We start from the raw sequence: 115,343 nt of genomic DNA, 5'->3' as shown, positions 1-115,343 counted from the left end.
ATCCAACTAGTTTCAGCACATGTAAGTTCATTAAAATGTTCATTTAATTCATTTAAAGTATATGATTCTTCATTTTTACGAAGAGTTGCAAGTAGCCTTACAGCGATATTTTCCCATAGGATCTTTAAGGAAATTTTACATTCTTCGCTGATGATGGTAATCATTGGTGTTAAATGTTGAGCGAAAATGCGATTTTTCCAACAGTCATCAAAAAGTGCTGTTGGATTTTCTTCAATTAGCAATTTATATGATGTTACATCAAGTCGAGCTGTAGACCACCAATCCATTTTTTTCTTTTGTAGTCCATAATAATCCAGACTCGAAGCTGCTACTAAAACAGCATAACGTTTTAAAAATAGAGAACCTGCTACAGCTAAGGAAGAAGTATTCAAATGATTTCCATACTGTTTAATGATTGGTAGTAAAGTATCCTTATTTAATAATTGATGTAAAGGAATACCTTGAGGTGAGGGGTGCTTTTCCACGCCATAAGGCTCTAAATTCATTTTATATACCTTCCTTTTCCTTTCGGGATACATAATGGAGTTCCAAAGAAAGGATCCTCCGATACTGCTACTTCCATACCAAATACTTCTTGAACCATTTCTACTGTGACAATATTCTCTGGAGGGCCTTGTACAGCCACTGTTTGGTGATGAATGGCAACTAAATGGTCTGCATAGCGACAAGCGAGATTCAAATCATGCAAAACCATAACAATTGTTCGTTGTTCAGAGCGATTTAATTCAAACAAAAAATCTAATACTTCAATTTGATGAGTCATATCCAAATAAGTAGTTGGTTCATCTAATAACAAAATGGGTGTTTCTTGTGCGAGTGTCATGGCAATCCATGCGCGCTGGCGTTGCCCCCCAGATAACGAATCTACTGCACGGTCCTTATGTAGTTGGAGCTGTGTGGCGGCTATTGCTCTTTCCACCAGATCTTCATCCTTTTCTGACCACTGTTGAAACCATCGTTGGTGAGGATAACGCCCTTGTTTGACTAATTGTTGTACTGTGATACCTTCAGGTGCTAGGGGACCTTGAGGTAATATCGCTAATTGTTGTGCTATTTCTTTAGAAGATAAAGATTGCAACTTTTGTTCATCTATTAATACATCGCCTGTCTGTGGCTTCAATAAACGAGCAAGTGATCGTAAAAGTGTTGATTTACCGCTTCCATTCGCACCGACAAGAACAGTAATTTTCCCTGCCGGAATCTGAAAGCTCAAATCTTGAATCACTGAATAGTCACCGTATTGTAATGATAAATTTTTCGTCTGTAATCCAAGCATGTTTCATCCTCCTATCGATGCCGATTTTGAAATAATAGATAAATAAAGAAGGGAGCTCCTATTGCAGCAGTGAATACGCCTGCTGGAATATCAAGTGGTAAAAACAATGATCGTGCTATTAAATCTGCTAACATAACAATAAATGCCCCAACAAGTGCTGTTACAGGAACAAGCCCAATAAAGGATTTACCAACTAACCGTCTTGCAATATGAGGTGCCATGAGTCCAACAAATTCAATACCACCTGCAAATGCTGCTGCTGTCCCCGCAAATACTACACTACACATTAAAAATAAAAAGCGTTGCCTTTGTACATTGATCCCCATACTAGTAGAAATATCATCGCCTAACTCTGCTACATTTAAACTTCTTCCCCAGATTAATAGGACGGGTAAAGGGATCAGAAGCCATAGACTCATCGCCAACACATCGCTCATATTTGCTCCATATAAACTACCTGTTAACCATATGTAAGCCTTTGTTGTAGTAGCTGTTTCACTTAAGACAAGAAAGAATGTAATGCTCGCTTTTAAAATAGCAGATATACCAATACCAATTAATACAAGTCGAATTGGGGTAACTCCGTTATTCCAAGAGATGATGTAAATTAGCATTGCTGCACAAATACCTCCGACAATCGCAGCAAGCGGTAAGAACTTCATACTGACTATGCCAGTCCCAAAAATAATAAATAATACAGCACCTAATGAAGCACCACTAGTGATACCAATAATATCTGGTGAAGCTAATGGATTACGTACTAGATTTTGCAAAATAAGACCTGCTATACCTAATGAAGCACCTACTAACATTGCTAATAATACTCGTGGTAATCGCAGCGTCTCTACTACGTAACTATGTTGGTCAATGTATCCTGTCAATTCTAAAAATACGTCCACAATGGGAATCCAGTTACTTCCTATTGAAAGGCTTAAAACAAATAAAGTTCCGACAACCAAAAAGCACACTAACATGATGAGTAACCATCTTAGCGACAGTTGAAAAGATACTTTTCCATTCGATAGTCGAAATGTCCAATGTTTCATTGTTTAGACACTCCTTTTCTAGCTAAGTAAATAAAGAACGGTCCACCGATTAAGGCTGTCATTACACCAATAGGTACTTCTTGAGGAGCAATGATAAAGCGTGCCACTACATCGGCTGCTAAAAGTAGTGCTGCTCCTAGAAGTGCCCCATATGGTATCATCCAACGATAATCCATACCAACAAGACTTTTTGCCATATGAGGTACAATGAGTCCTATAAATCCTACAGATCCGACAATTGCAACAGAGCCACCTGCTAGAATAATTATGAGAACGCCCATCACCACTTTAAGTAAACCTACATTTTGCCCTAGACTTTTCGCAACATCATCACCGGAACTAAAAATGTTCATTGCTTTTCCTATAAATAAGCTAATTATTAAGGCTAAAAGGATGTAAGGTAATACTGGCAATAACATATCCAAATCTCTTCCAGCAACAGAACCTGACATCCAAAAAAGGACTGTTTGAATGGATTGCTCATCTATGACTAGTAGACCTTGTGTTAAGGATATAAATAATGCGGATAAAGCAGTACCAGCTAAGATTACTTTTATAGGTGTCATACCGTCTCTTCCTATACTACTTAAGAAAAATACAAGTACACCGGCAACAGTAGCCCCCAAAAATGCAAACCACATATAGTGCATTAACGACTGGACATCAAACCAAGTAATAGCAAGTACGATAAAAAAAATAGCGCCTGAATTGACTCCAACTAAGTCCGGTGCTGCTAACGGATTACGTGTTAACGTTTGGACAAATATACCGGCAATCGCTAAATTCATACCGATTACTAAAGCGATAATAGCCCTTGTTAAACGTGACGTACCAATAATCATATGATCTGTATTATCCGGGTTATAATTCGTAATCGCTTCCCATGTTGTGGAGAATGGGATGGTTGTTTGTCCAAATGCAAGGCTAGAGAAAAACAAAACGATTACGATCCCTAGAAGTACAATCAATCCAAGTGTTCTTGAGAGAGTTGCTTGTAACATTATGTATCCTCTTCTTTCACAGAAAAAAGGGAAGCGAATTGCGTTCCCTTTGTTTCATCCTATTTTTCAAGTTCAAAATGCTCATAAAGATTATCTAACATTAGGTTAGCCGCTTGTAAGCCACCACCAAAATTCCAAATAATCTCATCAACTGTATACACTTGATTATTTTTCACAGCATCTAAGTTTTTGTATAAAGGATGTGCTGTCCATTCTTCATGTGTCTTTTTCACAGCTGCATTATCCTCCATGAATTGGAAGATAACATCGGCGTTCATTTGTGGAATACCTTCTTTATCTGTTAATTTTACAATTTCTAAATTCTCACCTTTTAAATCTTTCGGACCTTTAAAGCCTAATTCATTTAAAATAGAACCAGCAAAGCCTGTCACATAAATACGAGCGTGGTCTTCACGGTAGTTTAATACTGCTGCACTTAATGGCCAGTTCTCAGTAGAGGCTACTTTAGTTTTAAAGTCTGCCACGCGTGCCTCCCAATCTCCAATCAATGATTTTGCTTGTTCTTCTTGACCTAAAGCTTGACCAATTATTGTAGCTGTCTCTTTGAAATCATAAATAGTAGTATTTACAACAGTTGGCGCAATTTGTGATAACTGATCATAAATTTCTTCATGACGAATTTGAGTTGCAATAATTAAATCTGGCTTTAGCGCTGCAATTTCCTCTAAATTTGGTTGTGTTTCTTGACCAACAAACTTTGTATCCTTTAAGTCATCTTTTATGTAATCATACATTGGTGCTTGAGCCCAAGATTCTACTACTCCAACAGGTGTAACACCGAATTCTAAAATTGTATCTGTTGCACCTTGATAAAGTGTGACAACACGTTTTGGTGTACCTTCAATTGTCGTTGTACCAAGAGCATGTTTAATTTCTCGTGTTGTTGACTGTTCTTCGGTTTTTTTCTCCGAAGTCTCTTTTTCTTTGTTGTCTGTTGCTTTATCTCCACATGCAGCTAATACAAATAGCGCTGCAAATATTGTGAAGAATAAAAGAAAATGCTTTTTATTCATCTTTTCTACTCCTTGTAATTAATAATGATTTTCAATCTCAATGAGAATTGTATTACATAAAATATACAAAAACAAGAAAAATTTTTAATTTTGATTATTTTAATTTGTTTTATTTTGGTACACTCTTTATCTAACTTCGTGTTGTTGTTGCTGTCGCTACGTTTTCGCACAGAAAACATCTGTTGGTCTAAAGCTTCGGCGGACGCTCAGAAGTAATTGGCTCTGCACATCTTATAGCAATTAGTACACCACAAGATATTGTGAATCAGATTGTAACTTTTTATGATAAGGAAGCATGGGATGGCTTTATCGCTGTGCCAGGTGGTCCTGCAAAATCTTTAGATTTATGCTTTAGCGATGTTATTCCGAGCTGATTATGAGGGGTGCACATTTCGTTCACACTTAGGATTAGATGCATAATTACCAATTGAAACAACTAATAGGAGCAAAGGGTATGAAAAGATCCAGGTGTTACGGATAAACACGCTTTGTCCTTTTGTTATTTTTAACTTCATTCAGCAACTGAAGGACTGCACTTAAACTAAACGAACGGAGCGGGTTAGTGTGAATAAAAAGTGAATTAGTCCATTATTATGTGTATTATATTAACTGCATAAATCAGTTGTACAGAGGTAATAAAGTTGTTTGATTTGCAATTATTTTGCGGTAATGAAATTAAATATCAAATAAAGGAAATATCTTCTTGACTGTTGAATATTAGTCTAGAATCATAATTAACTATTCCCGATGAGGAGGATTCTTGTGCGTCCACGACCATTATTTATTGAAAATCCAGAGTATGCTAGGTATGTTAGTCTTGTGCCAGATGGAGATATTGAAGAAATACTTAGTAAGCAACGAACTAAGACCATTACCTTCTTGAGCAGCATATCAGAGGAGTCAGCAAGGAAGGCGTACGCACCAGGGAAATGGACTTTAAAAGAAGTAATTGGGCATATGACCGACGTGGAACGTGTGATGTCGTATCGAATGCTTGCCATTGCACGAAATGAAAGTGCGCCACTCCCAGCAATGGATCAGAATCAATACGTTTCTGCGGCAAACTTCAACAAATTATCCTGGGAGCAGCTACTAGCTGGTTTAGAGACGGTACGCTCCAACACGTTAAGTCTTATTTCAACCATTGATGATGCAGTATGGGATCGTAATGGAACTGTAATGAACAGCCCAGTTTCGATAGGTACCTTTGCATATGGCATTGTCGGGCACGAGTTACACCATTTGAACGTGATTAGTGATAAATACTTATAAGTCTTTCTCTATAAATTAAAAAACCTAATTTCTCATTTAATGCTGAGAAATTAGGTTTTTTAATATTGAAACTTCCTTTACGTTGTAAATCCGCATTTTCCTGACGCTACTGTACAGAGATAATAATGTTTAATTTACAATAAAGTCATTAAAAATAATAATGTTGTTTAAAAATCCTTATGTCACTCCCATGAAAGAACTTAATCATCTTTCATTTTCTGTGGTGAAGTGCTGTTTATTGCGCTACATGGATGGCGAACGGGGCAGAATAATGAAATTAAGCTAAAAATTGCCAAATTCAATTTTAATATCGAGGAATTACGCTATTTAGAATTAGAATTTCCCTAACATTGTAATTCCGCATTTTCTTAAACTACATCAAGTAGTATGTGTAAAATATCGCTTAAAAAAGTGCAAAATACCTCCTGAAGCAACCCGTCCTAGATTAGAACGGGTTAACTTTACTGAGATTATAAAATTAAATAGCTATATTGTCACTTTATATTACTTCATCTGGTGGTTGTGTCTTTCTCCACCCATAAAACTGCATAACGTCTTTTGATCATATAAATCATCTCAATTCCCACCTTTCATGTTTTTTAGTTAACAAAATTAATATTGACGAATACGAATATAATTTTCTACTTTTCTTCGGTTCTCTTCAAAGATTTTCTTCACATTTTCATTATGAAGTGCTTCCTCAAGAGAGATCTCACGTTTTGTAATAGTTATCGTGAGAGCAAAAATGTTTAATATCATTTATTATCACCTCCTTAAATTACCATGAAAAATGAAAAAAACCGTAGAGAGACTCCCCTACGGTGAAAAAAGGCACAAAAATACCGCAGGGGCACACTTCTCCCTGCGGTATGGGTATGCTTAATTACAAAAAAAACCTTAAGCGATCCATTCCGATCTGGTCGAATGTGTGATTTTCATTTTTACTGAAGTTGTAACTACCAATGACATCAATTTAACGATAACGAGCATTTCATTCGACCTCCTTAAGAATTTTTTGTTTACTTTGTAAGTATACCTATCTTTAAGTTGTTTGTAAACATCTTTTACTAAGTTTTCCTTATTGTGTTAATGACTAGAGAAACTCATTGCTGCTTTACATTGTTAGTTACCTGATTTTTTCGGAGTAGCAAATAGAAGATATAGAAGACTTAAAGCCAAAAAACATAATTATTATTAAGGTAGGGATTTTAATATACTTTTAAGGTTGTTGAAATCCAAATATACCTATTAATAGTGCATATAGAAAAACTATAGAAAGGAACGAATTAAACAGTATAAGAATCATTCGGATATTACCTTTAATTCCAAGGAAAGCACTTATTATACCCAATACTCCAATAATTAATGGTGTAAAAATGCCTTTATCGTAGAGAAAATCAAAAAAGTCAAATCCAATTATAAGAAAGTTCAACATAAAACAGAAGAAAGATAAACCTGTGAAAAATTTTCCTTTCAAAATTATCACCACCATCTAAGTTATTTTCAGTTCTTGTTAAGTGAATTATTTGATATTTTTAAACATCCAATATTTGGAGCGTTATTTAATGAAAGGATAACATAGCTAAATGTGATTTAAAACTATGAACATATTTTAATGCTGAACACTTTTGAGGAAATTAATAAAGTTTGTGAAAAATTGCACTTAAACTCCCATGAAAGAACTTAATCATCTTTCATTTTCTGTGATGTGGCGCTAGTTTTTGTCGCTACATGGATGGCTAACGGGGTGCAAGAGTTAAACAAGGTGTTGCACATGACAGCATCTTTTTTCTGGTTGAGCTAACGTTGCAGATTAGTTGTGCGAAACGTTCCTAGCTCAAATGGAGAATGGTCACATTACTCTGGTAAAGCTAGGCAGTTCCTTTCAGAATTGAAGGGTTATATCGAAGAATCAAATGAAGAGGTAACGCTTAGAAGGGTTCTCTCTTAGTCGAATAGCACTGAATTTAGTAAGAATGAAAGTGTTATAAGCTCGACGAAAAGGCGTGAGAATTTACCGTAACAGTTCGGCTGACGAAAGCCTACTCGCGGGGGGGGTGTAAATCATGATGCTTGAGTTGAATGAATATGGTGAGAATGCGAATAAACCTAAAAGAAAGGGTTAAGCTGACGAACTTCTGAATGTCTTTATCATTACTGCCTAATTCGTGTAGCGTTTTATTCAAGCAACTTAAGATATATTTCTTCTGTCTAGAAAGGTTGGGATGTTTTATGAAAAAACGGATTCTGATTGCTGAAGATGAACGATTATCACAATGGACTTGAAAATGATGCTTCGGAATCATGGTTATGAGATTGTCGGAGAAGGAGGAGATGGAGATCGAGATCGAGCGATTGAACTCGCTTTTAATCTAAAACCAGATCTTGTATTAATGGATATTGAAATGCCAAAAATCAATGGTTTAAAAGCAAGTGAGGTGATTGGTCGTCAGCTGGATATCCCAGTGTTGTTGATTACTGCATATAGCCAAAAAGAATTTGTAGAAAAGTCTAAGTAAGATAATATAAGGGGTTATCTAGTTAAACCGGTTTCTGAAGCTAGCTTAATCCCAGCAGTCATCATTGCACTTCAACAAGCTAAGAGGACACAGACGCTAAAACAAACTTTACAACTTACACAAGAACAAATTCAAAAGATGATTGAGCAAGCAAAAGGGCAAGGTAATAGAAAGTATAAATAATCGAGCGATAGTATACTGATAACCAATTTCACAAAAGAAAAATCCCGAATAGACCACTTTTTAAGTGTCCGCTATTCGGGATTTTTCAAAGAAACTAATGATGATTATTTTACTTTATAATGTGAATTTTTTAAGCTCTACAGACAATGTATTTGTCATTTCTTGAAGGTCAGAAACCTTTTCACTAATTTTCTCGAATGACAGTAGCTGTTCGTGAGTAGAGGCGGATATTTCTTCTGTTCCAGCTGCTGTTTCTTCGGTGATCGCTGAAATGTTTTCAATTGTACTGTTTATTTGCTGACTCATTGCAGTTGTTTGCACCATATCTTTAGTAAGGTGCTGTAACTGATCATTAATGTCTAAAACATGGGCTACAATCGCCTCAAATGACTTTTCTGTATCGGTCATCGATTGTAATTGTTCGTTAGAAAGCTGATGTCCATGCTCAGCAGTAGAAAGAATAAGCATAATGCCATCTTCTATATGGGTAACCATAGAAGAGATGAGAGTAGTTGCTTTTTCTGTTTCAAATGACAGTTTTTTGACTTCTTGTGCTACAATGGCAAATCCTTTTCCGGCTTCTCCAGCACGTGCAGCCTCGATTGCAGCATTTAATGCCAAAAGATTTGTTTGTTCAGCAATCGTGTGAACTACATTAGCTGCGCCTTCAATTTCTGTTGTAAATTGAGAAAATTGAGTAACAGCCTCTTTAATGTTATTCGATGTGGATGAAATATCCTTCGCGATGGAGGATTGCTTTTCTAAGGAACTACGGCCATTTTGAACAGCAGCAAGTGCCAGTTTACCGTTTGCCGCCGATTGTTCGCTAGTCTGTTGAACAGTAGTAAATTGATCTGTCATCGTATTCATAAGGATAGCCGTTGATTGGATATCTTCTGAAATTGTTAGGCTTCCTTTCGCCAATTCGTCCGTTGATGAAGCAATCTGTTTACTTCCTGCATTAACGGTTTCAATATAGCTTGTCACATCTTTTGTAAATAGGCTAACATTTTTACCTACATCGTCAATGGAATGTACGGTGCTTTTTAGATTGTCAATCATTATGGAAAAGTTCTCAGTCAGTTGATCAACTTCATTTCGACTGCCCTGCTTAAAGGATAGGGAAGATGTATCTATAGTTAAATTCCCTGCAGCCACTAATTGTGCACAATCCACAATTTGATTAATCGGATTTGTAATTCTTTTCGCTACAACATACGAAAAAATGGACGTAACAATAATCAATAGAATACTTCCTATGATTGTAGTCGTGATAATAAAAGTAATTTTTTGCTTAGTCTTCTGATTTATTTCTTTATACCATTCATTTGTTTCTTTTTTCAGTAAATGCATATCATTTAGAATGCCAGAAATTCTTATTGCTTGTTTTTTTATTTCAGGACGGTTGTTCGCAAGAAAACCTGTCTCTGTAGCTTTTGCTAGTTCTATGTATTTACCTTCGATTTTTTTGATAATGGCCTTATGTTCAGGTACCTTCGCAACAGAAGAAAGTGCGTTTAAATTCGCATCTGTTACTTTCAAATTTGCAAGAGCTTCATTTTTATTGGCCTCGCTGTCTAAATAAGTGTAATTGTTTAATGATAGACTTGTTACAACTAAACTTTGTTCAAGTTCTTTTACTGCAAGCAAAAGTGCTGTATCATCTTGTGCAGTTGTTTGAATATCAGATGTTTGAACGATAATAAAGCCAATCATAGCCATTGCAAGCACAATTGGAATAAGGATGTTCATAAATAATCTTTTTCGTAACGTCACTGGCTATTCTCCTTTTCTGCGGTAACTTTTATTTTACCTGAGACAATATCTTCTTCGGCTTGTTCAATGGCCGCCTGTTGTTCAGATGTTAATCTGATAATACGGATATCTGCAAGTCCGACTCCATTATCAGCTAGACCGAATGAAAATGATTTTTCGGAAATTTGCCCTTCCTCAACTAATGTTTTACACATGTTAAAAACAGCTTGGTCGACATTTTTTAACATAGATGTTACGACCGTTTTTTCTGCAATGTAAAATTGATCTATATCTACACCCGCTGCATAAACACCCATTTCTTCAGCTTTTTTAATGGCGCCAAAGCCTGTGAATCCCGCTGCATGATAAATAAAATCTACTTTGTTCTTTATGTAACGTTCTGCGATTGCGGCACCAGCCTCGGTATCATCAAATGAGCCGGCATATTCACTAATGATTTCGATATTTGGATTATAATATTTAGCTCCCTCAATAAAGCCGTTTTCAAAGTGATGGATAACCGGAACATCTGCACCACCAATAAATCCTATTTTTCCAGTTTTACTCGTCATTGCAGCAACCATTCCAAGTAAAAAGCTTCCTTCCTGCTCTTTAAATGTTATGGAAATGATATTTTCAACTTCTGATTGCGCATCGATAAGGATGAATTGTTGATCTGGATGTTGTTTTGCTGTCTTTTCCAATGCTTCCTGTACAGAGAAGCCAAGACCAATAATGACGTTATAATTTTCTGAGACAAGTTCCTCAAGCTTCTCTTCGTAATTGCCATCAGGTGCCTCTTTATAATCAAACAAAATACCTAGCTCATCACGTGCTTTCTCAAGCCCTTTAAAAGCGGAGTCATTAAACGACTCATCACCAAGACCAGCATCTGAAAGCAGGATCCCTATTTTATATTCTTCTTTCGATTTTTCTGTCTGAGCCGTTGAGCAGCCTGTTAATAACAAAGCTATCAAACAAAAGCCAATCATTAATTTTTTCAATAGTAGTACCCCCAGTTGTTGTATCATGCATATCGGTAATAAGTGTTATTTTGTCTGATGTCAGACGATATTTTTTGAATTCAACTAGTAAACTTGTACAATCTACAGATTTACAATAAAAATCTATAATACCAATAAAGTCACTAATGTCGCATTGATTTTAATTGAATTTTCTGTTTTCTGTTTCTTCCGTTTTTAAAGAAAATGAAAGATACTTAAATAGAGATAGTAAACATCCATTTTTTTACTATAACCTTTGACTGGGGCAACTGACAGTTCTAAATCCTTATGGTACCGTAGTTCCTTCGATTTCCCGAAGCCAAATACGTGCGGGCTTCCATAGTGTTGCTTTTAAGTACCTACTAATTTGTAAGTACGTCAGTGAACTGTTTGTGTAAAGCTGTGCTAGCACGTTTAAGCAGTAAACGATCATCGCAATGTACACCTGATTATGCACAGCTAGCTCGCTTTGCCCGTAGAACTTTTTAATGTTCAGATGCTGTTTCATCCACTTGAAAAACAGTTCGATTGCCCAGCGTGACTTATACAGTTCAGCGACTTCATCTGCGCTTAAATCAAAACGATTCGTAATCAGATGTAGCTCTTTACCGTTTGGATCTAGTACTTCGATACGGCGAAATACATTTTCAGCACGATTTTGCGTGTTGCCAATCAGAATCATTTCATCCGATAACACCGATGACTGTTCAGGTACTTTAAATGATTCAATCACACGTGTTACGGCGTTTTTTCGTAAGCGTGAGACAAAGAAAAGTCCGTCATCTGTCATGCGGTCAAAGCGCTCATAATCTAAGTAGCCTCGGTCAAACACGTACATGCACTCCTTGTCATCAACGAGAATTTCAAGCTGACCACGATCATGTTCTTTCGCATTCGTCAGCACCGCTTTATCAGGGTACGAACAACCTTTTTCTAGGTAAACAAGGCGCAAATGTAACTTCACACCTGATTTTGTTTTACGGAATTCAGCCCATCTATGGTTGTTTAAGTTCAATGGCAATGTACTAGAATCAATGATTTTTAGTGGTGTTGTGGTTTTTCGGCGCTGCTCAAAATGCGTTTTCTCATGAATTTGCCCGACTAAGTCTAGAAAAATTTGTTGGAAAAACTCAGTTGGCACTTGGTTTAATCGCCGACCTAACTGCGAAAAGCTGATGGACTCTAAATACGTTGCTTTTTGTAAGTCGTCTGATAACAGCGTGTCACTAATGGCACGTAGACTTTCGGTTTCATTCAGTTGCGCAAACAGTAATAATTTCAAGAATGAAGCGATGTGAAGCTTCTTTGTATAGTAATTTAATTGATGAATTTCAACTAATTTCTCCATTTGTGTAGAAGAAATAGGTGAAAACCATTGTTCAAATGAAGTTTTTCGTGTAAACTTATCCATGCTTATGTCCTTTATTTTGGATTTGGATGGTTTACTACCACCCAACCATTATAAAGGCTTTTTTTATGCACGGATAATATTGCGGAAAATTCAGTTTTTTAAAATCCGTTGAATTATTTTAATGCGACGCTAGTGCAATAAAGTAAGTAAATTATTCATTTTACCATTAAATACTATCAGATTTTTTACATTTTACTACAGGAAAATGGGTTCAAATTGTCCTGAATATTTTTAAATTACTAAGTATTTAGTCTGTTATGCAATGAATTTTCTCTATATTTATAGTGAAAAAGGAACTAATATTTACCTTTTTTAAAGGAGAAGCTGGACTGTGTTCAAAAGAGGGTAGGAAGCTAAAAGAAAGGCTATACGTCCTATCTAAAACATGAACTAAACAAAAGCACCGTATCAGCGTTTATAAGCTATACGGAGCTCTTTTCGTGTCAATTTAAACATGATAAACAAAAAGTATACGAATAGCTTTCTGTTTGTGTATTTACAAAATTTATGAATTGTGTAGGATATCTTTTGTCAGCAATTCAGATAGCTATAACAACTCTCATTCCATGTTTATTAAGGGTATGACATAAGTGGATATATTTTTATTGTTTAGCTAAATCATAAATTGCAGCTTTTACAAATGAATCCATTTTAGTTTCTAGACGAGATTTAGAGTAAATAAGTTGAATCTTTCTATTAAGCGTCACATCGTGTAAGTCCTTTTTGATCAAAAGTCCTGATTTTAATTCATCCTTAATGAAGGCAACTGATAAAAAGGCAATTGTTTTTCCGAAAGTAAGCATCTTCTTAATCGTACTAACAGAATCTAGCTCGATTGTATAAATGGATGGGTGAAATGGATCCATCCATTTTTCTATAAAATGATTCGTTGAACTAGAGGAAGTGTGCAATAATACTTTGTTTTTTAGGACATCTGCTTTTGAGATGTCCTTTTTTGCTGCCAGCTCATGGGTAGGGCTTAATGCCAATACAAGTTCGTCTTCACCAATTGTTTCGTAGACAAGGGACGAATTTTCTTGTTTTGTTTCCATAATTAGCCCGAAATCTAATTCTTGAAGAGCTACCATTTGTTCAATTTCAGGAGCTGTTTTTACTTCCAGTGATATTCGGATATCTGGATAGGTTGTTGAAATTTGATGGATGATATCTGGCATAAAAATATGTGCAGGTAGCCCGCTTGCTCCAAGCCGAATGGCGCCGATATTGCCTGCTAAAAGATTTTCGACAAAGCGGTTCATGTCTTTTTGTAGCTGTACAATTTGGCGAGCGTAATGATAGAGTCCTTCTCCCGCTTCTGTTAAACGGTATCCACCTGCATTTGTCCGAAATAAACGGATGCCATATTCCTCTTCAATTGAGCGAATATGAAAGGATACTGTTGGTGCTGTAAGACCAAGCTCTTTGGCAACAGGAGCTAATTTTTTTAATTCTACAAGTAGGCAAAATGCCTGTAATTTCACATTATTCATTTTATCCTCCTAAAGTAAATTAGAAAAAATCTTGTATTTGCTTTAGTTTATTAGATTTTTTTTAACGAGTTATTAATAGTAGATTAATATTTTCTAAATATCTGGAATTTATAGTTGTAATTAACAAGGAGGATATTATGAAAATCTCATTAACGAATATCGAGAAAAAATATGGACAGTCTCAAGCGCTATGGCCTATCAATATTGAGTTGGATAGCAAATTCATAACAATCTTAGGACAATCAGGCTGTGGTAAGACGACGTTATTAAAGATATTAGCAGGTCTTGAACAACCGACAAATGGAGAAATTCGTTTTGATGAAACAATTATTTATTCATCCAAACTCCGTAAAAATGTAAAACCAAATAAGAGAAATATGACAATGGTTTTTCAAGATTTTGCATTATGGCCTCATATGACGATTTTCCAAAACATTGCTTTTGGCTTGAAGGGAATTGTTCCAAAGTCAGAAATTCCGGCACGAGTAGAGCACGTTATGCGATTGGTGAAAATGGACGGATTTGAAAAACGTAAACCTGGTGAGTTATCTGGAGGACAGCAGCAACGGGTAGCGCTTGCGAGGGCACTTGCGACAAATCCAAAGCTTATTTTGTTTGATGAACCTTTATCGGCGCTCGACGCAGTACTAAGAGAAAAAATGCAAGATGAAATCATGCATATTATTCATGAGCTAGATTGTCAGGCAATTTTTGTCACACATGATCAAACAGAGGCTATGGCAATGTCCGATCAAATTATCGTGATGGAGGCGGGGAGAATTGCACAAGTAGGAACGCCAGAAGAAATATATCACGCCCCAGCAACACCGTATGTAGCAGATTTTATAGGCAAGGTGAACTGGTTTGATAAAGGTAATTATATTGTGCGCCCTGAAGGAGTTTCCAGAGTAGCACGCCCAGGAACAATTGCGAAACAAGCGATGATTGTAAAAAGTACCTTTGTTGGAGATCGATATTTAGTGCAGGCACAGGTAGATGGTAAGCATTGGAGCTTTTACGAGGCAGAACCTATAGAACATGGAAAGCAGCTTGAGGTTTTTATTGATGAAAAACAAATCTATCAATTGGAGGGTTTACATTGAAAAAACGAAGTGTAAAACTATTTGCTACAGCTGGCATTCTTTTAACATTAGCATTAGCGGGCTGTGGAAATAAAACAGTAGAGAGCGATAAAGAATCAAATGCAAAGCCAAAAGAAGAACAAACTTTAACGGTATATTCTGCTGGTCCAGATGGTTTAGCAGCGAATATACAACAAGCTTTTGAAGAGGAAACAGGAATAAAAGTAGAGATGTTCCAGGGGACAACAGGCAAAATATTATCACGTTTAGAAGCAGAGAAAAATAACCCTGTAGCAGACGTTGTTGTACTAGCCTCTGTCGCTTCAATGGATGGCTTAAAGGAAACGGATCAGCTTCAAAGCTATAAAGACGCTGCAAATGCAAAGAACATCAATAGCGATTGGTCAGATGCAGAAGGTTATTATTATGGTTACAGTGCCTCCGCTTTAGGAATTGCTTATAATACAAAAAATACGCAACAGGCTCCGGAAGAATGGACAGATTTAGCAAAAGCTGAATGGCAAAATAAAATTAATATACCAGATCCAAGCTTGTCAGGCTCTGCTGTAGATTTCCTATACGGATATACAGAAGCGGAAAAAACGGCTTGGACTACGATGGAGAAGTGGAAGGAAAATGGTTTACAGGTGAATGGTGCTAATAAGGAAGCGTTAGATGCTGTTATTACTGGTGACAAAAATGCCACAATTTCAGGTGTAGATTACATGGCCTATAAAGCAAAAGCTGATGGTGAGCCAGTAGAAATTGTTTATCCAAAAAGCGGGACAGTTGTCAGTCCACGAGCTGTTGGTATTTTAAAGGATGCAAAAAATGTAGAGAGTGCAAAAGCATACGTTGATTTTTTACTGTCAGATGAAGGGCAAAAGCTTGTCGCTGATGCCTACTTGCTACCAGGCAACAAAGATATAGCTGTAAAGGATCGTGCATCTTTAGATGAAATTCCTCAGCTAAACGTGAACTGGAAGGGTGCAGAAGCGAAGCAACTTGAAATATTAACTAAATTCAATGATATTTTTCGTTAAGTAGTTTTGGGAGGTTTTTTAGCCTCCTTTAAGTTTTTCTAGGGAAGGATTGAAATATCAATGATTATGGAAGGCAGACGAACTTTTGGATTATTACTGACACTTGTCATCACGTTTGCTATCGCACCGTTAATTGCCATTGTGTTTTATACATTTATGAAAGATGGGCAATTAGACGTTTCACAGATTAATAGAATGTTTACCAACGAGAGAGTGTGGCATACGCTTGGAAACTCTATACTATTAGGAGTTTTAGTTATTATAGGGACAACAATTATAGCATTCCCCATGGCGTTAATAAGAACGAAAACAAGCTTGTATAAATATAATTGGCTAGATATTGTTCTAACGATTCCGTTTATGACACCACCGTATATTGGCTCGATGGGCTGGATATTGTTTATGCAGAATAATGGTTTTCTCCAACAGCTATTTCCAAGTGCTGCTTGGATGACGGAAGCGTTCTTCTCCTTGCCTGGGATGGTCATGATTATGAGCCTGCATCTTTTTCCTTTTTTATATTTAATGCTAAAAAATACGCTATTAAGAATCAATGGATCCTTTCTTGATGCTGGATTAATTTTCGGACGAAGCTCTTGGAGAAATTGGACGAAAATAGTTTTGCCTTTATTGGTTTCTAGCTACGTACTAGGAAGTTTGCTAATTTTCATCAAAACGTTAGCTGAATTTGGAACACCTGCAACATTTGGTAGTCGAATTGGTTTTCAAGTTTTTACGACTGAAATTCACTCTTACCTATCTAGATGGCCAGTAGACATAAGTATGGCGACTTCGCTGTCATTATTTTTACTATCAGTTTGTCTCATTATCTGGTACTTTCAAAATCTTATTGGCCGCAAATATACATATAGCGTGCTTTCTGGAAAAACACCAGCTATTCGTGAAATCAAAGATAAGTGGTATGTCAAGCTTGGTTCATGGCTTTTTGTGGGGATCATCATTTTGCTATCGATCGGTATTCCTTACTTTTCGATTATCGTGACATCTTTGCAGAAAGTTAGGGGAGATGGTTTGCAAGCAGGGAATTTTAGTTTTGCCTCCTACCAGGAAGTGTTTACAAGTGGAAGTGCTGGATTAGAGGCATTTTTAAATAGTGTTGTGTTCTCTATCATAACAGCTATCGTTACAGCGATTATTGGTTTGGTCATTGCCTTATACATTAAAAAAGGAGAAACGAAAAAGCAGCAAGTATTAGATTTCTTTAGTTTAATGCCTAACATTATTCCTGGAATTGTTTTTGTAGTTGGGTTAATTATGTTTTGGAATGCGCCATGGCTACCTGCAACCATTTATAATACGAAAACAATGGTTGTGGTCACGTATTGTGTACTTTTTTTACCGTATTCTGTGCAATATATAAAGTCCTCTTTATCACAATTAGATTCTTCGATATTTCAATCAGCAGCTATTTTTGGGAGAAGTAATTGGGCTGTTTATCGACAAATCATTATTCCATTATTAATGAAGGGAATTCTTGCTGGGATGACGATGACGTTTATTATCTCAATGCGTGAGCTTGTCGCTGGATTACTTATTTTGCCCCCTTCTGTAGAGACTGGCGCAACATTTATTTACAGTCAATTTGAGCAAGGAAATGTCGGGGAAGGAATGGCTGTTGCAGTCATAACAGTCATCATGACCGTTATTTTCATGTTGCTGTTTGCCTGGCTTCAAAAAAGGGGAGGACATGCGGATGCTTAATGTAGAGATTTTAGGTGGGGTTGGTGAGTATGGCCGTAACTGCTTTTTCATTGAAAATAATGGACATGCTATTTTACTCGATTGCGGAGTGATGAACACTCGACAGAAGACTCCTCCGAATTTAACGCAAGCTCATGTAGCGAAGCTTGATGCAGTATTTATTTCCCATTCACATTCAGATCATGTAGGTGCTCTTCCTTTACTTGAGACATGGGGATACACAGGACCGATCATTATGAGTAAAATGACTGCGCAGCAATTAAAACAACCATGCCAACATACAAGAACCTTTCAACCAGAATCTATCGGAAAGTGGTTAGTTGTTAGTAACTGTCTTGCCTTTCAATGGGGCTACAGTGGACATCTAATAGGAAGCGTTTGGTATAAAATTCGGTTTTTTGAGGAGGTGATATTTTACTCTGGCGATTATGTGGTGGATTCCTTTTTGTTAAAAGCAGAGCTGCCGATAGAGGACGAGACCGTATATGATGTAGCCATTATTGATAGCGGTCATGTTGAGAAGCGCATCAATAATTTAGAAGTATTGCAGCAAATGACAGAATATATTCATGCAAATCCGGGCTGCCCAATTATTTTCCCATCTTCTTTTTCAGGAAAAACAGTCGATATTGCTACTTATCTTTTTCAGCATACGACAAGATCGATATGTATACATGATAATTTGTTGTCGTTATTTGAAAACTATTATGAGGAACCTGAAAACTTATTGCCTACAAAAACAATATTACCATCGTTTAAACGACAATGTTTGATAAAGACGACAGATAGTGAAAATGCCATCTATTTTGTGCCTGAGCGTGATGAAACGAAATTAGAGGAACTACTTCATAAAAAGTCTAATGCAATAGTGATCTTTACGGGATATTGGAATAAAGGGAAATATAGCATGCAGTTCAGCCGAAATCAACATAAGGAATTTTTTTATAAAACGCATCCAGATTATCATGACATCATCACACTTTCTAAGAAAATACATGCACAAAAGACCATCTATTTTCACAGTTCATTAACGACTAAAGAAACGACTTTCTTGCAATTAATAAAAAATGAGGAGGAAGTATTATGATGAATCAAATGAAGAAATGGGCACTAAATTTGTGTTTAATTGGAACTATCCTTGTTAGCATTATGTTTGTTGGATCCCTACAAGCAAAAGCAGCAATCGTACCAGAGCATGAAATTAAATTTAATATTAAATCAGAACTTTTCACAGAAACGGATATTTTGAATATTTTCCAGGCTACAAAAAAAGATGAAGTAAAGGTTTATTTCTTTGATACACCACAGAGAGCCTTTCTAAATGAAGACTATATCCAACGTTTGCGTGTCTATAAAGGGAGCAATAAGATGGATATTACCTATAAAAAGAGATTCTTAAATACACCTCTAGATGAAGCAATCGCTATTACAGAAAGTCATGGTTTCACTGGAGCAGAGTCTAATTATAAATTTGAAATGGATATTAAGGGTGGTAATCGGACATTCACGATTAGTCGTAAGGAATCATTAAAGACTACATCTAAAGTGTCCTATGATGCAGTCGATACAAACGCTGCTAAAAAAATTATTTTTGAAAATGCACCAAAAAAAATTTTAAATTGGGATTCTGAAGAATGGTATCAAAACACATTATCCCAAGCCGTAATTTACGGTCCTGCAAAGGCTACAACATATAAAGGAAGCTTTGCTGGCTATGCGGCGGATATTGAAGTTTGGCAATATCAAGGAGAAATTATGGTGGAACTATCGACGAAGGAGGAGGACGCATTAAAAGCCGCAGTTATAGAGAAAGATTGGCATGATCAATTAATGTCAGCCGGTTATTTAAGTGATGATCAACGTGGCAAAACGGCATTTGTCATGGATATGTAATTTTTAAGTTCATTAGCGAAAAATACGCTGAAAAATTCGCAACTTTTCTAGGAACCGTGACAAGCTGTAGTGTATGGCATCTACAAGACTTGGCATTCGTTTGGAGAAGGGGAGTGAATTTTTTCTTTTTGGAAACAGGTTTAAATGATGTGTGAAGTGGGATAGAAGGTAAATAAAACACAAAAAATTTGTTCTAACTTTTTCAATTTAGCTTACACTTACTATAGGACGAACTTAGCTTTGAACAAGGGAGGAAATGACATAGCGAAAAAAATGGGAATTGTCGCGCTACTATTGTTCGGCGTTTATGTGCTGTGTATGTATTGGTATATATTCCATAGCGGCGGTGGTACAATACCACGAGCGATGCAGGGAACAGCTGCGGATCCAGTGATGTTTATGTCTGAAAGAGAACTATATTTAAGTGGTGAATATTCAAAAATACGCAACTTCCTGTTTTTTGTTGCTACACCCTTGGAATGGTTAGTCTATTTCATGATTTTATTAATGGGCGTATCTCGTTATTTTGAAAAGGTGGCGACGTCTCAAACAAAGAGGAAGCTGTTACAAAATGCAAGCTATTTATTCTTATTATCACTTTTATTATATGTGGTACTATTCCCACTCGATTATTATCGTTATAATTTAAGTAAAAATTACGGTATTAGTACACAAGGATTTTCGTCGTGGATGCGAGATGGTCTTATCGATTTTTGGGTTAACTTTGGCATGAGCTTTATTATTGTGTCTGTTATTTACTGGCTTATCAAAAAAAGTGCTAAAAGATGGTGGCTATATGCTTGGTTTTTAACAATTCCATTTACAATATTTGTGATGTTTATCCAGCCTGTTGTAATTGATCCTTTATATAATGATTTTTATCCGTTGAAAAATAAGGAGCTAGAGGAGAAAATCTTATCGGTAGCAGCACAAGCCAATATACCGGCAGAACATGTTTATGAAGTTAATATGGCAGAAAAAACGAATGCCCTAAATGCCTATGTAACGGGAATTGGCAGTAATTCGAGGATTGTGTTATGGGATACTACATTAAATCGTCTAACAGATAATGAAATTTTATTTATCATGGCACATGAAATGGGACATTACGTTGAGAAGCATATTTATTTTGGTATTGCAGGCTATCTTTTGTTGACCTTGCTAGGATTATGGCTAACAGCAAAGTGTATGAGACGGATTGTTGGCCGTTATAGACAGGTATTAAAAATTAAAAAAATAAGTGATATAGGTTCGTATCCATTGTTTTTACTTATAACATCTGTTTTATTATTTGCTTCAAACCCTTTGTCCAATTATATCTCAAGGTATCAGGAAATGAGAGCAGATCAATATGCGATTTCACTTACGGGTGATCGTGAGGCAGCTGTTACGGCGTTCCAAAAGTTAACGATATCTGGTTTAAGTGAGGTAAATCCACAACTACTTGTTAAGTGGTTCCGATATACACATCCGCCAATGCTAGAACGGATTTCTAAAGTAGCGGAGAAAGAAGGGCAGAAAGAGGGAGTGCCTTTAAAAGAGGAGCAGAAAAAAGAACAACAGAAGAAGTAAATCGCTTTGGTTAACGGCAGTGCAAAATCTAGGTTTTTAGAAAGAATAAGTTGGGTATTCTAAGGAAAAGATGTATCAAAATTCGTTTGTTTTACTGATAGGGGAATCGTTATGCGTAATGTGATCATTATTACACTTTCATCGATATTAATTGCCTTTGCCTACAATTTTTTATTAATTCCGCATGAAATTTTAAGTGGTGGATTAAGTGGGATTGCTATCATGCTTGGTATTATCACGCCCTTGAATACAGGGGTTTTAAATTTACTTTTGAATTTGCCATTGCTTATTTTAGGGGTTATGAAGTTAGGGAAGCGGTTTATTGGATATACGATACTTTCAGTCGCCGTTTTGTCAGTGAGTTTGTATATTATTCCTATTTATAAAGCTACGCAAGAGCCGATTCTTGCCTCTTTATTTGGCGGAGTTATTGTGGGCTTGGGAACGGGGTTGATTTTCCGTGCATCTGGTTCCTCTGGAGGTTTTGATATTATTGCGATGCTACTAAGTCGTAAACGTGATTTTCCGCTTGGTACATTAATCTCTACGATGAATGGTATTGTTGTAGCGATCAGCGGATTTGTTTTTAGCTGGGATGCGGCATTACTGACGCTCGTATCGATTTATGCTACAGGGAAGGTTGTCGACACTATTCATACGAGTCATATTAAATTGACGTTGATGATTATTACAAGTAAGGGCGAAGAGGTAAAGCAGCAACTGCTATCAAAGTTTTATCGAGGTGTTACGATTATGGACGCAAGGGGTGCCTATTCAGGGGAAAGTCGTAAAGTATTAATTACGGTTATAACACGCTATCAGCTTGCTGAAGTAAAAGGTACGATCAAAGAAACGGATGAAAAAGCTTTTGTCAATATATTGCAAACTACAGAGGTCATCGGCATGTTCGATCGAGGGGTTAAGTAAAAATTATTGAATTGGAAAAAATTTATAATGGTTATTTTCTCTACACACGTTATGGGTTATACTATGTATAATCGAACGTGTGTTTTGTTTTTGCCCAAGAAATGTTATGTAGCGAAAGTGAAAACGTCAGCTACAATTGCACCAAGGCCATTATGGGGAGGAAGTATTGAAATGGAAAAAGAAAAAATTCACGCCTATTGTTCAAAGCTTCATGGCACAACGCATGATTATAAAATAGAGTGGGAAGCTGATCGCTACCATATTGGGGGAAAAATGTATGCGATGATGGGCGGAGATGCTACTGGAAAGCCAGTACTTACATTGAAATGTGAGCCTAATCGAGCTGAAGAAGTAAGAGAAGCTTATGAAGGAATTATTCCTGGCTACTATATGAATAAAACACATTGGAATTCAATCTATATGGATGCGGATGACGTACCTTTGGATTTAGTTGAAAATTTAATCGAGCATTCCTATAAGCTAGTTTTCGGAAAGCTAACGAAAAAAGCTCAGCAAGAAATTGAATTATTGAAAGAAATTTAGTGATGCCTATATTCGCGGGAGAGAAGTGAATCCCCGCGCGGTGAAGTGAAACCTTTGGGGAATCAGAGTGACCACCCACGCGCAACAGCATGAAAAAAGAATCTGCCATTTCACCAGCTTAACTGTGGAGATAACAGATTCCTTTTTCATTGTGTAGCTTGTTGCTTAAGAATTATATCCACGTTCGCCAAAAGGCTGTAGCGTGTCGAGCCATTTTTGCTCTAGTTTTTCTAATTCTTTTTTAGCATCGAAGTAGCCCTCTTCTTTTTTCTTCAAATATTCTACTACTTCAATTTCAAAAGCATCTTTGCCGAATGAGTTGTAATCGGTTTGGAGCTCTTTATTCGTGTGTGTATTTGTTTTTAACATAAACTGAAAGCCGTTTAGGCGTTTTAAATTATTGAAGCTGCCAACAAATACTTTACTATTTTGTTTATTGGTCATTGTAAAAACGCCCGCTTCAATTTTCATTTCTTTATACATTTCCTTTAATTCTTTTTTATGGTCCATTGAAAACCCTGCCTTCTTATTTTTTTACCCAATAGGCACTACCATCATCTGTACGGTCTATAAAACCGTATTCGATTAAATAGCGACGTATTAGTACATAATCCTCGTAGATCGGTTGGATGATGGCATTTAATTCTTTTTCTGAATACTGTTTCGCTTCATCGAAAAGTTTTGTGATTGCGCGGAGTATCACGATTTTTTGCTTTTCGCGTTTTGGGAAGCGGGCTAGCTCTTTACCGATACCATGTGGAAAGTGTTTTTCTAGTAACTGCTGTTCTTCAGAAATCGTAACATCATAGCGTTCGTCGACCATTGTAGCCGTTTTGTGTATGGGGACAAAGCTCTCTTCCTTTTGATTCTGCTCCTTTAATAACTCCATCATGGCAAGAAAAGTTTTTGCCTGACGTTCCTTCTCTTTAAGGGCAAAACGATGATGACGGATCGTTGCTGCACTACCTATTTCCAGCTCTTCTTTAATTTCTTGATCGGTTTTTCCTTCATAAAATAAGCGCAAAATATGACTTTGATGATCAGTTAATCCTGTCATTTTTTTATTTAGGCCATTTAAATAATGGAATACAGATTGGTGTGCTGAAGTAATATGATGCTGTATAAATTTTTCTGCCTCGTAGAGTACACCTTCATGTGGATAAATAATTCCTTTTTCAATCTTTTCTCCACAAAGTAGACAAGTGAAGTGTGTGGTTTTATCAATATAGCCCTTTTTTATGTTATCAATTGAAGCTTGCCAAAATAATTCATTTACATCCATTGAACACCCTCCTAAAAAACAAACGAAAAATAATTTTGTTTGCTTATTTATATTTAAAATAACAAATTGTTTAATTAAAATCAATAAAAAACACATCGTTTTATAAACGATGTGTAAATATGTTTACTGGCATTTATTTATTCTTCTTTTTAAAAAGGATGATGGATAAGGTCGCTAGCACAATAATTGTGACGAAAATAATGATTACACTAGTTGACGTACTTAGTATATTCCCATGAAGCTCATAGACAATACCATAATTGATTTTATAATCTTCCACGTAAGAAGCAGGTACGCCGTCAAAAACTTTAGAAATGGAGCTTTCCATAAAGGAATTGCGTAATAGTAATGTTGTATGGCTGATAGGGAAATACATAATAAGGTTTTGAGCAAAGGTTGGCAGTGCTCCTACAGGTACATAAACACCGCATAAAAAACCAATTGCTGTTCCGACGATTGTTCCTAGCGTCGAAAAGGAATTTTGTGTATTAACAAATAACACAAGAAACAGATTAAAAACACTGGCAAGTAAAACAGATAAAAATAATATGCCTACGACGTAAACGAAATTTCTAAAGCTTAAAAGCTCACCGCCTGTAGCAACGATAAAAATTTCACAGCCAATAAGGGCGATAAAGGAAAAGATACAGCCTACGATCAATGCGTTGATTACATAACTGAATTGAATTGTTGCTCGGGAAATGGGCGCAGTTAAAAAATCAGCCTGTGCTTTTGATTCTAAATCTTTTACAGCGATGCCATATGCAGCAAGTGTTGTTGAAACGGCGATCATAGATAGTAAGCCAGCCACTAGCCATTCATTGACCATCGTTACTAATTCTGGCGTAGCTTCCGTCATTTGCTCAATGGCATCTACTTGCATTTTTTGAAGGAATACAGCGTATAACACAATGACGATAAGGACAGAGAGCAGGGAGAAGAAGACTTGCGTTTTATCACGTCTGAAAACCTTGCTATTTCGCTGTACTAAGCTAGATAATGCTTCCATTAAGCTACACCTCCCTCGGCCATGATATGAAGAAAGACATCATCCATAGTACCTTTGATTACTTCAAATGAGGCAATAAGCGGCTCGGCTTTTTTTAATAGTGTTAAAGCATGAAGTGTTGATTCAACCCGGATGGAGAAAATACCTAGCTTTTCTGTAAAGGAGATGGCATGTTCCTCAAGCCACTTTACCCCCTCATCGCTATTATGAAAAACAAGTGCCATTGCATCGTAGGCGTATTTGGTTTTAAGAGCATCCGGTGTACCTTCTGCGACAATTTCACCTTGCTTTAAGACGATCACTTGATGAGCGACTGCCGCTTCCTCCATATAATGGGTTGTCAAAAAAACAGTCATATTTGTTTCCAGCTGTAGCTGCTTAATGGCTTGCCATACGAATTGACGAGTTTGTGGATCAAGTCCAGTTGTTGGTTCATCTAAAAACAATATTTTCGGTCGATGGATAAGGGCTCGAGCGATATCAGCACGTCTTTTTTGACCACCCGATAAAGTTCCATATTTGCGCTTTTCTATATCAGCTAAATGCAAATACGTTGAAACGAATTGATAGTTTTCAATCAACTGTTTTTTAGATAATCCATATGTTTTACCACGATGAAGTATATTTTCCTGCACCGTTAATCGTTCATCCAGTAAACTTTGCTGGAATACGACACCAATGGATTTTCGGATTTCCGCATTGTCGTTGCTTGCATCAAGTGTATAGCCATTAATTTTAACTGTACCGCTTGATTTTTTTAATAATGTACAAAGTATTTCAATGGTCGTTGATTTTCCTGCACCATTTGCACCTAAAAAGGCGAAGAGGGAGCCTTGCTCAACGGTAAATGAAATACCTTTTACGGCCTGATGATCCCCATATTGCTTACATAGGTTTTCAACTTGTATAGCAAAGGTCATATTGTTTATTCCTTTCTTTTTTGAATTACTTGATTGATTTTTGCAATATCATTTTTTTGAAGTACATAAATAATGCACCAAGCGAAAAAGAAAATAATAGCTTCACTTATAAAAATAGACGGAATGCTTGAATGTTCAAACCAGCGTCCGAAATAACCTGCAATCAACACACACAGAGTAACTGCAATTACATGCAAAATAAACTGAGCAATAAAAGGTAAACGCTCGATATCAAAAATGATGGACAGCAAACCAATTACAGCTCCAAGTATGGCTGCGATGATAATTTGTTCAAGTAATTCCGATCCTGACATTACAGCGTTATTAGATATGACGCTTAATGTTACTAAGACGTAGGAAGAGCTAAGTGATATGAGTAGTCCGATAATCATCATGCGAATAAATTTCATATTATGAGTCCCTCCCAATACCTAAGTGGTGTTTTAATTCTTTTAAATATTTGCGACTAACATGGACGGACACATCGTTTTCTAAAATCAGTTCTGTTGTACCGATTCTCCCCATTTGAATAGAGGCAATTTTATTAATGTTAACGAGTGTCGATTTACTGATTCTGGCAAAGTCCTTCGATAATTGTGCTTCCAGCTCATACAATTTCCGCTTCGTTTCGAATTCCTGCTCTTCCGTCTGCAAAAAAACCTTTGCACCCTCTGCGTAAATGGAGTAAATATCAGAAATTTTTAGCATATGAATTTCCTGCTGGAAGTAGCCATCTAGCATCGTAGTTTGGGACGCTTGTAGCTGTTTCATCAGTCGTTCGATTTGCTCGGTGTATTCCTTCGCATGTATATGAACCTCAGTTTCTTCTAGCTCACTATTGATTGTTAAATGAATTTTCATTGGAGGCCTCCTTTACATATCTCCGCTATGGAGAAACACTGATTCAGGTAATAATAATGTAGCATAGAAAAATTTGGCTTGGAGAATTTCTTGGATAAGAGGTTAAATTTCATGAATAACAGGTTCATTTTTGACAATATAGAACCTCGCAAAAAGTGATGAAGTAGAAAAAATGGCAGGTTAACGGCATAATAAAATTATTCAGTCATGAGGGGTTGCTGCTATGTTTATTTTTGATAAGCACATGTTTATTACATTATGTATTGGTTTAGCAGGTGCTGTTTTATTTCAACTTTTACATATTCCGATGCCGTGGTTGCTTGGTGCTATAACAGCGGTACTAATTGTTCAGTTATCGACCAAAGTACAACTGAAATGGCATATATATTTTCGTAATTTTGGTTTAATCGTCGCTGGGTATTCTATTGGTTTTGCTTTTACACCCGAAGCCGTGCAGGATATTCAACTATTTTTAGGGAGTATGGTCGTTTTAAATGTACTTTTCATTTTACTGTTTTTTTGCATCAGCTATTTAGTAGCAAAACGTACGGATTTAGATTTTGCGACCGCGTTGACATGCTGTGTACCTGGGGGAATGTCACAGGTTGTAGCCTTTGCTGAAGAGCAAGGGGATATGGATATGGTCGTGATTACGTTTTTTCAAATATTACGGGTTCTTTTAATTGTCGGCTTTGTACCATTAATGGTGTCAGGCTCTGGTGGAAATGTGTTAGTGGTAGACGGAGCGTATTCATGGAGCCTAATAGGTTTACTTGCTGTGTGTGGAGTGGCGGGGTGGCTGGCGCAAAAGGTGAAAATACCAACAGGCTATATGCTTGGTCCAGTGTTTTTATTGATGGGCTTGAATATAGCAGGAATGGATGTACCAAAATTACCGTTGTCACTACTTCATATTGCGCAACTAATGCTTGGCATTTACATTGGGCTTTTATTGAAAAAAGAGGATTTACATTTATCGAAGAAGCATGTGTTTTACGCATTTGTATCAGCGGGCATCTTTATTGGCGCTGCATATGGCTTAACATTTATCATGAAGGGTTTGTACGGTCTTGATTTTCAGACAGGCTTTTTAAGTATCGTACCAGGAGGGCTTGATCAAATGGGGATTATCGCCGCTTCTGTTCATGCGAATGTGACAATCGTTACTGCATTTCAGCTATTCAGAGTGCTAGTCGTATCCATTTTCCTCGTACCGTTTGTCAAAATGTTTGTGAGAAAAGTGAAAGTTTAAAAAAACTAGCACAAGTATTTGTATATTTATAAAAATTCGAAATGTGCAAAATTTTTCTTTACCAAATTTCCTGAATTATGGTATTATAAGTTTAACTATGATGAACGGAGGTGAAAAGGAATGAATAAAAACGCTACGAAAACAGGTGTAAAAGATGATAAAGCTATGTATTTTGCACGTGTTATTACTTTCGATTTTGCGAACAACGGGAGAGGTCTGTCCATTTTTAAGCAAAATCAAATAACAAACGTAGCGAATTAACCATTCTTTTTCACAAACTAATGAGGAAAAGACTGCTTGTTAATCGAGCAGTCTTTTTTGTGTCTATAGATGTTTTTCGCACGTTTCATTGGAGGAAAAAACGATGCAAATTAAGGCTGAACAAATACAAAAAATTATGGGTGGAAGCGTATTATTTGAAGGGCTTCAATTAGAAGTAAATACAGGCGAGCATGTTGCCATTGTTGGCGTGAATGGTAGTGGGAAAACGACTTTATTACAGTTACTAGCTGGGTTGGATACGCCAGATAAGGGACGAATCATAAAAAGTAAGGAAGCGACGATTGGTTATTTACATCAAATTCCGGATTATCCTATGCTCTCAGTTAAGGAAGTGCTGGAGGAAGCATTTGCGGAAATCTATGCATTAAAGGCAACAATGACAAAGTTTGAGCGGGAAATGCAGTTAGCGGTAACAGATAGGGTGCTTCAGCAATATGGTCATGCGCAGGAACAGTTTATGCTACAGGGTGGCTATGAAATTGATGCGCAATTAGCGATGATTGCCAATGGTTTAGGCATTACGCCATTGCTTGAGCAACCATTTACTAGCTTAAGTGGTGGGGAGAAAACAAAGGTGATGCTTGGGCAAATCCTTTTAAGTAATCCTTCTATTTTGCTATTAGATGAACCAACGAATCATTTAGATATGCAGGCAATTGAATGGCTAGAAAACTATGTCCGAAACTTTGCAGGAATTGTTATTGTCGTATCACATGACCGTCATTTTATGAATCAAATGGCTCAAAAAATAATTGAAATTGAAGATGGAGAAGCATTTGCGTATAGTGGCAATTACGATGCATTTGTTGAACAAAAAGAAGCTAAGGTTGAACAGCAATTTGCTCAATACGAAGAACAGCAAAAGAAAATTAAAAAAATGCAAGAAACGATCAAACGTTTAAAGCAATGGGCAAATGAAGCGAATCCGCCGAATGCTGCCTTACATCGACGTGCTAAAAGTATGGAAAAAGCATTAGCCCGTATAGAGCGTGTGAAGAAGCCTACAACGAAAAAGAAAATGAATCTAGCCTTAACGATGGCTGAGCGTAGTGGTAAAGAGGTTGTACAATTGAAGGGCATTAGCCATGCATTTGAGAAACCATTATTTAAGGAAAGTAATTTAGCGGTTTATTTCGGAGAACGACTGGCGATTGTAGGTGGTAATGGTAGTGGGAAATCAACGTTGTTAAAAATGATGCTAGGCGAAGTTGAGCCTAATAAGGGGATCTGTCATGTCGGTAGCAGTGTGAAAATTGGCTACCTTTCACAGCAATTTGAGCATAAAAATCCTGCGATTCGTTTAATAGATGCCTTCCGTGAGCGTGTCGCTGTGTCAGAGGCAGAGGCACGTCATATTCTTGCTCAGTTTTTATTTTATGGCTATGACGTTTTTAAAAAAGTGAAGGATTTAAGTGGGGGCGAAAAAATGCGCTTACGTTTAGCGCAGTTAATGCATGAGGATATTAATTTATTAATGTTAGATGAGCCGACCAATCATTTGGACATTGAAGCGAGAGAGGTATTGGAGGATACATTAGAGTCCTTTGAAGGGACCATTATTGGTGTCTCGCATGACCGTTATTTCTTACAAAAGATTTTTACAAAAGTTGCATGGATTGAGCATGAAACGATTCAAGTATTTGAAGGCGATTATGAATGGGCAAGGCAAAAACGTTTAGAAATAGTTAAAGAACCGGTTATAAAGGAAGCACCTGAAAAGACCTACGCTGCTAAAAAAGAGTTACCCTTTGAAGATCAGATTGAAAAGCTTGAAATAAAATTAAAGGAGCCGACACTTGCCAAGGAGCAACGTCAAAAGCTTGAACAGCAGTTAGAGGATTTATATGGAAAATGGATTGAGGGAGGAACAGAGCATGCATAAAATTGAGCACATCATGCAGCTAGATATTGATTATATTAAAAGTTTTAGTGAGATGGAAACATGTCATGAAGGAGTATTATTTTATAATAAGGAAATGCCGACATATTATGACGCCAATCATGCACACATTTGGAAGAAGATTAGCAATCCGGATTTATTTTTGAAACACATCAAGAAGTACTATCAAGCAAAATCTCTCATCCCAAGATTGTATTTATACAATGTGGAGGAAAACCAGTCATGTATAGATGCATTAGAAATAAACGGCTTTCAATATGAAAGTTTTACAGATGATGTACAGTGTTGGAATGGTGAATTCTCGCCACTATCACATAATCCAGCAATACAAATTGAACGTGTAACAGCTGCCAATATGGAAGAAGCATTAGCCGTAGAAATGAGTATCTCTACATTTGGGGAGCCTGCATTAATTAAAAAAGCTTTTGAGCAAACATATCGTTCCCCGCATTTTACGTATTATTTATTAAAATTGGACGGCAAAGCTTGCTGTACTGCCAATATTTTTATCTCAGGAAATCAAGGGAGAGTCGAGAGTGTAGCAACATTAGAAAGCTATCGAGGACGAGGATTGATTGGCTATATTCTGCAACATATTCAGCAAGAGTCGGTAAAGCAAGGGTTAGAATATCTTTGGATTTTGCCTATCAATGAACAGGTTGGAAAAGTCTATGACAAGGCAAATTTTAAATCAGTAGGCAAAGTAGAATCCATTCATGCCTTTACTGAAGGAAAAAGCATTAAGCAAATAAGACAAGATTCTTAATGAAGATAAACAATTTCGCCATACTCCTATGGGACTGTGATCCAAGCTCGGATTCTCCCATAGGAAGAGCGAAATTTTTTATATTAAAAGCTAGAGTGTTACTTGCCAATTGTCATTACATGTTGCATGAATGGATGGGTGTTTTAAAATATAGTTTGCAATCAGCTCCGTCATATCAAATTGTATTTCTTTTACGACCGGACGATTTCTTAAAAAATCAAAGTTTCCTGCCCCAGTTGCACGATAGCTACTCATCACAACTTCGAATTCTTCATCCATCCTAATAGGAACATCATTAATAGTAAGCTTAGTTACACGCTCACCAATAGGCTTTGAAATATCGAGCATGTATTCGATCCCCTCCCACATGTCATAATTATAAGGTTGCGCCTTTGGATACAGAAAAGACTCGGCTACTGTCAGCTTGCCCGCCTCTACAGTAAAATAGGTGGCTGATTGTTCAAGGGCGAGTAAGATATCATGCCCTGATAGACGAAGCACCTTTAAGGTATTTGCATAAATATAGTTTGTGACGATATCACGCATCGTAACCTCTTGATTTAAACCACCACGCTCATTATGAAAGAGTGCTGTGCAAGAAATAGCAGCTCCAGATGCCTCCATTTGGATACGATTTATAAATTCGATATATGGATGCTCTTGAATGCGTGCAAGAAATGAATCCTCGATTTGCATATTTCCATGAATAATCCCAATTGTTTTATCTAACCATGTCTCTGTTTTATCTAACCATGTCTCTGTTTTTTCAAAAGTAGGGGAGATCATGTTGCACACAGATGTCTTAGGTTTAGTATCCGCTGTAACATAAATCAGTGAAGGTGTATGGGTAATAGAGTGAATTTTTTTCTGGCTGTCCATCATCATTTTTAGTTCAATACTAGCTAAGCAAGTCCCTTTCGTGCCGGGCTGAACTACTGATTTTCCCATAATTGTTGTGCTAATTTCACGATGCTGATGACCAGAAATGACTATATCCACTTCTTCTATTTCCGTACACATACGATACCCTTGATTTTCCCCATTTTCTGTTTCGAGTAATTCTTTTGTTTCAAGGTTTCGCTCAAAACCTCCGTGGTAGCACAGAATGAGCACATCAATCTGTTCATTTGCACGTATCCATTGTGCCCAGTACTTAGCGCTCGAAAAGGCATCTTCAAAACAAAGCCCCTGAATATGCTGTGGCTCTTCCCATTTGGTCACAAAATGTGTGGTCACACCTAAAATGCCTATGCGAACATCTTCTATTTCTTTGATCATATAGGGCTTGGTAAAATGCTTACCATCATTAGTTAAAATGTTAGCACCAAGCCATGGAAATTGGGACTGGCTTATAACAGATTGTAACGCAGGTAGCCCGTAATTAAATTCGTGATTGCCAAATACCATCGCATCATATTGAAGATCATTGGCAACTTGTATTAATGGATTAGGCTCTTGCACTTGAAATTTTTGATGATAATAGGTCAACGGACTTCCTTGAATAAAATCACCGTTATCAATTAAAATTGTTGGTCCTTCAATCCGTTTTTCCTGAATGATTGTTGCTAGCTTGGCTAAACCAAGTGCTGCATTGTGATCGTTGCGGAAAGTGGTCGGCATTATATATCCATGAATATCACTAGTAGCAAGTATTTGTATTGTTTTTTCAGTCATTAGAGGTCCTCCGTTAGTTAGTATATCCATAGAACATATTATAATTTTCTATCTCGCTATTTATTAATTGGAACAACGGCAATTGCCTTTCTTGGTACGATTGTAGGAACATTATTAGCGATACCTTTTATTGGGAATAGATTTAGTCATGGAATATGTTTCGAAACAGGGTACAAACATAGCTTGTCATAGTGTAAAATGGTAAAATTTCTATGATGATAAATGGAGTAATTCTGATTAGTATCGACTATTCGGAATTTTTGAATTATTGTTCAAAAGAAGGATTTTCAATCTTTAAAAGTTTTTTACTTGAAAAAATAGCGTATTCGATTTATTGTCTTTAGAGATACTTGTTTAATGGACTTGGAGGATATGGAATGCACGGAATTTATATACGCTATAATGTCTCAGAAGAAACCTCAGCAGCACAATGGCCCAAAAAAATGGATGCATTTGCGTATGTTCAACGAGGAAAGCCACAACAAGACAATGACAACTTGCTGTCAACAGAAGAGCTAAAAAACCACGCAATTCGCTATATTAAAAGCTTAAAAGACAATGCAAGTGAACATTTAGTAGAGCAACGCAATGGTGAAATTGAGCACTTTGATCGACGTTTTTTGGAGTCCTTGAAGCTAAAGGAAAACATTGATTCGCAGCTTATTAATCTAGAAGAAATTCGTTTACTATTACAGTTAATGAATGTACTGAATTTATCGCATGGTTTCGGTGAAAATGCTGGGAAGCTACTACGCCAAATTACCCCATATGCAAAAGAGGTAGAGCATCCAACATTCCAAACAACTCGTGTAGAGCGACATTTTTACTCAGAATTAATTGAACAAATTGAAGCGGTATATGCACGAATTATACGTCAACACAACCCATCAACAACAGAAATGCAGCACTCAGAAAAGCTATGGACAGCAGTTTGTGAGCAAGCGATTGAAAAGGTAGAATCACGAATTGAGCGTTTGTCTTCTATCAAATTAAAGCATGAGAAAAATTTGTTAGAGTTTAGTCAATTAAAACAGCAAAATATCGAGGAAAAGGAACGTCTGGATCTTGCTGTTAATGAACTCGATGCTATTTTAAATGTATTAGAATCTTAAAGGCTTTGTTACTGCCTATATAATGCGGTTTGAGTGGGGTTAGCTATGAGCTAGCCCCACTTTCAATAAAACGGCCATCTCTCCACCTTTATAGAAAAAGGGCTTAGGGGTACTATTTTCATCATTATTATGAATACCTCACTAACGTATTCTTAGCCTTACATTAAATATGGAATTAAAGCCTTTCTCCAGATGAACTGTTCTAAATTCAAATTTATCCGTCTATGCAAAATTTAGACCCTTAGCGAGCCACGGAAGCCCCTAGCAGCATAGTAGGAATCTGCTCCATTGTGGTACACAAAGACAGTGTCGTAGCGATAATCACAAAAGATAGCCCCACCAAGTTTTCTAATATTAGCAGGTGTTTGCACCCAGCTCGACGTTTTCATATCGAAATTTTCAAGTTTCTGCAGCTCACGGTATTGTTCCTCCGTTAAAAGTTCAATGCCCATGGCAGTTGCCATATCAATAGCGTTATTTTCTGGTTTGTGTTTTTTTCTTGATTCTAGTGCTTCACGGTCGTAACAAACACTTCTGCGACCTTTAGGACTTTCCGCTGAACAATCATAAAAAATGTATTCGCCCGTCTTTTGATCATGGCCAACAACATCCGGTTCTCCGCCAGTTCCTTCCATTTCATTGAGCGACCATAGTTTTTCAGTATTAGCTTCGAGTTTAGCTTGTACTTCAGCCCATTCAAGATCTTTATGGCGATTCATATTTTTTTCAAAACGTGCTTTCAAAGTTTTGAGTAGTTCCTCACGTTGTTCTGGTGATAACTCGTTATTTTTCTTTGTCATAGTAGTTTCCCCTTTATTGTTTTTACTCATAATGGTTTAAGAATTAAACTGCTCAGTTCAATTAGAAATTCAATTTTTACTAAAGAATTTAACGTGCTTATGATAGGGTTCTCCGTTTAACGGGGAGTATCCTGCTTATTATAAATCACGAATCATTCCCTTTATTTCATCACGAGTTTGAATAATTGTATCGTTTTCGTTTGGAAAAATCGATATGGCACCACCGTCATTTTCAATATCAACAACTAAATCGTCTAAAAAAATTCGCAAGTGGCATGTTGAACGCTTCGAATGACTCATCCAAATTGGCAGCCACCATTTCAGCAAAGCTTCGAGTTGGCCAAACAGGTAGTAAAAATGGATAGCCGTCTTCGTCTTCGAATAGCAACAAATCGTCATTTTTGTCGCGTAGCAACCAAACCTGTTCATCCGTAGCAACCATTCCATAAAAATATGCAAGGCGCTTTTCTGCAGAACGGTTTAAAATAAATCGTTTCATTAGTTTCATATTGGTCATTCCTTTAAGGTATCATTCTAAAAAAGATATCAAATGAAATATAAAATTACTATATACAACTTTTTCTAAGTACTGTTAATTACATAATCCTTAATCCTTCTTCTACTAACATGCAACTTCGTTAAATAACAACAATCCTAAAGAAAACACCCATTAATAAAATACACTCCCTTTTATTAAACTAATCTACTGCTATAGTAAAGAAAAAAATCCTACCTTGCCTAGTTTTTTAGTCTAATCTAGCCCCAAAACAATTCAATTTTATGTTTGATTTTGCGTAGTTTAAAATGAAACAAAAATCACAGATTGCTTTTAGATCGTGCATGCATTCAAGCCACAATAAATTTATTAGAAACAATAGAAAGCATGTCTACTGATTAGAACTTTGAATTAATTCCAATCGTTGACATGCTTTTAATTTCGGTTCTATTTAGGGTATCGATACAATTTATAGGGGGTGTAGGAAAGCGTCACTTTGTGCCTGTAGAAACAAAGTGACGGATAGAATGACATAAAGTGACAAGGAATTCTATGTATTTATTCCTGCTTTGCTTTTTCCTCAGACTGTTCACGCTTTGATTGACGATAAACACGTAGTAAATCAAGCGCAAGTAACAACACGATCAAATAAAAAAAAGGACTGTTATAGGATAAACCTAATTGAGATTCGCCGCCAAGTAATGTTAAAACAATCCAAAGCCCGACTGTATATACTGTTAAGCCAACATATGCTTTTTTAGAAAGCTTTTTATATTTTCCCTTATCTGACGCGATTTGTATGATGACAAGAGCGATTAATATAACAAGGATGATTTGTTTAGACAATATCTCAGCTAGTGTAGTGTGCGGGAAAAAATCATTGACGAAAAGTAAGGTGAAAAATACAAGAATAAAAAAGTTTAAAATAGTTGAAAGCTTCATGCAATATCTCCTTAGTTGCCAGTATTCATTTTATTGTAACATGGTTCTGTTTGAAGAGAATGAAAATTACTAATTTAACTTATTTTAGCGGGTGTCCAAACATCTGTACCTGTCGCTACGCTTTCGGTACAAAAAACATCCGCTGAAATAGAGGAACTCAGGCTAAGAGCTTCACATCCTGTGAAAACGCCTGAGTGACCAACGTCGTGTTGTTGCCGCTTCGCTTCGCTTCGCTTCGCTTCGCTTCGCTTTCGCACAGACAAAACCATGTTGCTGACGCTTCGCTTTCGCACAGGCAAAAACCATGTTGCTGACGCTGCGCTTTCGCACAGGCAAAAACCATGTTGCTGCCGCTTCGCTTTCGCACAGACAAAACCATGTTGCTGCTGCTGCGCTTTCGCACAAAAAACATCTGCCGCTGCCGCTGCGCTTTCGCACAAAAAACATCTGCCGCTGACGCTGCGCTTTCGCACAAAAACATCTGCAGGCCTAAGCACAAAGCCGATTCCGGACGCAATGATGCCGAGGCATCATTGATAACTACCCATTCAAAAATTTAAAAATATGAAAAATTATGAAACTTTCTATTGAGTACAATCGTATAGTAGGTAATACAATGAAAAGGGGTGAACAACTTGACGCTATTTGGCTATTCACTTGAGCAGATCTTTTTAGTGGTATTAATTTTCGCTGGCCTTGCAACGCTCTTATTTATGTTTTTTGGCGATGCTGTCGAGGGCATTGGAGAAGGACTGCCGATTTTTAATCCAAGTGTCATTCTATCTTTCATTACGTTGATGTCAGCAGCAGGATTTATTTTAGAAAAGTTAGCCTTATTCTCTAGCGTTTGGAATATCGTTGCTGCTAGTATCATCGGAGCTATTTTAAGTGCACTATTTTATTTGTTTGTTCTTGTCCCACTAAGATCGGCCGATGTTTCTTTAGCTTATACGGAAGAATCACTTGGGGGTCAGCTTGGAAAGGTAATTGTCCCAATCCCAAGTGACGGTTTTGGAGAAGTTGTGATTGAAACGACAAGTGGTATGATTTCGAAGCGAGCAACAGGCTTTGACAATGAGGCTATCGATTATGATACGACAGTACTTATTGTGGAAGTAAAGGAAGGAACACTTTTTGTAAGATCCTATGAGAAGAAATTTTTATAAAGGAGAGATACTTTTATGCCAATGGAGATTTTAATTGTTATAGGGATCGTAGCTTTTATATTAATCGCACTAGTTGCACTGTATGTGACCAAGTATAAAACAGCGGGTCCTGATGAGGCACTTATTGTGACAGGTAGCTATCTTGGCTCAAAAAATGTACATAAAGATGAGTCAGGAAATCGCATAAAAATTATTCGTGGTGGCGGGACATTTGTATTCCCAATTTTTCAGCAAGCACAGCCATTAAGCTTATTGTCTAGTAAGCTTGATGTGACAACACCTGAAGTGTATACAGAACAAGGTGTACCAGTGATGGCAGATGGAACCGCTATCATAAAAGTTGGTGGTTCTATTTCAGAAATTGCAACGGCAGCAGAGCAGTTTTTAGGAAAGCCAAAGGAAGACCGTGAAAATGAAGCGCGTGAAGTGTTAGAAGGTCATTTGCGTTCGATCTTAGGTTCAATGACGGTTGAAGAAATTTATAAAAATCGGGATAAATTCTCTCAAGAAGTACAACGTGTTGCATCTCAAGATTTGGCGAAGATGGGTCTGACAATCGTTTCCTTTACGATTAAAGATGTACGCGATAAAAATGGCTACTTAGAATCGCTTGGTAAGCCACGAATTGCACAAGTTAAACGTGACGCAGATATCGCAACTGCCGACGCTGAAAAAGAAACACGTATTAAGCGTGCTGAAGCATCGAAGGAAGCACAAAAGGCTGAGCTTGAACGTGCAACAGAAATTGCAGAAGCGGAAAAAGAAAATCAGTTAAAAGTGGCAGAATTCCGTCGTGAACAAGACATCGCAAAAGCGCGTGCAGACCAAGCGTATGAGTTAGAAACGGCGCGTGCAAAGCAGGAAGTAACCGAACAGGAAATGCAAATTCGTATTATTGAACGTCAAAAGCAAATAGAGTTAGAAGAAAAAGAGATTTTACGTCGTGAGAAGCAATACGATTCAGAAGTTAAGAAAAAGGCTGACGCGGATCGTTACGCTGTCGAGCAAAATGCAGCAGCGGCCAAAATGCGTGAACTTGCGCAGGCAGATGCGGAGAAATACCGTATTGAATCATTGGCACAAGCTGAAGCGGAAAAAATTCGTTTGGATGGTCTTGCTAAAGCAGATGCTGATCGTGCCAAAGGGGAAACAGATGCAGATATTATTCGCCTTCGTGGTCTTGCGGAAGCAGAGGCGAAACGAAAAATTGCAGAAGCCTTCGAATACTATGGTCAAGCAGCTGTCCTTGATATGATTGTACGTATGATGCCAGAATATGCGAAAGAGCTAGCGAGTCCACTTGGCAATATCGATAAGATTACGGTTGTCGATACTGGTGGAGGAGAAGGAAGCGGCGGTGCCAATAAAGTAACCGCTTACGCAACTAATTTAATGTCAACATTACAAGAATCATTGAAGGAAACTTCGGGCATTGACGTTAAAGAACTAATTGAAAGCTATGCAGGTAAGCATACATTGCGCCCTGAGCTAGAGCAAATAGCGGCTGGCTTAGAAAAAAAGCAAGAACCCGTTACAGCTGATAAAACACAAAAAGAGATGAAAGAAACAGTTGAACAATAATAACAATAGCCACCTGATGAGTGTCATCAGGTGGCTATTTATCGGTTAAGAGCAAGAAAAGTCCTCATTAATTTGTTTCCACTCACTAGCGAGTATGCCGTATGCAGCATGGTCAACATAATGATCGTAAAGCCATTCTGCTTCACGAATCGTCCCTTCTTTTGTAAAGCCTAGTCGTTCAGGGATGGCCTGGCTTTTTGTGTTGCCCAAGGCAGCACGAATTTCGACTTTATTGAGCTGTAACTCTTCAAAAGCATATTGCAATAAAGCCTGTACGGTCCTCGTCATAATACCATGTCCTTGAGCTCCTTCACTGAGCCAATAGCCAATAGCAGCAATTTTATTGCTATAGTTTATAACATTGAAGCCCGCAATCCCAACGATTTCATTTTGAAAAATGATGACAAGAGAAAGGCTGCTTTTAGCTTCATGTCCTTTTATACAACCTTCAATATAAGCCGTTGTGTCAGCTACATCTCTTGTAATATCTAACCACGGCAACCATTCGCGTAAATAGGCTCGTGATGCATCTGTTAATGCAAAAACTGTTTTGGCATCTTCTAATGTTAGAGTACGTAAAGATAATTGCTGATCAATTGTAATTTGCAATGTTTTTCACCTCGTTATTATTTTAAGGAATCATGCATAAAGCCTTTCATTTCACGACTCAGAACGGTTAACTCTTTCACTGAAATCTTGAACGAGCTGTACCTGTTCATTCGTTGGCAGTCCAAATGCTAGGGTACCTACGACTTTACCATTTTCACGGATTGGAAATGAGAAAGCATTGATGGCAACTCCGTAGACATTCAGTTAATGCCTCGATAATCTTCATGGAAATTCCTCCAAGTCTGTGCAACGAAAATAGTATGGTCAACGGAGTTCGTATTACCAATGATTTCTAGATGATTACTTTCACTGTATCACAATAACTGTCAATTCAAAATAGATTTAATTTTAAATTTTCTTAAAATTAATGTGACAATATTTAAGTAAACTGTTGTTGAATAAGGTGAGGTGTTGATTCTTTGAAGAATCTTTGAAAGGAAAACGAAGTATTGGCTCTTAACCTATCGTTTGTTTAAAAAAATTGTATTAGAATAATAGTAGAACTGCCTGTACGTAAGGAGAGAGAAATGGATACTATTCAAAGAGGGACTAAGGCCTTTAATAAAGCTAATTGGGCTTTATTTTTAGCAGGCTTTATAACTTTCGCTAACTTATATGTGACACAACCGCTGCTACCAACATTTGCAAAGGAGTTTCATGTTTCACCAGCCGTTGCGAGTTTATCGCTTTCTGTGACAACCTTTGCGCTATCGATCAGTATGATTATTGTTGGCTCCTTATCAGAGGCATGGGGTAGGAAATCTTTGATGACGATTTCTATTTTTGCGGCATCTATTCTTACACTTGCACTTGCCTTTTCTCCTAATTTTGAAACGATTTTAGTGTTGCGTGTGATACAGGGAGTTGTCTTTGCCGGCTTGCCAGCAATTGCGATGGCTTATTTAGGGGAGGAAATGGATCCTTCTAGTTTAGGTATTGCGATGGGCTTGTACATAAGTGGTAATTCGGTAGGGGGGCTTAGTGGACGAGTTATCATAGGGACACTAACAGACCTTTACACGTGGCAAGTGGGGATGATTGTCCTCGGTGTCATCAGTCTTATGATTAGTGTGTTATTTATCTGGATGCTACCTAACTCTAAGCATTTTACAGCACGTCCATTGCAAATAAAAGCATTGACGACATCACTTATCCAACATGTAAAGGACCCATCCATGCTATGTCTTTTTGGTATTGGCTTTGTATTAATGGGAAGCTTTGTGACTCTTTATAACTACATTGGCTTTAAATTAATGGCACCGCCTTATAATTTAAGTGCCACAATTGTTGGGTGGATTTTTGTTATTTACTTAGTGGGTACTTTTAGCTCCGCTTGGTTTGGTAGTCTAGCGGATCAATATGGCCGCCAAAAAATGTTGTTATTGTCCATTGCTATCATGTTAACAGGGGCAATACTTACATTAATCGGGCTACTTAGTTTGAAAATTATAGGGATTACAATCTTTACGTTTGGTTTCTTTGCGGCGCACTCGATTGCTAGTGGCTGGGTGAGTAAACGAGCCACTCATGATAAGGCACAAGCATCTTCTCTCTATTTATTTTTCTATTATTTTGGTTCAAGTGTTGGGGGAACAGTAGGGGGAATATTTTGGATGCATTACGGCTGGGGAGGCGTTATTGCGATGATTACTTTATTTTTAGTCGTTGCATGCTTACTGTCATTTTTATTAAAGGGTATTATTGCCAAACAATGTATTGCAGCGGGGCTTTAAGAAGAATGATTTGTCGTAAACTATTTGATAGTCTTATAATGAGTAGAATGGTTATAAAGAGGAGTTGAAAGAATATGTTCACGCGTTATAAAGGATTTTCATTTGTCTTTGCTTTGCTAGCTGTAGCCTTTGTTTTGACAGGCTGTGGAGCAGCTAAAGAAAGTGGGCAATCAGAGGGAAGTAAGGAAAAGGAATCAGAAGAAAAGGTGGATTATTCATCAAATGTGAAGGAAAATCCAATTGTGACGATCACAATGAACAATGGAGAAAAAATCGTTATAGAATTAGAGCCTTCAGCAGCGCCGAATACGGTAGCTAATTTTATTTCCTTAGTGGAAGAAGGTTTTTATGATGGTCTTATTTTCCATCGGGTTATCCCGGATTTTATGATTCAAGGTGGAGATCCTTCAGGTAATGGTACAGGTGGTCCAGACTATTCCATTGAGGGTGAGTTTTCTTCAAATGGTTTTAAAAATGATTTGAAGCATGAACGCGGTGTCATCTCAATGGCTCGTTCGGGTGATCCGAATTCTGCGGGATCTCAATTTTTCATTATGGTAGAGGAAGCCTCACATCTTGATGGCAAATATGCTGCCTTTGGGAAAGTAATCGAGGGGATGGAAACAGTAGATGCTATTGTTTCTGTTGAACGAGATGGTGAAAAACCATTAGAAGATCAGCAAATGAAAAAGGTGGAAGTGGATACAAAGGGCTTTGATTACCCAGCTCCAAAGAAACTAAAATAACTGATGTGACAATCAGTATGAAGACGAAGAAGCATGAGAGATCAAGGATGATCTTCCATGCTTCTTTGTAGTTAACCCATAATATTGTAGCCAGCGTCGATGTAAATAGTTTCACCTGTCACACCACGAGATAGGTGAGATAGCATCACAATTGTCATATCTGCTACTTCGTCTTGTTGAACATTACGTTTTAATGGAGCTGTTTCCTCGATTTTGTGTAAAATTGTGTTAAATGAAGGAACTCCTTTTGCAGCAAGTGTGCGAATCGCTCCTGCTGAGATCGCATTGACACGAATATTATCTTTACCAATATCTGCAGCAAGGTAGCGCATAGAAGCCTCTAATGCAGCTTTCGCTACGCCCATGACGTTGTAGCCATCAAGCACGCGTTCTGCTCCTAAGTAACTCATTGTCACGATAGAACCGCCTTCAGTCATATAAGGATGTGCGGCTTTCGCTGCTGAAATAAGAGAATATGCACTAGTATCTTGTGCAAATGCATAGCCGTCACGAGTTGTATCTAAGAAGCGATTGTGTAAATCCTCAGCATTGGCAAATGCTACAGAGTGCACAATACCATGGATCACGCCTACTTTTGTACCGATTTCATTGAAGGCTGCTTTTGTGCTTTCGTCGCTATTGACGTCACATTGTACGATTAGTGAATCAGATTGTCCGATATTTTCTAATTGTTTTTGTAATTTTTTTAATGAACGTTCTTGACGATATGTGAAAATGACATTTGCACCTACGTCAAATAAACGTTTTGCGATACCCCAAGCAATACTTCGGTCGTTTGCCACACCCATTACAACAATATTCTTATCTTTTAATTGTAATAAATTATCCATCATTTATAAGAACCCCTTTATGAAATAATATCTGTTATTAGTACCACCTACTAAAATCTTATCATACATAAATAATGGATGCAATAATAAGATAAAAAAGAGTGTCCGACGTTACTAGGATAGGCACAAAAAAAATTCATCTCCACTTACTTAGAGACGAATCCAATAGATGTATTTAAATTTGTGCTACCTCATACATATCTAAGGCATTGTAGACCGCGCTGTGTACTGCAATCATAAAGCAGTTTTGCGTACGAATAGCCTGTGCCATAATTTTGATGGCTCTTGTTTGAACTTTATGAAATGTTTTGTCACTAGATAGAAGATCATCATTCAAATGCGCTAGAAAATAGGGTTGCTGGATTATTTGTTCAATAAGATCTGCAGCATCATTTTGACCGAATATGTTATAGGCCCAGAGGTCAATATCATTGCCTAGTTGGAAAGCGACGAAGTAGAATAAATCGTCATCATTTCTCTCGATAATTTTATGAATAATTTGAATCTTTTTGAGCTCTTCTATTAAAAAAATGTTAATTGAATAGTGCATTGCCTTTGAAGAATTTAAAAAAAGACTATCTTTTTGATGTGATTTTAAAAAGAACCAGCAATTTAAAATAACAGCCCAAGAATCTAATGCATTCATACACTTAAATTGATAATTAGGGAAAATAGATTGCCATTTTGCTGCAAGATTTTTAAATTGATTCATCTGGACTTCGTCAATATCATATAAACTATGATTTGTTTCTAATTGATTAAACATTATCATTCATTCCTCCAATAGAGTTTATATATATTCTGAGTAGGGAAATCAACCATATAATCAACTAAATTTAAGTGTTGCGTTTCTTTTGTGTTTCAACGTGAAGATTCTAATTAAGTAAGAAGGCACCCAGTTAAGGATGCCTTCAGGGTACGAATAGAGTTATAAACTATTCGAATTTTAATGAGTCGCCATCAAAAGTTTCGTCTGCTACTTTGATTGAGTCAGTTGGGCAGCCTTCGAAAGCATCTTGCATGTCTTCTAATAGATCATCTGGAACTTCAGCAGTTCCCATGTTATCATCTAAAATAACGAAGGCAATACCTTCATCATCATAATCATAAATATCTGGGGCTGCGGCTCCGCAAGCGCCACAAGCGATGCATGTATCTTTATCAACAATTGTGAACTTAGCCATTTTTCATTCTCTCCTTTTACATGTTCCTACAAAGCTTCATACTCATTTTAAAGATGTTTATCTTACTTTTCAACATAAATACTATTAAATTGGAGGAATTTGCGTCTATGTTTCATCAAATTTTATTGCAAATCTTTCAAAAACTCAATAACGAACGGTCTATTTCTGCAGCTTATCATGTATTGAGAGGAAAGCGCTCAGGACAGACGATTCAAGACATTGGGTTATTTCAGCTACATAATTATTTCGGGCTATTACCTAAGTTACCGCGAGCGACATTTGATGAAGCCGTATCCTTATTTTCGCAGGATAGTTGGTTAATAATACAAGAATCTGGTCACTATTCCATGAAAAAGCTAGGTTTACAGCGAGCGGAGCAAACACCTGATTTTTTATTTGATGGGTGGCACTATAGGGGAAATGAGCATATATTTTTTGCGAGATTGTCATTAATTGTACAAAGTTTATCCTATCAGAGTGCGGGAATACGTTCCTTTTCTCCAATAAGTAGGGATATGAATATTCAGTCTTGGGTTCGTACATTTTTACTTGAACATAACTATCAAGATGGGCATTTACAGCAGCAATTACTGGAGGAATGCGAAAGCGTGCTTTCTGAGTTATCTTTATCTGAAGCCAACAAACAGCTTGTCCTCTATCGATTGAGTGGCTATGGTTTACCAGGATGGACATGGCAGCAACTTGCTAGTGAACGAAAGGAAGCAGTTTTAGATTGTCAATTAGCGTTTATAGAATTGCTGCATGTATTTTTAAATGAAGTCCATCAAACAACTGATTATCCGTTACTTGGAAACATAGCAGAGGAACTAAGAGTAAAGGCGTTATTAACCGATTCAGCTCAGCAAACAGCGTATTTATATGAGCAGGGCTATTCGCTTGAACAGATTATGCAAATAAGAAAGCTAAAACAAAGTACCATTGAGGATCATTTAGTAGAATTAGCCATGTATGAACCAAACTTTTCGATTGGTCCATTCGTCTCTTATAAGGAAGCGGAAAAAGTTTGGCAGGCATCGAAACAATATCAAACAAAAAAATTAAAAACATTGCATGAAGTGGTTGAAGGTATGAGTTATTTCCAGTTAAAGCTTGTCCTCGCGAAAGGAGAGGTATAAATGGAACTTGAACAAATATTGGCAAAGCAATTTGGTTATACAGCTTTTCGTCCAGGGCAAAAAGAGGTTATTGAAGCAATCCTAGAAGGAAAAGATGTTATTGCTCTATTACCGACAGGAATGGGTAAATCACTTTGTTATCAATTGCCAGGGTATATCTTGCATAAGCCGGTATTAATTGTTTCTCCACTGCTTTCGCTAATGCAGGATCAGGTAGAGGAGTTAAAACGCTTTGGTGAAAAGAGGGTAGTTGCTTTAAATTCATTTTTAACCGTAAGTGAGAAACGATATGTATTACATTTTTTAGAGCAGTTTCGTTTTATTTTTACGTCACCAGAAATGCTATTGCAGCAACAAGTTCAGGACAAGCTTTCACAAATGCAGTTAGGTCTTATTGTTGTGGATGAGGCACACTGTATTTCTCAGTGGGGCTTTGATTTTCGACCAGATTATTTACGAATTGGGCAGTGGTTTTCACAAGCAAATCGTCCACCTGTTTTAGCTTTATCAGCGACTGCGACGAATAAAGTAGTCAATGATATACGGGATACATTGTCGCTAGATTCACCTTTTGAGTTTTTATATAATGTGGATCGATCTAATATTCATCTCGGCCGTGTTGTATTTGAGGATCGGGAAGATAAAGTACACTGGATTAAACAGCATATAAAAGAGACAGCAGGACCAGGTATTTTATATATGTCCTCGCGAAAGCGTGCTGAACAATATAGTGAGGTACTAATCCAGGCAGGTATACGAGCGGCTGCTTATCATGCAGGCTTTGGTGCTGAGGATCGCCAGTTTATTCAGCAACAATTTATTGACGGGGAACTCGACTGGATTGTGGCAACAAATGCGTTTGGGATGGGGATCAATAAGTCGGATATTCGTCAGGTCATTCATGAAACGATGCCTGCCAATGTAGAAAATTATATGCAGGAGATTGGTCGAGCGGGGCGTGATGGTCACCCGGCGCTTGCAATTTTACTTTATTGTGATGATGACGTAGAACTTGCAAAATTTGTTGTAACAGGCGATTTGCCAACATCTGGTCATGTCGATCGATATCAGGAACTACTAAATCAGCAAATACAACCCTCTCAAATGCTGAAAAACGGAGAGTTGAGTGAGACCGCTTTTCGTGTGCTTGATTATTGGTTACAACAAGAAACGATGGAACAAGTTAAAGTACGACTAAATCATTTGGCACTGGAAAAATACCGTGCTGTCAATGAAATGCAAAAAATTACTCAGACAAAAGACTGTATTCGCAAGCAGCTAGTCAGGTATTTTGGGCAAGAATTGTTGAAAAAACCGGAAAACTGTTGTGAAAATTGTGGAATCAATTATGATGAAATCAATAAAGCACGCTTGAAGGAAGAGAAGAAAATAGAAATGATTCCTTGGAAAAGTCGATTAAAGCAACTTTTAATGGGCTTTTAGACTATAACTGACGGTCATTTACTTTTTGCGCAAAATTCGTCATAATAGAATGATAGAAAGCGTAGTAAGGTTGGAGGAAAGGCGAATGAGTAAAGAAGATTATCGCGATAAAATCGAAGAGCATCGTCAATCTTTTGTAGAAGAGCAAACAGAGCAGCAAGATTTATCTAGAGTTTCAAGAATGAATAAAAATGGGGGCAATAATAAAAAGCCGAAAAAAACAAAAAGAAAAACGCCATTAATGACGATTCTTTTTGTCATCTTTATCTTAATTCCATTATCAATATTAATCTATTTTTTAAAATTCTATGAACCGGGTGAAACAATTGAAGAGGCTGAAAAAAATTCTACGGATACAATTGTAGAAATTGATAAGTCTGGAAATAAAGCTGAAGTAGCTGACAAAAACAAAGAAGACGATAAAGCAAACAAAGACAAAGCTGAAAAAGAAGACAAAGCTAAAGATCAGTCTAAGAAAGATGCTGAGAAATTAGCAGCTGAAAAAAAGGCAGCTGAAGATGCTAAAAATGCTAAAAATGCTGAAGAAGCTAAGAAGGCCGAAGAAGCTAGAAAAGCCGAGGAAGCTAAAAAAGCTGAGCAAGCTAAAAAAGCTGAGCAAGCTAGAATAGCACAAGCTGAAGCGGCAAGAAAAGCAGAAGAAGCTAAAAAAGCTGAGCAAGCACGCAAAGCCGAGGAAGCACGTAAAGCAGAACAAGAGAAACAAACTGCAAAAGCAAGTACCCATACTGTAAAGGCAAATGAAAATCTATATCGTATTGCATTGAATCACTACGGTGATGGAAGTGAAGCAACCCTAGCGAAAATCCGTGCAGCAAACGGTATGTCTTCAAATGATGTAATGGTTGGGCAAGTTATTAAACTACCATAAGAAAAGCAGGTGTCATTCTTTGGCAATGATGTTTTTCTAGTATAAAATAAAGGACAAACGTCAACAACAAATAAAGTTGAGGCGTACGTCTGATTTAGTAAAAAGGCGATTCTTCATTATAACGAATCGTCTTTTTGCTTTCATAAGGAGATGTTAGGGAATGATTTATATTGGACTATTCGTTTTAGTAGTCATCGCGTTCCTGCTTTATATGTTAAAGGTGGCACATGAGAACAATGTTTTACATCATCAATTGCTATTAAAGGGTGAGCAGGAAAAGATTAGACTGTTTTTTATTTCGGATACACACTTACGAAAAATTAACCACCAGATGATTGAGCAGTTAGATGGCCAATTTGACGCGGTTATTATTGGTGGAGATTTTGCGGATGGACGCACCCCTATTGAGCGTATTCATGACAATTTAAAATTATTGACTCCTTTAGGACCGACTTATTTTGTATGGGGAAATAATGACAGAGAAGTAGGCGAGGAGCGGCTACAAGGTATTTTACAGGAGCATGGTGTTCAGATCGTAGCCAATGATGCAGTATTACTGCCTAAAAAAAACCGCTTTTGGCTAAGTGCAATTGAAGATACCTCTACAATGAAATATAGCTTTGATGAAGCATTTGCAAAGGTAGGAGAGAAAGACTTGGTTGTCTTTATTTCACATAACCCAGGTGTTTTCGCAAGAGTCCGTGCAAAATTTAGAGCAGATTTAATGATTGGTGGGCATTTACACGGAGGTCAAATAAGAATTGGCCCATATGGTGTGCATCCAAATGGCTCCTATCGAGAGCGTGAGGGTGTGATGACTTTAGTAAGTAACGGTTATGGTACGACATTGTTACCTTTCCGACTTGGTGCGAGGCCACAATGTCATATTATTGACATTGAAATTTCGGGTAAATAAACAACCAAAACTCGATAGAAGGCGTATAATGGAGCGATAAGGATTTATTCGAGTATTAGCAAATCGCTGATACAAAGTTGATAGGAGTGTCAAGAAATGCAGCAAGCAGATGCAATTATTGTTGGAGGAGGTCCATGTGGTTTAGCGGCGGCAATAGCCTTGCAAAATATTGGATTAAAGCCAATTGTAATTGAAAAAGGAAATATCGTAAATGCGATTTACAATTATCCTACGCATCAAACTTTTTTTAGCACGAGTGAACGTTTAGCTATTGGTGATGTGCCTTTTATCATAGAAGGACGTAAACCTAAGCGAAATCAAGCACTAGTTTATTATCGAGAAGTTGTGCGTTTGAAGGATATTCAAGTAAACCGCTTCGAGAAAGTAAATAGCGTTGTAAAAAATGGAGCGGAGTTTACAGTAACGACAAATAAAGAGGTTTATACAACACCTTATGTTGTGATCGCCACAGGCTATTATGACCATCCAAATTATTTACACATTCCAGGTGAGAAATTGCCGAAAGTCTTCCATTACTTTAAAGAGGGACATGAATTTTTTGATACTGATGTTCTTGTAATAGGTGGGAAAAATTCGGCAGTGGATGCGGCGCTTGAGTTGAATAAGGCTGGGGCTCGCGTCACGGTTGCCTATCGTGGTAGTGAGTATTCACCTAGCATCAAGCCATGGGTTTTACCAGAATTTGAAGGAGTAGTACGAAATGGAGAAGTCCAAATGTATTTCAATACAAATATACTGGAAATCCGTGAGCATGAGGTCGTAGTAGAAATTGATGGTAGCAAAAAAACTGTAAAAAATGATTTTGTTTTTGCGATGACAGGCTATCATCCAGATCATTCATTTATTCGAGCAATGGGTGTCTCAATTGATTATGAAACGGGTCGTCCTTTCTTTCATGCAGAAACTCTGGAAACAAATGTGGAAGGGTTATTCATTGCTGGAGTTATTGCAGCTGGAAATAATGCCAATGAAATTTTTATTGAAAATGGCCGTTTCCATGGTGATTGTATTGCAAAGACAATTGCCAATAGAGAGAAATAGTAATAGGAGCTGTATAAGCGTGTATGCTTATATAGCTTTTTTTAAGACGGTGGATAGAAGAGAGAAAGCGACGAAAAGAAGGGTCATGACGACGGAAAAAAGAGCCCAAGCGACGGAAAGAGGTCGAAGCGACGGAAAGAAGAGCCAGAGCGACGGAAAGAAGGGTCATGGCGACGGATAGAAGAGCCAGAGCGACGGAAAGAAGGGTCATGGCGACGGAAAGAAGTCGAAGCGACGGAAAGAAGAGCCAGAGCGACGGAAAGAAGGGTCATGACGACGGAAAGAGGTCGAAGCGACGGAAAGAAGAGCCAGAGCGACGGAAAGAAGGGTCATGGCGACGGAAAGAGATCGAAGCGACGGAAAGAAGAGCCAGAGCGACGGAAAGAGGTCGAAGCGACGGAAAGAAGAGCCAGAGCGACGGAAAGAGGTCGAAGCGACGGAAAGAAGAGCCAGAGCGACGGAAAGAAGGGTCATGACGACGGATAAAAGAGCCCAAGCGACGGAAAGAGGTCGAAGTGACGGAAAGAAGGTCCAGGGTGACGGATGAAAGAGTCGAGGCGACGGAAAGAAGAGCCAGAGCGACGGATAAAAGAGCCCAAGCGACGGAAAGAAGGTCCAGGGTGACGGATGAAAGAGTCGAAGCGACGGGAAAAAGGTCCAGAGCAACAGAAAGAGATCGAAGCAACGGATTGAAGAGCATACGCAACTCATCGGACGCCACAGAAAAGTGCCCAGTAGGATCGGAAATCTAACCCATGTAATGGTAATGAGACAAAAATTCATCGAAGTTAATTAAAAAGGTGTGAATGAATGCTTGGTTTATACTGGATATTTAGTTATATCGTAGGGAACTTTATGACGGCATATTTCGTTGGAAAAGCGTATGGTGTTAATTTACAGGAACAAAAGAGTAGAAACTTAGGTGCTCGAAATGCTGGCAATGTTATTGGGAAAGCTGCATTTATATGGACCTTTTTAGGGGATTCTTTAAAGGGTGTGCTTGTTGTTGGTGTAGGACATTTATGGCATTTTGAAGAATGGGAAATCGTTCTAGGTGCTTGTTTAGTTATGTTTGGTCATTTGTTTCCATTTTGGCTGAAATTTAAAGGGGGAAAAGGGGTAGCAACTTTTATAGGTGTAGGTTTGGCATTGTCACCAAACTTATTTTTAATGATGGTTGTAGGGACAGCTATTACGCTTAGTGTAACGAGAAGTTTAACGCTTAGTATGTTAGGTGGCTTTGTTTTATATAGTGGAGCAATTGTTTATACCGATCAATTACTGTTATACATACCAATACTAGTAGCAATAATCTTTATAATTATGAAGCATATGTCGAATATTAACGAAGTTTTAGGGAGAAGGAAGTGATGATATGTATTGGTGTAAAATTGCGCATACGGAAGCGGAGTTTGAGGAAATTGCACGATTAAATTATGAAACCTTTGTCGAAGAAATTCCACAGCATCAACCTAATTCCGCTAGAAAAAAAATGGACCGATTTCATCATGAAAATACGTATATCGTTGTTTATAAAGAATTAGAACTTATAGGGATGCTTGCCTTTAGAGATCAGAGACCGTTTTCAATTGATGAAAAGATAGGAAAGGTTGAGCAGTATTTATGCTAAGCTATGTGAAATTCGATTGCTTGCTGTGAAGAAGGCATATCGAACAGGAAGAGTACTGCTGAAATTGACACAGGCATTAACTGCTTTTGCATACGAAAAAGGTTATTCGGCAGCCGTAATCTCAGGGACTACTCGTGAAGAGAAACTGTATAAGCAAATGGGTTTTACCCAATTTGCATCTGCAACAGGGACAGAGGATGCTTTATTTTTACCCATGGTATTAACAAGACAGCAATTTGAAAAGTCTTTGCAGCAAAGACTCGCGAAGGAGTGCCATACATTTTATCCAGGACCAGTGAAACAAAACGAACCATTTAATTATTCTGAGCTTTCTCATCGTTCGTTGGGCTTTCAATCGCTATTTGAGCAAATGAGAAATAAGTTGCTTCAATTATCAGGAGCAGAACATGTAGCTACGATAGTAGGAACTGGGACATTGGCTAATGAGGTGATGCTAGGGCAATTGAAGGCTCAACAATTAGGACGTGGACTTATTTTAATAAATGGTGAATTTGGAGAACGTCTTCGGAAGCAAGCTGAGAGATGGTCATTGGATTTTGATGTGGTTGAACAAGATTGGGGCAGTACGTTTGCTATAAATATTTTGGAGTCTTATTTACAAAAGGGATCTTATCAATGGCTTCTTGTAGTACATGGAGAAACGTCGACTGGTACTTGCAATGACTTAAAGGGGATTTTACAGCTGACTAAACGTTATGATACAAAGCTTTGCGTTGATTGCATTAGTTCGTTCGGAGCAATGCCATTTACTTTAGAAGATTGTTACTTAGCAACTGCGGTAAGTGGAAAAGCTATTGGTGCGCTTAGTGGCTTGGCTTTCGTGTTTTCGCAAAACATTGTTAAATCTTCAACAACATTACCAGCTTATCTCGATTTAGCTAATTACCAGCAAGGTGCGATTCCGTTTACGTTACCAGCAGTACTTGTAGCAAATGTTGAAACAGCATTACAAGCATATCCAGAAAGATATGGACAGCTACAGCAACGCTTTAATACATTACTGCAGCTACCATTTATGCACTATCAAGTTTCAACTAGACAATATCCGATGTTAATTACTTTACAACTTCCTAAAGCTTTGGCAAATCTACAGAGCGATTTAAAGTTAAATGGGTTATATGTTCATGCAGATATCCAATACTTACGACGAAGAAATTTTATACAGCTTTCTGTTATACAGCCAGATTTTGAGTTAGCAATCGAACGTTTACATAATATCTTAAGTTATTATAAGCAAGTTGCAGATGCATAAGTTAAAGTGAAGATTGAATACATTAGCTTTACATGAAAAATTCCTTTAAATCAAGAGGAGTTCCTGTTTTGTTGAGCCCAATTAATAATTTTAATCGTGCCTTTTGACCATTAATACCAGTTGCAAATATGGCTCCTAAGTCTTCGAGCATTTTACCACCACCTACGTAGCCATATACGCCCTCGGCAATACCATTAAAGCAACGAGAGACTAGTACAACAGGAATTCCTCGTTCTATTAAGCTTTCGATGCCTTTAACAACTGATGGAGGAACATTGCCCTGTCCGAGTCCTTCTAAAACGACACCATCATATTTGCATGCGAGTACTACTTCAAGTAAATCAACCTCCATGCCAGCATAAACTTTTAACATGGCTACACGTTTTGATAATGCATGAATATCTACATATTGACGGCGAATGGGTGCATGATGGAATAAAATACGTGTTTTTGTAATAAGTCCAATAGGTCCATATTGCGGTGATTGGAATGTATTTACAGAGCTGGTGCTTGTTTTGGTTGTATTTACGGCAAGATGAACTTCGTCATTCATCACAACAAGCACTCCTTTTTCACGTGCTTCTTGATCAACGGCCACTCGAACAGCTTCCACTAAATTGTAAATTCCATCTGCACCTAGTTCATTGGAGGAGCGCATTGCACCAGTTAGCACAATAGGAATTGATAAATCAGTTGTTAACTCTAAAAAATAGGCTGTTTCTTCTAATGTATCGGTACCATGGGTGATGACAATGCCATCAATTTGCTCCTCTGAAACTTTTTCGATAATGAGGTTACGTAACTTAAGCATTTCTTTTGGCGTAATATGTGGCGATGGGAGGTTAAAAGCCTCCATTTCAATAATTGTGGCAAGCGTGTCGAGTTTGTTGCTTTCTTTCATTAAAGGATTTTCCTTGTTAGGTATAACGGCACCTTCATCCGTCATCGCCATAGATATTGTTCCACCGGTATGAATTAATAAAATTGTTTTTTTCATAAAAAATAATGTCTCCTTTTAAAAAGTTTTATGTCATTATACATGGTATAATAATAGCAGTTTATGTTTATTCAATAGCTATTTTTTGTTGAAAACGAAAGCTTAATACTACAGAAGTTTTCCACCTAAAATATGTGAATGTATTTTTTTCAGTGGTCTCCACTAATTGACTGAGAACTTGGGCTAAGAAATTTCATCCTACGAAAACGCCAAATTAACCAACCTTATGTTGGCCTAAAGCCTCAAGACGATGTCACAGATTTTGAATTGTGCTAACATAATTTAAAATTTGATCATAATTATGTCAAGGCGAAATTGATTTTTGAAAGGAGCCGGCAACATGATCATTTTATTATCAGCTGCCATTGCTCCCGGTCTAGCGCTTTTTAGTTACTTCTATTTGCGCAATCAGATGGCAACGGAGCCAAGAAGAACCTTACTTCAAACGTTTTTGTATGGCGCATTTTTAACGTTCCCAATCTTGTTTTTACAATATGTTTTAACAGAGGAAGGGATTTTTCGATCTCTTTATCTACAAGATGTAGTTTTTTCTAGTGTCGTTGAAGAATTTTTTAAATGGTTTGTTCTTTTAATCGCAATCTACAATCATGTAGAATTTGATGATCCGTATGATGGCATACTCTATGGTGCAAGTGTATCTCTTGGTTTTGCCACGATTGAAAATGTTCTCTACTTATTTTCGTTCGGTTTAGATACGGCATTTATGCGAGCGTTATTACCTGTATCAAGTCATGCATTGTTTGGCGTTGTAATGGGTTATTATTATGGACGTGCCAAGTTTTCGAAACACGCAAAGACGACAGAAATGATTGCTATGGCGCTTTGTGCACCGGTAGTATTACACATTCTTTATAATACAATTTTATCATTCAAAGGGTATTGGGTATATTTAATGATACCGTTTATGCTATTTTTGTGGTGGTTTGGGCTTAGAAAAGTCAAACTTGCTCATTATCACCTTGTGCAACATTTGCATATGCATAAAAAAATATAAAGCGTAGAAATCTAAAAAAAGATTTCTGCGCTTTTCTTTTTTCACTTCTTTCAGCAAATGTTTTCGTAGCGAAAGTGAAACGGCAGTTACAAATGTCTTTTGGAGCGAAAGCAAAGTGTCAGCTACAGGAATCTTCCTTCTCTATAGGTGGTGAGATGAATATAGATTTAAGTTACTTTTCAGCGGGTGTCCAAACACCTGTACCTGTCGTTACGCTTTCGGTACAGAAAATATTGTTGAAAGAAGCTAAAGCCTCCGCCCAATTCCAGACGCAATTTTGCCGAGGCAAAATTGATATGTATAAAATGAGTTGTTTGTTTCAAGCTATGAAAAAAGGAGTGATAATCATGCGCTTAGGAAGCTTAATTTTTGCTTTGATGTTGGGGATTAGTATATTTGCTATTCCGCAAAATGACGCCATTGCATTTACCGAGCAACAGATTTCTCGTGGTGCTTATGGAGATGATGTAATTGAACTGCAAGCAAGGCTACAATACTTAGGATTTTATAAAAGTAAAATTGATGGCAAGTTTGGCTATAACACATATTGGGCTTTACGGAACTTCCAAGAGAAATATGGTTTACCAGTGGATGGGATAGCTGGCACTAAAACAAAAAAAACGTTATCTGGCAATTCAGATTACGATGAAGCCTGGGTTAAAGCTCAACTAAATGCGGGTAATCAATTTACCTATTATGGGGGCAAGCCACTTGAACAGCAAGTGAAAACAAACACTGGCGGTGGCGGTGGAGGTAAAAGTAGTGGTAGTAGTAATAATAATGGCACTAAAACTCAAGTACCTCCAAAGTATACTGAAAAAGATGTACAGTTAATAGCGAATGCGGTTTATGGTGAATCAAGAGGAGAGCCTTATGAAGGTCAGGTAGCAGTAGCGGCTGTTATTTTAAATCGTCTGGAAAGTCCTGAATTCCCAAATACAATTTCAGGTATTATCTTCCAACCTTTGGCGTTTACAGCGGTGGCAGATGGGCAAATTTGGCTTGAACCAAACGAACGTGCAAAAGAAGCCGTAATTGACGCTATGAATGGATGGGATCCTTCAGAAAATGCACTTTATTATTTTAATCCGAAAACAGCTACAAGTAAGTGGATTTGGTCAAGACCTCAAATTAAACAAATTGGAGAACATATTTTCTGTTCATAGAAAGGAGGAACATAAATGAGAACTATGCTTGTTATACTTACTGTAGCAGTTATTGGTTTAGGGGCATATAGCGTTCATATGCACAAAGAAAACACTAGTTTACAACGTACTGTGCTAGCTCAGTACACAAATAATTTAACGGATGCTTCTGAGAAATTAACTGGACTACAACAAGCTGTTTCACAATCTCTACTGTTTCAAGATGACCAAGCGATGAACAATGAGTTAGATGCTGTGTGGCGACTAAGCTCTGAAGTTCGATCTTCTTTATCTAATATTCCTGTCGGGCAAGAAGTCTCGAACGAGTGGCTAAGTTACTTAGGGCGCCTGGGAGATGAAGCCAAGAGAACAGAAAAAACAGGAGATTATCAAGCTTGGCAAGAAAAAATGCCACAGGTCTCTACAAATTTACAATCACTTTCAGATGAATGGACAGCCGCGACAGTAGATCTTTATAAAAATAACGGTAATATGGACGTCTGGGTGCAACAAGTAGATAATAAGAAGCCAAATACAACATTTGATAATGTGCAAAAAACATTAAAGGATTACAGCGAAAAAGATTTCCCACTTACATTAAGTGAATCTGATTGGCAGAAAAAAATAGAACTTAAAGCATTACAAGATTCGGTCATTACTGAAAAAGAGGCATTGGAAAAAGTAAAAAATTTATTCCCTATTATTAAAGATGCAACATTTACTGTTACGAAAAGTAGTGATACTGCACCATATCCGTTTTATCATATCCAATTCCACCAAGGTATTCGCTTAGGATATGTCGATTTAACAGAAAAGGGTGGACATTTACTATCCTACTTAGTGGAACGTCCAGTAGATGAAGCAAGATTATCACAAGATGAAATTAAGAAAAAGGCTGAGGAATATTTAAAACAACTTGGCATGAATGATGTTGCATTTGTGGAATCTCGTGAAAACCATCAAGCATGGCATTTGACATTTGCACGTGTTCACCCTGGTGATAATGCGTTGATTTATGCAGATGGCGTTCAATTAAAACTGGCTAAGGATACAGGCGAGTTACTTGGTGCCAATGCAATGGAATATATTCAGGAAGAGAAGATTAAACCACAAACTGCAAAAGCAATTGATTGGAAAACTTTCTTCGATGATGATGTGAAAATAGAAGAAGTGAAAAATATTTATACAGATAACGGTCAATTTGAACAACGCCTTTGTTATGAAGTGATTGCGGTCCGTGATAAAAATACACAAGAAACATTCAGGGTTGTTATTGATGCAGAAAATCACAATGTTATAAAAGTGGAATATTTAACGTAATTTAATAAAAAACACCAGTTCATATAGCCAAAATGGGCATCTCATGCGATAATGAAGGTATATTTGTGTTCGAGGAGATGCTCATGGAAATAAAAATTGGTACACAATTAGAACTTGAACCAACTTATACAGAGCGTGTTGAAGTATTCCGCTGTAAAGTTGTAGAACAAAAAGACAATATTATTTACATCGATTATCCAACAAATGTTGCTACAAAGAAAACAGCATTTCTAATAGATGGTTCTGAATTTAGAGCATCTTTTCGTACGGATGACAAACAATCATTTGCTTTCATTACAGAAGTAATTGGACGTAAAGCTGGCAATATACCAATGATTATGTTGCACTGTCCAAAGGCAGAGGACTTTATCAAAGTTCAACGTCGTGAATATGTACGTGTAGAAACACCTGTGGATGTAGCGATACAATTTAAGGATTACAAATATCAGCTAGTAACAGTAGATATTAGTGCAGGTGGTTTGGCAGTTGGCTTAAAAGGGGCAATTGCTTTCCAAGATGGTGATGAGGTTAAGTTAACGATCGTCTTACCGTTTGCTAATGGAGATGTTAAATACGTAATCACGGATGCGACGGTTGTTCGCATATCCGAAAACGATAACAAAAAAATAGCAACTATACAGTTAACAGATACAGATGATGTAGACAAACAGCATATAGTTCGTTTCTGCTTTGAACGTCAGTTAGTCAATCGTCGTAAAGAAACGAATCCTTTTGATGCTTAATTTTTTTCGCTTAAAATGTAGCGAAAGCAAAGAACTAAAGTGGGAGCTGAACTGCCCGTAAAACCCCCATTGAGTAAGTTTCACTTCATGCAGTAAGGTTACATCCTTCATATCGATTAGTATTTTATTTGAGAAAGCCCTCTGCTAGAAGAGGGCTTTTTTATGGTACAATGTGGTGTGATAGAAAGTAGGGAAGAATATGAAGAAAAACATTCAAATTGCGATTGATGGACCTGCTGGCGCTGGTAAAAGTACAATCGCAAAAATTGTTGCAGAGGCACTTGGGTTTACTTATATCGACACTGGAGCAATGTATCGTGCTGTGACGTATAAAGCACTGCAACTAAACATATATTTAGATGATGAAGAAAAATTAGCAGAAATGTTAGCATCTAGCACAATTGAATTAAAACCTTCTCCTCAAGGGCAGCTTGTCTTTTTGGACGGGAAGAATGTGTCGGCAGAAATTCGATCAAATGAGGTAACTTCATCTGTTTCACAAGTATCGGCTCATGCTAAAGTGCGTGAACTATTAGTAGCACAGCAACAAAAGCTTGCGGCTAATGGTTGTGTTGTTATGGATGGGCGCGATATTGCTACGCATGTGTTAAAGAATGCAGAACTAAAAATCTTTATGTCTGCAACGGTAGAAGAGAGAGCAAGACGTCGTTTTATTGACAATCAAAAGCGCGGAATTGAATCTTCCATTGAAAAACTTCAAGAAGATATTGCTCTACGCGATAAAATGGATAGTGAGCGTGAAGCATCACCACTAATTCAAGCAGCAGATGCCATATTTTTAGATACGACAGCATTGTCAATTGATGATGCAGCACAGGCCATTTTAAAATTAGCGCAAGAAAAAATGAAGTAAATCCAAAAATTTCAGACATTTTTTGAATTTAAAGGATTTATTTTTGTCTTTGTCTTCAAAATCGAATAAAATAGTAAGGGAAGATGCGAAGGAGGGTTACATATGTCTGAAGAAATGAACTATGCAGAACAAACATTTAACGAAGGTGATATCGTCAAAGGGATTGCAGAGCAGGTTGATGAAAAAGCAGTAACTGTTTCAATTCCAGGTGCACCATTTGACGGTATTATACCAATAAGTGAATTATCAAGCTTACACATTGAAAAAGCGTCTGACATAATCTCTGTTGGAGATGAGTTAGAGTTGGTGATTACAAAGGTTGAAGAAGGAAACTATGTATTATCAAAACGTAAAGTAGACGCATTAAAAGCATGGGATACACTTGAGCAACAATTCAACGCTGAGGAAGTTTTCGAGGCGGAAGTAAAAGATATTGTTAAAGGTGGACTTGTCGTCGATTTAGGAGTACGTGGCTTCGTTCCAGCATCCCTTGTAGAAGATTACTTTGTTGATGATTTTGAAGGCTATAAAGGCAGATCTCTTAGCTTTAAAATTGTTGAGCTTGATAAAGAAAAAAATCGCTTAATTTTATCACATCGTGCTGTAGTAGAAGCGGAAAAAGCTTCTCAAAAGAAAAATGTCATTACCCAAATTAAAACTGGCGATGTGTTAAACGGTAAAGTGCAACGTATCGCATCATTTGGTGCATTCATCGACCTTGGTGGTATTGATGGCCTTGTGCATATTTCACAAGTGTCTCATGAGCATGTGAGTCAAGTGAGCGAGGTTTTATCAGAAGGGCAAGAAGTGACGGTTAAAGTCCTTTCTGTAGATCCTGAAAATGAGCGTATTTCGTTATCTATTAAGGAAACGATTCCTGGTCCTTGGTCGAACATCGAAGATCTTGCAGCTAAAGGTACAGTATTAGATGGAAAAGTAAAACGTCTTACTTCATTCGGAGCATTTGTGGAAGTTTTCCCAGGTGTTGAAGGTTTAGTGCATATTTCTCAAATCGCGCATAAGCATATTAACACGCCACACGAAGCTTTAAAAGAAGGACAAGAAGTACAGGTGAAAGTGCTTGATGTAAACGCTGAAGAGGGCCGCTTAGCATTAAGTATTAAGGATTTACTTGAAAATCCTGATGCCGAAGAAGTAATCGACTATAAATTACCAGAAGAAAACACAGGCTTCTCTTTTGGTGATGTCATTGGCGATAAACTAAAAAACTTTAAATAAACTTGACAAGCGAGGATACAGTTTGTGTCCTTGCTTTTTTTTATGGAGGCGACGGATAGAGGAGGCGAAATGACGAAAAAATTTAAAAAGAGATGGATAGAACCGTACATAGCGCGCACTATTATGGATATGATATGATATAATGGCATTTTTCGTGTATAATAGCGAAAGACAAGAAGTTGGAAGGATGAAGTACAGATGACGAAACCAGTAGTAGCCATCGTAGGTCGTCCGAACGTAGGTAAGTCGACGATTTTTAATCGTATCGTTGGAGAACGTGTATCGATTGTGGAAGATATTCCAGGGGTAACACGCGACCGTATTTATAGTTCGGCAGAGTGGTTAACACATGACTTTAATATTATTGATACAGGTGGTATCGAGATTGGGGACGAGCCGTTTTTAGAGCAGATTCGTCAACAAGCAGAAATCGCCATTGATGAAGCAGACGTTATTATTTTTATGACAAACGGACGTGAAGGTGTAACAGCTGCAGACGAGCAAGTAGCAAAAATTTTATACAAAACAAAAAAACCAGTCGTTTTAGCAGTGAATAAAATTGACAACCCAGACATGCGCGAAATGATCTATGACTTCTATGCGCTTGGCTTTGGTGAGCCTTGGCCTATTTCAGGCTCTCACGGCTTAGGTTTAGGGGATTTATTAGATGAATGTGCTAAACACTTCCCAAAAGAAGATGAAGAGCAATATGGAGACGAGGTCATTAAATTCTCGTTAATTGGTCGTCCTAATGTTGGGAAATCTTCATTAGTCAATGCATTTTTAGGTCAAGACCGCGTTATTGTTAGTAACATCGCTGGTACTACTCGAGATGCTATTGACACGCCTTATGAGTATGATGACCAGGAATATGTCATTATTGATACTGCAGGTATGCGAAAAAAAGGGAAAGTGTACGAAACGACAGAGAAATACTCTGTATTACGTGCGTTACGTGCAATTGAACGCTCTGATGTTGTTTTAGTCGTTCTTAATGCAGAAGAAGGCATTCAAGAACAAGATAAAAAAATTGCAGGCTATGCACACGAAGCTGGAAAAGCCATTGTCATTGTTGTGAATAAATGGGATGCGATTGAAAAAGACGAGAAAACAATGAACGTCTTTACACAACAAATTCGAGAGCATTTCTTATTCCTAGATTATGCACCAATTATTTTTGTATCGGCCAATACAAAACAACGTGTACATCAAATTTTACCGATTATACAGCGTGTTAGTGAAAACCATGCAATGCGTATTCAATCATCGATCCTTAATGAAGTGATTGAGGATGCTGTGGCGCGTAATCCAGCGCCAGCTGATAAAGGCCGCCGCCTTCGTATTTACTATGCAACTCAAGTTGCGATACAACCACCGACGTTCGTGGTATTTGTCAATGAACCAGAATTAATGCATTTCTCTTACGAACGTTTCTTAGAAAACCGTATTCGAGAAACATTTGATTTTGAAGGAACGCCAATTCGATTAATTTCCCGTGCTCGTGCTTAGGAAAAATATACACTAACAGTACGCCGACCCGACATTAATTGTTGGGTGGCGTCTTTTTACAAGAGAGGAAAGTATAAATTTTCTAATGTCTACTTTAAGGTTGCGTGAGTTCAAGTGCATTGTAAGCCTTTCTCTAGCATTTATCGTAGCTAACAAGGAATTATCTTTTCTTAATAAGGGAGGATTTTGAATGGAAAAAGTTTGTGTGTTAGGGGCAGGCTCATGGGGGACAGCACTAGCGATGGTACTTGCAGAAAATGGGCATGATACGCTTTTATGGACTCATCGAACTGATCAGGCTGAAGAAATTAACAACCTGCATACGAACAGGAAGTATTTGCCGGAAACGATATTGCCTGCAAATTTGCAGGCAACAAGTGATATTGCTGAGGCAGTTGCTCATTCGGAGATAATTGTCGTGGCTGTTCCTACGAAGGCCATCCGTGAAGTGTGTGAAAAAATGACAGCAGCACTTGATAAAAAAGTATTGTTTGTTCATGTTTCAAAGGGGATTGAGCCTGATTCGTTAAAACGAATTTCAGAGATTTTAGTAGAAAGTCTCCCGGCTGAATTTGTAGAAGAAGTTGTTGTACTTTCAGGCCCAAGTCATGCAGAAGAAGTTGTTCTGCATCATCCTACAACAGTGACAGTGGCTTGTGCTAATATTGAAGCTGCGGAAAAAGTTCAGGATTTATTTATGAATCAATTTTTCCGTGTCTACACAAATGAGGATGTGGTCGGTGTAGAAATAGGTGGTGCGTTGAAAAACGTCATCGCATTAGCTGCCGGTATTACAGATGGTTTAAATTACGGTGATAATGCCAAAGCTGCACTCATTACTCGAGGATTGGCTGAAATTACACGTCTTGGTGTCAAAATGGGAGGAAATCCATTTACATTTGCAGGGCTCACTGGTATGGGAGATTTGATTGTAACGTGTACAAGCGTGCACTCGCGTAATTGGCGCGCAGGTAATTTGCTGGGGCAAGGCATGAAACTACCAGAGGTACTCGACCAAATGGGCATGGTCGTTGAGGGCGTTCGCACAACTAAAGCGGCCTATCAATTAGCAGAGAAATATGACGTTGCTATGCCAATATCAACGGAGCTCTATAGTGTTTTATTTAATGATATAGAACCGAAAGTAGCAGTTGATGCATTAATGATGCGTATGAAAAAGCGAGAAATTGATGACATGATGCACTAATAATATAAATTTAATTAGTTTTGTCATAAATTGGACATATATAAGGTGTCTCAGTGAGTAACTGAGACACCTTATTGTGCGCTTTTAGTTGAATAATCCATACCGTTATAAGGTTGTCCATTTGATGATAGTTACTGGACAACTATTTCTTTTTAGCGAAAGCACATAGTATAATATATTTTGATTGTTTTCTGACATTGAAGAAAGGTGGTTGTCTTGAATGGGTCCGTTAGCACATTTGCCTGCGCTTGATGTAATGTGGGTATCATTTTATTGTATCGGTTTTATGATTATATCAGTCGGTCTAATTTATTTAGGTCGTAATAAGGTTTCAAACGTTTTTTTACGTACAATCGTAAATTTATCTGCATACATACTGTTTGGACTTGGCACATTTTTAATGGTACTAATTGTTGCCACATGGCCAGCATAAAAAATAATGAGGTGGAAGTGACATGAAAAAACTAAATGCTTTTCTTTTGGTAATAGCATCTGCAGTACTTTTAGTTGGTTGTGTATATCCAGAAGACGAAAAAAAGGCAAAATTAGTGCCTGATGTTGACCAATTAGCAGCGGTTCAGCGTGCGGTTGACGAATACCGTGAAGCAACTGGTGGATTAGTTCCAATTAAAAATAGTGAGCTAGATACTGATATATATATAAAATATTTAATTGATTTTGATAAACTAGTGCCTAAATATCTTGCACAAATTCCTGGGAATGCCTATGAAAAAGGTGGTATTTTCCAGTATATTATTTGGGATCCTGAGAATGAAGCGAAAGTAAAATTGGTAGATTTAAATGCTGCAGAACGTATTCGTGAAATTAATATTCGTAAAATGTCTACCCAATATTTACCGATAAAGGATGCAACTTCAGATAATGTATATCAAATTAACTTTGAAGAATTGGGATATAAAGAAGACGTAACTGTGAAAAGTCCCTATTCTGGTGCTGAATTGCCAATGTTTATGACAGGTGATGGCGAAATACATGTTGACTATTCAATCGATTTAGGTCAACTACTAAAAGAAGACAAGCCTGATGTAAAGCCTGGAGATGATATTCGTCAGCTACTTGTCGATAAATATCCAGTAGTACCCGCATATTCTGTACCATATACAGTAGATGAAAATGGTGAGCCAGTTTACTTTATGGATGCTTATAATAGTGATGCAAAAAAAGCTCGAGAAAAGGCTATAGAACAAGCTAAAAAAGAGGCAGAAGCCCAATCTAAAAAAGAATAAATCAATAAGCCCCTTACATTTGTGAGGGGTTTTTCATATTTATCTACCTGCTCGCATATAGTGAAAAAGCGTAGATAAAGGAGGCAGAAACCTTGAGTGAAGCAGTATTTAGAGAAATTGCAGAGCGCACAAATGGCGATGTTTATATTGGTGTTGTCGGTCCAGTACGTGTAGGTAAATCAACATTTGTAAAAAAGGTTATGGAATCGGTCGTGTTACCGAATATTGTGGATGAAACAGAAAGAATGCGCGCACAAGACGAGATGCCACAAAGCTCGCCGGGGCCAGTCATAATGACTGCTGAGCCGAAGTTTGTGCCTGCTCAAGCAACACGTATTGCGGTCGGTGAAGATGAAATGACGTTCCAAATTCGTTTAGCAGATTGCGTTGGTTATGTCATTGAAGGTACAAAGGGATATGAGGATGAAAATGGGCCGAAATATGTGCATACACCTTGGCACACTGAGCCTATTCCATTTCAGGAAGCGGCGAAAATAGGAACAGATAAAGTGATTCGTGACCATGCTAATATTGGAATTGTTGTCACAACGGATGGTACGGTGAATGGTATAAGTCGTCGTGCGGCAGAGAAGGCCGAAGAGGAAATTGTTGAACAACTAGCGGACATCGGAAAACCTTTCGTTATTGTGTTGAATTGCCAAATGCCGGCAAGGGAAGAAACGGTACAGCTTCGAAATGAGCTATTTGAGCGCTATAATGTCCCAGTGATTGCTACTTCAATTGATCAAATGCGCACATCTGATATTCAGTATATTTTGCAAGAAGCGTTATTTGAATTTCCAATCCGAACAATTGAGGTTGAGAAACCAGATTGGTTAGATGTTTTAGATGCAACACATCCATTGAATGTAGCACTAATTGATTCGATGGAAGAAGTATTATCATCTGTTATGAAAATTCGAGATGTGCAACAGGCGTCAGATGCCTTTAAAGCCATCGATTTTATTGACCAAAGCGAAGTGGTACATGTAGATGCTGGAGTTGGTACCGCGGTCATTCGAGTGTCATTGCAAGGTGAGCTTTATAAGTCGGTTTGCAATGAATGGCTAGAAGAACCAATAGAGACGAAGCGGGATTGGCTACTCTTTATTAAAGAGTCAGCAGAAGCAAAAGAGGCGCAAAAACGCTTTAAAACTGCCATTCATGAAGCGGATTCGACTGGCTATGGCGTAACATTGCCGATGATGCAGGAATTTGAACCAACAGCCCCAGAACTCATTAAGCAAAATAATTTTTTTGGTGTGCGTATGAGAGCGAAGGCACCATCTTATCATATCATTCGAGTAGATATGGAATCAGAATTTGCGCCATTAATAGGCTCAGAATTCCATAGTCAACAATTACTTAAAGATTTAAATCATGCTTATTTACATGATCGTGAAGCTTTATGGAGTACACAGCTTTTTGGAACGCCATTGCATGAAGTGTTAAAAGAAGGAATTCGCTATAAAATGGATGCTGTCCCATCTACAGCCAAAAAACGCATGCGTCAAACAATTGAACGAATGGTGAACGAGGGTGATAGAGGATTAGTCACATTTATTTTGTAGTGTTGAAAATTAAAAAAAAGAGCAAAAAAATATTGCAGGTCTTTTCGTTTTTATGCGAAAAGTCCTGTTATTTATATTTTTTGGGTGAAAAAATGATTTTTTGGTTATAATCATGAATGAATACAGTTGCGTAGCGGTTTTCTATGTGTTACTCTTTTTACAGAATTGATTCATGACCCTTTGAGAGGAGGTGAATGGTGTGAATAAAACAGAATTAGTAAACTCTGTTGCTGAAGCTGCAGGTCTTTCTAAAAAAGACGCTTCTAAAGCAGTTGAAGCTGTATTTGATACAATTCAAGATGCTCTTGCAAAGGGTGACAAAGTACAATTAATTGGTTTTGGTAACTTTGAAGTACGTGAACGTGCGGCTCGTAAAGGTCGTAACCCACAAACTGGTAAAGAAATCGAAATCGCTGCTAGCAAGGTACCTGCTTTCAAACCAGGTAAAGCGCTTAAAGATGCTGTAAAATAATACACGTCTAGTAGTTACATAGAGCAGTCTTCATGTAAATAACATGAAGGCTGCTCTTTTTAACGTCACGCTGAAAAGTATGCGTAATAAGTTATAGTACATAAAAAGATGCAAGTAAATTAATTTTATAAGAGATGTTCGGTAGTGAATTGAGTAGTATAGTTATCATATGCACAATTATAAAATGTGCCCCTAGCTAGAAGTCATTTAGTGGCTATTTTGCTCATATAGCGTTGAATTTCTTTTGAATCAAGTAAGTCGTTTTGCGCTTACCTATTGGATATGCTACGATGCATAAAGAAATGTGTTATGTATAGATACGCAGGAGGTTTTTACGGATGTCGAATATTGATTTATTGAAAATAGAAGAAGCAGTAAAAATGATTTTAGAAGCGGTAGGTGAAGATGTAAATCGTGAAGGTTTACTCGATACACCGAAACGTGTTGCAAAAATGTATGCGGAAATGTTTAGTGGCTTACATGAAGACGCGAAAGATTATTTTAAAACAGTGTTTCATGAAGATCATGAGGAGCTAGTACTTGTAAAGGATATTCCGTTTTATTCGATGTGTGAGCATCATCTAGTTCCTTTTTACGGAAAAGCTCATGTAGCATACATACCAAACGACGGCATTGTTGCCGGACTAAGTAAATTAGGACGTGCAGTAGAAACCATTGCTCGTCGTCCGCAATTACAAGAACGTATTACTTCTTCAGTGGCAGATACAATTATGGAAATGCTCACTCCTAAGGGTGTCTATGTAGTGATTGAAGCAGAACATATGTGTATGACTATGCGAGGACTTAAGAAGCCAGGATCTAAAACTGTAACATCTGTTGCACGCGGCATTTACGAAGAAGACGAAGTGAAACGTAGAGAAGTATTATCATTTATTCAAATGTCTTAAATTGCGAGTGTAATTATGTTATGATGGACTAAGAATTTGTCGGATTTAAGGAGCGTACAGACAATGGCACAAGATTATATTGTTATTCAAGCAGAGGAAGATGGCGTGCACGTAATCGGTTTAACACGAGGTACAGATACAAAGTTCCATCACTCTGAAAAATTAGACGCGGGCGAAGTTATGATTGCTCAATTTACTGAACACACATCCGCCATGAAAATTCGCGGAAAAGCACAGATTCATACGGCTCATGGTGTCATTAATAGCGAGGCTAAAAAGTAATAGAGAATAATCTATTCTGAAGTGCTTTTTGAAAGTTATGATGACACATATTAATCGAATAGATGTGTAAAACTAGTAATGTATTTGATTCGATTTTTAGGCAGTTGGATTTATGATGATTTTTAACATATTTTAACAGGTGTTTAAACATTTGCTGAAATAGAGGAACTCAGGCTAAGAACTTTACATCATCGAATCAATTATATCTAGGCATAATTGATGGGTGAAGCTCTACTGCCTATCATGTTGAATGCAGCAAAAATTTTTTATTCCGAATCGTCGCGTATGCTATAATGACTCAGTAAGCAAGCGTTAGATCATGAATGCGACTAACGTATTTGAAAGTGAAATGGAGTAAGGTCTATGAATGCAACATACATTCAAAATTCAATTGCACAGTTAAAAACAGAGATTTTCATGGATGTTCGTCATAGAACTTTGCAAAAATATACAGGGGTACCTGTGCTCGATGAAAATCAATTATTTTACTTGTTAGTTCCCTTTTTGAATGGTGAAGAGTGGCAACAAGAGCAAAGAGAAGCTGCTATCACTGTTGGGATTGTGTACGCGGCCTTAGCGGCGCACGATCATATAAAAGAATTTGACGCCACATCAAAAGAACAGCAGCTAACCGTTTTAGCTGGTGACTTTTATAGTGGCCGTTATTATGAAATATTAGCAATGTCAAGAAATGTCGTATTGATTCGAAGTTTGTCGCAAGGAATTGTGGCACGTTGTGAACACCAAATTAAAGTATATGAGACAGAAAAACGTACAATCGAACAATGGTTTGACTCAATAAGTAATATTGAATCAGGATTAATCTCAAAATTTTTTGAGCTCTATTCATTTAGTGAATATATTCCAATTATGGAGAAGAGCTTATTAATCTTGCGTTTAGAGAGAGAATGGGCGACATATCGACGTGGCCAAGTAACTTTAATGAGTAAGGCCCTTGAAGAAAGTGCGAGATATGCTGGGTCGACATATAGCAACGTCATCCAGGGCAAAATTGTGCAATTAAAAACAGAGCTGTTACAGGTGATAGAATATGCATCGTTTTTACAAAGTGATGTAAAACAGGCTCTACAAGCACGTGTAGAGGCATCCATTGCTTCTACTAATGGATAAGAGAGGTTTTTCAAAATGGCTAAAACGAAAGAAGAGCACGTGCACGAAGTATTTGAAAGTATTTCGGATAACTATGACAAAATGAATGGTGTGATCAGTTTCCAGATGCATGTTGGCTGGCGCAATGATACGATGAAGCATATGGCAGTAAAACCTGGAGCGAAGGCACTAGATGTTTGCTGTGGTACGGCAGATTGGACAATTGCCTTAGCTGAGGCTGTGGGTGAAGGCGGAGAAGTCAAAGGGCTAGACTTTAGTCAAAACATGTTAAAGGTTGGCGAGCAAAAGGTAAAGCCTTATCCACAGATTGAACTAATACATGGAAATGCTATGGAATTACCTTTCCCAGACAATACATTTGATTATGTAACGATTGGTTTTGGTCTTCGCAATGTACCAGATTATTTACAAGTATTAAAGGAAATGCATCGTGTTGTAAAACCAGGTGGAATAGTTGTTTGTTTAGAAACTTCGCAATCTGAAATTCCGGGCTATCGACAATTATTCCGTTTTTATTTTAAATATATAATGCCGATATTTGGTAAAATATTTGCGAAAAGCTATAAAGAATATTCTTGGCTACAGGAATCAGCAAATGATTTCCCAGGTATGAAGAAGTTAGCGGCATTGTTTGAGCAGGCAGGTTTAGAAAAAGTAACGTACAAAGCATACAGTGGCGGTGCTGCGGCAATGCATATAGGCTTTAAAAAGGTACGTTAATGGGGGAAGGTTTTCACACGTGGAAAAGATCAAGTTGAAACTACTCTATTCCGATTTGAAATCAGATATCGATATTATTGAACAAGAGTTAGAAAAAGCAGTGAACTCTTCTTCAGATTTGATCAACGATGCTTCTCTCCATTTATTGCAAGCTGGTGGTAAACGGATACGACCAATTTTTGTGTTGCTTGGCGCGAAATTTGGCGAATATGATATCGATAAGATGAAGGATGTAGCTGTGCCTGTAGAGCTTATTCATATGGCGTCACTAGTGCATGATGATGTAATTGATGATTCCAATATGCGAAGAGGACGCCCGACTGTCAAATCACAATGGAATAATAGAGTAGCGATGTACACGGGCGATTTTATTTTTGCACGTGCACTTGAATATATTACAAAGCTTGAAGACCCATTAGTTCATCAAATTTTAGCACGTACAATGGTGGAAATTTGTAACGGTGAAGTCATTCAAATCGAAGATAAGTTTAGATTAGATCAAGGTTTAAAGGATTATTTTAGAAGAATCAAACGAAAAACGGCATTGCTGATTTCTTCTAGTTGTGAGCTTGGTGCTGTAGCAGCAGGTGTTGATACCAAAACAGTGAGACATTTGAAACGCTTCGGCTACTTTGTTGGCATGAGCTTCCAAATTATCGATGATGTTTTAGATATTATGGCGACTGATAAAGAATTAGGAAAGCCAGCAGGCAGCGATTTATTGCAGGGCAATATTACATTACCGATTCTATTATTAAAAGATGATCCAGAGATGCAACCTTATTTAGTAAAAGTATTTGCAGGGACATTGACGGAGACAGAGCGTCAAGAAATGTTGCGGTATGTGCGTAAATCTGACGCGATTGAGCAAGCTAATAAAATGAGTGATAAATATTTGAAAAAGGCATTACAGGAAATAGATGCTTTACCAAAACATCCTGTTAAGAAAAAATTGCGTGATGTCGCCTTATTTATGGGCAAGCGTAAATTCTAGCTTTTTGTTGTACAAATGCTCATTTTTTGTTAATATTTATCGGTAGGTGTAAAACCTGTTAGACGAATTTAAGGAGTGTTTTAAACATGGCAATCGAACAAACTTTTTTAATGGTTAAGCCGGATGGCGTAGAACGTCAAGTAGTAGGAGATATCGTAGATCGTTTTGAACGTCGCGGTTTTATTATGAAAGGTGCTAAATTAATGGTAATTCCTAAAGAATTAGCAGAAAAGCACTATGCTGAGCATGCTGAGCGTCCATTCTTTGGTGAATTAGTTGATTTCATCACTTCTGGTCCAGTATTCGCTATGGTATGGGAAGGCGAAAATGTAATCAAGCTTGCTCGTACAATGATGGGAGCAACTAAACCAGAAGAATCTAACCCAGGTACAATCCGTGGTGACTATGCAACAACTGTTTCTCACAACATCATCCACGGTTCTGACTCTCTTGCTTCTGCAGAGCGCGAAATTGGCTTATTCTTCGGTGAAGATTTAGCTTAATATGCAAATAGATTAAGCAATCTCAAATTAGTTTGAGATTGCTTTTTTTTGTGCTCTGATTTATGAGATGAACGGCTAAGATACACGCGATGGATGGACGACTAACTAGAAAATAGCAACATGCTAGTCTATTAAAATTGTTAATATCTTCTTATTCATGTAAAATAAATGCTATAATATTCTGATAATTAAATCAGTATATATTTCATCGCGCCCAAATAGACTTTAACGTGATGGATGATAGGGAATGAGAATCAATGAAGCAAAGGGGTTTTAATTATGAGAGAAGTGGTAATTGTAGCGGCTGTTCGTACAGCAGTTGGCAGGAGTAAAGGGGCGTTAAGCAATGTGCGTGCTGACGATTTAGCTGCAGATGTGCTACAAGAGGTTGTCCATCGAGCTGGGATTGGAAAGGAACAAGTGGAGGATGTTATTTTTGGCTGTGTGACGCAAACGGCTGAGCAGGGAGCAAATATAGCCCGTACAGCATTGTTAATGGCAGGTTTTCCAGAGACTGTCCCAGGTGTGACAATTGATCGTCAATGTGGTTCAAGTCAGCAGGCTGTACATTTTGCAGCACAGGCCATTTTAGCAGGCGATATGGACATTGTTATAGCTGGTGGTGTTGAAAGCATGACGAGGGTGCCGATGGGTTCTAACATGAAGGGTTCTCATGCAGGTAAACGCTTGCAAGATAACTATACAATTATACATCAAGGGTTATCAGCCGAGAAAATAGCGGAAAAATGGAGTTTGTCGAAGGAACAGCTAAATAACTATGCTTACAATAGTCATAGACGAGCATTAGCTGCTATTGAGGCGGGGCGTTTTGAAAAGGAAATATTGCCTGTCCAAGTTACACAAGAAGACGGCTCAGTTATCACGTTTTCTGTTGATGAGGGACCTCGGGCAGAAACGACAGTTGATAAATTAAATGGACTAAAAACTGTCTTCCAGGAAGATGGTGTAATAACAGCTGGAAACGCAAGTCAAATGAGTGATGGTGCCTCTGCTGTAGTTGTTATGTCTTTAGAAAAGGCACAGGAGCTTGGTATACGACCGCTTGCTAAAATTGTTACTAGAGTGGTCGTTGGCTCAGATCCGATGTTAATGTTAACGGGTCCAATTGAGGCAACTAGACAAGCATTAGAAAGGTCAGGTCTTACGATTGAAGAAATTGATACGTATGAAGTGAACGAAGCTTTTGCGCCTGTACCACTTGTTTGGTTGCATGAAACTGGTGCAGATCCAAATAAATTAAATCCAGATGGTGGAGCAATTGCTTTGGGGCATCCATTAGGAGCGTCGGGTACAAAATTGTTAACAACGATGCTGTATCGGATGGAGCGAGAAAATTTACGCTATGGTTTACTTGCTATATGTGAAGGTATGGGGATGGCGAATGCCACTATTATTGAAAAAATGTAAAAGGGGCTGTGTTTAATGAAGTGTCATGAAGTAATAGCGGTTGTAACAGGTGGAGCGTCTGGTTTAGGAGAGGCAACTGTTCGTAAAATTGTTGCAGAGGGTGGCAAAGCAATAATTTTTGATCTAAATGACGAGCGAGGACATGCACTAGTTGAGGAGTTAGGGGAGAATGTCCAGTACGCACGTGTTGATGTCACAAAAGAAGCTGATGTAGCGGCAGGGCTAGAGCGAGGAGTGGCGAAATTTGGGTCCATTAACGTCACAGTGAATTGTGCGGGAATTGCTGATGCAAAAAAAGTACTTTCAAAGCGTGGTGTACATGCACTTGGTTTATTTGAAAAGGTCATTTCTGTCAATTTAATTGGCACTTTCAATGTTATTCGCCTTGCAGCTGAGAAAATGCAAAATAATGAGCCAAATGAGGATGGTCAGCGTGGCGTTATTATTAATACTGCATCTGTGGCAGCATTTGATGGGCAAATAGGACAAGCGGCATATAGTGCCTCAAAAGGTGGTGTGGCAGCGATGACCTTGCCAATTGCTAGAGAGCTTGCTGAAATTGGTGTACGTGTTATGACTATTGCTCCAGGAATAGTAGAAACACCAATGTTTGCATCGTTACCAGAGCCAGCAAGAATTGCGCTTGCCCAAATGACTCCGTTCCCTAAACGACTTGGGAAACCATCTGAATATGCGCTATTGGTCGAAAGTATTATCCAAAACGGTTTATTAAATGGTGAAGTAATTCGTTTAGACGGCGCAATCCGAATGCAGCCAAAATAGGGGATATCCAGAAGGTGCGACTCCTACTAAAAAGCAAGACCTTGTACAAAGCTTAGTGGATGAACGAATGCAAAAACCATCTTCTTGTGATTACCTTCACGGTGCTCGGATGTAGAAAGGTGTTTGCAGATAGTGAGAAAAAAGTTTAGGTTCTTCAGCATATTTTGTTTCGTATATCTTGTTGGTATCAGTAGTCCGACTTGGGAGATTTAAGAAAATTTAAGAACAAAGGGGAACGTTATTATGCATATGATGGATACACCTTTATTATTAACTAGTTTTTTGGATCGAGCAGAACGATTTTTCCATGCGAAAAAAATATATTCGCGGACAAGCCCTACAACAATTCACGAGATTACTTATAAAGAATATGTAAAACGGACTCGTAAATTAGCAGATGCCCTTACAAAGCTGGGGATGGAGCGAGGTATGAAGGTGGGTACTTTTGCTTGGAACCATCATCGCCATTTAGAAGCATATTTTGCAGTTCCGTGCGCAGGAGCTGTATTGCATATGATTAATATTCGATTATCGCCTGAGCATATTGCTTATGTCATTAATCATGCCGAAGATGAAATATTGTTAATTGACGATAATTTAGTTCCCCTTATAGCACCAATCGTCTCACAGCTTAAATCAGTAAAGCATTTTATCGTAATGGGAGATGATATCGCGCTAGAAAACATTCCATTACCGAATGCTCTTTCTTATGAGGCATTACTTGCAGAGGCAAATGATGATTTTAAATTTCCAGAGGATCTAGATGAAAATACACCTGCTGGAATGTGCTACACAAGTGCGACTACAGGAATGCCAAAGGGTGTAGTGTATACTCATCGTAGTATTGTCCTTCATAGTATGGTATCGGGACTCTCCGAGGGTGTTGGTATAAGCGAAGCAGATGTAGTACTACCTGTCGTACCAATGTTCCATGCGAATGCGTGGGGGTTTCCGTTTGCTGGTGTATTATTTGGTGCTACACAGGTGCTACCAGGACCAATGTTTACACCACAGTTACTACTGGATTTATTTGAAACATATAAGGTCACGTTGACTGCAGGAGTACCTACGATTTGGCTTGGTGTATTACAGGAGCAACGCAAAAATCCTCGTGATTTGTCTTCAATACGGTTGATTGTATGTGGTGGTTCAGCCTCGCCGCTCGGTCTAGTGCGTGGCTTTGAGGAGGAGCTTAAGATTCCATACATGACGGGCTTTGGCATGACCGAGACATCGCCACTTGTTAGCCTATCGACGTATTTAACACATATGCGAGATTATACAAACGATGAGAAAATGGATGTTCGTATTACACAGGGGCTAACGGTGCCACTCATTGAAACACGGGTGGTCAATGAAAATGGAGAAGTACCTTGGGATGGCAAAACAATGGGCGAATTAACAATTAAGGGCCCGTGGATTGCTGGAGAATACTACAACGATGAGCGAACTACAGAAGCCTTCAAAGATGGCTGGCTCTACACGGGAGATATTGCGGTAATGACAGAAGATGGTTATATAAAAATAACAGATCGTACAAAGGATTTAATTAAAAGTGGTGGAGAATGGATTTCTTCAGTGGAACTTGAAAATGCTTTGATGTCACATCCTAAAGTGTTTGAGGCCGCAGTTATAGCAATTCCGCATGAAAAATGGATTGAACGACCTCTTGCATGTGTTGTACCAAAACCTGAATTTAAGGATTCTATTACGAAATCAGAGCTATTAGATGATTTACGATCACAATTCCATAAAACATGGATTCCTGATGATGTTGTGTTTTTAGATGAGGTACCGAAAACCTCTGTAGGAAAATTCATGAAGATAAAATTGAGAGAAGAGCTAAAAGATTATCGAGTTGAGGTTTAATAATCTAAAAACTTTGAAGGTAGTGACTTACTACCTTCGTTTTTTATGTGAAAAATTTGTGAGGTTTAGTGCATATTTTGGTGAAGAGTCAAAAATATCAATAGGAATAATTTTTATAGATTAACGAAAGATTGAAAGAAAATGAAACTATTTTTCCATTTTGCCGTATAATCATTAGTAATGAAAGGATGTGGATGCATTGTCAATTGCGGTTATAGCCATTATTGGGGGCGTACTTATTTCTTTAGCAGGTATTTTTACTGATGCATATACACGAAAACAAAAAATTAAATTAAAGGCTCTTGAAAGGGAAGTGGAGTTAGAAAAGCTCCGATTAGAAACATACACGATGGAAACCGAAAAGATGCGCTTAGAATTAGAACATTCGAAAGTTTTACTATTAGAGGAAAAACACAACTCAACTAAGTAACTTAGTTACATGTGAAAGACTATTTCAGGAATGGCACTTTTCCGCTATAATGGAAATATGACGCTAGAGGGGAAGAAGACCATATGTCTGATTATGAACAATTTATAGAAGGTATAAAGCGCAAAACAGGAATAGATTTAGCTTTATATAAAGAAGCGCAAATGAAAAGACGATTAACATCTCTTTATGAGAAAAAGGGCTATCGTAATTTTGTGGACTTTCTAAAGGCACTTGAGCAAGATCGTGATTTAATGAACGAGTTTTTAGACCGCATGACGATCAATGTTTCCGAATTTTATCGAAATGGTAAGCGTTGGGAAGTTTTGCAGAAAAAAATATTTCCGAAATTATTGCAATCTAATAAGCGTTTAAAAATTTGGAGTGCTGCTTGTTCAACTGGTGAAGAACCTTATTCTTTAGTAATGGTATTATCTCAATTAGTACCATTATCTCAAATTCAAATAATTGCCACTGATTTAGATGAGAATGTAATCCAAAAAGCGAAACTTGGTGTCTATCCAGAGCGTTCCTTAGCAGAAGTGCCAAATGATATAAAAGCGAAGTATTTTGAGCAAGAAGGTTCTTTCTATAGAGTCAAGGATGAAGTTAAACGCTGTGTGACGTTTAAGAAACATAATTTACTGAAAGATCAATACGATTCTAATTATGATTTAATTGTTTGTCGCAATGTTATGATTTACTTTACTGAAGAGGCAAAGGATCAGATTTATACGAATTTTAGTAAATCATTGCGTAAGGATGGGATTTTATTTGTTGGATCAACAGAGCAAATCTTTAATCCATCTCGTTACGAGTTTGAAGTAGAGGATACATTCTTCTATAGACGAAAAAATAATTAATAATATAAGAAAAGCAATCGTACAGTAGACAACGCGAATGTCATGTACATATTTTAAGGCTTAGATATAGATAATCGTACGCTTTTCGCTTGTTATAAGCAAAAAGCGTATTTTTATTAAAAACAAATAAACCTTTTTAAATGCTTCTATCTACTAGTGATAAAAGTTTTTTTATCCAAATCGTTCAGAATATTCTTATTTAAATTCGGGAGTTGCTAGAACAATTAGAAATTTGCAAACGATTAAAGCGATACATTAATGACATTTGCAAAAGGACTGTTTTTTTAGAGAATATATGTTATAGTGAAAAATACATACTTTAGCGAGTTGAAGGGAGAAAGCGTTTATGCGTTACTTAACAGCGGGAGAGTCACACGGACCCCAACTAACAACAATTATTGAGGGCTTACCATCACTCTTACCAATTACAGCAGAAAAAATTAACCACGATTTAAAACGTCGCCAAGGAGGACATGGACGCGGTCGTCGGATGCAAATCGAAACGGATACAGTGGAAATAGTTGCTGGTGTTCGTCACGGACAGACACTTGGTTCTCCTGTAGCACTCGTAGTCACAAATGATGACTGGAAGCACTGGACTAAAATTATGGGAGCAGAGCCATTGGCAGAAGATGTGAATCCTGATGATATCAAACGCCAAATTTCACGTCCACGTCCAGGGCATGCGGATTTAGTAGGTGGCATGAAATACGGACACCGTGATTTGCGCAATGTGTTAGAGCGTTCTTCAGCACGTGAGACAACTGTTCGAGTAGCAGTAGGTTCTGTTGCAAAGGCACTATTAAATGAATTAGGTATTTCCATTGTGTCACATGTAACAGAAATCGTTGGTATTAAGGCAGATTCTTCCTTAGTTGAAGGGAAATCTGCAGATGAAATTCGTGCCATTGTTGAAGCAGACCCTTGCTATTGCGTGGACCCAGAGGCTTCTGCAAAAATGGTAGCAGCGATTGATGAAGCGAAAAAAGCGGGTGACTCAATTGGTGGTGTTGTTGAAGTCATCGTTGAAGGACTGCCGGCTGGTGTCGGTTCATATGTTCATTATGATCGTAAGCTAGATTCAAAACTAGCAGCTGCAATGTTATCTATCAATGCATTTAAAGGTGTTGAATTTGGAATTGGCTTTGAAATGGCACGTCGTAAAGGCTCTGAAGTACATGATGAAATTATTTGGTCAGAGGAAGAAGGCTATACACGTGCAACAAATCGACTTGGTGGTTTAGAAGGTGGGATGTCTACTGGAATGCCTATTGTCGTACGAGGTGTAATGAAACCAATCCCTACACTATATAAACCATTGCAAAGTGTTGATATTGAAACGAAAGAGCCATTTAAAGCTAGTGTAGAGCGCTCGGATAGCTGTGCAGTACCAGCAGCATCAGTTGTTGCTGAGCACGTTATTGCCTGGGAAATAGCGAATGCAATATTGGAACAATTCCATAGCGATCAATTACCTCAACTAAAAGCTCAAATCGACGAGCACCGTCGTTATACAAAGGGGTTCTAACTTATGCGAGTACCAGTAGCGACGAAATCACATCAATATGAGGTTGTCCTTGGTCATAATTTTTTAACAGAAGCGGTTAAAGAATTTGATGATAAGCTTCAAAAAGCTGATAAGCTCATCGTTTTTACGGATGCTAATGTGTGGACGGCGCAAGGAGATTATTTCAAGGCTAATTTCCCTTATCATTTTGAGGTTTTCATCTTACCCGGGGGTGAGGCATGTAAAACCTTCGAACAATACAATGCAGCTCAAACATTTTTACTTGAACAAAAATGCTCACGTAAATCATTTATTTTTGCATTCGGTGGAGGTGCTGTAGGTGATTTAACAGGCTTTGTAGCTGCCACTTACATGCGTGGGGTACCGTTTATTCAAATCCCAACGACGATTTTAGCACATGACTCAGCAGTAGGCGGTAAAACAGCTATTAATCATCCACTAGGTAAGAATATGATTGGTGCGTTTTATCAACCTGAGGGAGTAATATATGATACCGTTTTTACCGAAAGCTTACCTGAGCGCGAGGTCCGTTCGGGAACAGCAGAAGTGATAAAACATGCGATGATTTCTAATGCAGCATGGTTAGAGGAATTAATGGCTGAAGAGACAGTTATTCATTTCAGCACAGAAGAATTAGCAAAGCAACTTAAAAAAGGGATAGAAGTGAAGGCGCAAATTGTAGCAGAGGATGAAACCGAGCAATCCGTGCGAAAATTTTTAAACTTAGGTCATACTTATGGACATGCAATTGAGGCGGCTGCTGGTTATGGAAAAGTAGCGCATGGAGAGGCTGTCATGATTGGGCTCGTATATTGCTTATTATTAAGTGAACGATACGGTGAGTTAAATCGTAATTTCACTACAGCATTTTTGCAATTTGCATTAAAAAATGGCTATCCTTTTGAAGCTGTGAAAGAGTATTCTTTTGAACAGTTAACAGAGTATTTAATGAAAGATAAAAAAGCGGAGTATGGTATTTTACAATTTGTATTATTAGGAAAAATTGGTAAACCTTTTGTGCGACCAATTGATCTAGCGGAGTGCAAAGAAGTAGATGCCGAATTCCGACAGCTATTAGCGGAGGTGCTTGTATGATTCGTGGACTTAGAGGAGCAATTACAATTGAATCTGACAAGCCAGAGCTTGTATGGGATGAGACAGCAAGGTTAGTGCGTGAAGTGGTAGCAGCAAATAATGTAGAGGTAGATGATATTGCTTCCATACTTATATCCACAACACCTGATATTACGTCAGCATTTCCAGCACGTGCAGTACGATTAATGGACGGGTGGCAATATGTACCTGTTATGTGTACGCATGAAATGGACGTGCCAAACGCATTGCCACTTTGCATTCGTATATTAATACATGCGAATGTGGAGGTAGCACAAAAAGATGTAAAGCACTTGTATCTTAATGATGCAGTGAAATTAAGACCAGATTTAGCCCAAGCTAAATAATTAGAGGAGATGTTTGAGATGAAATGGAAACAACAACTGGACGGTATGCAAGCATATAAGCCTGGTAAACCAATTGAAGAAGTACAACGTGAATATGGCTTACAAGAAGTCGTAAAATTAGCATCTAATGAAAACCCATTTGGATGCTCACCTAAGATAACAGCTTATTTACAAAATAATTCAGCAAATCATGCGATCTATCCAGATGGCTATGCACAAAATTTACGTACGGCTGTTGCAAATCATTTAGGTGTCAATGAAACACAGCTTCTTTTTGGTAACGGCTCTGATGATATTATTGCAATTATTACTCGTGCACTGTTGTATCCTGGTGTGAACACAGTCATGGCAGACCCATCATTCTCTCAATACTGGCATAATGCTGAAATTGAAGGGGCAGAGGTACGCAAAGTTCCTTGTATCGAAGGTGCGCATGATTTAGATGCAATGGTAGCAGCCATTGATGATAACACATCGGTCGTTTGGGTTTGTAGTCCAAATAATCCAACGGGCGTTGTGATTCCTGATATTGAATTACGTGCATTTTTAGCTAAGGTACCAAGTGATGTACTAGTCGTATTAGATGAAGCTTATATCGAATACGTAACGCATCCTGGTCACAAAGATACTCTACCATTAATCGACGAGTATCCAAATGTACTATTATTGCGTACATTCTCAAAAGCATATGGTCTTGCGTCTTTCCGAGTTGGTTATGCAATAGGGCAACCAGGAGTAATTGCTAAGCTGGATCCAGTAAGATCGCCATTTAATAATACAATTTTAAGTCAAGCAGTTGCGACAATTGCTATAAGTGACCAAGAATTTATAAAAGCTTGCCGTGAAGCAAATGAAAAAGGCAAAAAACAATATATTGAATTCTGTGAAAAATATAATTTAAAATACTTCCCTTCTGATACGAACTTTATTTTCTTTGATACGAATGCTGATAGTGATGTTGTTTTCAATGAGCTTATGAAGCGAGGCTTTATAATCCGTAGTGGAAAAGCGTTAGGATTACCTGGGTTTATCCGTGTGACAATCGGAACAGAGGCTCAAAATGAAGCATTGATCGGTCATCTTGAAAACGTCCTAAAAGAGCAAGGAGCTTTTGCATGACACGGAATGTCCTCGTTATCGGGCTTGGCCTAATTGGAGGCTCCATCGCCTTGGCATTACAAAAGGCACCTGAAACAAAAATAATAGGCTATGATATGGATGCAAAAACACGTGAACATGCGAAAACGTTAAATATTGTTCATGATATTGTGACAGATCCCAAAAAAGTTGCTGCCGACGTAGATGTCATTATTTTTGGAACTCCCGTCAACGCAACACTTGAATGGATGGAACAATTAAAAACATGGCCGTTAAAAAATAAAGTAATCGTAACAGATACAGGTAGTACAAAGAAAACGATTATGCAAAAGGCTGGGGAATTACGTGAGTTAGGTATTACCTTTATTGGTGGGCATCCAATGGCAGGCTCACATAAAAGTGGTGTATTGGCTGCGAAGGCCCACCTTTTTGAAAATGCGTATTATATGCTAACACCACTCGCTGGTGAAGAAATTGTCAATATGGCACAGCTTGAAAGTCTTTTGAAATTTACACATGCAAAAGTTGTAAGTGTATCTGCTCGTGAGCATGATCATATGACAGCTGTAGTTAGTCATTTTCCACATGTCGTTGCTGCTTCTCTTGTACATCAGTTGGGCGGAGAAAATGGGGAATATCCGATGACACGTTCACTTGCTGCAGGTGGCTTCCGTGATGTAACGCGTATTGCCTCGTCCAATCCGATTTTATGGCGAGATATTACATTGCAAAATCGTGAGGAGCTTATTGCGCAACTAGAATGCTGGGAAAAGGAAATGACTCGTGTTAAGGAGCTGCTATTAAATGGTGGTTCAGATGACATTGAAAACTATTTTGCGGTTGCCAAGGAGCTAAGGGATGAATTACCGATAAGTGCAGGAGCTATGTTTACATCATTTGACTTATATGTTGATGTTCCTGACTATCCTGGGGTTATTTCCGAGGTGACAGGATTGCTTGCAGACGAAGCGATTAGTATTACTAATTTACGTATCGTAGAGTCACGTGAAGATGTTTTTGGGATCCTTGTTATTAGCTTACAAAGCGAAAGTGACCGTGAACGTGCAGCAGCGTGTATACAAAAGCGTGCTAACTATGAAACTTATATTTCGTAGACGATCTATATTGGAAATGTCTGTTTAAAAGAAAGCGTCGGAAATTACGGCGCTTTCTATCTTCATATTGGAGGGAAGAAAAAGATGAGTGAAAAAGTATTACAATATGATAAACCTTCCTTACAAGGGACTTTAACGATTCCTGGCGACAAATCTGTTTCTCACCGTTCTGTTATGTTTGGGGCTATTGCCAAGGGGAAAACGACAGTTGACGGCTTTTTATTAGGTGAGGATTGTTTAAGTACAATTGACTGCTTCCGAAAGCTCGGTGTAAAAATTGATGTGGAAGGAACAAATGTATCCATCGACAGTCCAGGTATAGACGGGTGGCAAGAACCTTCAGAGGTACTATACACAGGGAACTCTGGTACGACAACGCGTTTAATGCTTGGGATTTTAGCTGGTTCTAATGTGCACACAGTGATGACAGGGGATGCGTCTATTGGAAAACGACCAATGCGCCGTGTTATTGATCCATTACGTCAAATGGGTGTCCATATTACTGGAAGGGCAAATGGCCAATATACGCCACTAGCCATTCAAGGTACAACATTACGGGCTATAGATTATCACATGCCTGTTGCGAGTGCACAGGTGAAGTCTGCTATTTTACTTGCAGGCTTACGTGCTGAAGGTACTACAATTGTTCGAGAAACTGAAATATCTAGAGATCATACTGAGAGAATGCTTCGTCAATTTGGAGCAAAGGTTGATGAGGTGGATGGTGTTATTTCAATACAAGGAGGGCAAAATCTAACGGGGACGCATGTTTCTGTTCCGGGTGATATTTCATCTGCTGCCTTTTTCTTAGTTGCAGGAGCTATTTGTGAAGGTAGTAAAATAATGCTAAAAAATGTCGGAATTAACCCAACAAGAGATGGTATCATTGAAGTGCTTCAAAATATGGGAGCAACTATGACACTTATGCCGAACGAAGATACCCAATCAGAGCCGACAGCAACAATTACAATTGAAACGTCAGCATTAAAAGGAACTACAATTGAGGGAGATATTATTCCTCGACTTATCGATGAAATCCCGATCCTTGCTTTATTAGCAACGCAGGCACATGGAAAAACTATTATTAAGGATGCCGAGGAATTAAAAGTGAAGGAAACTGATCGGATAACGGCTGTAGTGGATGAATTAAAAAAACTAGGCGCTAATATTGAAGCAACCGAAGATGGAATGATTATTGAAGGACCAACGCCATTACGAGGTGCTAGTCTTAAAACCTATGGTGATCATCGTATTGGAATGATGGGCGCTGTTGCAGCACTTATAACAGATGGGGCAGTAACTTTAGATGATGCCGATTGTATTGCTGTTTCTTATCCACCATTTTTCGAGCATATAGAGGTAGTAAAGTAAAGTAAAAGCTAATGCTAGACTCTCCAAGCCTTTTGGGGAGTTTTTTTACTTGTTTCGGTTGAAAATGTTTTGTAGCATAAAGGTATCAATGAAAGAATAGGTGAAGACTGTGAACAATGCGATGACTGAAATGATGCAAGCACTTGAACAAGGGGACTTAGCATTAATAGAACAGCTACTTGAATCATTTTTAATGAATGAGTTACCCGAGGAAATTTATGAGCTAGCTGAAATTTTTATGCAGTATGGATATATGAAGGAAGCAGACCGTGTACTGGAGCATTTACAATTTTTATTCCCAGAAGAGGCACAGTTAAAAATTGATCGTGCAAATGTTTTAATGGAACTTGGCGATGAAGATGAAGCGTTAGATTTTTTATTAGAAATAGAGGAGACCTCTCCAGAATATCCTCAGGCATTATTAGTATTAGCGGATTATTATCAAATGCAAGGGTTATTTGAAGTAGCGGAAATGCGCATCAATGAGGCGCTAGCTATATTACCGGAAGAACCATTATTACAATTTGCTAAAGCAGAACTATTGTTTGAAACTGGTCGTTTTTTAGAGGCTGCGAGACTGTATGAGGAATTGAATGAACAACAAGTTGAATTTGCAGGAGTAAGTCTTGTTGAACGACTTGCTGAGGTGTATCGTGCAGGGGCTGCCTATGAAACAGCTTTAGATTACTATTTAACGGCACTTGAGGGTGAAATAAAGCCAGATATTTTATTTGGTGCAGCATATTCTGCTTTCCAATCACAAAAATTTGAAATGGCAATTAAACAATTAGAGGAATTAAAAGAATTGGATCCGGATTATTTTTCTGCCTATTTATTGCTAGCCGAAAGCTATGCTATGATTGAAGACAATAAAAAAGCATACGCTGCCATTATGGAAGGATTAACACGTGACGAATACGATAAGTCCTTATATTTATTCGCTGGTAAAATGGCTTTAAAAACTGGTTTGCCAGCTGAGGGTGAACAGCATCTACGTGAAGCCATTGCGTTAGATCCTGAATACATGGAGGCAGTGTTAGCCTTAATCTCTGTGTTGGCACAACAGGAGCGTTATGAGGATGTAATAGAATTATTTGAAACGTTGCAACAAAATGATTTTGAATGGAGCACATTATACCCATTTGCTGCGGATGCATATGAAAATTTAGAATTGTACGACCGTGCATACGAATTTTACCATTTGGCATATAATGATTTTAAGGAAGACGCAGCATTTTTAGAAAAATATGTTTACTTCTTATTAGAGGAAGGGAAGCGTTCAGAAGCTAAAGAAGTACTCGGTCAATTAATAACTATTCAACCGGGTGAACTAGAGTGGCAAGAGAAGTTAGAAACCTTAGAATTAGAGTAAAGGAGGGAGTGGGTATGACTGCTTCTGTATCAGTTGTCGATAAAAAAGCATTTGTTAGATGGTTCTTAAAAAATTATCAATTGAAACGTCGTGAATGTGTATGGATTTTGAATTACTTATTAAGTAATGATGAGTTATTAAAACGAATTCGATTTGTTGAAGAAGCTCACTATTGTCCTAGAGCGATGGTAATGTCAACCGTTGACTCAACGGGTGTGCCATTTCGTTTTTACAAAGGCAATGTAATGACAGCAGATGCTGAGAAATCTTTCCATGATTTACGCTTACATGAACAAGAAGATATGTATATACAATTGAATTTTCCAAATGTACCACCAAGTGCACAATACTTAGCAGTTCTTGAAGAAAACCCTTATATGCCGGAAGCACTGATTGTCAGTGAAAAAGATCGTTTACTGGCAGAAGAGCTGCTTTCCAACAGCTTACTCGTATTCCAAGAAGAAAAATTACTCGCACAGATTGATGAGGCTCTCGATCAAGGAGATGAAGAGCGCTTTTATGAATTGTCTAATTTGTTACAAGCATTAAAGGAAACAGCTAATTTACGTTAGACAGAGTTAAAAATTGAATGTCCTTTATCCACCTCGATATGGTAACATAACTAGTGAATGATTGTTTTCGCTTTTTATTGGTTATCCTTTTGAAGAGTGGAGAAGGGCATTTTTTTTTCTTCATTCAGTGGATGTGCCAAACGCCTACTGAAATAGAGGACCCATACTAAGAACACCACGTCCTGTGGCAATTGATCTGTGCGAAAGCGAAGCGACAGCAACAATAATTACGCCAAGGCGAAATTGATTTATGTAATATTGGGAGGTTTGTTGGATGTATTTTAATGCAAACGATATGACATCGTTTATGGCACAGAAGGAATTTATTGATACAGCAATTGTTCCACTCGTATCCGTCGATTTAACTTCTGAAAAAATGAAACAGAGTGGTTCAGAAGCAGATTTTTTGTTATCGCTCACATCTTTTGTCGAACAACAATTTAAAGGTCGTCTACTACTGATGCCGCCATTTTCGTATAGTGTAATCTTAAAAGACGAAGAAATGCCAAAGCAATTAGAAGTACAATTACATAATGCTGGTTTTAAGCATGTGTTCTTCATTACTTGTGACCATTCTTGGACAAATATTGGAGATGAAGTAAATGTTATTTGGTTACCAGCGATTCCGTTAGAAAGTATGGATAAAGGTGTGAAAAACTCTATTCTCGAAGATCAATTGCGACAAGTGATTCCGATGCTCTCGACCAAATGGGCACAGATTTAACAATTTGTTTCAATAAATGTTCACATTCTCCAGCTTTCCACAGAATGCTATATTGACCAAGCTATGGACTTGATATATCATAGATATGTCCTAGTATTACTATTTGTAAAAGTATGTCCGTTGGACTGACCTTTAAGTTAGAGGGGGGAAAAAAATGAGTAATAATCGAGTTTCACGTCGTCAATTCCTAAGCTATACACTAACTGGTGTAGGTGGCTTTATGGCGGCAGGTATGCTGATGCCGATGGTTCGTTTTGCAATTGACCCAGTATTACAAAAGCATGATGGTGGGGATTTTATAAAGACAGAACATAAAATCGCTGATATTACTGACAAACCAGTTAAAGTTGACTTAAAATTTGAACAAGTTGACGCATGGTACAAATCAGAAGTAACAAACGTAGCTTGGGTTTTCAAAGAAGGCGATCAAATAGTTGCGTTGTCTCCTGTTTGTAAGCATTTAGGATGCATGGTGAACTGGGGAGAAGATTCTGCACACCCAGATCAATTCTTCTGTCCTTGTCACGCTGGACGTTACGAGAAAAATGGTAAAAACGTAGCAGGCACACCGCCTTTAGGTCCATTGGATGAATATGAAGTTAAAGAAGAAGACGGTTACTTATCGCTTGGTCCAACTAAAGCAAATACTCTAGTTAAGTAAGGGGGTACAAAACAGTGCTAAATAAAATTTATGATTGGGTCGATGAACGCTTAGATATTACACCTATTTGGCGTGATATAGCCGACCACGAAGTGCCAGAGCACGTGAACCCTGCACATCATTTTTCAGCATTCGTTTACTGTTTCGGAGGATTAACGTTCTTTATCACAGTAATTCAAATACTTTCTGGTATGTTTTTAACAATGTACTATGTACCAGACGTAGTGAATGCTTGGAAATCAGTTTATTATTTACAAAACGAAGTAGCATTCGGTGAAATCGTACGCGGTATGCACCACTGGGGAGCTTCATTAGTAATCGTAATGATGTTCTTACATACTCTTCGTGTATTCTTTACAGGTTCTTATAAGAAACCTCGTGAATTAAACTGGATGGTTGGTGTAGGTATTTTTGGTGTAATGATGGGTCTTGGTTTTACAGGATACTTATTACCATGGGATATGAAAGCATTATTCGCTACAAAAGTAGGTATCGAAATTGCTGCATCTGTACCGTTTATCGGTGAGTATATTAAAATCTTATTAGCGGGTGACTCAACTATTCTTGGTGCTCAAACGTTAACACGATTCTTTGCGATTCATGTATTCTTCTTACCTGCAGTATTGTTTGGGTTACTTGCAGCACACTTTATCATGATTCGTCGTCAAGGAATTTCAGGACCGTTGTAATAGTTCTTGACGGTTCGATGATTTTTTAAAGGAGGGGACATAATGCATCGCGGAAAAGGAATGAAATTTGTTGGTGATTCTCGTATTAAAGCGAATCATAGAATGCCGAACGTTCCAAAGGATTATTCCGAATATCCAGGTAAGACGGAAGCTTTCTGGCCGAACTTCTTACTAAAAGAATGGATGGTTGGTGCGGTATTTTTAATTGGTTATTTATTATTAACAGTTGCACATCCATCACCACTTGAAGGGCCAGCTGATCCAACAAGAGCATACGTGCCATTACCGGACTGGTATTTCTTATTCATGTATCAATTATTAAAATACACTTATGCTTCTGGTCCATACAATGTTATTGGAGCAATTGTAATTCCAGGTCTTGCATTTGGAGCGCTATTATTAATGCCATTTTTAGACAAAGGTCCAGAACGCCGTCCATCTAAACGTCCATTACCGACAGCGTTTATGTTATTAACTTTGGCTGCTATGTTCTACTTAACATGGGAGTCAGTTGTTAACCATGACTGGGAAGCTCAAAAAGCTATGGGTGCAATTGTAGAGGAAGTTGACGTTGATATTGATGAATCACTTCCTGGATTTGCAATTTGGAATGGTGACACTGGTGAACAAGCTAAATCTTGTATCGGCTGTCATGCTGCTGACTTAAATGGTGGTCCAGCTGCTCCGAAATTACTTGGTAATACATTAACAGCTGAAGAAGTTGAAGATGTTATCCATAATGGTCGCGGCGGAATGCCACCTGGTCAATTCACTGGTACAGATGAAGAAGCGAAGCAATTAGCTGAATTTATTGCGAGCTTAAAGGCTAAAGAATAAGCTTAGTTTAAAAGAGTCAGGAAACTGGCTCTTTTTTTCTACTTCTATAATAATGTGACTGTTCCTGCATCAAAATGGTTCCCGAAAAATAATAATTTTTAGGGGGAAATGTCGAAAAAGACGGTCGGATGAACTAGACATGATCTAGAAAGCTGTTTTTTCGGCATTAATAAAGAAATGTGATTGCAATAAGTGAGATTATTTATACATAATAAAAATAAAAAAAGACATCTTAGTAAAGACGGAAAATAAAGGAGTTTTAATCATGCAAATTACTCGTGAAAACATTTGGTATCTCCTTACGCACAAGTCATTCTTAATATTATTACTCATTATCAATCTATTAGGAACTATTTACGGTTATTATTGGTATGGAGGGCAGCTTGCCAACACGGAGCCGATTTTTTATATTTTTGTGCCAGATAGTCCGACAGCCAGTTTATTCTTTTGCTTTGTATTGTTAGCGTGGATTTTGGGCAAAAGTTGGCCGCTGATGGAAGTGCTAGCACTTGTTACACTAGTGAAGTATGGGATCTGGGCTGATGTCATGAATATATGGACACTGATTGAAACTGGATCGATTGGTTGGCAGGGGTGGATGCTGGTAGGCTCGCATTTTGCGATGGCTGTCCAAGCAATCCTTTATATCGGTAAATATGTCTTTTCATATTGGCATGTTGCTGTGGCAGCAGTATGGACATTGCATAATGATGTGATTGATTATGTATTTGGACAAATGCCAATGTATCGTGATCTAGCAGAGTATACAAATTATATTGGCTATTTTACTTTTTGGTTATCAATTGCATGCATTGTTCTAGCCATCTGCTCAATTAGGTGGCGTAAATATTTGCCGAATTAAGTAATTGATTATAGAATTATAGTATAGAGGTAGAAAGGGGTTAGAAAATTGTCAACAAGCATGTATATTGTTTACTTTGCAATTATTATGCTACTGCCACTTTATGCACAGATGAAAGTAAAGGGCACGTATAATAAGTTTGCAAAAGAACGTACAATGAAGGGACAAACAGGTGCAGAGGTAGCGCGTGCGATTTTAGATGCGAACGGTTTATATGATGTACGAGTTGTTCCAACGCAAGGTGTATTGTCTGATCACTATAATCCGGCGACAAAAACAGTTGCTTTATCGGAAAGTAACTTCTATGAGGCTAGTATTGCAGGTGCTGCAGTAGCTGCCCACGAGGTTGGCCATGCCATCCAACATAAAGAAGCTTATTCAATGCTTACATTACGTAGTAAGTTAGTTCCTGCAGCAAATATTTCATCAAATATGTCATGGATCTTTGTTATGATTGGTATTTTTGCAAGTAGTACGAATATGTTGCTTTTAGGTATCATATTGTTAGCAGCAGGTGTGCTTTTCCAATTAGTAACGTTACCAGTTGAGTTTGATGCTTCAAAGCGTGCGTTAGTGCAAATGAATTCTTTAGGAATTATTACAAATGAAGAAGAGCGTCCAGCACGAAAAGTGTTAAGTGCCGCAGCATTAACATATGTTGCCGCAGCAGCAGTAGCTGTATTAGAATTATTACGTTTAGTATTAATCTTTACAAATATGCGAAATGACGACTAATGAAAAAACTTGTTGTAGTGGTATGTCACTATAGCAAGTTTTTTCATCCGTTAAACTATGGTTTTACTGAAATGCTCTGTAACGCTGATTCCCAAGGAGTCGTCCAGTCTACACTTAACTTATATATAAGGCATACGTTTTAACAAATATCATTCACAACTTTTGGTGATGAGGCCTATTAATGGAGCGGTTGTTTTTGTTCGTCGAGGGTAAAGCCTTCTCCTGCAACATCTCGTACTTCTATTATAGATACGAAAGCATGTGGATCAACCTCATGAACAATAGATTTTAAACGTACAACTTCATTGTGACCAATAACACAATAAATAACTTCTTTTTGTTGCTTTGTAAAATGACCATGACCTTCTAGTATAGTGATACCACGTTCCATACGTAATGCAATCATCTCAGCAATGGCGCTAGACTTTTCAGAAATAATAAGTGCTCCACGTGCTGCATATGCTCCTTCTTGAACTAAATCAATGACACGCGCGCCCACAAAGACTGCAACAAGGGTATACATCATCGAGCGTGCATCTAAAAACGTTAGCCATGATAAGATAATGACGACAGCGTCAAAGATGAACATCGTTTTACCCATACTCCATCCAAAATATTTATGCCCAAGACGAGCCAAAATATCTACACCACCAGTTGTACCTCCGAAGCGAAAGACGATACCGAGCCCAAGTCCTACAAAAACCCCAGCAAAAAGAGCAACGAGTAACAAATCGTCCTCTAAATGAATAGTAAATTGATATTTTTGAAAAATTTTAAGGAAAACGGAAACAGATAAAGTTCCGACAAGCGTATAAATAAATGATTTTTTCCCTAGTAAGCGATACCCAATAATAAACATTGGAATATTTAATAGTAAATTCATTAAGGCAGGGTCCCAGCCTAGTGTAAAGTAAAGTATGAGTGTAATCCCACTTAAGCCACCTTCACCAAGTTGATTTTGCATGTTGAAGTGGACAAATCCAAAGCTAAAAATGGCAGCACCGAGCATTATTGCGATGATATTGCGGATTTTAATCTGTTTTAGCATATGACCTCCTGAAGTTCTAAACAAATGAAGTAGTGATATCTATTATCTGACATTTTATTGTTTTTGACAACAATGGTGTAAATTTTATACGATGGTATGTAGGAGCGTGATTTTGATGACTGAACAAGTGACAATGCAAGCTTTACAACAGCGTGTCGATGATTATATTGGACAATTTAAGGAAGGCTATTTCCCGCCATTCGAGTTACTGGCACGTTTAACTGAAGAGCTTGGTGAATTGTCTCGAGAAGTGCAGGACGTTTACGGGCAAAAGAAGAAAAAGAGCACAGAGGAAGCGAATAGTATCGAAGAAGAATTGGGTGACTTTTTCTTTGTTTTAATTTGCTTTGCAAATGCACAGGGTATTAAATTAGATGAAGCACTTTTACGTGTCATACATAAATTCGAAACAAGGGATAAAGGTCGCTGGACTAGAAAGGATGAGGAATAATGTCGATTCGTGTAGCAATAGCAGGACCTAGAGGTAAAATGGGAGCTGAAGCTGTACATACGATCATGAAACATGACAAAATGGAATTAGTAGCTGTACTTGATTATAAGGAAGTAGGAAAAACATTAGCTGATTTAGAAATGTTTCCAGCAAGTTATACAGCACCAATTTTTACAGATATGCATGATCTTGTAGAGGCCACTGCACCAGACGTATTAGTGGATTTAACGAACCCGCATGCAGTTTATAAGCATACGAAAGAGGCCTTGAATTTAAATGTACGACCTGTAATTGGTACAACAGGCTTTACAGATGCACAACTAGAAGAATTATCAGCAATTGCTAAAGAAAAAGACCTAGGCTGCATTATTGCACCAAACTTTGCAATCGGAGCAATTCTAATGATGAAATTTGCCAAGGAAGCAGCAAAATATTTACCTGATGTTGAAATTATTGAATTGCACCATGATCAAAAGTTAGATGCACCATCTGGGACAGCTGTTAAAACAGCACAATTGATTCAAGAGGTGCGAGCAACAAAAATGCAAGGACATCCAGAAGAAAAAGAAACAATTGAAGGTGCAAGAGGGGCAGAATTTGATGGCATGCGCATTCACTCTGTTCGCTTACCTGGTTTAGTGGCACACCAGCAAGTGCTATTTGGTGGAGATGGGCAACTATTAACAATTCGCCATGATTCATTAAATCGTAATTCTTTTATGTCCGGTGTTACTTTTTGTGTAGAAGAGGTCATGAAAATGGATCAACTAGTATATGGTTTAGAAAACATCATCTAAAGATTGGGATGGAAGCATTATGAAAATCGCATTAATTGCACATGATCGCAAAAAAGATAATTTAGTACAGTTTGCTATTGCTTACCGAGAGATATTAAATGAGCATACGCTGTTTGCTACAGGTACAACGGGGCAGCGTGTGATTGAAGCTACAGGTTTAGTAGTAACACGTTTTTGCTCAGGTCCACTTGGTGGCGACCAACAAATTGGCGCAATGATTGCCAATAATGATATGGACATGGTTATTTTTTTCCGTGATCCTTTAACAGCACAACCGCATGAGCCAGATGTTTCTGCACTTATTCGTCTTTGTGATGTTTACCAAGTGCCACTGGCAACAAATATGGGAACGGCAGAAATATTACTTAAGGGTCTACAGGAAGGCTTTGTGGATTGGAGATTGATTCAAGAAAGACGAAATTAACAAAAGACGTGATTTAGAAAGGATGATAATCGAATGAGAAAGCTAAAAATCGGCATTACCTGTTATCCAACAGTTGGAGGCTCTGGTGTAATTGCAACAGAATTAGGAAAAATGCTTGCAGAGAGAGGACACGAAATTCATTTCATCACCTCAAGCGTACCATTTCGATTGAACAAAATTTATCCAACCGTCTTTTTCCATGAAGTAGAAGTTAATAATTATTCAGTATTTCAATATTCGCCATATGATATAGCATTAGCGAGTAAAATGGCGGACGTGATTAAGGATGAAGAACTAGATGTGCTTCATGTACATTATGCAATACCACATGCTGTTTGTGCGGTTTTAGCACGAGAAATGAGTGGACGTGACATTGGTATTGTCACAACGTTACATGGTACAGATATTTCGGTGCTTGGGCAGGATTCTACCCTTTCACAGGCGATTAAGTATGGCATTAACAAATCTGATATTGTTACGACAGTGTCAGAGGCATTAAAGCAACAAACATACGAGCTTATTGATACAGTAAAACCAATTACTACGATTTACAACTTTGTTGATGAACGTGAATACTTCCCACGCAATCCAGGAATCTTAAAGGAACAATTTGGAATTGAGGAAGATGAAAAAGTGATTATTCACGTATCTAACTTCCGTAAAATTAAGAATCTTCCGCATATTATTGACGCCTTTATGAAAATTCGTGAAAACATGAAGGTAAAGCTATTGCTTGTAGGTGATGGTCCAGAAAAGCATCGTGTCATGGATCAAGTAAAGGAAAGTCCCTATATGAAAGATGTTCTATTTTTAGGTAAACAAGAAAACTTGGCTGAATTGTATGCTATAAGTGACCTTAAATTACTACTTTCACAGCAGGAATCATTCGGGCTAGTCTTACTTGAAGCAATGGCTTGTGGTGTACCTTGTATTGGATCAGCTGTTGGCGGTATTCCAGAAGTCATTGATCACGAAGTAGACGGCTTTATTGTGGAATTAGGAGATACAGATGCAGTGGCAGAATATGCAGTGAATCTATTGAATGATGAAGAGAAATTGCAACGGTTCCGAGAAGCAGCTATCCGTGCTGTTGATGAAAAATTCCACTCATCTAAAATTGTAGAACAATATGAAAAATTGTACGAAAAGGTTGCTGAAAGAAATCATGCAAAACAATAAAGAATGGCAAGCAGCCTATTCAGTTATTGAACAACTTGAAAACGCTGGCTTTGAAGCCGTGGTCGTTGGTGGTGCGGTACGAGATGCGATACTCGGTCGTCCTGCCCACGATGTAGATGTTGCAACAAATGCCATGCCAGAAGAGGTAAAGTCTGTTTTTAATCATACGGTTGATGTAGGAATTCAGCATGGAACGGTACTTGTAATCGTGCCAGCTGGACCTGTGGAGGTCACGACATATCGCACAGATGGAGATTATATTGATCATCGTAGACCAGAGGAAGTGCAATTTGTACGTTCGCTGAAAGAAGATTTACAGCGCCGTGATTTTACGATGAACGCCATAGCGATGCGCCGTGATGGTACTTTTATTGATTATTACGGAGGGCGCCAAGATATTGAGGCTGGTGTCATCCGTGCTGTTGGAAATGCACAGAGACGCTTTACAGAAGACGCTTTACGAATGCTACGAGCTGTGCGTTTTTCAGCACAGCTTGGTTTTGTGATTGAATCAGAAACGTTGGCAGCCATGCAGATCAAGGCTGCGGATATTTCTTGGATTGCGAAAGAGCGCATAAAGGCAGAGCTCGATAAGTTATGGATAGGGAAAGATGTTTTTAATGGCATTCAAAAGTTAGAGGAAAGTGGCTTAGCAGCCTATTTAAATGGTCATTTTCAAGCGAATCACTGGCGTGAGTTTAACGTTCAGGACAAGCTATTAGGCTGGGCATATTTTGCATTGTTACAGGGTGAGCAATGGCGAGAGGTGCTAGGCAGCTATCGTTTATCGAATAAGGAGATGGCGTTTGTAAAAGCTGTTTTAGCTGCTTTAGAAGCTTTAAAAAGTGGCTGGACGAATATGGATTACTTTTTGTATGCACAACAGGAACTAGAGGTAGCTTGTTATTTTGCAGAGCTTAGACAGTTAGATGTTCAAATGCCACAGCAAAGTATTCAGGAAATACAGACAAAGCTTCCAATTAGGCATAAGCAGGCGTTACTTGTAAACGGTACGGACTTGTTAAAATGGTCTGGAAAAAAGGGTGGACCTTGGGTAAAAGAAGCGTTGCAGGCAATGCTTGAAGCGGTTGTGAATGGCGAGCTTCAAAATGACCGACAAGCGATAAAGAATTGGATCGCACATGAATATTTCAACAAAGAATGAATATTTCTGTATGACAAGGAGCCGTCTCAAAAAATGCATGAGACGGCTCCTTATTAATTGATGCTCTATTTTTTCGCCAAATATAAACAGCACAACATGTTAGTAGATGGATAAAACTAACTAAGAGTAAAAACAAATACACTCCTCTCTGTGTATTTGACCTTAGTAACAAAGTTGGTTCTACTCAGCGAACCTTTAACGGAACTTTATCTTTCGATGTAATGTTAAAATAGAGTTGAAAGTCTGGTGATTATATGAAATATTCTTGTCCGTGTTGTGGATATAAAACAATTGATAGTGATGGCCATTACGACATCTGTCCAATTTGTTTTTGGGAGGATGATCCTTTTCAGAAAGTAAATATAGATGAAGAGGGGGCTAATAAAATCTCTTTGGTAGAGGCACAAGCAAATTATTTTCGTTTGGGTGTCTCAGAAGAGCGATTTAGTCATCATGTTAGAAAGCCTAGAATTGAAGATAAAAGAAATCCTGATTGGAAACCGATTAAAGAATCTTTATGGGGGGTGTTATGAAGTACTTTGAAGAAGCTAAATATATTTGGGGAAATTATGTTCCAAATAGTGAGCAGGCAGATACAGTTGAAGGTGAACTAATAAGAGCGATTGAAAGACTTCAGTGCGAAATTGATTTGACAGAATAATTGACCATATTATTGAATGGGCTTTTACGCATAAAGGACCTAATAAAAGAGAAAACGATCCGACATAATATAGGGAAAAAGTGGATAATTGGTAGCTGAAAGATATTTGATGATAGCTTGTAGTCAATTGTCATAATTTACAGTATGATTATTACTAATAAGAGGATGAGAATAGTAGAACTTACTAAAGGATTGATTTGAACATGAGTATTTCCATGAAGGATGAAATTTTAAAAAGAATATTAGCTGCTAATGGTGAAGCAGTTTCAGGTCAGGAGCTAGCAGATTCTCTTGGCGTATCACGAACAGCTGTATGGAAACATATGCAGACGCTACAGGAGGAAGGCTATACATTTGAAACCGTAAAGAAAAAAGGCTATGTACTTACGGGTGTGCCAAATAGCTTAAGTCCAACACAAATTGAGCTCTTTTTAAATACAGAACGATTTGGGCGTGAAATTCACTATTTTGATGTTGTTGATTCAACACAAACAATTGCCCATAAGCTTGCACAGGAAGGTGCACCACATGGCACGATCATCATCGGTGAGGAGCAAACTGCTGGTCGTGGTCGTATGGCGCGTCCTTGGGAGTCTGCAAAAGGTACAGGTATTTGGATGACCATTATCGTGAGACCTGACGTGAGTCCTCAGCAAGCTTCATCGTATACGCTTGTCGTAGCAGTTGCGGTTACAATGGCTATTAAAACATTATATAAACATGTTGAGCCAGCCATTAAATGGCCCAATGATTTACTCATTAAAGGTAAGAAATGCACAGGTATTTTAACGGAAATGCAGGCTGAGGCAGATCTTGTTCAAGCACTACTAGTAGGCATCGGTATAAATGCAAACCAAGTCGAATCAGATTTCTCACCTGAGATTGCGAATATTGCAACATCTTTACGCTTAGAAGCGGGTGAAGAAATTAATCGTGCAGCCCTTGTCGCATCTATTTTACAATACTTAGAACAATTTACGGAATTATACGTGAAAGAGGGCTTTGCTAGCATTAAAAAGCTATGGGAACAAATGTCATGTACCATTGGGCAACGTGTTGAAGTGACAACTTTACGTGGACGCTTTGAAGGCATTGCCAGTGGAGTTACGGATGAAGGTGTACTACAGCTGATTCAAGATGATGGCACAGTCCGAACAATTTACGCTGGAGATATAAAAATTTTATAAACCAAAAGCTGCAAGAATCATTATGAATCTTGCAGCTTTCTTTCGTGTTCAATGCAATTTATAGTAAGAGTTTTTAGCAGCGCAAAAGGGAGTACAAGCGGCGGACCCCCCGACTTTAGCGGCGGAAAAGGGAGTACAAGCGGCGGAATTCCCGACTTTAGCGGCGGAAAAGGGAGTACAAGCGGCGGACCCCCCGACTTTAGCGGCGCAAAAGAGAGTCCAACCGGCGGAGCAGCAAACTTTAGCGGCGGCCCCCCCGACTTTAGCGGCGGAAAAGGGAGTCCAACCGGCGGAGCAGCAAACTTTAGCGGCGGCCCCCCCGACTTTAGCGGCGCAAAAGAGAGTCCAACCGGCGGAACAACAAACTTTAGCGGCGCAAATAAGAGTCCAACCGACGAACAACCACTTCTATCATCTAAATTGCCGATGCTCACTTTATTTCAACGTTAACATTAAGTCACCATGTGAAATTGTTGCTTTTAGCTGGTTGTCCCCTTTATATTCTTGTGATACATTGCCGTTTTGTTCCTTCTTATCAACTGTAAGATCCCCAAAGTCCGTGTTTAATTCATAGCCAATTTCACTTTTTTTGTTTTGCAAGTCAAGTGTAGTATCTCCAAAGTTAGACGTAATAGTGGACTGACCTTTTAATGTACCATCGATGTTAATATCACCATTCTCACTTTCGACAACGAAGCCATTGCTTGAAAATTGCTGTAGCTTCATATCACCAAACGATTGAGTAATCTCTGTTTTATCACCAGTAGTGTTTTTAAATAGTATATCTCCATAATTTTCAATCAGATTTAACTGCTGATAGTTTAGATCACGAATGGTCATATCTCCAAAATTGCTATCGATGTCAACGATTTTCAATGTCACATCTTTAGGAACATAGATTGTGATGGAAGGAGTATTAAAGCTACCAAACCCTAATTGTAGATCATTTTTTTTCTTACCCTTCGTTTCGATAGTTAATGTATTATCTTTAATGCTGTACGTAATATCATCATCTTCCACAACATTCGTTTCTAAGGCATAACGATCGCTAGTAACAATTTCAACATCGCCATAGTCATTGACAATATTGATGCTAGTAAAATCATCTAGTTCATAAGAATGGTTTACTAGATTATTGTTCTTGGGTACCTGGATGCCTTCATCAGTTAACACAAAACTCCATTTTCCACCAGAGAAATAACCAACTAGAGCTAACAATATGCCAAAAGCAATCATAGTCATAGCGATATGTGTATGTCGAGACATCATTAGTAACCCTCCTTCCGCTTTTTCGTTATTTTATGGAATAGTCTAGCTAGTGCTTCAACACAAATAACGACTATTTTTTTAATAAAACGAGCAACGACTGGGAAAAGTAAGATGCCTAGACCTGTAACAATAAAGCCAACACCCATAAAGAGTAATGCTGTCGGCCAGTCCTCCGTTAAAATGAAGAAGCCTGAAATAAGTGCAACGATTCCACCGAAAATGATACTAAGGACAGTTGCAATAATAGCTAAGACAACGCTGAAAATGACTACACCAAATGAAAAAATAAGTGCTATAGCAACTGCCAATAACGGTATTGAAAGTGGGGCAGATAGTATTGCTAGAATGATGAGCCAAATAGCAGTCACATTCTTCTTAGTCGAAGTCGAGGTTTCATCTAAATCCCTTAATGCAGAGTCCGCCATTATTTGTGATGCAACATGAGAAGGGGAGCCTAGTTGTTGAATGATCTGCTGCTCGTTTTCTTCTCCTGCTTCATCGAAATATTCCTCATAATAGGCAAGCGCAGCATCAATCTCATGCGCTGGAAGACGTTGTAATTTCCCCCGTAGCTTTTTCAAATAGCTTGCTCTATTCATTATATTTCCCTCCTAAAAGTACACAATCGATATTTTCTTTATACAGTTGCCATTCTTTTAATAGCTCCAGTAATCGAATTCGACCTTGCTCGGTAATTTGGTAATAGCGTCTATTTCTACCTTGATAGGGCTGATCGTAGGTTGTTAAATAATTTGCTTTTTGTAAACGACGTAATACTGGATACAGCGTAGATTCTGATATATCCATCACAGATTGTACTTGCTGTGTTAATGAGTAACCATAAGCATCCTCTTTATCGACGATGGCAAGTACACAAGCGTCAAGTAAAGCTGAGCCAAGTTGAAATGTCATTTTCCTCACCTCACAATGTAATACCTATACAGGGTCTTATATTATATATCGTATAGTATGGTGGAAGTATATTACATATTGCATTGAATTGTCAAATTTTATAAATAAGTACGCTCCGGAAATTAAAAGTGACGATCATGTCTTTAAAATAGTAACAAAAACCAATTTTTTGATACTTTTTTTAATGAACAATAAATTAATTGGCGTCATTATTAGAAAATAATATTTGAAGATTACTAGAGGAATCTGTTATAGTATGTGCTGAAGGGCAGTATCCTTTTGTGAACGGCACCTTCAAAAGCGTAAGACCTATTACAATAAATATCTGCCTTGATCTTTTAATGACAGGGACGGAAGAAAACAAGCGTTCAAAAATAGTACTTGATTCAATGAAATAGGCTATTCTCTCAAAGAATTGGATTGTGTATGCCTATGAAAAATCAAGATACGGCCTCTTATCAAAATTCAAGACAAGAGGTATTTTTGATGACGAACGAAACACTACCCTTCTGTCCATTTTAGGTACAGAGGGGTTTTTCTGTTTTCTTCCCTTAAAAAAGGAGGACTACACAATGAAAACGACTTCAGATTTTTTAAAGATGAAGGCAGCAGGTGAGAAAATCGTTATGCTCACTGCCTATGATTACCCTGCTGCAAAATTTGCCGAGGATGCAGGCGTCGATATGATTCTAGTGGGAGATTCACTAGGCATGGTCGTACTAGGTTATGACTCTACAATGCCAGTAACAGTAGCGGACATGGTTCATCATGCAAAAGCAGTAAGGCGCGGAGCAAAGGACACATTTGTTGTTGTTGATATGCCATTTGGTTCGTATCACGGTGATGTAAACGAAACGTTGAAAAAGGCAGTATTCATGATGCAGGAGACGAGAGCCGATGCACTTAAGGTAGAGGGTGCTGGAGATGTTATTCCAGTAATTCGTAAATTAACGTCGGCGGGCATTCCGGTGGTAGCACACTTAGGTTTATTACCACAATCGGCAGGGGTGCTTGGTGGTTACAAAGTACAGGGCAAAACAGCTGAGCAGGCAACGAAACTTATCGAAGATGCGAAACAATGCCAAGAGGCTGGTGCTTGTGCAGTTGTTTTAGAATGTATTCCACATCAGTTAACAGAAATGGTATCTGCTAATCTTATTATTCCAACGATTGGTATTGGTGCTGGTGTAGAGGCTGATGGACAAGTATTGGTTTATCATGACATGCTAAGCTACGGTTCACATCATGTACCGAAATTTGTGGAACAGTTTGCTAATATGGGCCAAGAAGCAAGCAGTGGAATTGCTAGTTACGTAGAAGCGGTAAAAGCAGGCACATTCCCAGCACCGAAGCATTCCTTCACAATGAAAGAGGAAGCATTGGATCAGCTATATGGGGGCGTAAAGTAATGAAAGTCGTAACTACAATCCAAGCACTAACCGTAGAAATCCAAGCAGCCAAACAAGCTCAAAAAACAATTGGACTTGTTCCGACGATGGGTAACTAAACTGTTACAACAAATTTAGACAAAACTATACAAACCTGTATAGAAGTATAGATTTATAACAGAATACCCTTCGTATCAAGCGATTGGTGCGAACTCCACGTTAATTGCTTTTAACTCCTAAAGCCTTGTGACCAAAGCGGAGCTGGAAACGGCAGACGTAACGGTGCGAAAGCAGAAAAAACAACAAGGATGGCATAAGCTGAAAAAAATTACTCAGTGTCCGTAAAGGATCATCGTGACAACGGAAAACGGTGGCGCTAAGTGCTTTGGCAATGGATGTTTAGCAGCGAACTCCTAAATCTCTAATGAGACAAGGAAGACGTTCAACGACTATCTCCTTGAGGGAGAGTAAAACCGCAAGCGAATGGCGGAAGAAAAATGTGGCTCTTATTAGAAAATAAGATGAAGATATAGTCTGCGCTTATGTGAAAGCATAAGAGGTCTACTCGTGAGAGAAAGACTGCATGAAGGGTTGCGCCTTCGTGTGAACAAGAAAAATAGATACAAATTTAAAAAATGTTAACAACCTCTCTAAATAGGGTAAAGTGATTTTATCATATTGAAAGAGAGGTGGTACGCATGGAATTAATGTCCATTGGAAAATTTGCTAAACGTGTTGGTGTAAATGTTGTCACGCTAGGGACAAAGATCAGACTAAAACCAACTAAAGAACAAGAGGTTTTGTTTTGGAAGTCTGCGGGGACTGCGAGATGGGCTTACAATTATTTCTTGGCTGAAAGCGAACGTATTTATAACGACGAGAAGCGTACAGTCAAAGAGGGCGAAGTTCGTAAGAAAATCAATAACGAGCTGAAACCAACAACGCATAAATGGCTGAAGGAAGTCGGAAGCAATGTGATGAAACAGGCGGTGAAAGATGCCGATATTGCTAGAAAGCGTTGGTTCGAAGGCATGACTGAAAAGCCAAGGTTCAAAAGCAGACGAAGAAGTAAAGTTAGTTTTTATGTAAATTACGAAAGTTTAAAACGAACAAATGAAGGTTTTAGAGGAGAAAAGATTGGTAGTGTAAAAACTTGCAATGCGCTTCCTAAGCTTAAAAAAAGTCATAAATATTCGAATCCACGCATTTCGTTTGACGGACGAAACTGGTTCTTATCCATTGGGTTTGAGCAAGAATTTGAGCCATATGATTTGACCGACGAAAGTTTAGGAATTGATGTGGGTATCGAAAAATTGGCAGTTTGTTCTGATGGTGAGTTCAAAAAGAACATGAACAAAACCAAAGAAGTCAAACGATTAGAGCAAAAGTTGAAGCGAGAACAACGACAACTAGCTCGTAAGCTTGAAGCCAACACGAAAGAGTATACTAAAAAACGAAAGCCAATCTATAAAATACCTTTAAAGAATATGAAAAATATTCAAAAACAAAACACTGAAATTCGTAATTTATATAAGCGACTTAACGACATCCGAACAAATCATTTACATCAGTGTTCTAATGAGATCGTGAAAACCAAGCCATCTCGTATTGTAATGGAACATTTAAATGTAAAAGGGTTGATGAAAAACAAACATCTGGCGAAGGCGGTAGCCGGGCAGAAGTTATATGAATTCAAACGGCAAATTCAATACAAATGTAAAAAATACGGAATTGAATTTATTGAAGCCGACAGATGGTTTCCATCATCAAAAACTTGTTCTTCTTGTGGACAAGTCAAATCCGATTTGAGACTGAAAGACAGATTATTTATCTGCTCTTGCGGATTAAAGATGGATAGAGATTTGAACGCAAGCATTAACTTAGCAAATTATTCAATCTAAGAAGCTTAACTGAAACTAAGCCTTAGATGTGTACGCAACGATACTGCGGAATTTAAGCCTTTGGAGAGTCATACAAAATGGTAGTAGCGTTTTGCGAAACCAGACTCGGAGAATAAGGAAGACACAAATACGAAAGTCGGAAGATATAAGTTGTGTCACAGTAGAGATGTCTACATTTTTTTAAGAAATGTATATGTTTTTCGTATCGGGTATTTACATGACGGTCATTTAACGCTAGCAAAAACAGCCCGTGCCGAAAATGATTTAGTCGTTATGAGTATCTTTGTAAACCCAACACAATTTGGGCCAAATGAAGACTTTGAAAGCTATCCGCGTGATTTGCCACGAGATACTGCTTTGGCAGAGTCTGTTGGTGTAGATATTGTTTTCGCACCAAGTGTTGAAGAAATGTATCCTCACGATGGCGGTATTCGTATTCATGCGGGTGAACAAGCAACAATCCTTTGCGGGGCGAGCCGTCCAGGCCATTTTGATGGCGTTTTACAGGTTGTATCAAAATTATTTCAACTAACACAGCCGACACGAGCTTATTTCGGCCAAAAGGATGCACAACAAGTTGCTATTATTGCTACGATGGTACGCGATTTTAATTTCCCTTTGGACATGCGAGTAGTGCCAATTGTGCGTGAAGAGGACGGCTTAGCCAAATCTTCTCGTAATGTCTATTTAAGTGAAGTAGAGCGTAAAGAGGCACCAGCAATTAATGAAGCACTGCAGCTTGCTCGTCACAGCTTTTTAGCGAATGGTGATGCAGTCAATGCACTTGCTAAAGCAAAGAATCACATTGCAGCACGTACACACGGAGAAATAGATTATTTTGAGCTATTAGCGTATCCAGACTTAACACCAATAACGGCTGAAACGGAGCAAGTACTGTTAGCAGCGGCTGTATATATGGGTAAAACTCGTTTAATTGATAATTGTATCTTTAATGTGAAAGAAGGATTATAATATGTTGCGAATGATGATGAATAGTAAAATCCACCGTGCTACAGTGACACAAGCAGATTTAAATTACGTTGGATCAATAACAATAGATGAGGATATTTTAGATGCAGTAGGTATGCTTCCGAATGAAAAGGTCCATATCGTCAATAACAACAATGGGGCACGCTTTGAAACCTACATTATTGCAGGGGAGCGTGGATCAGGCGTTATTTGTGTGAACGGTGCAGCAGCACGTCTAGTACAATGTGGAGATATTGTGATTATTATTTCTTATGTGTATGTAGACAACGAAGAGGCAAAGGATCATAAGCCTACGGTTGCCATTATGGGACAAGGTAATACGATTAAAGAAATGATATCCTATGAGCCAGAAGCAACGGTGATGTAGTGTGATAAAGTTGGATACTACTTTATAACTTAATATATTGAAAGTGTACATTACTAAATTTATTTTAATGATGTACACTTTTTATTATGTCAAAAAATTGTTAAAGAGAAGGCATATCAGAGATTTGTAATGAAAATCTAACAATGAAGAATGGACACTACTGATTCTAAGTGTCATTGATTTGCCACATGAGCATTAAAGTGTATTTAAAAAGTTTTCCAAACTAAAATATTGCGTTAAAGATACCTTTCTTCCTTCTTTGTTCCAGCGATGATAAACTTCAAAAACATGATGCACATTGTTATTTGAACGTTCCTCCACTAAGAATTTGATGGTTTGGAAGCTACGCCAGTAGTCATACATAATACTAGTTAAACTTTCAGATTCATAACTAGCAGTACCAAAATCATCTAATGAATGTTCTCCATATTTATCTTTAAACAAATGAATCAATTCTAACTCAATCTTTGCAATTTCATTGAATTGATTTTCATTGAGCGTTAATTTTTTTGATAAATATTCGCACATTCCTTCTTCAAACCAAATGCTATCCATTCGATCATCATCAAATTCATCGAGAAATAAATCCGAATGATGCGTTAGTTCATGGGCTAAAATGCAAAAAATATGGTCATTACTAATCGTTTTATAGTATTTCTCTATCTCCAAATGTTGTTGATCTTCTAATTGTCTTAAAAATAACTGTCTCCAATCCTCAAGGTTCGGATTCATATAGATACTATCTTTATTTGTATATGCAGGAATAGGTACATTTGAAAAGATATTTGTCGCAATTTCTTCTGAAGTCCATACAATCGCCTTAGGAATATCATGAAGTTCATATTCTTTTTCTAATAGTTGACGATAAATCTCTAATTTATCAACAAAATATTGAGTTGTTTGTATATTCTTTTGATACTGTTCTATATTTTTATACGCAAAAATTTGTTTCATTTCTGAAGTATCCCCCCTAATTGTACCTTTTAAATTGTATATGTTTTTGGCTCATCACCAAGAGTTGTGGATGACATTTGTTAAGACGTATGCTTGTAAATAAGTTGATTGGAGTGGAGGCTGGGCGACTCCTTGGGGATCAGCGTCACAGATGAGACCCTGGAGCGAGCAACGCGAGTGAAGCGGCTCATCGGACGCCCCCAGGAAAGCGCCCAGTCGGAACGGAAATCAACCACACGTTATGGTGATGGGCTATGTCTTTACAAATATTATATATAAATTAAAAATTCTTACTATAAATCCTGGTAATCGTTCAGAAGTCTTTTTTTATGACCAATCAACAATGGCAGAGGGATGCCGCTAAGCCAAATATATGTTAAAATTCATCTATCTAATGTGAACTGTGAGTTGAGATGTATGATGGAAAGTCAAAAGTATGCAATTGTAGATTTGGAGACGACTGGTCATTCACCGGCAAATGGGGACCGAATGATTCAAATAGCCATTGTTATTATGAAAGATTGGAAAATTGAGCGCACCTTTACGAAGTTTATTTATCCAGGTAAATCCATTCCAACTTTTATTCAGGATTTAACGCATATTACGGATGAGGATGTAAAGGATGCCTTGCCGTTCGAGGCACATGCCGACTACATATATGAATTACTTGCTGACTGTGTATTTGTCGCGCATAATGCGGATTTTGACTTATCTTTTTTACAAGCGGAATTCAAGCGTGCTGGTTTACCGAAATGGCAGGGTAATAAGATGGACACGGTTGAGCTTGCCAAAATATTGTTCCCGATGTCACTCAGCTTTAAGCTAGGTGATTTAGCGGCTGATTTAAATATAGAGCTAACAAACGCACACCGAGCAGACGATGATGCCCGTGCAACAGCTGAGCTCTTTATACGTTGCTGGAAGGAGCTACTCTGTCTCCCGCAGCTAACGCTTGAACAAATGCATAAACGTTCATTCAGATTAAAATCAAATTTATCCCAGCTGTTCTTCGAGGCGCTTCAAATTAAACGACAGCATGTCACTACTAATGAAAATGTCTCCTATTACCGCAATTTGGCTGTTTGTGATGGACGAAAAAAGTATACAAATAATGCAGAGATTGTAGCGTACCCACAAACGGCAGCTGACAAAATATCATTAATGACAAAGGCGATGCCGAATTTTGAGCAACGACCTGCACAATTCGAGATGATGGACACTATTTGGCAGGCGTTAAATGACAAAAGAGAGTGCGTTATTGAGGCTTCAACAGGTATTGGTAAAACAGCAGGCTATTTACTTCCTGCGATTTTGTATGCTCGAGCAGTCGATAAAAAAATTGCGATTAGCACATATACGTCACACTTGCAGGAGCAGCTTGTTGAAGAAGAGCTACCCAAGATCGAAAAAATCCTTGGCACTAAAGTAAATATTGCTGTTCTAAAGGGCATGCAGCACTATATTGACCTTACACGTTTTGAGCAATGTATGGCATATGCAGATGAATCCTATGACGATACCTTTACGATTTTACAGATTCTCGTTTGGCTTACTAAAACAGAAACAGGTGTGTTAAGTGAGCTCAATGTTTCTGGTGGCGGACAGTTATTTTTAGAGAAAATCCGAAAAATGCCTGATGAAAAACCTTCAAGGGGCTTTGATTTCTATGAGCAAGCGTTAAAAAATAGTGAATTTGCCGATTGTATTGTGACCAATCATTCTATGGTACTCAGTGATTTAGTCCGCCAAACTCCGATTTTTACACAAATCGATGGATGGATTATTGATGAAGCACATCAATTTGTACAATCCGCCATGCAACAAGATGAAATTGTATTCTCTTATACGCAGTGGAAGTATATTTTCGGCCAAATCGGAACGATGGAGGAAACGGCTTTATTCCAGCAATTCAGTCAGGCAGCTAAGAAAAAACAACGTGTTCCTATGCAAAGTTTACAACGACTAGATGCACAATTGATACGCCTACAACGGACATTCGATGAAACCATTCAGCGAGCTGTGCAAAAAATGCAGCAACAAATAAAAGGGAAACAAGCTAGTAGCAAAAGGACTTTGTTTTTAGAGGATGTATCGTTAGCAAAAGAACCGCTTTTGCAAGTGAGTAAGCTCACACAGCAGTGGCTTGATCTTGCGACAGAGGTAGGTCATACCTTTGAAAATAATATTGAGCAATTAGATAAAAACGAGCTCTATATATTATCAGAATGGCATTATTGGATCCGTGAATTGAAGGTGAAAATCGCTGAGTGGGAGGAAATTTTCCTATCGCAACAAGATGATAATTCAGTGTGGCTAGAATTTGATTTACGGAGTGTTCCTGGAAGCTTGCATGTCTTTAAAAAGCCTGTTAATGTCACGCCTATTATCGAAAAAGTACTTGCACCACTTCGTAAGCAGGCAAGTATTGTTTGGACTTCAGGGACTTTAACTGTGCCGGGCAATGAACGTTTTGTGACCCGTCAGCTTGGTATTTCTGATCGTGTGCAGGTAATAAAGCTTCAAGCACCACCAGCCTATTATGCAGGAGCGAAAGCATTTATTGTCACGGACATGCCTGATATTCAACATGTGTCACAGGATGAATATATTGAAGCGGTTGCCCAAGCCATTACCCGTACGGTGCGGATGACTGAAGGACGTTGTTTCGTTTTATTTACGGCGCAGGACATGCTTCGCAAAACAGTAGAACTTATTCAAGATAGTGAACTCCTGGATGACTATATGCTTTTTGCACAAGGCGTTACGGGTGGTAGCCGTATGCGAATTCTGAAATCATTCCAAAAGTTTAGCCATTCGGTACTCTTTGGTACAAACAGCTTTTGGGAAGGTGTGGACGTTCCAGGTGACGCACTGGCATCGGTTATTGTTGTTCGTTTACCGTTTTCTTCGCCAGAAGAGCCTGTATTTAAGGCGCGAGCAAAACACCTTACTGCACAAGGTCTTAATTCCTTCAATGAGTTATCATTACCGGAAGCCATCATGCGTTTTAAACAAGGCTTTGGTCGTTTGATCCGTTCATCACAAGATAAAGGAGCCTTTATAGTTTTAGACCGCCGCATTTCAACAAAGTCGTACGGTAAGGAGTTTATCAAGGCATTACCACCGATTGATGTGAAAAAATTGCAGCTACCTGAGTTGTTAAAGGAACTTAATAATTGGCAGAAATAGATGAAACCCCTTTTGGCAAAACTGCTAAAAGGGGTTTTTCGTAGAATAGAATCTAGCTAAAAAGTAACGGTTGGCCAAAGAGTGCAGGGAGCGGAGCGAAAAGCAAAAAGCGAAAAGCAAAAGGCGTCAAGACAAAATGACTGTCTTTGACGCGTCTTTATTTAATAGAGACAGGGACATCATCTATTAAAAATTCAACACAATTTCTGCCTTGCTCTTTTGCTTGATATAAAGCTTTATCACATCTAAATAATAAAGTATTTAGTGTATCACCATCTCCATAGCTAGTTACACCAAAGCTACTAGTTTTTCGGTGCACGACAGGGAATTGATGATTTTCTAATCGTTGACGAAGCTTTTCAGAAAGCTTAACAGCAACATCTAGTGTAGTTTGAGGGCAAATAACTAAAAATTCCTCACCACCCCATCTTCCAATTGTATCTTGCGGTCGAATCGTATTTTGCAGGATCTCGGCTACGTTCATTAAAACTAAGTCGCCTACTTGATGGCCGAACTCATCATTTACTTCTTTAAAATAATCAATATCTAGTAGAATTATAGAGAACGGAGCGTCATGATGTTGGGCATGTTCTATAGCTTCCGCTAACACATAGTCTAACCTTACACGATTAGGGATTTGAGTAAGACGATCTGTATTTGCTAATTTTTCAAGGTCAAGTTTTGCACTTTCTAGCTCTTGTGTTCGTTCTTTTACTTTATGTTCGAGCGTTTCAGTGAGCAATTGTTGCATTTCCTGATGCTCTTTTTTTATTATATTAATTTTATCGCCTAAGGCTAATGACAAAAATATAGCTTCGACAATAGCACCCACTGCAGGAACAGCCTCAAATATAATTGGATGGAAAGGAATAATATTTAAAAAAGCGAATGCTTGTACAATGATGGAACCAAGCAGAACAGTCCAACCGACTATATAAAATCTAGCCATTTTGTGGCCTTTTAACCACACAAATATTCCTGATAACCAAAGAAAAATAAAGACAACTACAGCAAAAATACTTGTGAAATTATTTGCAATCGCAACATCAGGGATGATAAATGAAGTAATTAAAGAAAATATCGTGATCCCTAATAGTATATTTCCTATTTTGTGGAATCGAGGTAAGTATTTTTTTAGTTCTAGAAACTCTTTACTAAATAGAATCATAAATAAAAATAATATATTGCCACTTATGGCTGCGGATTTGATTAACAACCATTTAGGCAAAAGTTGTCCTACTAGTTCAATATCTAAAGAATTCAAAGTAGCTTGATAGAGAATAAAACTAAACATATACAAAACATAGTAAAAGTAAGCTTTTTCTTTTAACGAAAAAAATAGAAATAAATTGTAGATTAATAATGCGGTTAAGAATCCATAAAAAATCCCTGTTAAAAATTTATAGTCAATAATCTTATTGGCAAAGCTATCCGTTGTGAAAAGATAAGAAATTGTATTTAATGGTAATTGTCCATCTAATTTTATATAAATTTCTTTGACGGTTGGATCTTCGATTTCAAATAAATTAGAACGAAAATGAATTTTTTGTTCATCAATATTTGCTATGCCTCTTTTTTGAACACTATAGGAGCCATCTTCTTTCACTAAAAACATGTCAATGCTATTTAATTTGTCTGTTACCTCTAACCAGTAAGACTCCTGTTTATCCTTTAATATTTCATCGGCATCTAACCGTAGCCAAATCGTATCATTCGTATGCCCAAAAGATAAATAATTGTCTTTACTAGCGACAAAGGAATTGTCATATGTACCACTTAATATATCTTCTATCGTAATTTTTTTTGACGGGTCACGAAAAATATCATAATGCTTACCCAATATTATAGGTTCTGATTGTTCTGTCGCATGACATGTTAAGTTGAATTGTGTAAAAGTAAATATAAGTACGATAAAAAAATAAAATAACAGGTTGATTTTTTTAATTTTATTTTTCATCATTCATTCTTTCTCCTATCCTAATCCCTCTCCTTCAGTTTTTAGTAAGGGTGCTGATGGAAAGGTTTAATAAGGTACTCTAAAAATAGAGTATTATGTAAATATATCACACTTTATTCTAAAATTAGGATTTTTTCTGATAATATATAAAATATTTGAAAAAAGTTACGATAATTGTTAACGAAAGAATTCGCAAAGCCATAAGAGCAAGAATGATGGTGGCTCATCAACAATATGGAGGCATCATCATGTCAAAAATCAAGGAATTTAATGAACTATATTTAGCGAAAAAGCGATAGTCTATAGGAAATGTGCCCAGTCGGAACGGCAATCAGCTAATGCTACGGTGATGAGTCATTAAAGAGTGGCTCAATATCTGTGATTCACTAACATTTCTTTTGTTTGTAGTAAAGACTTAGCCTAGTCAGCCTTTTGTATAAAAAAGCGGTTATTGCAAAAAATAAGACCGTCAAAATGGGCAATTTAATTACAATAAGTGTTTGTAATTTTATCACTTGTTATGACAGTTTTTTTCTGCAAATCGAACGCTTTATACATGTGAAAAATGGACCTGTATACTGGCTTCGTATCTACAAATGAAGGAGGTGTAAACATGAGCGTAGTTTATAGAATCGCTTTAGTGTTAGTCATCATTGGAGCAATCAACTGGGGATTCATTGGATTCTTTGGATTTGATTTAGTTGCCTATTTGTTTGGTGGACAAACTGCGGTATTGTCACGATGGATTTATGCATTCATTGGGTTAGCCGGACTAATATCGTTACCGATTCTTGTTATGCGATTTGATGAGGATGAAGATCTTCTTGATACAAATGACCTGGATCCTTATAATCGTATAGACCGAAATCCTAGCTATGGTATGGAGGCTGGGGAAGAAGCGGATTTTCTTGAAATAAAAACAACTGAAGTGAAAAAAGTAGAAAAAAAGGATTCACAAAACAAGAAAGATTACTGATATTCCCTCAAAAAAACTGGTGACCATTGATCTGACCCAAAAAAGTTAGACATATTTAGTTAAGTAACTTTTAAGACCTGCGTTTACCCGATTGGTGAAAACTAATAATCAGTGGGGATGAAAAAACCCCACTGATTAAAAGTTCACTTTATGGCTGTTGTAGAAGTGTGTTTAACGCAGTCGTCAATTTCTCCACAATAAAATCTTTTTCGTCCGAAGTGATAATCAGTGGAGGAGACAGTGTTAGGATATTGTTAAAGCCCGCAACAGTGACTCCATTTTTGCCGATAATTAATCCCTGATCTTTACATAAGCTAATCACCTTGTTGACATCAGCTATATCAAGTGGCGTCTTACTATTTTTATCGCTTACAAGCTCAATACCTATTAATAAGCCCTTGCCACGAATGTTACCTACATATGGGTGATCTTTTAACTGCTCTTGTAATTCAGATAGAAGAAGAGATCCCACTTCCGCAGAGCGTGTAAATAGATTTTCCTGTTCCATAATTTCAATGTTTTTCAATGCAACCGCACAGGCTGCTGGAGAGCCACCAAACGTGTTGACATGACGGAAAAAGTCATACTCCTCGCTACCTGCAAACGCCTCATAAACTTCACGTCGTACAGCTGTGGCAGATAGAGGCATATAAGCGCTCGTTAAGCCTTTTGCCATTGTCACAATATCCGGTTGAATCCCATAGTTTTGGAAGCCAAATGCTTTTCCAGTACGTCCAAAACCACAAATTACCTCATCGACAATTAGCAAGGCACCCTGTTTTTCACAGACAGCTTGTACTCCTCGTAAATAATTTTCATGTGGCATAATGACACCACCGCCTGTAATAATAGGCTCCATAATAACAGCGGCGATAGTATCTGACATCTCCCAAGTCATCACATTGTCGATGGCCTGCACAGATGGTAATGAAGTAGGATCGTTACTTTTGATAGGATCTTCATTAGCACGATAAGAGTCAGGTGGCGAAACATGAATAAATCCAGGAGCAAATGGCTCATATTTATATTTGCGCTGAGCTTGTCCTGTTGCAGCTAATGCGCCCATAGAGCTACCATGATACGCACGATAACGAGAGATAATTTTTGTGCGGCTAGCATTGCCCTTTTGCTGATGATATTGTCGTGCAATTTTAAATGCAACTTCATTTGCTTCAGAGCCACTATTTGAGAAAAATACGACATAATCATCGCCTAGAAGTTCACTAATTTTTTCACTCAATTGGATGGCAGGTATATGACCTACCGATAAAGGTGTATACGTATTTTCTAGTAATTGCTCATAAGCCACTTTTGCAATTTCCTCACGTCCATAACCAACATTTACGCACCATAAACCAGACATTGCATCGAGGTATCGTTTCCCACCAATGTCTGTAATCCAAGCTCCTTTTGACTTTTCAACAATCATCGTTGCATTCGGATTATAGGGCTTCATAGCATGCCAAACATATTGCTCATCTTTGACTTGCCAGTTTTGACCTGTTAAATTTGCCACTAAGGTTCAATCCTCCTAAACAATTAGTTTTGCAAACATTCATCTATATGAGGCAACAAAATGCAAAGTCGACCCCATTTGTACTTTATATGAATGCATAAAGTGATTTAGAAGGTGAATGTATTAATCGAAAATTCAGATAGATATAATTGCGTTTATTGATGCGTCAACACATCTTCAATCAAAAATGCGATATAGAGATTTGTTTTTGTGAATGGGTTACTTAAGTCCATATCTAATAGCGTTTCTATTTTTTTTAGTTTATAAAGGACTGTGTTGCGATGAATAAATTGGCGTTCGCTAATCTTGCTAGTACTACCATTTTCCTCGAGAAAAATGCGTAAAAATTGTACATAATCTGTGTTATGCAATTCATCATAGCGGTAAAGCTGACCTAAGATGTCTTGATTATAGGATTTGATTAATGTTTGATTTTGCACGGCCATTATTATTTTATAGGCACCAATTTCTTTATATTTGTATAGGAAACGGTTGTTATGAAGTTTTGCTAATTGGATTACTGTTAATGATTCATCATAGCTCTTGCGAACATTTTCAAGTTCTTTATGATAATTTCCTTTACCAATGATAATATCCAAGTAACCATTTTTTTGCGTTATTTTGTCGTATATTTCTTCAACGATTTTTGAGAAGGGAGTATTTGGTGTATTGATTTGTGCTCTGTCGATTAAAAAGATGAGGTGATTTTTATGCTTTAGTTTTAAGAAGCGTTTATATCTATTTTGAAATGCAAATTGAATCATGACCTCATAACGGTCAATACTAGCTTGTGCACCATTTGTTGTGCATGAAATGATGGCAAATTCTCTACCTTGTGGAAAACCTAACAGTGTTAATTGATCTTTAATATAGTGGGCGTTTTGTTTGTAGTGAAAAAGTAAGTTGTAGAGAATCTTTTCTTCGATGGAAAGCTCTTGATGGTGGTTGGAAATAAATTGAAATGTTGTTTTTAATAGATCTGCTATTCGATAACTCCATGGCATTTGAAAAATAGGGAAATCATGTTTGTTGGCAAATGTGATGACTGATTCTGGTATTTCCGGAATATATGGACCAGTATTAATAATGAAACCTGCTACTTTTTTAGAGAAAGCTAGTTTAACAAGCTGCTCTAAGTCTCCTTGTGAAGATAAATTAATACCTGTAGTCACAACTAATTCATTAGGTCTACAAAACATAATTAAATCGATGCTTTCTACTACGTTAATCCCTGTAACTCTTCGATATGTTCCGCTTTGTCCGGCTACTAATGTTAGCATTGGGAATTGAACTCCCTCTACAATTTTGCGAATCGTCCCCATTTTTCCCCCCCTTATTATGAACATAACTTACCATATATTATGTGCGGATGCACATATTTTTTTAGTTTGCTATCCATATCTCATCATTTTTATCTCTTATAGAATGTGTATTAACTACTGTGAAAGAGAGGACTTGCATATGTATAAGTGTAATAGTAGACGATTGCAAGAGTTAATTGAACAATTTAGTCAATTTGGAGCTACTGAAAATGGTGGCGTAACCCGTTTATCTCTTTCGAATGAAGATGTTTTAGCAAGAAACTATTTTTGTGAGTGTTGTGAAGAATTAGGGATGGATATTAAAGTCGATGATATGGGTAATATTTATGCCATTCTACCTGGGAAAAAGGATGTCCCGCCAATTGTCATGGGATCGCATTTAGATTCCGTTGAAAAGGGTGGGAAATTTGATGGTGTGTTGGGCATTTTAACAGCCATAGAGGCAATTAGAACGTTAAAGGAAAACGAGATTGAGCTAGATATACCGTTAATGATTGTTAATTTTACGAATGAAGAAGGTGCTCGTTTTGATCCAGCAATGATGAGCTCTGGCGTCATCTCATCCAAATTTGAAAAAGAAAAGATGCTGCAATCTGTCGACAAAAAGGGCACTAGTTTCGAAGAAGCATTGCAAGCAAGCGGCTATGAGGGAGATCAAGAAAATCGCTTAAAAGAAGCACTTGCTTATATTGAATTGCATATCGAGCAAGGACCAGTTTTAGAGGCGAAACAACTGGAAATAGGAGTTGTTGAAGGTGTTTTAGGCATGGTTTGTTATGAAATTAAGGTTACAGGTCAATCCAATCACGCGGGGACAACTCCAATGTCCATGCGTCAAGATCCAATGATTGTGACTTCGAAAATTATGACGCATTTACATGAAGAGCTCGGAAAAATTGATGAACAGTTAGTGTTTACCTTTGGTCGAGTGAATGTTTCTCCAAATATTCATACAGTTATACCAAACAATGTGACTTTTACGATTGATTCACGTCATCAAAACCCACAAATTATGCAAAAGGTTGAGGACATACTGAATAATCTTCCTACAGAAGAAATGGGTTGTAGCATTAAGCCAGTTAAGCTGTGGGGTAGGGAAACAGTCTATTTTGATACAAAGATTTGTAATGAGGTGGAAAGGGCTTGTCAAAGCTTCGGCTATACTGCTCATCGAATGTTTAGCGGGGCAGGGCATGATGCGCAATATATTGCAAGTATCGTACCTTCGGCGATGATTTTTGTACCAAGTATTAATGGTAAGAGTCATTGTGAGGAAGAGGAAACAACATTTGAAGATTGTGCGAAAGGAGCAGACGTACTACTGGAAACAGTGTTAACGCTGCAAACAAAGTTCAGTATGGGCGAGACATACACGTTAAATTAAGACGGGTATTGTAAATTCTACATTGTGAAGTACATTTTCCATTATTTTACGAAGGGTGAGGGGCAGCATGAAGAAGATTATTAAAGGTGGACGAGTAGCGACGGCTGCGGATATTTTTGAGGCAGATATTTTAATAGAGAAAGGAAAAATTGTTCAAATTGGCAAAAACTTAACGGACGTAGGGGCAGAAATTATTGATGCTACTGGTAAATATGTGATGCCAGGAGGAATCGATCCGCATACACATTTAGATATGCCATTTAATAATACAGTGACAGATGATGATTGGAAATCTGGTACCATTGCAGCAGCTTTCGGTGGGACAACCACAATTTTAGATTTCTGCTTAACTGCTGGTGAAGAAAAACTTTCAGCTGCCGTTGAAAAGTGGCATGACAAGGCGAAAGGAAAATCAGCCATCGACTATGGATTCCATTTAATGATTGGTGATTTAACCCCTGAAACGGAAGCTGAATTACCGCAAATTTTAGAGCAAGAGGGTATTACTTCCATAAAGGTTTTTATGGCTTATGCAAAAGAATTTCAAGCGACAGATCGCACGCTTTTCAAGGCGTTTAAAATAGCGAAAGACCTTGGTGCTGTTGTGATGGTGCATTGTGAAAATGGTTCTGTTATTGATGAGCTTGTAGAAGAGGCTAGACGTGCAGGTCATAAGGAGCCAATTTATCATGCACTCACTCGTCCAGCTGAGTTAGAGGGCGAAGCGACAAAACGTGCGATTGAGTTAGCCCATATCGCCGGCGCTACTCTTTATGTCGTTCATGTAACTTGTAAAGAGGCAGTAGACGAAATCATTGCAGCGCGTGAAAAGGGCTATAACGTCTATGGTGAAACTTGTCCACCGTATTTAACTTTAGATCAATCTGCTTTAGCACAACCAGGCTTTGAGGGTGCGAAATATGTTTGGTCCCCACCGCTTCGTCCAAAATACCATCAGGAACATTTATGGAATGCGCTAAAAGCGAAGCAGCTACAAACGATTGGCTCTGATCAATGCTCGTTTAGTTTTAAGGGCAAAAAGCAATTAGGATTAAATGATTTTTCTAAAATTCCTAACGGTGGGCCTTTTATTGAAGATCGCTTCAGTATTTTATATTCAGAAGGTGTAGCAAAAGGAAAAATTTCTATCAATGAGTTCGTCGATATGATTTCTACTAGTGCGGCAAAAATATTTGGTCTATTCCCTCAAAAAGGAACAATTGCCATCGGATCAGATGCCGATATCGTTATTTTTGATCCAGAGGCAAAACGAGAAATCTCGGCTAAAACGCACCATATGAATGTGGATTATAACCCATATGAAGGTTGGGAAGTAACAGGCGAACCAGTCAGTGTACTCGTACGCGGCGAGTATGTCATTAAAAATAAAGAATTTGTTGGTGTACTAGGTAGTGGGCAATATATAAAACGTCCATTAAAAACAGCAGCTGCAGAAGCACTAAACATTTAGCTTCTTCTTTCAGTTTATGACCGAATGGCCGATTGCTTTGGATGGAGAACAAAGCAATCGGTTTCGTAAATTACTTTACGGAAAAGATGAACACATGAGGGGGATGTGGAAATGGTTCCGATTCAAGAAAATCCAATGGCCATACAGCTAAGACGTAATTTTGTGGAATTGACGAGCAAGATGACAAAGAATGAGGCAATGGAGGAAGCTAATCGTTGCCTGTATTGCTATGATGCACCATGTATTAAAGCTTGC

At 37.9% G+C, this 115,343-nt stretch carries 118 protein-coding genes and 2 pseudogenes (2 of these 120 running past the window's edge); 84 read left to right on the top strand and 36 right to left on the bottom strand.

Annotated features, from left to right (window positions below; all coding sequences use genetic code 11):
• The 5 genes in view from ACB089_RS17665 to ACB089_RS17645 are tightly spaced (at most 59 nt apart) and all read right to left on the bottom strand, a layout consistent with a single transcriptional unit that may run on beyond the window.
• A protein-coding gene (locus ACB089_RS17665) for an IucA/IucC family C-terminal-domain containing protein (RefSeq protein WP_374963103.1) crosses the window boundary here: on the bottom strand, positions 1-506 show its 5' portion. 148 nt of this gene lie to the left of the window's left edge; only the first 506 of its 654 coding nucleotides appear in the window; its start codon is at positions 504-506; the stop codon falls past the left edge of the window.
• Complete coding sequence (locus ACB089_RS17660; protein WP_374963101.1) at positions 503-1,297, bottom strand: ABC transporter ATP-binding protein; 795 nt, start codon at positions 1,295-1,297, stop codon at positions 503-505. The genes ACB089_RS17665 and ACB089_RS17660 overlap by 4 nt, the downstream gene beginning before the upstream one ends.
• An 11-nt stretch (positions 1,298-1,308) precedes the next feature.
• Positions 1,309-2,343: a FecCD family ABC transporter permease gene (locus tag ACB089_RS17655; protein ID WP_374963099.1), complete on the bottom strand. Its 1,035-nt coding sequence runs from the start codon at positions 2,341-2,343 to the stop codon at positions 1,309-1,311.
• A complete protein-coding gene (locus ACB089_RS17650) occupies positions 2,340-3,344 on the bottom strand; it encodes a FecCD family ABC transporter permease (protein WP_374963097.1) in 1,005 nt (334 codons plus the stop codon). The genes ACB089_RS17655 and ACB089_RS17650 overlap by 4 nt, the downstream gene beginning before the upstream one ends.
• Before the next feature lie 59 nt (positions 3,345-3,403).
• A complete protein-coding gene (locus ACB089_RS17645; protein ID WP_374963095.1) occupies positions 3,404-4,378 on the bottom strand; it encodes an ABC transporter substrate-binding protein in 975 nt (324 codons plus the stop codon).
• Positions 4,379-4,581: 203 nt separating this feature from the next.
• On the opposite strand from ACB089_RS17645, the pseudogene ACB089_RS17640 reads away from it, so the two are divergent.
• Both ACB089_RS17640 and ACB089_RS17635 read left to right on the top strand, forming a co-directional pair.
• Positions 4,582-4,746, top strand: a pseudogene (locus ACB089_RS17640) (LLM class flavin-dependent oxidoreductase); the annotation flags it as partial.
• A gap of 394 nt (positions 4,747-5,140) precedes the next feature.
• On the top strand, positions 5,141-5,650 hold the full coding sequence (locus ACB089_RS17635) for a DinB family protein (RefSeq protein WP_374963093.1): 510 nt from the start codon (positions 5,141-5,143) through the stop codon (positions 5,648-5,650).
• Between the two features lie 612 nt (positions 5,651-6,262).
• Here ACB089_RS17635 and ACB089_RS17630 read toward each other — a convergent pair.
• A complete protein-coding gene (locus ACB089_RS17630) occupies positions 6,263-6,409 on the bottom strand; it encodes a YrzI family small protein (RefSeq protein ID WP_368635128.1) in 147 nt (48 codons plus the stop codon).
• A 1,532-nt stretch (positions 6,410-7,941) separates the two neighbouring features.
• Between ACB089_RS17630 and ACB089_RS17625 the strand changes: the two genes are divergently transcribed.
• On the top strand, positions 7,942-8,169 hold the full coding sequence (locus ACB089_RS17625; RefSeq protein WP_375122115.1) for a response regulator: 228 nt from the start codon (positions 7,942-7,944) through the stop codon (positions 8,167-8,169).
• A 297-nt stretch (positions 8,170-8,466) separates the two neighbouring features.
• On the opposite strand, the gene ACB089_RS17620 is transcribed toward ACB089_RS17625, so the two are convergent.
• The 4 genes from ACB089_RS17620 to ACB089_RS17605 all read right to left on the bottom strand — a co-directional run bounded on the left by ACB089_RS17620 (position 8,467) and on the right by ACB089_RS17605 (position 14,012).
• The gene (locus ACB089_RS17620; protein ID WP_374963089.1) at positions 8,467-10,128 is read right to left on the bottom strand and encodes a methyl-accepting chemotaxis protein; all 1,662 of its coding nucleotides are present in this window, start codon (positions 10,126-10,128) and stop codon (positions 8,467-8,469) included.
• The gene (locus ACB089_RS17615; protein WP_374963087.1) at positions 10,125-11,111 is read right to left on the bottom strand and encodes a BMP family protein; all 987 of its coding nucleotides are present in this window, start codon (positions 11,109-11,111) and stop codon (positions 10,125-10,127) included. The genes ACB089_RS17620 and ACB089_RS17615 overlap by 4 nt, the downstream gene beginning before the upstream one ends.
• Before the next feature lie 286 nt (positions 11,112-11,397).
• Positions 11,398-12,522, bottom strand: coding sequence for an IS4 family transposase (locus ACB089_RS17610; RefSeq protein WP_374963085.1), 1,125 nt, complete (start codon positions 12,520-12,522; stop codon positions 11,398-11,400).
• 602 nt (positions 12,523-13,124) lie between these two features.
• Entirely contained in the window at positions 13,125-14,012 is an 888-nt protein-coding gene (locus ACB089_RS17605) for a LysR family transcriptional regulator (RefSeq protein ID WP_374963084.1), read from the bottom strand.
• Between the two features lie 137 nt (positions 14,013-14,149).
• Between ACB089_RS17605 and ACB089_RS17600 the strand changes: the two are divergent.
• From ACB089_RS17600 to ACB089_RS17560, 9 genes and pseudogenes are all read left to right on the top strand, one after another.
• Positions 14,150-14,629: pseudogene (locus tag ACB089_RS17600) on the top strand (ABC transporter ATP-binding protein); the annotation flags it as partial.
• A 94-nt stretch (positions 14,630-14,723) separates the two neighbouring features.
• Positions 14,724-14,777 (top strand): hypothetical protein, encoded by a 54-nt coding sequence (locus ACB089_RS17595; protein ID WP_374967587.1) that lies wholly within the window; start codon positions 14,724-14,726, stop codon positions 14,775-14,777.
• A 334-nt stretch (positions 14,778-15,111) separates the two neighbouring features.
• Positions 15,112-16,137: an ABC transporter substrate-binding protein gene (locus ACB089_RS17590; protein WP_374963082.1), complete on the top strand. Its 1,026-nt coding sequence runs from the start codon at positions 15,112-15,114 to the stop codon at positions 16,135-16,137.
• Between the two features lie 60 nt (positions 16,138-16,197).
• Complete coding sequence (locus ACB089_RS17585) at positions 16,198-17,859, top strand: ABC transporter permease (protein ID WP_374963080.1); 1,662 nt, start codon at positions 16,198-16,200, stop codon at positions 17,857-17,859.
• Positions 17,852-18,946 carry an MBL fold metallo-hydrolase gene (locus ACB089_RS17580; RefSeq protein WP_374963078.1) on the top strand — a complete coding sequence of 365 codons (1,095 nt, stop codon included), beginning with the start codon at positions 17,852-17,854 and terminating at the stop codon, positions 18,944-18,946. The genes ACB089_RS17585 and ACB089_RS17580 overlap by 8 nt, the downstream gene beginning before the upstream one ends.
• The gene (locus tag ACB089_RS17575; protein WP_374963076.1) at positions 18,943-19,752 is read left to right on the top strand and encodes a hypothetical protein; all 810 of its coding nucleotides are present in this window, start codon (positions 18,943-18,945) and stop codon (positions 19,750-19,752) included. The genes ACB089_RS17580 and ACB089_RS17575 overlap by 4 nt, the downstream gene beginning before the upstream one ends.
• Positions 19,753-20,013: 261 nt before the next feature.
• Complete coding sequence (locus tag ACB089_RS17570; RefSeq protein WP_374967586.1) at positions 20,014-21,324, top strand: M48 family metallopeptidase; 1,311 nt, start codon at positions 20,014-20,016, stop codon at positions 21,322-21,324.
• A gap of 111 nt (positions 21,325-21,435) precedes the next feature.
• Positions 21,436-22,251 (top strand): YitT family protein, encoded by an 816-nt coding sequence (locus tag ACB089_RS17565; protein WP_374963074.1) that lies wholly within the window; start codon positions 21,436-21,438, stop codon positions 22,249-22,251.
• Between the two features lie 171 nt (positions 22,252-22,422).
• Entirely contained in the window at positions 22,423-22,794 is a 372-nt protein-coding gene (locus tag ACB089_RS17560; RefSeq protein ID WP_374963073.1) for an MmcQ/YjbR family DNA-binding protein, read from the top strand.
• A gap of 165 nt (positions 22,795-22,959) precedes the next feature.
• On the opposite strand, the gene ACB089_RS17555 is transcribed toward ACB089_RS17560, so the two are convergent.
• The 6 genes from ACB089_RS17555 to ACB089_RS17530 all read right to left on the bottom strand — a co-directional run bounded on the left by ACB089_RS17555 (position 22,960) and on the right by ACB089_RS17530 (position 26,866).
• Positions 22,960-23,304 carry a GIY-YIG nuclease family protein gene (locus ACB089_RS17555; protein WP_374963072.1) on the bottom strand — a complete coding sequence of 115 codons (345 nt, stop codon included), beginning with the start codon at positions 23,302-23,304 and terminating at the stop codon, positions 22,960-22,962.
• 16 nt (positions 23,305-23,320) lie between these two features.
• Positions 23,321-24,076 (bottom strand): DUF2087 domain-containing protein, encoded by a 756-nt coding sequence (locus ACB089_RS17550; RefSeq protein ID WP_374963070.1) that lies wholly within the window; start codon positions 24,074-24,076, stop codon positions 23,321-23,323.
• A 133-nt stretch (positions 24,077-24,209) separates the two neighbouring features.
• A complete protein-coding gene (locus ACB089_RS17545; RefSeq protein WP_374963068.1) occupies positions 24,210-25,085 on the bottom strand; it encodes an ABC transporter permease in 876 nt (291 codons plus the stop codon).
• Positions 25,085-26,005, bottom strand: coding sequence for an ATP-binding cassette domain-containing protein (locus tag ACB089_RS17540; RefSeq protein ID WP_374963066.1), 921 nt, complete (start codon positions 26,003-26,005; stop codon positions 25,085-25,087). Before ACB089_RS17540 ends, ACB089_RS17545 begins: the two co-directional genes overlap by 1 nt.
• A gap of 5 nt (positions 26,006-26,010) precedes the next feature.
• On the bottom strand, positions 26,011-26,415 hold the full coding sequence (locus tag ACB089_RS17535) for a DUF3021 domain-containing protein (RefSeq protein WP_374963064.1): 405 nt from the start codon (positions 26,413-26,415) through the stop codon (positions 26,011-26,013).
• Position 26,416: 1 nt separating this feature from the next.
• On the bottom strand, positions 26,417-26,866 hold the full coding sequence (locus tag ACB089_RS17530) for a LytTR family DNA-binding domain-containing protein (protein WP_374963062.1): 450 nt from the start codon (positions 26,864-26,866) through the stop codon (positions 26,417-26,419).
• A gap of 223 nt (positions 26,867-27,089) precedes the next feature.
• Here ACB089_RS17530 and ACB089_RS17525 point away from each other — a divergent pair, with 223 nt between their 5' ends.
• The 4 genes from ACB089_RS17525 to ACB089_RS17510 all read left to right on the top strand — a co-directional run bounded on the left by ACB089_RS17525 (position 27,090) and on the right by ACB089_RS17510 (position 31,066).
• On the top strand, positions 27,090-28,118 hold the full coding sequence (locus ACB089_RS17525; protein WP_374963061.1) for an AbrB family transcriptional regulator: 1,029 nt from the start codon (positions 27,090-27,092) through the stop codon (positions 28,116-28,118).
• Positions 28,119-28,238: 120 nt separating this feature from the next.
• Positions 28,239-28,379, top strand: coding sequence for an RAxF-45 family protein (locus ACB089_RS17520; RefSeq protein WP_374963060.1), 141 nt, complete (start codon positions 28,239-28,241; stop codon positions 28,377-28,379).
• A gap of 103 nt (positions 28,380-28,482) precedes the next feature.
• Positions 28,483-30,282 carry a ribosomal protection-like ABC-F family protein gene (abc-f, locus tag ACB089_RS17515; protein ID WP_374963058.1) on the top strand — a complete coding sequence of 600 codons (1,800 nt, stop codon included), beginning with the start codon at positions 28,483-28,485 and terminating at the stop codon, positions 30,280-30,282.
• The gene (locus ACB089_RS17510; RefSeq protein ID WP_374963057.1) at positions 30,275-31,066 is read left to right on the top strand and encodes a GNAT family N-acetyltransferase; all 792 of its coding nucleotides are present in this window, start codon (positions 30,275-30,277) and stop codon (positions 31,064-31,066) included. Before abc-f ends, ACB089_RS17510 begins: the two co-directional genes overlap by 8 nt.
• A 90-nt stretch (positions 31,067-31,156) precedes the next feature.
• Here ACB089_RS17510 and ACB089_RS17505 read toward each other — a convergent pair whose 3' ends face one another.
• A complete protein-coding gene (locus ACB089_RS17505) occupies positions 31,157-32,740 on the bottom strand; it encodes a bifunctional metallophosphatase/5'-nucleotidase (RefSeq protein ID WP_374963056.1) in 1,584 nt (527 codons plus the stop codon).
• 377 nt (positions 32,741-33,117) lie between these two features.
• Here ACB089_RS17505 and ACB089_RS17500 point away from each other — a divergent pair, with 377 nt between their 5' ends.
• A complete protein-coding gene (locus ACB089_RS17500; RefSeq protein ID WP_374963055.1) occupies positions 33,118-33,852 on the top strand; it encodes a hypothetical protein in 735 nt (244 codons plus the stop codon).
• Positions 33,853-34,085: 233 nt separating this feature from the next.
• Here the strand turns inward: ACB089_RS17500 and ACB089_RS17495 are convergent, their stop codons facing one another.
• The 4 genes from ACB089_RS17495 to ACB089_RS17480 all read right to left on the bottom strand — a co-directional run bounded on the left by ACB089_RS17495 (position 34,086) and on the right by ACB089_RS17480 (position 36,563).
• Entirely contained in the window at positions 34,086-34,652 is a 567-nt protein-coding gene (locus tag ACB089_RS17495; protein WP_374963053.1) for a DUF4256 domain-containing protein, read from the bottom strand.
• A gap of 238 nt (positions 34,653-34,890) precedes the next feature.
• Entirely contained in the window at positions 34,891-35,160 is a 270-nt protein-coding gene (locus ACB089_RS17490) for a DUF2750 domain-containing protein (protein ID WP_374963051.1), read from the bottom strand.
• A gap of 546 nt (positions 35,161-35,706) precedes the next feature.
• Entirely contained in the window at positions 35,707-36,090 is a 384-nt protein-coding gene (locus ACB089_RS17485) for a hypothetical protein (protein ID WP_374963049.1), read from the bottom strand.
• Between the two features lie 74 nt (positions 36,091-36,164).
• Positions 36,165-36,563 (bottom strand): hypothetical protein, encoded by a 399-nt coding sequence (locus ACB089_RS17480; protein WP_374963048.1) that lies wholly within the window; start codon positions 36,561-36,563, stop codon positions 36,165-36,167.
• A gap of 162 nt (positions 36,564-36,725) precedes the next feature.
• On the opposite strand from ACB089_RS17480, the gene ACB089_RS17475 reads away from it, so the two are divergent.
• Positions 36,726-37,256, top strand: coding sequence for a hypothetical protein (locus ACB089_RS17475; protein ID WP_374963046.1), 531 nt, complete (start codon positions 36,726-36,728; stop codon positions 37,254-37,256).
• Between the two features lie 15 nt (positions 37,257-37,271).
• Positions 37,272-38,837: an SPFH domain-containing protein gene (locus ACB089_RS17470; protein WP_374963044.1), complete on the top strand. Its 1,566-nt coding sequence runs from the start codon at positions 37,272-37,274 to the stop codon at positions 38,835-38,837.
• 45 nt (positions 38,838-38,882) lie between these two features.
• Here ACB089_RS17470 and ACB089_RS17465 read toward each other — a convergent pair whose 3' ends face one another.
• On the bottom strand, positions 38,883-39,446 hold the full coding sequence (locus ACB089_RS17465; RefSeq protein ID WP_374963042.1) for a GNAT family N-acetyltransferase: 564 nt from the start codon (positions 39,444-39,446) through the stop codon (positions 38,883-38,885).
• Between the two features lie 527 nt (positions 39,447-39,973).
• On the opposite strand from ACB089_RS17465, the gene ACB089_RS17460 reads away from it, so the two are divergent.
• Both ACB089_RS17460 and ACB089_RS17455 read left to right on the top strand, forming a co-directional pair.
• Positions 39,974-41,179, top strand: a complete 1,206-nt coding sequence (locus ACB089_RS17460; RefSeq protein ID WP_374963040.1) for an MFS transporter — start codon at positions 39,974-39,976, stop codon at positions 41,177-41,179.
• Between the two features lie 74 nt (positions 41,180-41,253).
• The gene (locus tag ACB089_RS17455) at positions 41,254-41,925 is read left to right on the top strand and encodes a peptidylprolyl isomerase (protein ID WP_374963038.1); all 672 of its coding nucleotides are present in this window, start codon (positions 41,254-41,256) and stop codon (positions 41,923-41,925) included.
• Between the two features lie 71 nt (positions 41,926-41,996).
• On the opposite strand, the gene ACB089_RS17450 is transcribed toward ACB089_RS17455, so the two are convergent.
• The 3 genes from ACB089_RS17450 to ACB089_RS17440 all read right to left on the bottom strand — a co-directional run bounded on the left by ACB089_RS17450 (position 41,997) and on the right by ACB089_RS17440 (position 43,960).
• Complete coding sequence (locus ACB089_RS17450; protein ID WP_223553174.1) at positions 41,997-42,779, bottom strand: enoyl-ACP reductase; 783 nt, start codon at positions 42,777-42,779, stop codon at positions 41,997-41,999.
• Positions 42,780-42,951: 172 nt separating this feature from the next.
• Positions 42,952-43,542 carry a hypothetical protein gene (locus ACB089_RS17445; protein WP_374963036.1) on the bottom strand — a complete coding sequence of 197 codons (591 nt, stop codon included), beginning with the start codon at positions 43,540-43,542 and terminating at the stop codon, positions 42,952-42,954.
• Positions 43,543-43,711: 169 nt separating this feature from the next.
• Positions 43,712-43,960 (bottom strand): ferredoxin, encoded by a 249-nt coding sequence (locus ACB089_RS17440; protein WP_374963035.1) that lies wholly within the window; start codon positions 43,958-43,960, stop codon positions 43,712-43,714.
• 107 nt (positions 43,961-44,067) lie between these two features.
• Here ACB089_RS17440 and ACB089_RS17435 point away from each other — a divergent pair, with 107 nt between their 5' ends.
• The 5 genes from ACB089_RS17435 to ACB089_RS17415 all read left to right on the top strand — a co-directional run bounded on the left by ACB089_RS17435 (position 44,068) and on the right by ACB089_RS17415 (position 49,406).
• Positions 44,068-45,096 carry a helix-turn-helix domain-containing protein gene (locus ACB089_RS17435; RefSeq protein WP_374963034.1) on the top strand — a complete coding sequence of 343 codons (1,029 nt, stop codon included), beginning with the start codon at positions 44,068-44,070 and terminating at the stop codon, positions 45,094-45,096.
• Positions 45,097-46,539 (top strand): RecQ family ATP-dependent DNA helicase, encoded by a 1,443-nt coding sequence (locus ACB089_RS17430; protein ID WP_374963032.1) that lies wholly within the window; start codon positions 45,097-45,099, stop codon positions 46,537-46,539.
• Between the two features lie 85 nt (positions 46,540-46,624).
• Positions 46,625-47,428 (top strand): LysM peptidoglycan-binding domain-containing protein, encoded by an 804-nt coding sequence (locus ACB089_RS17425; protein WP_374963030.1) that lies wholly within the window; start codon positions 46,625-46,627, stop codon positions 47,426-47,428.
• Between the two features lie 160 nt (positions 47,429-47,588).
• Positions 47,589-48,344 (top strand): metallophosphoesterase, encoded by a 756-nt coding sequence (locus ACB089_RS17420; RefSeq protein WP_374963028.1) that lies wholly within the window; start codon positions 47,589-47,591, stop codon positions 48,342-48,344.
• A gap of 96 nt (positions 48,345-48,440) precedes the next feature.
• Complete coding sequence (locus tag ACB089_RS17415) at positions 48,441-49,406, top strand: YpdA family putative bacillithiol disulfide reductase (RefSeq protein WP_374963027.1); 966 nt, start codon at positions 48,441-48,443, stop codon at positions 49,404-49,406.
• 83 nt (positions 49,407-49,489) lie between these two features.
• Here ACB089_RS17415 and ACB089_RS17410 read toward each other — a convergent pair whose 3' ends face one another.
• Positions 49,490-49,678: a hypothetical protein gene (locus ACB089_RS17410; RefSeq protein ID WP_374963025.1), complete on the bottom strand. Its 189-nt coding sequence runs from the start codon at positions 49,676-49,678 to the stop codon at positions 49,490-49,492.
• A complete protein-coding gene (locus tag ACB089_RS17405; RefSeq protein ID WP_374963023.1) occupies positions 49,614-50,117 on the bottom strand; it encodes a hypothetical protein in 504 nt (167 codons plus the stop codon). Before ACB089_RS17405 ends, ACB089_RS17410 begins: the two co-directional genes overlap by 65 nt.
• Before the next feature lie 99 nt (positions 50,118-50,216).
• On the opposite strand from ACB089_RS17405, the gene ACB089_RS17400 reads away from it, so the two are divergent.
• Genes ACB089_RS17400 through ACB089_RS17390 form a run of 3 tightly spaced genes read left to right on the top strand, consistent with a single transcriptional unit; the run spans position 50,217 to position 52,309 of the window.
• On the top strand, positions 50,217-50,777 hold the full coding sequence (locus ACB089_RS17400; protein WP_374963021.1) for a glycerol-3-phosphate acyltransferase: 561 nt from the start codon (positions 50,217-50,219) through the stop codon (positions 50,775-50,777).
• A 4-nt stretch (positions 50,778-50,781) separates the two neighbouring features.
• Positions 50,782-51,036 (top strand): GNAT family N-acyltransferase, encoded by a 255-nt coding sequence (locus tag ACB089_RS17395; protein ID WP_374963019.1) that lies wholly within the window; start codon positions 50,782-50,784, stop codon positions 51,034-51,036.
• Complete coding sequence (locus ACB089_RS17390) at positions 51,017-52,309, top strand: aminotransferase class V-fold PLP-dependent enzyme (RefSeq protein WP_374963017.1); 1,293 nt, start codon at positions 51,017-51,019, stop codon at positions 52,307-52,309. The genes ACB089_RS17395 and ACB089_RS17390 overlap by 20 nt, the downstream gene beginning before the upstream one ends.
• Positions 52,310-52,337: 28 nt before the next feature.
• Here the strand turns inward: ACB089_RS17390 and ACB089_RS17385 are convergent, their stop codons facing one another.
• The gene (locus ACB089_RS17385) at positions 52,338-53,306 is read right to left on the bottom strand and encodes an asparaginase (RefSeq protein WP_368637984.1); all 969 of its coding nucleotides are present in this window, start codon (positions 53,304-53,306) and stop codon (positions 52,338-52,340) included.
• Positions 53,307-53,646: 340 nt separating this feature from the next.
• On the opposite strand from ACB089_RS17385, the gene prsW reads away from it, so the two are divergent.
• The 37 genes from prsW to ACB089_RS17200 all read left to right on the top strand — a co-directional run bounded on the left by prsW (position 53,647) and on the right by ACB089_RS17200 (position 88,580).
• Positions 53,647-54,321 (top strand): glutamic-type intramembrane protease PrsW, encoded by a 675-nt coding sequence (gene prsW, locus ACB089_RS17380; RefSeq protein ID WP_068982871.1) that lies wholly within the window; start codon positions 53,647-53,649, stop codon positions 54,319-54,321.
• A 347-nt stretch (positions 54,322-54,668) separates the two neighbouring features.
• Entirely contained in the window at positions 54,669-55,487 is an 819-nt protein-coding gene (gene sleB, locus ACB089_RS17375; RefSeq protein WP_374967585.1) for a spore cortex-lytic enzyme, read from the top strand.
• Positions 55,488-55,502: 15 nt separating this feature from the next.
• Positions 55,503-56,786, top strand: coding sequence for a PepSY1/2 domain-containing protein (locus tag ACB089_RS17370; RefSeq protein ID WP_374963014.1), 1,284 nt, complete (start codon positions 55,503-55,505; stop codon positions 56,784-56,786).
• Positions 56,787-56,869: 83 nt separating this feature from the next.
• A complete protein-coding gene (locus tag ACB089_RS17365) occupies positions 56,870-57,529 on the top strand; it encodes a flagellar brake protein (RefSeq protein WP_374963012.1) in 660 nt (219 codons plus the stop codon).
• A gap of 199 nt (positions 57,530-57,728) precedes the next feature.
• Positions 57,729-58,403 carry a (d)CMP kinase gene (gene cmk / locus ACB089_RS17360; protein WP_374963011.1) on the top strand — a complete coding sequence of 225 codons (675 nt, stop codon included), beginning with the start codon at positions 57,729-57,731 and terminating at the stop codon, positions 58,401-58,403.
• 102 nt (positions 58,404-58,505) lie between these two features.
• A complete protein-coding gene (rpsA, locus tag ACB089_RS17355; protein WP_374963009.1) occupies positions 58,506-59,642 on the top strand; it encodes a 30S ribosomal protein S1 in 1,137 nt (378 codons plus the stop codon).
• A 198-nt stretch (positions 59,643-59,840) separates the two neighbouring features.
• A complete protein-coding gene (gene der / locus ACB089_RS17350; protein WP_374963007.1) occupies positions 59,841-61,151 on the top strand; it encodes a ribosome biogenesis GTPase Der in 1,311 nt (436 codons plus the stop codon).
• A gap of 190 nt (positions 61,152-61,341) precedes the next feature.
• Positions 61,342-62,358, top strand: coding sequence for an NAD(P)H-dependent glycerol-3-phosphate dehydrogenase (locus tag ACB089_RS17345; RefSeq protein ID WP_374967508.1), 1,017 nt, complete (start codon positions 61,342-61,344; stop codon positions 62,356-62,358).
• Between the two features lie 220 nt (positions 62,359-62,578).
• Positions 62,579-62,791: a DUF2768 domain-containing protein gene (locus ACB089_RS17340; protein ID WP_083226873.1), complete on the top strand. Its 213-nt coding sequence runs from the start codon at positions 62,579-62,581 to the stop codon at positions 62,789-62,791.
• Between the two features lie 22 nt (positions 62,792-62,813).
• Positions 62,814-63,605, top strand: coding sequence for a hypothetical protein (locus tag ACB089_RS17335; protein WP_374967507.1), 792 nt, complete (start codon positions 62,814-62,816; stop codon positions 63,603-63,605).
• Positions 63,606-63,697: 92 nt separating this feature from the next.
• Positions 63,698-65,176: a stage IV sporulation protein A gene (spoIVA, locus tag ACB089_RS17330; RefSeq protein WP_374967506.1), complete on the top strand. Its 1,479-nt coding sequence runs from the start codon at positions 63,698-63,700 to the stop codon at positions 65,174-65,176.
• A gap of 199 nt (positions 65,177-65,375) precedes the next feature.
• The gene (locus ACB089_RS17325; RefSeq protein ID WP_004232618.1) at positions 65,376-65,648 is read left to right on the top strand and encodes an HU family DNA-binding protein; all 273 of its coding nucleotides are present in this window, start codon (positions 65,376-65,378) and stop codon (positions 65,646-65,648) included.
• Between the two features lie 338 nt (positions 65,649-65,986).
• Positions 65,987-66,556, top strand: a complete 570-nt coding sequence (gene folE / locus ACB089_RS17320) for a GTP cyclohydrolase I FolE (protein WP_068982861.1) — start codon at positions 65,987-65,989, stop codon at positions 66,554-66,556.
• 63 nt (positions 66,557-66,619) lie between these two features.
• Complete coding sequence (gene mtrB, locus ACB089_RS17315; RefSeq protein ID WP_049666799.1) at positions 66,620-66,838, top strand: trp RNA-binding attenuation protein MtrB; 219 nt, start codon at positions 66,620-66,622, stop codon at positions 66,836-66,838.
• Between the two features lie 363 nt (positions 66,839-67,201).
• Positions 67,202-67,969 (top strand): heptaprenyl diphosphate synthase component 1, encoded by a 768-nt coding sequence (locus ACB089_RS17310; protein ID WP_374967505.1) that lies wholly within the window; start codon positions 67,202-67,204, stop codon positions 67,967-67,969.
• A 15-nt stretch (positions 67,970-67,984) separates the two neighbouring features.
• Complete coding sequence (locus ACB089_RS17305; RefSeq protein ID WP_368637974.1) at positions 67,985-68,689, top strand: demethylmenaquinone methyltransferase; 705 nt, start codon at positions 67,985-67,987, stop codon at positions 68,687-68,689.
• A 19-nt stretch (positions 68,690-68,708) separates the two neighbouring features.
• The gene (hepT, locus tag ACB089_RS17300; RefSeq protein ID WP_374967504.1) at positions 68,709-69,683 is read left to right on the top strand and encodes a heptaprenyl diphosphate synthase component II; all 975 of its coding nucleotides are present in this window, start codon (positions 68,709-68,711) and stop codon (positions 69,681-69,683) included.
• Between the two features lie 86 nt (positions 69,684-69,769).
• The gene (gene ndk, locus ACB089_RS17295) at positions 69,770-70,186 is read left to right on the top strand and encodes a nucleoside-diphosphate kinase (protein WP_368637972.1); all 417 of its coding nucleotides are present in this window, start codon (positions 69,770-69,772) and stop codon (positions 70,184-70,186) included.
• 279 nt (positions 70,187-70,465) lie between these two features.
• Entirely contained in the window at positions 70,466-71,614 is a 1,149-nt protein-coding gene (locus ACB089_RS17290; RefSeq protein WP_374967503.1) for a thiolase family protein, read from the top strand.
• Between the two features lie 15 nt (positions 71,615-71,629).
• Positions 71,630-72,397, top strand: a complete 768-nt coding sequence (locus ACB089_RS17285) for a 3-hydroxyacyl-CoA dehydrogenase (protein WP_374967502.1) — start codon at positions 71,630-71,632, stop codon at positions 72,395-72,397.
• Between the two features lie 243 nt (positions 72,398-72,640).
• A complete protein-coding gene (locus ACB089_RS17280; protein ID WP_374967501.1) occupies positions 72,641-74,266 on the top strand; it encodes a long-chain fatty acid--CoA ligase in 1,626 nt (541 codons plus the stop codon).
• Between the two features lie 199 nt (positions 74,267-74,465).
• Positions 74,466-74,696 (top strand): hypothetical protein, encoded by a 231-nt coding sequence (locus ACB089_RS17275; RefSeq protein ID WP_374967500.1) that lies wholly within the window; start codon positions 74,466-74,468, stop codon positions 74,694-74,696.
• An 83-nt stretch (positions 74,697-74,779) separates the two neighbouring features.
• Entirely contained in the window at positions 74,780-75,556 is a 777-nt protein-coding gene (locus tag ACB089_RS17270; RefSeq protein WP_374967499.1) for a CheR family methyltransferase, read from the top strand.
• A gap of 346 nt (positions 75,557-75,902) precedes the next feature.
• Entirely contained in the window at positions 75,903-77,084 is a 1,182-nt protein-coding gene (aroC, locus tag ACB089_RS17265; RefSeq protein WP_374967498.1) for a chorismate synthase, read from the top strand.
• Positions 77,085-77,087: 3 nt separating this feature from the next.
• Positions 77,088-78,179, top strand: coding sequence for a 3-dehydroquinate synthase (gene aroB / locus ACB089_RS17260; RefSeq protein WP_374967497.1), 1,092 nt, complete (start codon positions 77,088-77,090; stop codon positions 78,177-78,179).
• The gene (aroH, locus tag ACB089_RS17255; RefSeq protein ID WP_374967496.1) at positions 78,176-78,544 is read left to right on the top strand and encodes a chorismate mutase; all 369 of its coding nucleotides are present in this window, start codon (positions 78,176-78,178) and stop codon (positions 78,542-78,544) included. Before aroB ends, aroH begins: the two co-directional genes overlap by 4 nt.
• A gap of 18 nt (positions 78,545-78,562) precedes the next feature.
• A complete protein-coding gene (hisC, locus tag ACB089_RS17250; RefSeq protein ID WP_374967495.1) occupies positions 78,563-79,663 on the top strand; it encodes a histidinol-phosphate transaminase in 1,101 nt (366 codons plus the stop codon).
• Complete coding sequence (locus ACB089_RS17245; RefSeq protein WP_374967494.1) at positions 79,660-80,757, top strand: prephenate dehydrogenase; 1,098 nt, start codon at positions 79,660-79,662, stop codon at positions 80,755-80,757. The genes hisC and ACB089_RS17245 overlap by 4 nt, the downstream gene beginning before the upstream one ends.
• A gap of 84 nt (positions 80,758-80,841) precedes the next feature.
• Complete coding sequence (gene aroA, locus ACB089_RS17240) at positions 80,842-82,128, top strand: 3-phosphoshikimate 1-carboxyvinyltransferase (protein ID WP_374967493.1); 1,287 nt, start codon at positions 80,842-80,844, stop codon at positions 82,126-82,128.
• 121 nt (positions 82,129-82,249) lie between these two features.
• Positions 82,250-83,500, top strand: coding sequence for a tetratricopeptide repeat protein (locus ACB089_RS17235; protein WP_374967584.1), 1,251 nt, complete (start codon positions 82,250-82,252; stop codon positions 83,498-83,500).
• Between the two features lie 14 nt (positions 83,501-83,514).
• The gene (locus ACB089_RS17230) at positions 83,515-84,072 is read left to right on the top strand and encodes a ReoY family proteolytic degradation factor (protein ID WP_068982835.1); all 558 of its coding nucleotides are present in this window, start codon (positions 83,515-83,517) and stop codon (positions 84,070-84,072) included.
• Positions 84,073-84,346: 274 nt separating this feature from the next.
• Positions 84,347-84,796: a YpiF family protein gene (locus ACB089_RS17225; protein ID WP_374967492.1), complete on the top strand. Its 450-nt coding sequence runs from the start codon at positions 84,347-84,349 to the stop codon at positions 84,794-84,796.
• A gap of 154 nt (positions 84,797-84,950) precedes the next feature.
• The gene (locus ACB089_RS17220) at positions 84,951-85,457 is read left to right on the top strand and encodes a ubiquinol-cytochrome c reductase iron-sulfur subunit (protein WP_374967491.1); all 507 of its coding nucleotides are present in this window, start codon (positions 84,951-84,953) and stop codon (positions 85,455-85,457) included.
• Positions 85,458-85,471: 14 nt separating this feature from the next.
• The gene (gene qcrB / locus ACB089_RS17215; RefSeq protein ID WP_374967490.1) at positions 85,472-86,146 is read left to right on the top strand and encodes a menaquinol-cytochrome c reductase cytochrome b subunit; all 675 of its coding nucleotides are present in this window, start codon (positions 85,472-85,474) and stop codon (positions 86,144-86,146) included.
• Positions 86,147-86,188: 42 nt separating this feature from the next.
• Positions 86,189-86,983, top strand: a complete 795-nt coding sequence (locus ACB089_RS17210; protein WP_374967489.1) for a c-type cytochrome — start codon at positions 86,189-86,191, stop codon at positions 86,981-86,983.
• Between the two features lie 265 nt (positions 86,984-87,248).
• Complete coding sequence (locus ACB089_RS17205; protein WP_374967488.1) at positions 87,249-87,845, top strand: DUF1405 domain-containing protein; 597 nt, start codon at positions 87,249-87,251, stop codon at positions 87,843-87,845.
• 48 nt (positions 87,846-87,893) lie between these two features.
• Positions 87,894-88,580, top strand: a complete 687-nt coding sequence (locus tag ACB089_RS17200) for a zinc metallopeptidase (RefSeq protein WP_374967487.1) — start codon at positions 87,894-87,896, stop codon at positions 88,578-88,580.
• A gap of 178 nt (positions 88,581-88,758) precedes the next feature.
• Here the strand turns inward: ACB089_RS17200 and ACB089_RS17195 are convergent, their stop codons facing one another.
• The gene (locus ACB089_RS17195; RefSeq protein WP_374967486.1) at positions 88,759-89,628 is read right to left on the bottom strand and encodes a YitT family protein; all 870 of its coding nucleotides are present in this window, start codon (positions 89,626-89,628) and stop codon (positions 88,759-88,761) included.
• Positions 89,629-89,743: 115 nt separating this feature from the next.
• Between ACB089_RS17195 and ACB089_RS17190 the strand changes: the two genes are divergently transcribed.
• The 8 genes from ACB089_RS17190 (at position 89,744) to ACB089_RS17155 (ending at position 95,492) form a co-directional block, all read left to right on the top strand.
• Entirely contained in the window at positions 89,744-90,079 is a 336-nt protein-coding gene (locus ACB089_RS17190; protein WP_068982828.1) for a nucleotide pyrophosphohydrolase, read from the top strand.
• A complete protein-coding gene (gene dapB / locus ACB089_RS17185) occupies positions 90,079-90,876 on the top strand; it encodes a 4-hydroxy-tetrahydrodipicolinate reductase (protein WP_374967485.1) in 798 nt (265 codons plus the stop codon). The genes ACB089_RS17190 and dapB overlap by 1 nt, the downstream gene beginning before the upstream one ends.
• Before the next feature lie 19 nt (positions 90,877-90,895).
• Positions 90,896-91,300, top strand: a complete 405-nt coding sequence (mgsA, locus tag ACB089_RS17180; RefSeq protein WP_374967484.1) for a methylglyoxal synthase — start codon at positions 90,896-90,898, stop codon at positions 91,298-91,300.
• Between the two features lie 33 nt (positions 91,301-91,333).
• A complete protein-coding gene (bshA, locus tag ACB089_RS17175) occupies positions 91,334-92,479 on the top strand; it encodes an N-acetyl-alpha-D-glucosaminyl L-malate synthase BshA (protein WP_374967483.1) in 1,146 nt (381 codons plus the stop codon).
• Entirely contained in the window at positions 92,466-93,644 is a 1,179-nt protein-coding gene (locus ACB089_RS17170; protein ID WP_374967482.1) for a CCA tRNA nucleotidyltransferase, read from the top strand. The genes bshA and ACB089_RS17170 overlap by 14 nt, the downstream gene beginning before the upstream one ends.
• A 254-nt stretch (positions 93,645-93,898) precedes the next feature.
• Positions 93,899-94,177: a CPCC family cysteine-rich protein gene (locus tag ACB089_RS17165; protein WP_374967481.1), complete on the top strand. Its 279-nt coding sequence runs from the start codon at positions 93,899-93,901 to the stop codon at positions 94,175-94,177.
• On the top strand, positions 94,174-94,305 hold the full coding sequence (locus ACB089_RS17160; protein WP_374967480.1) for a hypothetical protein: 132 nt from the start codon (positions 94,174-94,176) through the stop codon (positions 94,303-94,305). The genes ACB089_RS17165 and ACB089_RS17160 overlap by 4 nt, the downstream gene beginning before the upstream one ends.
• A gap of 203 nt (positions 94,306-94,508) precedes the next feature.
• Entirely contained in the window at positions 94,509-95,492 is a 984-nt protein-coding gene (locus tag ACB089_RS17155; protein ID WP_374967479.1) for a biotin--[acetyl-CoA-carboxylase] ligase, read from the top strand.
• Between the two features lie 435 nt (positions 95,493-95,927).
• Here the strand turns inward: ACB089_RS17155 and ACB089_RS17150 are convergent, their stop codons facing one another.
• The 3 genes from ACB089_RS17150 to ACB089_RS17140 are packed head-to-tail and all read right to left on the bottom strand — an operon-like array spanning position 95,928 to position 97,673.
• A complete protein-coding gene (locus ACB089_RS17150; protein WP_374967478.1) occupies positions 95,928-96,761 on the bottom strand; it encodes a DUF4097 family beta strand repeat-containing protein in 834 nt (277 codons plus the stop codon).
• Complete coding sequence (locus ACB089_RS17145) at positions 96,761-97,360, bottom strand: DUF1700 domain-containing protein (RefSeq protein WP_374967477.1); 600 nt, start codon at positions 97,358-97,360, stop codon at positions 96,761-96,763. The genes ACB089_RS17150 and ACB089_RS17145 overlap by 1 nt, the downstream gene beginning before the upstream one ends.
• Complete coding sequence (locus ACB089_RS17140) at positions 97,353-97,673, bottom strand: PadR family transcriptional regulator (protein ID WP_374967476.1); 321 nt, start codon at positions 97,671-97,673, stop codon at positions 97,353-97,355. The genes ACB089_RS17145 and ACB089_RS17140 overlap by 8 nt, the downstream gene beginning before the upstream one ends.
• Positions 97,674-98,245: 572 nt before the next feature.
• Between ACB089_RS17140 and panB the strand changes: the two genes are divergently transcribed.
• The 5 genes from panB (at position 98,246) to panD (ending at position 102,319) form a co-directional block, all read left to right on the top strand.
• Positions 98,246-99,082 (top strand): 3-methyl-2-oxobutanoate hydroxymethyltransferase, encoded by an 837-nt coding sequence (gene panB, locus ACB089_RS17135; protein ID WP_374967475.1) that lies wholly within the window; start codon positions 98,246-98,248, stop codon positions 99,080-99,082.
• Positions 99,082-99,180, top strand: a complete 99-nt coding sequence (locus tag ACB089_RS17130) for a pantoate--beta-alanine ligase (RefSeq protein WP_374967474.1) — start codon at positions 99,082-99,084, stop codon at positions 99,178-99,180. Before panB ends, ACB089_RS17130 begins: the two co-directional genes overlap by 1 nt.
• Positions 99,181-99,759: 579 nt before the next feature.
• On the top strand, positions 99,760-100,962 hold the full coding sequence (locus ACB089_RS17125; RefSeq protein ID WP_374967473.1) for an RNA-guided endonuclease InsQ/TnpB family protein: 1,203 nt from the start codon (positions 99,760-99,762) through the stop codon (positions 100,960-100,962).
• Positions 100,963-101,112: 150 nt separating this feature from the next.
• Positions 101,113-101,934 carry a pantoate--beta-alanine ligase gene (gene panC / locus ACB089_RS17120; RefSeq protein ID WP_374967472.1) on the top strand — a complete coding sequence of 274 codons (822 nt, stop codon included), beginning with the start codon at positions 101,113-101,115 and terminating at the stop codon, positions 101,932-101,934.
• A gap of 1 nt (position 101,935) precedes the next feature.
• Positions 101,936-102,319 (top strand): aspartate 1-decarboxylase, encoded by a 384-nt coding sequence (gene panD / locus ACB089_RS17115; RefSeq protein ID WP_374967471.1) that lies wholly within the window; start codon positions 101,936-101,938, stop codon positions 102,317-102,319.
• Between the two features lie 195 nt (positions 102,320-102,514).
• Here the strand turns inward: panD and ACB089_RS17110 are convergent, their stop codons facing one another.
• Positions 102,515-103,273: a hypothetical protein gene (locus ACB089_RS17110; protein ID WP_374967470.1), complete on the bottom strand. Its 759-nt coding sequence runs from the start codon at positions 103,271-103,273 to the stop codon at positions 102,515-102,517.
• A gap of 417 nt (positions 103,274-103,690) precedes the next feature.
• On the opposite strand from ACB089_RS17110, the gene dinG reads away from it, so the two are divergent.
• The gene (gene dinG / locus ACB089_RS17105; protein WP_374967469.1) at positions 103,691-106,462 is read left to right on the top strand and encodes an ATP-dependent DNA helicase DinG; all 2,772 of its coding nucleotides are present in this window, start codon (positions 103,691-103,693) and stop codon (positions 106,460-106,462) included.
• 157 nt (positions 106,463-106,619) lie between these two features.
• Here dinG and ACB089_RS17100 read toward each other — a convergent pair whose 3' ends face one another.
• Entirely contained in the window at positions 106,620-108,422 is a 1,803-nt protein-coding gene (locus ACB089_RS17100) for a diguanylate cyclase (protein WP_374967468.1), read from the bottom strand.
• A gap of 610 nt (positions 108,423-109,032) precedes the next feature.
• Here ACB089_RS17100 and ACB089_RS17095 point away from each other — a divergent pair.
• Complete coding sequence (locus tag ACB089_RS17095; RefSeq protein WP_374967467.1) at positions 109,033-109,395, top strand: DUF378 domain-containing protein; 363 nt, start codon at positions 109,033-109,035, stop codon at positions 109,393-109,395.
• Positions 109,396-109,543: 148 nt separating this feature from the next.
• Here the strand turns inward: ACB089_RS17095 and ACB089_RS17090 are convergent, their stop codons facing one another.
• Both ACB089_RS17090 and ACB089_RS17085 read right to left on the bottom strand, forming a co-directional pair.
• Positions 109,544-110,911 carry an aspartate aminotransferase family protein gene (locus tag ACB089_RS17090; protein WP_374967466.1) on the bottom strand — a complete coding sequence of 456 codons (1,368 nt, stop codon included), beginning with the start codon at positions 110,909-110,911 and terminating at the stop codon, positions 109,544-109,546.
• 155 nt (positions 110,912-111,066) lie between these two features.
• A complete protein-coding gene (locus tag ACB089_RS17085; RefSeq protein WP_374967465.1) occupies positions 111,067-112,233 on the bottom strand; it encodes a PucR family transcriptional regulator in 1,167 nt (388 codons plus the stop codon).
• 139 nt (positions 112,234-112,372) lie between these two features.
• On the opposite strand from ACB089_RS17085, the gene ACB089_RS17080 reads away from it, so the two are divergent.
• From ACB089_RS17080 to ACB089_RS17070, 3 genes are all read left to right on the top strand, one after another.
• Positions 112,373-113,617 carry a Zn-dependent hydrolase gene (locus ACB089_RS17080; protein WP_374967464.1) on the top strand — a complete coding sequence of 415 codons (1,245 nt, stop codon included), beginning with the start codon at positions 112,373-112,375 and terminating at the stop codon, positions 113,615-113,617.
• A 67-nt stretch (positions 113,618-113,684) separates the two neighbouring features.
• Positions 113,685-115,088 (top strand): dihydropyrimidinase, encoded by a 1,404-nt coding sequence (gene hydA, locus ACB089_RS17075; protein ID WP_374967463.1) that lies wholly within the window; start codon positions 113,685-113,687, stop codon positions 115,086-115,088.
• Between the two features lie 111 nt (positions 115,089-115,199).
• A protein-coding gene (locus ACB089_RS17070; RefSeq protein ID WP_374967462.1) for an NAD(P)-dependent oxidoreductase crosses the window boundary here: on the top strand, positions 115,200-115,343 show its start. The gene runs 1,233 nt beyond the window's last position; only the first 144 of its 1,377 coding nucleotides appear in the window; the start codon lies at positions 115,200-115,202; its stop codon lies off the right edge, out of view.

This window comes from Lysinibacillus sp. RS10 (assembly GCF_041956855.1).
GTDB classification, from domain to species: Bacteria; Bacillota; Bacilli; order Bacillales_A; family Planococcaceae; genus Lysinibacillus; species Lysinibacillus xylanilyticus_A.
This window is presented reverse-complemented; position numbering and strand designations above follow the sequence as displayed.

Bases quoted from the DNA above. Each gene is read 5' to 3' on its own strand.
- ACB089_RS17660 (WP_374963101.1), bottom strand. From the start codon at position 1,297: ATGCTTGGATTACAGACGAAAAATTTATCATTACAATACGGTGACTAT.
- ACB089_RS17655 (WP_374963099.1), bottom strand. From the start codon at position 2,343: ATGAAACATTGGACATTTCGACTATCGAATGGAAAAGTATCTTTTCAA.
- ACB089_RS17650 (WP_374963097.1), bottom strand. From the start codon at position 3,344: ATGTTACAAGCAACTCTCTCAAGAACACTTGGATTGATTGTACTTCTA.
- ACB089_RS17645 (WP_374963095.1), bottom strand. From the start codon at position 4,378: ATGAATAAAAAGCATTTTCTTTTATTCTTCACAATATTTGCAGCGCTA.
- ACB089_RS17630 (WP_368635128.1), bottom strand. From the start codon at position 6,409: ATGATATTAAACATTTTTGCTCTCACGATAACTATTACAAAACGTGAG.
- ACB089_RS17625 (WP_375122115.1), top strand. From the start codon at position 7,942: ATGCTTCGGAATCATGGTTATGAGATTGTCGGAGAAGGAGGAGATGGA.
- ACB089_RS17610 (WP_374963085.1), bottom strand. From the start codon at position 12,522: ATGGATAAGTTTACACGAAAAACTTCATTTGAACAATGGTTTTCACCT.
- ACB089_RS17605 (WP_374963084.1), bottom strand. From the start codon at position 14,012: ATGAATAATGTGAAATTACAGGCATTTTGCCTACTTGTAGAATTAAAA.
- ACB089_RS17585 (WP_374963080.1), top strand. From the start codon at position 16,198: ATGATTATGGAAGGCAGACGAACTTTTGGATTATTACTGACACTTGTC.
- ACB089_RS17580 (WP_374963078.1), top strand. From the start codon at position 17,852: ATGCTTAATGTAGAGATTTTAGGTGGGGTTGGTGAGTATGGCCGTAAC.
- ACB089_RS17575 (WP_374963076.1), top strand. From the start codon at position 18,943: ATGATGAATCAAATGAAGAAATGGGCACTAAATTTGTGTTTAATTGGA.
- ACB089_RS17565 (WP_374963074.1), top strand. From the start codon at position 21,436: ATGCGTAATGTGATCATTATTACACTTTCATCGATATTAATTGCCTTT.
- ACB089_RS17560 (WP_374963073.1), top strand. From the start codon at position 22,423: ATGGAAAAAGAAAAAATTCACGCCTATTGTTCAAAGCTTCATGGCACA.
- ACB089_RS17555 (WP_374963072.1), bottom strand. From the start codon at position 23,304: ATGGACCATAAAAAAGAATTAAAGGAAATGTATAAAGAAATGAAAATT.
- ACB089_RS17550 (WP_374963070.1), bottom strand. From the start codon at position 24,076: ATGGATGTAAATGAATTATTTTGGCAAGCTTCAATTGATAACATAAAA.
- ACB089_RS17545 (WP_374963068.1), bottom strand. From the start codon at position 25,085: ATGGAAGCATTATCTAGCTTAGTACAGCGAAATAGCAAGGTTTTCAGA.
- ACB089_RS17540 (WP_374963066.1), bottom strand. From the start codon at position 26,005: ATGACCTTTGCTATACAAGTTGAAAACCTATGTAAGCAATATGGGGAT.
- ACB089_RS17535 (WP_374963064.1), bottom strand. From the start codon at position 26,415: ATGAAATTTATTCGCATGATGATTATCGGACTACTCATATCACTTAGC.
- ACB089_RS17530 (WP_374963062.1), bottom strand. From the start codon at position 26,866: ATGAAAATTCATTTAACAATCAATAGTGAGCTAGAAGAAACTGAGGTT.
- ACB089_RS17525 (WP_374963061.1), top strand. From the start codon at position 27,090: ATGTTTATTTTTGATAAGCACATGTTTATTACATTATGTATTGGTTTA.
- ACB089_RS17520 (WP_374963060.1), top strand. From the start codon at position 28,239: ATGAATAAAAACGCTACGAAAACAGGTGTAAAAGATGATAAAGCTATG.
- abc-f (WP_374963058.1), top strand. From the start codon at position 28,483: ATGCAAATTAAGGCTGAACAAATACAAAAAATTATGGGTGGAAGCGTA.
- ACB089_RS17510 (WP_374963057.1), top strand. From the start codon at position 30,275: ATGCATAAAATTGAGCACATCATGCAGCTAGATATTGATTATATTAAA.
- ACB089_RS17505 (WP_374963056.1), bottom strand. From the start codon at position 32,740: ATGACTGAAAAAACAATACAAATACTTGCTACTAGTGATATTCATGGA.
- ACB089_RS17500 (WP_374963055.1), top strand. From the start codon at position 33,118: ATGCACGGAATTTATATACGCTATAATGTCTCAGAAGAAACCTCAGCA.
- ACB089_RS17495 (WP_374963053.1), bottom strand. From the start codon at position 34,652: ATGACAAAGAAAAATAACGAGTTATCACCAGAACAACGTGAGGAACTA.
- ACB089_RS17490 (WP_374963051.1), bottom strand. From the start codon at position 35,160: ATGAAACTAATGAAACGATTTATTTTAAACCGTTCTGCAGAAAAGCGC.
- ACB089_RS17485 (WP_374963049.1), bottom strand. From the start codon at position 36,090: ATGAAGCTTTCAACTATTTTAAACTTTTTTATTCTTGTATTTTTCACC.
- ACB089_RS17470 (WP_374963044.1), top strand. From the start codon at position 37,272: ATGCCAATGGAGATTTTAATTGTTATAGGGATCGTAGCTTTTATATTA.
- ACB089_RS17460 (WP_374963040.1), top strand. From the start codon at position 39,974: ATGGATACTATTCAAAGAGGGACTAAGGCCTTTAATAAAGCTAATTGG.
- ACB089_RS17455 (WP_374963038.1), top strand. From the start codon at position 41,254: ATGTTCACGCGTTATAAAGGATTTTCATTTGTCTTTGCTTTGCTAGCT.
- ACB089_RS17450 (WP_223553174.1), bottom strand. From the start codon at position 42,779: ATGATGGATAATTTATTACAATTAAAAGATAAGAATATTGTTGTAATG.
- ACB089_RS17445 (WP_374963036.1), bottom strand. From the start codon at position 43,542: ATGTTTAATCAATTAGAAACAAATCATAGTTTATATGATATTGACGAA.
- ACB089_RS17440 (WP_374963035.1), bottom strand. From the start codon at position 43,960: ATGGCTAAGTTCACAATTGTTGATAAAGATACATGCATCGCTTGTGGC.
- ACB089_RS17435 (WP_374963034.1), top strand. From the start codon at position 44,068: ATGTTTCATCAAATTTTATTGCAAATCTTTCAAAAACTCAATAACGAA.
- ACB089_RS17430 (WP_374963032.1), top strand. From the start codon at position 45,097: ATGGAACTTGAACAAATATTGGCAAAGCAATTTGGTTATACAGCTTTT.
- ACB089_RS17425 (WP_374963030.1), top strand. From the start codon at position 46,625: ATGAGTAAAGAAGATTATCGCGATAAAATCGAAGAGCATCGTCAATCT.
- ACB089_RS17420 (WP_374963028.1), top strand. From the start codon at position 47,589: ATGATTTATATTGGACTATTCGTTTTAGTAGTCATCGCGTTCCTGCTT.
- ACB089_RS17415 (WP_374963027.1), top strand. From the start codon at position 48,441: ATGCAGCAAGCAGATGCAATTATTGTTGGAGGAGGTCCATGTGGTTTA.
- ACB089_RS17410 (WP_374963025.1), bottom strand. From the start codon at position 49,678: ATGACCCTTCTTTCCGTCGCTCTGGCTCTTCTTTCCGTCGCTTCGACT.
- ACB089_RS17405 (WP_374963023.1), bottom strand. From the start codon at position 50,117: ATGAGTTGCGTATGCTCTTCAATCCGTTGCTTCGATCTCTTTCTGTTG.
- ACB089_RS17400 (WP_374963021.1), top strand. From the start codon at position 50,217: ATGCTTGGTTTATACTGGATATTTAGTTATATCGTAGGGAACTTTATG.
- ACB089_RS17395 (WP_374963019.1), top strand. From the start codon at position 50,782: ATGTATTGGTGTAAAATTGCGCATACGGAAGCGGAGTTTGAGGAAATT.
- ACB089_RS17385 (WP_368637984.1), bottom strand. From the start codon at position 53,306: ATGAAAAAAACAATTTTATTAATTCATACCGGTGGAACAATATCTATG.
- prsW (WP_068982871.1), top strand. From the start codon at position 53,647: ATGATCATTTTATTATCAGCTGCCATTGCTCCCGGTCTAGCGCTTTTT.
- sleB (WP_374967585.1), top strand. From the start codon at position 54,669: ATGCGCTTAGGAAGCTTAATTTTTGCTTTGATGTTGGGGATTAGTATA.
- ACB089_RS17370 (WP_374963014.1), top strand. From the start codon at position 55,503: ATGAGAACTATGCTTGTTATACTTACTGTAGCAGTTATTGGTTTAGGG.
- ACB089_RS17365 (WP_374963012.1), top strand. From the start codon at position 56,870: ATGGAAATAAAAATTGGTACACAATTAGAACTTGAACCAACTTATACA.
- cmk (WP_374963011.1), top strand. From the start codon at position 57,729: ATGAAGAAAAACATTCAAATTGCGATTGATGGACCTGCTGGCGCTGGT.
- rpsA (WP_374963009.1), top strand. From the start codon at position 58,506: ATGTCTGAAGAAATGAACTATGCAGAACAAACATTTAACGAAGGTGAT.
- der (WP_374963007.1), top strand. From the start codon at position 59,841: ATGACGAAACCAGTAGTAGCCATCGTAGGTCGTCCGAACGTAGGTAAG.
- ACB089_RS17345 (WP_374967508.1), top strand. From the start codon at position 61,342: ATGGAAAAAGTTTGTGTGTTAGGGGCAGGCTCATGGGGGACAGCACTA.
- ACB089_RS17340 (WP_083226873.1), top strand. From the start codon at position 62,579: ATGGGTCCGTTAGCACATTTGCCTGCGCTTGATGTAATGTGGGTATCA.
- ACB089_RS17335 (WP_374967507.1), top strand. From the start codon at position 62,814: ATGAAAAAACTAAATGCTTTTCTTTTGGTAATAGCATCTGCAGTACTT.
- folE (WP_068982861.1), top strand. From the start codon at position 65,987: ATGTCGAATATTGATTTATTGAAAATAGAAGAAGCAGTAAAAATGATT.
- mtrB (WP_049666799.1), top strand. From the start codon at position 66,620: ATGGCACAAGATTATATTGTTATTCAAGCAGAGGAAGATGGCGTGCAC.
- ACB089_RS17310 (WP_374967505.1), top strand. From the start codon at position 67,202: ATGAATGCAACATACATTCAAAATTCAATTGCACAGTTAAAAACAGAG.
- ACB089_RS17305 (WP_368637974.1), top strand. From the start codon at position 67,985: ATGGCTAAAACGAAAGAAGAGCACGTGCACGAAGTATTTGAAAGTATT.
- ndk (WP_368637972.1), top strand. From the start codon at position 69,770: ATGGCAATCGAACAAACTTTTTTAATGGTTAAGCCGGATGGCGTAGAA.
- ACB089_RS17290 (WP_374967503.1), top strand. From the start codon at position 70,466: ATGAGAGAAGTGGTAATTGTAGCGGCTGTTCGTACAGCAGTTGGCAGG.
- ACB089_RS17285 (WP_374967502.1), top strand. From the start codon at position 71,630: ATGAAGTGTCATGAAGTAATAGCGGTTGTAACAGGTGGAGCGTCTGGT.
- ACB089_RS17280 (WP_374967501.1), top strand. From the start codon at position 72,641: ATGCATATGATGGATACACCTTTATTATTAACTAGTTTTTTGGATCGA.
- ACB089_RS17270 (WP_374967499.1), top strand. From the start codon at position 74,780: ATGTCTGATTATGAACAATTTATAGAAGGTATAAAGCGCAAAACAGGA.
- aroC (WP_374967498.1), top strand. From the start codon at position 75,903: ATGCGTTACTTAACAGCGGGAGAGTCACACGGACCCCAACTAACAACA.
- aroB (WP_374967497.1), top strand. From the start codon at position 77,088: ATGCGAGTACCAGTAGCGACGAAATCACATCAATATGAGGTTGTCCTT.
- aroH (WP_374967496.1), top strand. From the start codon at position 78,176: ATGATTCGTGGACTTAGAGGAGCAATTACAATTGAATCTGACAAGCCA.
- hisC (WP_374967495.1), top strand. From the start codon at position 78,563: ATGAAATGGAAACAACAACTGGACGGTATGCAAGCATATAAGCCTGGT.
- ACB089_RS17245 (WP_374967494.1), top strand. From the start codon at position 79,660: ATGACACGGAATGTCCTCGTTATCGGGCTTGGCCTAATTGGAGGCTCC.
- aroA (WP_374967493.1), top strand. From the start codon at position 80,842: ATGAGTGAAAAAGTATTACAATATGATAAACCTTCCTTACAAGGGACT.
- ACB089_RS17235 (WP_374967584.1), top strand. From the start codon at position 82,250: ATGACTGAAATGATGCAAGCACTTGAACAAGGGGACTTAGCATTAATA.
- ACB089_RS17230 (WP_068982835.1), top strand. From the start codon at position 83,515: ATGACTGCTTCTGTATCAGTTGTCGATAAAAAAGCATTTGTTAGATGG.
- ACB089_RS17225 (WP_374967492.1), top strand. From the start codon at position 84,347: ATGTATTTTAATGCAAACGATATGACATCGTTTATGGCACAGAAGGAA.
- ACB089_RS17220 (WP_374967491.1), top strand. From the start codon at position 84,951: ATGAGTAATAATCGAGTTTCACGTCGTCAATTCCTAAGCTATACACTA.
- ACB089_RS17210 (WP_374967489.1), top strand. From the start codon at position 86,189: ATGCATCGCGGAAAAGGAATGAAATTTGTTGGTGATTCTCGTATTAAA.
- ACB089_RS17205 (WP_374967488.1), top strand. From the start codon at position 87,249: ATGCAAATTACTCGTGAAAACATTTGGTATCTCCTTACGCACAAGTCA.
- ACB089_RS17195 (WP_374967486.1), bottom strand. From the start codon at position 89,628: ATGCTAAAACAGATTAAAATCCGCAATATCATCGCAATAATGCTCGGT.
- ACB089_RS17190 (WP_068982828.1), top strand. From the start codon at position 89,744: ATGACTGAACAAGTGACAATGCAAGCTTTACAACAGCGTGTCGATGAT.
- dapB (WP_374967485.1), top strand. From the start codon at position 90,079: ATGTCGATTCGTGTAGCAATAGCAGGACCTAGAGGTAAAATGGGAGCT.
- mgsA (WP_374967484.1), top strand. From the start codon at position 90,896: ATGAAAATCGCATTAATTGCACATGATCGCAAAAAAGATAATTTAGTA.
- bshA (WP_374967483.1), top strand. From the start codon at position 91,334: ATGAGAAAGCTAAAAATCGGCATTACCTGTTATCCAACAGTTGGAGGC.
- ACB089_RS17170 (WP_374967482.1), top strand. From the start codon at position 92,466: ATGCAAAACAATAAAGAATGGCAAGCAGCCTATTCAGTTATTGAACAA.
- ACB089_RS17165 (WP_374967481.1), top strand. From the start codon at position 93,899: ATGAAATATTCTTGTCCGTGTTGTGGATATAAAACAATTGATAGTGAT.
- ACB089_RS17160 (WP_374967480.1), top strand. From the start codon at position 94,174: ATGAAGTACTTTGAAGAAGCTAAATATATTTGGGGAAATTATGTTCCA.
- ACB089_RS17155 (WP_374967479.1), top strand. From the start codon at position 94,509: ATGAGTATTTCCATGAAGGATGAAATTTTAAAAAGAATATTAGCTGCT.
- ACB089_RS17150 (WP_374967478.1), bottom strand. From the start codon at position 96,761: ATGATGTCTCGACATACACATATCGCTATGACTATGATTGCTTTTGGC.
- ACB089_RS17145 (WP_374967477.1), bottom strand. From the start codon at position 97,360: ATGAATAGAGCAAGCTATTTGAAAAAGCTACGGGGGAAATTACAACGT.
- ACB089_RS17140 (WP_374967476.1), bottom strand. From the start codon at position 97,673: ATGACATTTCAACTTGGCTCAGCTTTACTTGACGCTTGTGTACTTGCC.
- panB (WP_374967475.1), top strand. From the start codon at position 98,246: ATGAAAACGACTTCAGATTTTTTAAAGATGAAGGCAGCAGGTGAGAAA.
- ACB089_RS17130 (WP_374967474.1), top strand. From the start codon at position 99,082: ATGAAAGTCGTAACTACAATCCAAGCACTAACCGTAGAAATCCAAGCA.
- ACB089_RS17125 (WP_374967473.1), top strand. From the start codon at position 99,760: ATGGAATTAATGTCCATTGGAAAATTTGCTAAACGTGTTGGTGTAAAT.
- panD (WP_374967471.1), top strand. From the start codon at position 101,936: ATGTTGCGAATGATGATGAATAGTAAAATCCACCGTGCTACAGTGACA.
- ACB089_RS17110 (WP_374967470.1), bottom strand. From the start codon at position 103,273: ATGAAACAAATTTTTGCGTATAAAAATATAGAACAGTATCAAAAGAAT.
- dinG (WP_374967469.1), top strand. From the start codon at position 103,691: ATGATGGAAAGTCAAAAGTATGCAATTGTAGATTTGGAGACGACTGGT.
- ACB089_RS17100 (WP_374967468.1), bottom strand. From the start codon at position 108,422: ATGATGAAAAATAAAATTAAAAAAATCAACCTGTTATTTTATTTTTTT.
- ACB089_RS17095 (WP_374967467.1), top strand. From the start codon at position 109,033: ATGAGCGTAGTTTATAGAATCGCTTTAGTGTTAGTCATCATTGGAGCA.
- ACB089_RS17085 (WP_374967465.1), bottom strand. From the start codon at position 112,233: ATGGGGACGATTCGCAAAATTGTAGAGGGAGTTCAATTCCCAATGCTA.
- ACB089_RS17080 (WP_374967464.1), top strand. From the start codon at position 112,373: ATGTATAAGTGTAATAGTAGACGATTGCAAGAGTTAATTGAACAATTT.
- hydA (WP_374967463.1), top strand. From the start codon at position 113,685: ATGAAGAAGATTATTAAAGGTGGACGAGTAGCGACGGCTGCGGATATT.